The sequence below is a fragment of the Corallococcus sp. AS-1-6 genome (assembly GCF_020037015.1).
GTDB lineage: Bacteria > Myxococcota > Myxococcia > Myxococcales > Myxococcaceae > Corallococcus.
Genome location: NZ_JAIQDE010000013.1, coordinates 1 through 113,947 on the forward strand (window position 1 = coordinate 1; position 113,947 = coordinate 113,947).

The 113,947-nt window shown below is 70.1% G+C and carries 96 protein-coding genes and 2 pseudogenes (1 of these 98 cut by a window edge); 36 read left to right on the forward strand and 62 right to left on the reverse strand.

Annotated elements, in window-relative coordinates; translation table 11 throughout:
• The first annotated feature begins 1,342 nt into the window (after positions 1-1,342).
• The 4 genes from K8612_RS19215 to tnpB all read left to right on the forward strand — a co-directional run bounded on the left by K8612_RS19215 (position 1,343) and on the right by tnpB (position 3,532).
• Positions 1,343-2,125 (forward strand): HipA N-terminal domain-containing protein, encoded by a 783-nt coding sequence (locus K8612_RS19215; protein ID WP_223763335.1) that lies wholly within the window; start codon positions 1,343-1,345, stop codon positions 2,123-2,125.
• A gap of 74 nt (positions 2,126-2,199) precedes the next feature.
• The gene (locus tag K8612_RS19220) at positions 2,200-2,523 is read left to right on the forward strand and encodes a hypothetical protein (RefSeq protein WP_223763336.1); all 324 of its coding nucleotides are present in this window, start codon (positions 2,200-2,202) and stop codon (positions 2,521-2,523) included.
• Entirely contained in the window at positions 2,508-2,909 is a 402-nt protein-coding gene (locus K8612_RS19225; protein WP_223763337.1) for a hypothetical protein, read from the forward strand. The genes K8612_RS19220 and K8612_RS19225 overlap by 16 nt, the downstream gene beginning before the upstream one ends.
• Positions 2,910-3,166: 257 nt before the next feature.
• A complete protein-coding gene (gene tnpB, locus K8612_RS19230) occupies positions 3,167-3,532 on the forward strand; it encodes an IS66 family insertion sequence element accessory protein TnpB (protein ID WP_223763338.1) in 366 nt (121 codons plus the stop codon).
• A gap of 135 nt (positions 3,533-3,667) precedes the next feature.
• Here tnpB and K8612_RS19235 read toward each other — a convergent pair whose 3' ends face one another.
• Positions 3,668-4,036, reverse strand: coding sequence for a DUSAM domain-containing protein (locus tag K8612_RS19235; RefSeq protein ID WP_223763339.1), 369 nt, complete (start codon positions 4,034-4,036; stop codon positions 3,668-3,670).
• Between the two features lie 2 nt (positions 4,037-4,038).
• Positions 4,039-4,437 (reverse strand): hypothetical protein, encoded by a 399-nt coding sequence (locus K8612_RS19240; RefSeq protein WP_223763340.1) that lies wholly within the window; start codon positions 4,435-4,437, stop codon positions 4,039-4,041.
• A gap of 961 nt (positions 4,438-5,398) precedes the next feature.
• On the opposite strand from K8612_RS19240, the gene K8612_RS19245 reads away from it, so the two are divergent.
• The 5 genes from K8612_RS19245 (at position 5,399) to K8612_RS19265 (ending at position 9,514) form a co-directional block, all read left to right on the forward strand.
• Positions 5,399-6,739, forward strand: coding sequence for a hypothetical protein (locus K8612_RS19245; protein ID WP_223763341.1), 1,341 nt, complete (start codon positions 5,399-5,401; stop codon positions 6,737-6,739).
• 229 nt (positions 6,740-6,968) lie between these two features.
• On the forward strand, positions 6,969-7,895 hold the full coding sequence (locus K8612_RS19250) for a hypothetical protein (protein ID WP_223763342.1): 927 nt from the start codon (positions 6,969-6,971) through the stop codon (positions 7,893-7,895).
• A gap of 40 nt (positions 7,896-7,935) precedes the next feature.
• Complete coding sequence (locus K8612_RS19255; protein ID WP_223763343.1) at positions 7,936-8,211, forward strand: Tox-REase-5 domain-containing protein; 276 nt, start codon at positions 7,936-7,938, stop codon at positions 8,209-8,211.
• Between the two features lie 11 nt (positions 8,212-8,222).
• Entirely contained in the window at positions 8,223-8,981 is a 759-nt protein-coding gene (locus tag K8612_RS39585; protein ID WP_223763344.1) for an immunity 52 family protein, read from the forward strand.
• 161 nt (positions 8,982-9,142) lie between these two features.
• Positions 9,143-9,514: a hypothetical protein gene (locus K8612_RS19265; RefSeq protein WP_223741543.1), complete on the forward strand. Its 372-nt coding sequence runs from the start codon at positions 9,143-9,145 to the stop codon at positions 9,512-9,514.
• Between the two features lie 140 nt (positions 9,515-9,654).
• Here K8612_RS19265 and K8612_RS19270 read toward each other — a convergent pair whose 3' ends face one another.
• The 22 genes from K8612_RS19270 to K8612_RS39595 form a co-directional block, all read right to left on the reverse strand.
• Positions 9,655-12,306 (reverse strand): choice-of-anchor X domain-containing protein, encoded by a 2,652-nt coding sequence (locus K8612_RS19270; protein WP_223763345.1) that lies wholly within the window; start codon positions 12,304-12,306, stop codon positions 9,655-9,657.
• Positions 12,307-12,328: 22 nt separating this feature from the next.
• Entirely contained in the window at positions 12,329-14,245 is a 1,917-nt protein-coding gene (locus tag K8612_RS19275) for a hypothetical protein (RefSeq protein WP_223763346.1), read from the reverse strand.
• A 16-nt stretch (positions 14,246-14,261) separates the two neighbouring features.
• Positions 14,262-14,810, reverse strand: a complete 549-nt coding sequence (locus K8612_RS19280; protein ID WP_223741546.1) for a hypothetical protein — start codon at positions 14,808-14,810, stop codon at positions 14,262-14,264.
• Between the two features lie 22 nt (positions 14,811-14,832).
• Complete coding sequence (locus tag K8612_RS19285) at positions 14,833-18,933, reverse strand: two-component regulator propeller domain-containing protein (RefSeq protein ID WP_223763347.1); 4,101 nt, start codon at positions 18,931-18,933, stop codon at positions 14,833-14,835.
• Complete coding sequence (locus K8612_RS19290; protein ID WP_223741548.1) at positions 18,930-20,537, reverse strand: putative baseplate assembly protein; 1,608 nt, start codon at positions 20,535-20,537, stop codon at positions 18,930-18,932. The genes K8612_RS19285 and K8612_RS19290 overlap by 4 nt, the downstream gene beginning before the upstream one ends.
• 3 nt (positions 20,538-20,540) lie before the next feature.
• Positions 20,541-20,912: a GPW/gp25 family protein gene (locus tag K8612_RS19295; protein WP_223741549.1), complete on the reverse strand. Its 372-nt coding sequence runs from the start codon at positions 20,910-20,912 to the stop codon at positions 20,541-20,543.
• Positions 20,913-20,921: 9 nt separating this feature from the next.
• Positions 20,922-21,143, reverse strand: coding sequence for a hypothetical protein (locus K8612_RS19300; RefSeq protein ID WP_223763348.1), 222 nt, complete (start codon positions 21,141-21,143; stop codon positions 20,922-20,924).
• A 16-nt stretch (positions 21,144-21,159) separates the two neighbouring features.
• On the reverse strand, positions 21,160-21,513 hold the full coding sequence (locus K8612_RS19305) for a hypothetical protein (protein WP_223763349.1): 354 nt from the start codon (positions 21,511-21,513) through the stop codon (positions 21,160-21,162).
• The gene (locus K8612_RS19310) at positions 21,514-22,320 is read right to left on the reverse strand and encodes a phage baseplate assembly protein V (protein ID WP_223741552.1); all 807 of its coding nucleotides are present in this window, start codon (positions 22,318-22,320) and stop codon (positions 21,514-21,516) included.
• Positions 22,321-22,323: 3 nt separating this feature from the next.
• Positions 22,324-23,478, reverse strand: coding sequence for a phage late control D family protein (locus K8612_RS19315; RefSeq protein ID WP_223763350.1), 1,155 nt, complete (start codon positions 23,476-23,478; stop codon positions 22,324-22,326).
• Position 23,479: 1 nt separating this feature from the next.
• Positions 23,480-23,794 carry a hypothetical protein gene (locus K8612_RS19320; RefSeq protein WP_223763351.1) on the reverse strand — a complete coding sequence of 105 codons (315 nt, stop codon included), beginning with the start codon at positions 23,792-23,794 and terminating at the stop codon, positions 23,480-23,482.
• 16 nt (positions 23,795-23,810) lie between these two features.
• A complete protein-coding gene (locus K8612_RS19325) occupies positions 23,811-24,536 on the reverse strand; it encodes a hypothetical protein (protein WP_223741555.1) in 726 nt (241 codons plus the stop codon).
• A 9-nt stretch (positions 24,537-24,545) separates the two neighbouring features.
• Positions 24,546-26,390, reverse strand: coding sequence for a hypothetical protein (locus K8612_RS19330; RefSeq protein ID WP_223763352.1), 1,845 nt, complete (start codon positions 26,388-26,390; stop codon positions 24,546-24,548).
• A 22-nt stretch (positions 26,391-26,412) separates the two neighbouring features.
• A complete protein-coding gene (locus tag K8612_RS19335; RefSeq protein WP_223763353.1) occupies positions 26,413-28,425 on the reverse strand; it encodes a hypothetical protein in 2,013 nt (670 codons plus the stop codon).
• A 12-nt stretch (positions 28,426-28,437) separates the two neighbouring features.
• On the reverse strand, positions 28,438-30,243 hold the full coding sequence (locus K8612_RS19340) for a hypothetical protein (RefSeq protein ID WP_223763354.1): 1,806 nt from the start codon (positions 30,241-30,243) through the stop codon (positions 28,438-28,440).
• The gene (locus tag K8612_RS39590; protein ID WP_373692119.1) at positions 30,244-30,480 is read right to left on the reverse strand and encodes a DUF6760 family protein; all 237 of its coding nucleotides are present in this window, start codon (positions 30,478-30,480) and stop codon (positions 30,244-30,246) included.
• On the reverse strand, positions 30,414-31,196 hold the full coding sequence (locus K8612_RS39280) for a hypothetical protein (protein ID WP_223741559.1): 783 nt from the start codon (positions 31,194-31,196) through the stop codon (positions 30,414-30,416). Before K8612_RS39280 ends, K8612_RS39590 begins: the two co-directional genes overlap by 67 nt.
• A gap of 14 nt (positions 31,197-31,210) precedes the next feature.
• Positions 31,211-31,681 carry a phage tail protein gene (locus tag K8612_RS19350; RefSeq protein WP_223741560.1) on the reverse strand — a complete coding sequence of 157 codons (471 nt, stop codon included), beginning with the start codon at positions 31,679-31,681 and terminating at the stop codon, positions 31,211-31,213.
• Between the two features lie 34 nt (positions 31,682-31,715).
• Positions 31,716-33,818: a phage tail sheath C-terminal domain-containing protein gene (locus tag K8612_RS19355; protein ID WP_223741561.1), complete on the reverse strand. Its 2,103-nt coding sequence runs from the start codon at positions 33,816-33,818 to the stop codon at positions 31,716-31,718.
• A 12-nt stretch (positions 33,819-33,830) separates the two neighbouring features.
• Positions 33,831-34,106 (reverse strand): hypothetical protein, encoded by a 276-nt coding sequence (locus tag K8612_RS19360; protein WP_223763355.1) that lies wholly within the window; start codon positions 34,104-34,106, stop codon positions 33,831-33,833.
• Positions 34,107-34,109: 3 nt separating this feature from the next.
• On the reverse strand, positions 34,110-35,138 hold the full coding sequence (locus K8612_RS19365) for a hypothetical protein (protein WP_223763356.1): 1,029 nt from the start codon (positions 35,136-35,138) through the stop codon (positions 34,110-34,112).
• Between the two features lie 156 nt (positions 35,139-35,294).
• Positions 35,295-35,897, reverse strand: a complete 603-nt coding sequence (locus K8612_RS39595; RefSeq protein WP_370639943.1) for a LuxR C-terminal-related transcriptional regulator — start codon at positions 35,895-35,897, stop codon at positions 35,295-35,297.
• Between the two features lie 461 nt (positions 35,898-36,358).
• Between K8612_RS39595 and K8612_RS19375 the strand changes: the two genes are divergently transcribed.
• The 3 genes from K8612_RS19375 to K8612_RS19385 all read left to right on the forward strand — a co-directional run bounded on the left by K8612_RS19375 (position 36,359) and on the right by K8612_RS19385 (position 38,581).
• Positions 36,359-37,888, forward strand: coding sequence for a hypothetical protein (locus tag K8612_RS19375; protein ID WP_223763357.1), 1,530 nt, complete (start codon positions 36,359-36,361; stop codon positions 37,886-37,888).
• A 141-nt stretch (positions 37,889-38,029) separates the two neighbouring features.
• Positions 38,030-38,281, forward strand: coding sequence for a hypothetical protein (locus tag K8612_RS19380; RefSeq protein WP_223763358.1), 252 nt, complete (start codon positions 38,030-38,032; stop codon positions 38,279-38,281).
• Between the two features lie 30 nt (positions 38,282-38,311).
• Positions 38,312-38,581, forward strand: a complete 270-nt coding sequence (locus tag K8612_RS19385; RefSeq protein ID WP_223763359.1) for a hypothetical protein — start codon at positions 38,312-38,314, stop codon at positions 38,579-38,581.
• Between the two features lie 102 nt (positions 38,582-38,683).
• Here the strand turns inward: K8612_RS19385 and K8612_RS19390 are convergent, their stop codons facing one another.
• Positions 38,684-39,826: a hypothetical protein gene (locus K8612_RS19390; protein ID WP_223763360.1), complete on the reverse strand. Its 1,143-nt coding sequence runs from the start codon at positions 39,824-39,826 to the stop codon at positions 38,684-38,686.
• A gap of 382 nt (positions 39,827-40,208) precedes the next feature.
• Here K8612_RS19390 and K8612_RS19395 point away from each other — a divergent pair, with 382 nt between their 5' ends.
• The gene (locus K8612_RS19395) at positions 40,209-40,478 is read left to right on the forward strand and encodes a hypothetical protein (protein WP_223763361.1); all 270 of its coding nucleotides are present in this window, start codon (positions 40,209-40,211) and stop codon (positions 40,476-40,478) included.
• Between the two features lie 25 nt (positions 40,479-40,503).
• On the opposite strand, the gene K8612_RS19400 is transcribed toward K8612_RS19395, so the two are convergent.
• The 4 genes from K8612_RS19400 to K8612_RS19415 all read right to left on the reverse strand — a co-directional run bounded on the left by K8612_RS19400 (position 40,504) and on the right by K8612_RS19415 (position 46,855).
• The gene (locus tag K8612_RS19400; RefSeq protein WP_223763362.1) at positions 40,504-43,395 is read right to left on the reverse strand and encodes a hypothetical protein; all 2,892 of its coding nucleotides are present in this window, start codon (positions 43,393-43,395) and stop codon (positions 40,504-40,506) included.
• A 198-nt stretch (positions 43,396-43,593) separates the two neighbouring features.
• Positions 43,594-44,709: a sterol desaturase family protein gene (locus K8612_RS19405; protein WP_223741711.1), complete on the reverse strand. Its 1,116-nt coding sequence runs from the start codon at positions 44,707-44,709 to the stop codon at positions 43,594-43,596.
• A gap of 94 nt (positions 44,710-44,803) precedes the next feature.
• Positions 44,804-46,201: a chloride channel protein gene (locus K8612_RS19410; RefSeq protein ID WP_223763363.1), complete on the reverse strand. Its 1,398-nt coding sequence runs from the start codon at positions 46,199-46,201 to the stop codon at positions 44,804-44,806.
• Positions 46,202-46,345: 144 nt separating this feature from the next.
• Positions 46,346-46,855: a hypothetical protein gene (locus K8612_RS19415; protein WP_223763364.1), complete on the reverse strand. Its 510-nt coding sequence runs from the start codon at positions 46,853-46,855 to the stop codon at positions 46,346-46,348.
• A gap of 96 nt (positions 46,856-46,951) precedes the next feature.
• On the opposite strand from K8612_RS19415, the gene K8612_RS19420 reads away from it, so the two are divergent.
• Positions 46,952-47,311 carry a GatB/YqeY domain-containing protein gene (locus tag K8612_RS19420; RefSeq protein ID WP_223763365.1) on the forward strand — a complete coding sequence of 120 codons (360 nt, stop codon included), beginning with the start codon at positions 46,952-46,954 and terminating at the stop codon, positions 47,309-47,311.
• A 180-nt stretch (positions 47,312-47,491) separates the two neighbouring features.
• Positions 47,492-48,469 carry a hypothetical protein gene (locus K8612_RS19425; RefSeq protein ID WP_223763366.1) on the forward strand — a complete coding sequence of 326 codons (978 nt, stop codon included), beginning with the start codon at positions 47,492-47,494 and terminating at the stop codon, positions 48,467-48,469.
• 222 nt (positions 48,470-48,691) lie between these two features.
• Here the strand turns inward: K8612_RS19425 and K8612_RS19430 are convergent, their stop codons facing one another.
• The 5 genes from K8612_RS19430 to K8612_RS19450 form a co-directional block, all read right to left on the reverse strand.
• On the reverse strand, positions 48,692-49,060 hold the full coding sequence (locus K8612_RS19430; protein WP_223763367.1) for an HNH endonuclease: 369 nt from the start codon (positions 49,058-49,060) through the stop codon (positions 48,692-48,694).
• A gap of 204 nt (positions 49,061-49,264) precedes the next feature.
• Positions 49,265-52,042, reverse strand: coding sequence for a C48 family peptidase (locus K8612_RS19435; protein WP_223763368.1), 2,778 nt, complete (start codon positions 52,040-52,042; stop codon positions 49,265-49,267).
• 204 nt (positions 52,043-52,246) lie between these two features.
• Positions 52,247-55,465 carry a type 2 lanthipeptide synthetase LanM family protein gene (locus tag K8612_RS19440; protein ID WP_223763369.1) on the reverse strand — a complete coding sequence of 1,073 codons (3,219 nt, stop codon included), beginning with the start codon at positions 55,463-55,465 and terminating at the stop codon, positions 52,247-52,249.
• A 117-nt stretch (positions 55,466-55,582) separates the two neighbouring features.
• A complete protein-coding gene (locus tag K8612_RS19445) occupies positions 55,583-55,810 on the reverse strand; it encodes a mersacidin/lichenicidin family type 2 lantibiotic (RefSeq protein WP_206790744.1) in 228 nt (75 codons plus the stop codon).
• A 185-nt stretch (positions 55,811-55,995) separates the two neighbouring features.
• Positions 55,996-56,556 carry a hypothetical protein gene (locus K8612_RS19450; protein ID WP_223741577.1) on the reverse strand — a complete coding sequence of 187 codons (561 nt, stop codon included), beginning with the start codon at positions 56,554-56,556 and terminating at the stop codon, positions 55,996-55,998.
• A 101-nt stretch (positions 56,557-56,657) separates the two neighbouring features.
• On the opposite strand from K8612_RS19450, the gene K8612_RS19455 reads away from it, so the two are divergent.
• The gene (locus tag K8612_RS19455) at positions 56,658-57,587 is read left to right on the forward strand and encodes an RluA family pseudouridine synthase (RefSeq protein ID WP_223763370.1); all 930 of its coding nucleotides are present in this window, start codon (positions 56,658-56,660) and stop codon (positions 57,585-57,587) included.
• Positions 57,588-57,606: 19 nt separating this feature from the next.
• Here K8612_RS19455 and K8612_RS19460 read toward each other — a convergent pair whose 3' ends face one another.
• A complete protein-coding gene (locus K8612_RS19460) occupies positions 57,607-58,476 on the reverse strand; it encodes a hypothetical protein (protein ID WP_223763371.1) in 870 nt (289 codons plus the stop codon).
• Between the two features lie 229 nt (positions 58,477-58,705).
• On the opposite strand from K8612_RS19460, the gene K8612_RS19465 reads away from it, so the two are divergent.
• The 3 genes from K8612_RS19465 to K8612_RS19475 are packed head-to-tail and all read left to right on the forward strand — an operon-like array spanning position 58,706 to position 62,779.
• On the forward strand, positions 58,706-59,647 hold the full coding sequence (locus tag K8612_RS19465; protein ID WP_223763372.1) for an efflux RND transporter periplasmic adaptor subunit: 942 nt from the start codon (positions 58,706-58,708) through the stop codon (positions 59,645-59,647).
• Complete coding sequence (locus K8612_RS19470; RefSeq protein ID WP_223763373.1) at positions 59,644-60,591, forward strand: HlyD family efflux transporter periplasmic adaptor subunit; 948 nt, start codon at positions 59,644-59,646, stop codon at positions 60,589-60,591. Before K8612_RS19465 ends, K8612_RS19470 begins: the two co-directional genes overlap by 4 nt.
• A complete protein-coding gene (locus K8612_RS19475) occupies positions 60,581-62,779 on the forward strand; it encodes a peptidase domain-containing ABC transporter (protein WP_223763374.1) in 2,199 nt (732 codons plus the stop codon). Before K8612_RS19470 ends, K8612_RS19475 begins: the two co-directional genes overlap by 11 nt.
• Here the strand turns inward: K8612_RS19475 and K8612_RS19480 are convergent.
• The 8 genes and pseudogenes from K8612_RS19480 to K8612_RS19510 all read right to left on the reverse strand — a co-directional run bounded on the left by K8612_RS19480 (position 62,776) and on the right by K8612_RS19510 (position 72,873).
• Entirely contained in the window at positions 62,776-64,917 is a 2,142-nt protein-coding gene (locus K8612_RS19480) for a M28 family peptidase (protein ID WP_223763375.1), read from the reverse strand. The genes K8612_RS19475 and K8612_RS19480 overlap by 4 nt on opposite strands.
• 190 nt (positions 64,918-65,107) lie before the next feature.
• Positions 65,108-66,442, reverse strand: coding sequence for a kelch repeat-containing protein (locus K8612_RS19485; RefSeq protein ID WP_223763376.1), 1,335 nt, complete (start codon positions 66,440-66,442; stop codon positions 65,108-65,110).
• A 5-nt stretch (positions 66,443-66,447) separates the two neighbouring features.
• Entirely contained in the window at positions 66,448-67,347 is a 900-nt protein-coding gene (locus K8612_RS19490; RefSeq protein ID WP_223763377.1) for a hypothetical protein, read from the reverse strand.
• Between the two features lie 109 nt (positions 67,348-67,456).
• A complete protein-coding gene (locus K8612_RS19495) occupies positions 67,457-68,356 on the reverse strand; it encodes an RNA polymerase subunit sigma-70 (RefSeq protein WP_223763378.1) in 900 nt (299 codons plus the stop codon).
• A pseudogene (locus K8612_RS39285) lies at positions 68,353-69,360 on the reverse strand (tetratricopeptide repeat protein); the annotation flags it as partial. The pseudogene K8612_RS39285 and the gene K8612_RS19495, both read right to left, overlap by 4 nt.
• A 12-nt stretch (positions 69,361-69,372) precedes the next feature.
• On the reverse strand, positions 69,373-71,457 hold the full coding sequence (locus K8612_RS19500; RefSeq protein WP_306799679.1) for a protein kinase: 2,085 nt from the start codon (positions 71,455-71,457) through the stop codon (positions 69,373-69,375).
• Between the two features lie 843 nt (positions 71,458-72,300).
• Positions 72,301-72,633: a hypothetical protein gene (locus K8612_RS19505; RefSeq protein ID WP_223763379.1), complete on the reverse strand. Its 333-nt coding sequence runs from the start codon at positions 72,631-72,633 to the stop codon at positions 72,301-72,303.
• A gap of 12 nt (positions 72,634-72,645) precedes the next feature.
• Positions 72,646-72,873: a hypothetical protein gene (locus K8612_RS19510; protein ID WP_223763380.1), complete on the reverse strand. Its 228-nt coding sequence runs from the start codon at positions 72,871-72,873 to the stop codon at positions 72,646-72,648.
• Here K8612_RS19510 and K8612_RS19515 point away from each other — a divergent pair.
• A complete protein-coding gene (locus K8612_RS19515; protein WP_223763381.1) occupies positions 72,872-76,600 on the forward strand; it encodes a DNA/RNA non-specific endonuclease in 3,729 nt (1,242 codons plus the stop codon). The genes K8612_RS19510 and K8612_RS19515 overlap by 2 nt on opposite strands.
• Positions 76,601-76,829: 229 nt before the next feature.
• Here K8612_RS19515 and K8612_RS19520 read toward each other — a convergent pair whose 3' ends face one another.
• Positions 76,830-77,246 carry an EamA family transporter gene (locus tag K8612_RS19520; protein ID WP_223763382.1) on the reverse strand — a complete coding sequence of 139 codons (417 nt, stop codon included), beginning with the start codon at positions 77,244-77,246 and terminating at the stop codon, positions 76,830-76,832.
• A 98-nt stretch (positions 77,247-77,344) separates the two neighbouring features.
• Entirely contained in the window at positions 77,345-79,339 is a 1,995-nt protein-coding gene (locus tag K8612_RS19525) for a S8 family serine peptidase (protein ID WP_223763383.1), read from the reverse strand.
• Between the two features lie 170 nt (positions 79,340-79,509).
• Between K8612_RS19525 and K8612_RS19530 the strand changes: the two genes are divergently transcribed.
• The 3 genes from K8612_RS19530 to K8612_RS19540 are packed head-to-tail and all read left to right on the forward strand — an operon-like array spanning position 79,510 to position 82,677.
• On the forward strand, positions 79,510-80,118 hold the full coding sequence (locus K8612_RS19530; protein WP_223763384.1) for a TetR/AcrR family transcriptional regulator: 609 nt from the start codon (positions 79,510-79,512) through the stop codon (positions 80,116-80,118).
• Positions 80,115-80,960, forward strand: coding sequence for an alpha/beta fold hydrolase (locus tag K8612_RS19535; RefSeq protein WP_223763385.1), 846 nt, complete (start codon positions 80,115-80,117; stop codon positions 80,958-80,960). Before K8612_RS19530 ends, K8612_RS19535 begins: the two co-directional genes overlap by 4 nt.
• Positions 80,961-80,997: 37 nt before the next feature.
• Positions 80,998-82,677 carry a hypothetical protein gene (locus tag K8612_RS19540; protein ID WP_223763386.1) on the forward strand — a complete coding sequence of 560 codons (1,680 nt, stop codon included), beginning with the start codon at positions 80,998-81,000 and terminating at the stop codon, positions 82,675-82,677.
• 33 nt (positions 82,678-82,710) lie between these two features.
• Here K8612_RS19540 and K8612_RS19545 read toward each other — a convergent pair whose 3' ends face one another.
• Positions 82,711-83,232 (reverse strand): hypothetical protein, encoded by a 522-nt coding sequence (locus K8612_RS19545; RefSeq protein WP_223763387.1) that lies wholly within the window; start codon positions 83,230-83,232, stop codon positions 82,711-82,713.
• A 39-nt stretch (positions 83,233-83,271) separates the two neighbouring features.
• The gene (tam, locus tag K8612_RS19550) at positions 83,272-84,069 is read right to left on the reverse strand and encodes a trans-aconitate 2-methyltransferase (RefSeq protein WP_223763388.1); all 798 of its coding nucleotides are present in this window, start codon (positions 84,067-84,069) and stop codon (positions 83,272-83,274) included.
• Between the two features lie 105 nt (positions 84,070-84,174).
• Here tam and K8612_RS19555 point away from each other — a divergent pair, with 105 nt between their 5' ends.
• A complete protein-coding gene (locus K8612_RS19555) occupies positions 84,175-87,828 on the forward strand; it encodes a VIT domain-containing protein (protein ID WP_223763389.1) in 3,654 nt (1,217 codons plus the stop codon).
• On the opposite strand, the gene K8612_RS19560 is transcribed toward K8612_RS19555, so the two are convergent.
• From K8612_RS19560 to K8612_RS19570, 3 genes are all read right to left on the reverse strand, one after another.
• Positions 87,820-88,902 carry an alpha/beta hydrolase gene (locus tag K8612_RS19560; protein ID WP_223763390.1) on the reverse strand — a complete coding sequence of 361 codons (1,083 nt, stop codon included), beginning with the start codon at positions 88,900-88,902 and terminating at the stop codon, positions 87,820-87,822. The genes K8612_RS19555 and K8612_RS19560 overlap by 9 nt on opposite strands.
• A gap of 95 nt (positions 88,903-88,997) precedes the next feature.
• A complete protein-coding gene (locus tag K8612_RS19565; protein WP_223741596.1) occupies positions 88,998-89,231 on the reverse strand; it encodes a hypothetical protein in 234 nt (77 codons plus the stop codon).
• A 93-nt stretch (positions 89,232-89,324) separates the two neighbouring features.
• On the reverse strand, positions 89,325-90,467 hold the full coding sequence (locus K8612_RS19570) for a right-handed parallel beta-helix repeat-containing protein (protein WP_223763391.1): 1,143 nt from the start codon (positions 90,465-90,467) through the stop codon (positions 89,325-89,327).
• A gap of 181 nt (positions 90,468-90,648) precedes the next feature.
• Between K8612_RS19570 and aac(3) the strand changes: the two genes are divergently transcribed.
• Complete coding sequence (gene aac(3) / locus K8612_RS19575; protein WP_223763392.1) at positions 90,649-91,461, forward strand: aminoglycoside 3-N-acetyltransferase; 813 nt, start codon at positions 90,649-90,651, stop codon at positions 91,459-91,461.
• A 51-nt stretch (positions 91,462-91,512) separates the two neighbouring features.
• Here the strand turns inward: aac(3) and K8612_RS19580 are convergent, their stop codons facing one another.
• A complete protein-coding gene (locus K8612_RS19580) occupies positions 91,513-91,956 on the reverse strand; it encodes a putative immunity protein (protein ID WP_223741598.1) in 444 nt (147 codons plus the stop codon).
• A gap of 83 nt (positions 91,957-92,039) precedes the next feature.
• Here K8612_RS19580 and K8612_RS19585 point away from each other — a divergent pair, with 83 nt between their 5' ends.
• A complete protein-coding gene (locus tag K8612_RS19585) occupies positions 92,040-93,053 on the forward strand; it encodes a hypothetical protein (RefSeq protein WP_223763393.1) in 1,014 nt (337 codons plus the stop codon).
• Between the two features lie 4 nt (positions 93,054-93,057).
• Here K8612_RS19585 and K8612_RS19590 read toward each other — a convergent pair whose 3' ends face one another.
• Complete coding sequence (locus K8612_RS19590) at positions 93,058-94,428, reverse strand: sigma-54 dependent transcriptional regulator (protein ID WP_223763394.1); 1,371 nt, start codon at positions 94,426-94,428, stop codon at positions 93,058-93,060.
• A complete protein-coding gene (locus K8612_RS39290; protein ID WP_306799680.1) occupies positions 94,425-95,774 on the reverse strand; it encodes a HAMP domain-containing sensor histidine kinase in 1,350 nt (449 codons plus the stop codon). The genes K8612_RS19590 and K8612_RS39290 overlap by 4 nt, the downstream gene beginning before the upstream one ends.
• A gap of 330 nt (positions 95,775-96,104) precedes the next feature.
• Here K8612_RS39290 and K8612_RS19605 point away from each other — a divergent pair, with 330 nt between their 5' ends.
• The 7 genes from K8612_RS19605 (at position 96,105) to K8612_RS19635 (ending at position 104,591) form a co-directional block, all read left to right on the forward strand.
• Entirely contained in the window at positions 96,105-97,103 is a 999-nt protein-coding gene (locus K8612_RS19605; RefSeq protein WP_223763395.1) for an HlyD family efflux transporter periplasmic adaptor subunit, read from the forward strand.
• Positions 97,100-98,026 carry an ABC transporter ATP-binding protein gene (locus K8612_RS19610; RefSeq protein ID WP_223763396.1) on the forward strand — a complete coding sequence of 309 codons (927 nt, stop codon included), beginning with the start codon at positions 97,100-97,102 and terminating at the stop codon, positions 98,024-98,026. Before K8612_RS19605 ends, K8612_RS19610 begins: the two co-directional genes overlap by 4 nt.
• Positions 98,023-99,159 (forward strand): ABC transporter permease, encoded by a 1,137-nt coding sequence (locus K8612_RS19615; RefSeq protein WP_223741604.1) that lies wholly within the window; start codon positions 98,023-98,025, stop codon positions 99,157-99,159. The genes K8612_RS19610 and K8612_RS19615 overlap by 4 nt, the downstream gene beginning before the upstream one ends.
• Positions 99,160-99,317: 158 nt before the next feature.
• Entirely contained in the window at positions 99,318-101,396 is a 2,079-nt protein-coding gene (locus K8612_RS19620) for a hypothetical protein (protein WP_223763397.1), read from the forward strand.
• 138 nt (positions 101,397-101,534) lie between these two features.
• On the forward strand, positions 101,535-102,686 hold the full coding sequence (locus tag K8612_RS19625; RefSeq protein WP_223763398.1) for a M4 family metallopeptidase: 1,152 nt from the start codon (positions 101,535-101,537) through the stop codon (positions 102,684-102,686).
• 17 nt (positions 102,687-102,703) lie between these two features.
• Entirely contained in the window at positions 102,704-103,027 is a 324-nt protein-coding gene (locus K8612_RS19630) for a protealysin inhibitor emfourin (protein WP_223763399.1), read from the forward strand.
• Between the two features lie 223 nt (positions 103,028-103,250).
• Positions 103,251-104,591 (forward strand): porin, encoded by a 1,341-nt coding sequence (locus K8612_RS19635; protein ID WP_223763400.1) that lies wholly within the window; start codon positions 103,251-103,253, stop codon positions 104,589-104,591.
• 1 nt (position 104,592) lies between these two features.
• On the opposite strand, the gene K8612_RS19640 is transcribed toward K8612_RS19635, so the two are convergent.
• From K8612_RS19640 to K8612_RS19650, 3 genes are read right to left on the reverse strand one after another with little or no spacing between them, the layout of a single operon-like run.
• Positions 104,593-105,594, reverse strand: coding sequence for a fumarylacetoacetate hydrolase family protein (locus K8612_RS19640; RefSeq protein ID WP_223763401.1), 1,002 nt, complete (start codon positions 105,592-105,594; stop codon positions 104,593-104,595).
• On the reverse strand, positions 105,591-106,901 hold the full coding sequence (hmgA, locus tag K8612_RS19645; protein WP_223763402.1) for a homogentisate 1,2-dioxygenase: 1,311 nt from the start codon (positions 106,899-106,901) through the stop codon (positions 105,591-105,593). The genes K8612_RS19640 and hmgA overlap by 4 nt, the downstream gene beginning before the upstream one ends.
• A gap of 41 nt (positions 106,902-106,942) precedes the next feature.
• Positions 106,943-107,410 carry a MarR family winged helix-turn-helix transcriptional regulator gene (locus K8612_RS19650; RefSeq protein WP_223763403.1) on the reverse strand — a complete coding sequence of 156 codons (468 nt, stop codon included), beginning with the start codon at positions 107,408-107,410 and terminating at the stop codon, positions 106,943-106,945.
• A 100-nt stretch (positions 107,411-107,510) separates the two neighbouring features.
• On the opposite strand from K8612_RS19650, the gene K8612_RS19655 reads away from it, so the two are divergent.
• Positions 107,511-107,672: a hypothetical protein gene (locus tag K8612_RS19655; RefSeq protein ID WP_223763404.1), complete on the forward strand. Its 162-nt coding sequence runs from the start codon at positions 107,511-107,513 to the stop codon at positions 107,670-107,672.
• A gap of 8 nt (positions 107,673-107,680) precedes the next feature.
• Positions 107,681-107,935 (forward strand): hypothetical protein, encoded by a 255-nt coding sequence (locus K8612_RS19660; protein WP_223763487.1) that lies wholly within the window; start codon positions 107,681-107,683, stop codon positions 107,933-107,935.
• Positions 107,936-107,967: 32 nt separating this feature from the next.
• Here K8612_RS19660 and K8612_RS38940 read toward each other — a convergent pair.
• Positions 107,968-108,045 (reverse strand): annotated as a pseudogene (locus tag K8612_RS38940) (hypothetical protein); the annotation flags it as partial.
• A gap of 41 nt (positions 108,046-108,086) precedes the next feature.
• On the reverse strand, positions 108,087-108,488 hold the full coding sequence (locus K8612_RS19670; protein WP_223763405.1) for a hypothetical protein: 402 nt from the start codon (positions 108,486-108,488) through the stop codon (positions 108,087-108,089).
• Between the two features lie 216 nt (positions 108,489-108,704).
• Between K8612_RS19670 and K8612_RS19675 the strand changes: the two genes are divergently transcribed.
• On the forward strand, positions 108,705-110,414 hold the full coding sequence (locus K8612_RS19675; RefSeq protein ID WP_223763406.1) for a hypothetical protein: 1,710 nt from the start codon (positions 108,705-108,707) through the stop codon (positions 110,412-110,414).
• Between the two features lie 2 nt (positions 110,415-110,416).
• Here K8612_RS19675 and K8612_RS19680 read toward each other — a convergent pair whose 3' ends face one another.
• From K8612_RS19680 to K8612_RS19695, 4 genes are all read right to left on the reverse strand, one after another.
• Positions 110,417-110,908 carry a hypothetical protein gene (locus K8612_RS19680; protein WP_223763407.1) on the reverse strand — a complete coding sequence of 164 codons (492 nt, stop codon included), beginning with the start codon at positions 110,906-110,908 and terminating at the stop codon, positions 110,417-110,419.
• A 68-nt stretch (positions 110,909-110,976) separates the two neighbouring features.
• A complete protein-coding gene (locus tag K8612_RS19685; protein ID WP_223763408.1) occupies positions 110,977-112,374 on the reverse strand; it encodes a hypothetical protein in 1,398 nt (465 codons plus the stop codon).
• Positions 112,375-112,396: 22 nt separating this feature from the next.
• The gene (locus K8612_RS19690; protein ID WP_223741615.1) at positions 112,397-113,689 is read right to left on the reverse strand and encodes an MFS transporter; all 1,293 of its coding nucleotides are present in this window, start codon (positions 113,687-113,689) and stop codon (positions 112,397-112,399) included.
• A gap of 12 nt (positions 113,690-113,701) precedes the next feature.
• A protein-coding gene (locus K8612_RS19695; protein ID WP_223763409.1) for a dienelactone hydrolase family protein crosses the window boundary here: on the reverse strand, positions 113,702-113,947 show its 3' portion. Its footprint extends 495 nt past the window's final position; the window shows 246 of its 741 coding nt (coding positions 496-741); its start codon lies beyond the right edge, outside the window — the gene reads right to left on this strand; the stop codon is at positions 113,702-113,704.

Here is a 113,947-nt window from a genome sequence, read left to right on the forward strand (position 1 = left end):
TGACAAGGTTGAGAACGGAGGGCACGAGAAGCCCGGTCTCATGCCTTCAAACCGGGCTTCTTCAACAGCCTGCTAGACGAACTGGACCTTCAGAGCCCCCTTGCTGGCGGGCGAGCCCCGGACAGCATCACGACGCGCTAAACGGACGAGCTTGATGCTCGTTGGGCTCTCTTGCGATCTCAGGCACCTATCGCGTCAAGGCAAAGCAATCCTTCCATCTTTGACGCGGACTCCTGCTTCAAGTGCAGGCCGTCCCCTCAGCGAGCAGAGACTCCAGTTTGAATACGTGGCCCCGCACTCCGTCTGACGTGGAACTCCCCCCTGAGGAGGACACATGCACGTCGCCCGATTTGCTGTTGCAGCCCTTTTTGTCGGTCTGACTGTTGGAGCCGTTGCTGGCATCAGTAGTCGCGCAGACGCAGCTACGCCGCAGAACAACGGGTGCATTGGTGATTGCGACAATCGCCTGAGGGCTGCTGAGGGCTGGTGCGGAAACTGCAAAGACCACTGCGAGGGTGGCACGGAAGCTGAGTGCACCGCGTCGTGCGGAGATCTCTGGGACGAGGAACCCTGCATTAGGGACTGTAATGGCGAGAAGCTGGCGCAAAAGTACCGCGACTGCCATGGCGATCGGGCGTGCGAGGGATGGGCCGGCGGGGATTGGAAGCGTAGCTGTGAAGACACCTGCCACACGCAGAAGCGGGCTGCGGACGAGCGGCGCCAGAACTGCCTCAATTCCTGTGCTGGCCGGCGTGATTGCCGGGCCACGTGGTGCGCTGAAGATGGGGCTGCCCGCAAACAGTGCTACTTGGAGGTCGCGCAGGCCAATGACGCGTGCGTGCAGCGGTGTGGTGGTCGGGCCGATGAGCACTGCGAGGACGAGAGCTGCGTCGGGTTGGTCACTGTTGCGACGTGCGGTGGCAAGCGTAAGGTGACCGGCTGGTGTCTGGCCTGGACCTGGAAGCTCTAGCACGGTGAGCACGGTGGCAGGTCGAACAGCCCTCCGCGAAAGCTCCCGCCATGTTGCGTCTATGTCGCGTGAGCCTGCGGAACGGGCCTAAACAGGGCGGGACGGGATGGGACGCGGCGGGATATCGACTCCCAATCATTCCGGGCGGTTACGAGGTAAGGGCGCGATTCTGTTGGGGTTTTCGCACCGCCCGGCGCGGGTTCGATTCCCTCCGCCTCCACAGTGAAAGAGCCTGGCAATCCAGTACGGGTTGCCAGGCTCTTTCTTTTGCGTAACCGAACCTCAGTGCATTTGGCGGAGGCCGATCGCCGCTGCTCATGCACTTGAGTGCATCAAAAATGGTACCCCAGGGCCGCTCATGCATCATGATTCATGATGATGGAGCTGACCCTTCAAGCCCTGATTGGCGGCGTCTGGCATCGCGCCGCGATCCTCGAGTTCCCCGAACCCGCCAAGGGGCAAGCAGGCGCGTGCAACTTCGAATACGACTTCGACTATCTCACCCAGTGGATCGGCAAGGATGTCCCGCTCGCGTCCGTGAGCCTGGGACTCCCGGTGGGGTTTGGTCCCAGTTGCAGTCGACGCTGGCCCAGCTTCCTGGATGACCTCCGTCCCATGGGCAGCGCTCTGCGATGGTGGCTGAGGCGGCTCGACCTGCGCGCCGAGCCCGCGAATGAGCTGGAGGTGCTGTGCCGTGGGACGATCGCTCCCGTGGGGAACCTCCGTATCGAGCAGGCAGTGCCTCCCAAGGAGGCGCCGCCTCGCCGGTTCCCGCGGCAGGCTGTCATCGATCGTGAAAATGGGTTCCTCGACCATGCGGCGGACGTGGGGGCCCAGGTCGGTGGGGCAACAGGTGCCGGGGGTGATGCGCCGAAGCTCCTCGTCCGACAGGACGCTTCGCAGCAGGTGTGGATCGACGTCTGGCAGGACGAGCCGACGACCCAGGACCGACACTACCTTGTCAAATTCGCCCGAGGTTCAAGCCACCTCGACCGGCTCGTGCTTCGTTCCGAGTATGCGTATTACCGCGCGCTGGCACATCTGGGCGTCGACACCATCCCCACGGACGGGATGTCATTGGAAGAAGGCCCATCGGGTCTCAGCCTGTGGCTTCCACGGTTCGACGTCGCCTGGCGCGACGGGAGACTGGCGTGACGCGCAGCTTGAGTACCTCAAGCGAGACCTGCTCAACCTCGTCTTCGGCAACTCCGATAACCCACGGCCGGAGCATGGCGTTGCTCAAGACGGACAACGTCGTCCGGTTCGCGCCTGTCTATGACTTCGCTCCGACGAAAATGGACCCCGAAGGAGTCACCCGGACGACGAGGTGGGACACATTCGAGGCAGGTGGGACGATCGACTGGCCCGCCCTGCTGAAGAGCTTCGGGGAGGAGGAGGCGTTCCTCCGCGCGGGGTTGCGTGAGTTCGCAGGGCGGCTCCGGGACGTTCCCGAACTGTTGATGGAATTCGATCTCCCGGAGGAGACACTGCGTTTTCCGAGCATCGGACTCCAGCGCACGGAGCAGAAGCTCCGCGAATGGACGCTACTGTGAATCGAGACGACGTCGCGCGCATGCGACCGCTGGAGCGGAAGGCGCTCCTCGACGAGATCGCCGCCATGGTGGCGGCAGGGAAGCTTCAAATCGGTGATGCCGCGCGCATCCTGCGCAGCGGTGTCCTCGGGATCGGTCGTCAGGCCTTCGCCCAGGTGGTGAAGCTTTCGGAGCGCGCTGTCGCCAAGCTTGAGGACGACCCACATGCGAACCCGACGCTTGATACCTTGAAGCGTGTCTTCGCGCCGTTCGGCGGCGCTGTGACATTGGTGTTTCCGCAGGTGGAGGATGCGGAGTCGCTCGGCGAAGACAGGCGTCAACGGCGAGCAGCGATTCTGGGGGCGCTTGCGAAGAGCCGGCGACGGCGCATTCGCCCCAAGCGGTAGGTGCTCGCGGATGGCGGCCGATGCGCGCGACCGGCTGCTTCCCCACTGCCATTCCAGCGCGGAGCGGGGGCTCGTCGTACCAGCCTCAGTGCTTGTCCTCGTCGACGTCTTCCGCGCACCCGAGCCAATCGGCGCTCCGGCGCTTTGTAACCGTCCGGCCAACGGTGGTGGCCGCGGGCGGAGCGCGGGTGCGCTTCGCGGTGGGCACGGACGTGGCGTACGTGGCCCGGCTCGTCGCGGCGCTGGGGCGGTAGGCCGTGTTCGCCTTGCCTGCGTCGGTGCGCGTGGTGCTGGCGGTGGAGCCGGTGGACATGCGCAAGTCGATTGACGGCCTCATGGCGCTGGTGCGCACGGCCTGGGGCGAGGACGTCTACTCGGGGCACCTGTTCGCCTTCGTCTCCCGGCGGGGGGACCGCATCAAGGTGCTGACGTGGAGCCGGGGCGGCTTCGTGCTCCTCTACAAGCCGCTGGAGGCGGGCCGCTTCCGGCTGCCGTCGGTGGACGCGGGCGCGCAGGCGGTGACGCTGGACGCCACGCAACTGGCGATGCTGCTGGACGGCATCGACGTGGCCCAGATGCGACGCCCGGCGGCCTGGTCTCCGCCCGGGCGCGCGGCCTCCTGACGGCCCGGCGCGGGCGCGAGGCGCGGCGGCCAGGTGGCTCCGCGCGAGGGCTCCCTCGTGCTGAGGGAGTCGAACCGCGGGACCAGCTTCAAGAGGGAGTGGCTGGTGCAGTGCTCACGGTGCTCGTGAGCCCCGTCAGTCCATGTCCTCCAGGGCTATCTCCGCCAGCTCGCGGTAGAGCGGGACCACCTCGACGGCGAGCAGGTCCTCCATCACCTTCCGGGCGCCTGCGGTGTCTCCTTCCTGCCGGAGTCGGCGGACCTCGGACCGTGCGGTCATCATCCGCATCGAGCTACTTCGGATCCGCCCCCGTTCCTCATGGAGCAGGGCTGTCGCGGTGGTGACGTCCTGGATGGCTGCCTGTGCATCGGCCTCGGGAATAGCCACCTCTCGCGCCGTTCGCAGCAGGAGCCCGCGCACATCCGGGGTGAGCACCAAGGCTTCGCCCGACTCCACGCGGGCGGCGAGGGCGCGCACCTCATCCCAGTTGACGTCCTCGTACATGCTCAGCGTCCCTTCCTCTTCGGACGGCACCTGTCGTCCGGCCACTCCCCCCGCTGCCCTTCGCAGTACCGGAAGCAGTCGTAGCAGGAGCCCGACCAGTGGTCCTCCTGGCATTGCACGTACGTCTCCAGGCAGGCGCGCTTCCACTCCGGAAGGTCGCGGGAGAGTTCCTCTGCAGCCCGGGCGAACAAGAAAATGTCCTCGGCCTCCAACTCCGTGGCGCCGCACCGCGTGGGATTGCCCGGGTGCGTCTTCACACAGCAACTGATGGTGGAGTCCTGGGGACCACATTGCGCCTGGGCCAGGTACACCGCAGTGGCGCTGGGCTGGGTGGCGCGGGCCTGGGCATGGGCGCCGCCACCACAGCCCGCGCCCACCAGCGCCAGCGCAGCCACCAGCATACCCAAGACTCGGATGTTCCGACCGTACACCGATGACCGCTTAGTCTTGATTTGATTGGAATTCAATCCCTCTCGGGATAGGGCCGCTGCCGCACCTGCTGGCCGACTCCGGAGGCGAACTGCACGGGGAGCTTCGTCGGCAGCTACTACTACCTGGGCTCGGGCGCCTCGGGACGAGGTCCGGGCGGATGCGCTCCAGCAGGTCCGTCGCTTCCTGTCTGGACAGCTTGCTGTATGTGATGACGTGCAGCACCGGCAGGCTAGGCCGGAACCAGCCCCCGCCCGCGAGGTTGGGAAGGCGCCAGGGCGCGCCGTAGTAGTCCCACTCCGCGTTGAACTGCGGCAGCAGGTTGGCCGGGATGAAGAGGCTGGCTACGCGGCATGGCGGCATCACCATGGGCATGAGGAACAAGGTCAGCTCCTTGCCGTCGCCCACGCTAATGGGCCCCAGCACCCCTCCTACGTGGACGCCTCCAGCAGCGTCAGGGCCTGGACGCGCCGCAGCCGCGTGGGACATGGACGGGCAGGGGAACTGGCCGCGCATCCACACGGGCCCGCAGGGGCGCGCAGATGGGCCTCCAGCGCCACGACGTCTGCCGCTGGTCACGTCGCCCGGGCAGGGGACGGCGGCGGGGGCACGCGGAGGCGCTTGAGAATCTTCACAGGCGGCCCTCGCTACCAAACGCCCCGGACGAACTGCCCCGTGCCACACAGCGGTTCCAAGGACTCCACTGCAACCCGCAGCAGCTCCCCGCCGGCAATGCCCAGGGAGACGTAGGTCCCAGGCTCGGGGGGGAGCACGGATGGTGGCGGCCAGGACGCTCTTCCGCTTCCCGCAAGCCAGGGCGAGTCGTTGAGGGCGACGCGGATGTTGTAGCGGCGAGCAGTCGGCAGGTGCCGTGCTGAATGTCAGACGTGTGTCCTTTGCTCTCCTCGGAGGTGTCACTCCCAGGGGGCGTGGATGCGCATGATGCGAGGTGGCGCTGTCTGGCTATGGCTGCTCTTGCCGGTGGCCGCATGGGCCGAAGACGTCCCGGAGGTGCCGCCCGTGAAGGAGGAACGGCGCCCAGTGGACGAAGCCTGGCGCAACCTGCTGCGCGTGGAGGCGACTACGTTGTCCCTACTGCCGCGCGCGGGCGGAGGCCCGGACGAGGGATTCCTCCAGGTGGAGCCCACCCTTGTCTTCGAGCGAGGTGAGGACTTTGGCCTCAATCTGGGTACGCCCGTGCGGCTGCGTCTGTGGGGAGGTGACGGGGCCGCGGGCTTCGTGCGGAGGGAGGACTGGGACAGCGCCTCGGACTTCGGGCAGGTGGTGCGCGCCCTCAAGCTGGGCTCGGACAACGCCCCCGTGGGTGTCTGGTTCGGCGCGCTGGAGGGCTACAGCCTGCTGTCCGCGCACCTCGTGCGGCGTTACGGAGGACGTCTCAACCCGGACTACCACCCAGCGGGCGGCTTCCTCACCGGCACCCTGGGGCCCCTCTACACGGAGGCCTTCGTCTCGGACGTGCTGGGCGCGCGCCTCATGGGCGCCGAGTTCTCCGTGGACATGGAGCACGTCTTCTTCGGCCCGCCTCGCGAGAAGGCGCGTTACACGCTGGCACTGTCGGCGGTACACGACTGGGGCCGCGCCGGAGGCCGGACGCCCTCGGTGACGCTGGCGCACCTGGACGCAATGGCCGTGGTGGTGGTTCGGCCGACCTACGAAGTGCACGTCCAGGCGGGCTGGGGTGGCCAGCCGGGTGAAGGCGGTGCCTGGGGCGTGGTGGTGGGCGCGGGCGTGGACGCGAGGACGCCCACGCTGCGTCTGCTGCTGCGTTTGGAGGGGCGTCGGCAGCACGGCGGCTTCCGTCAGGGCTTCTTCGGCCCGGACTATGAGCTGGCGCGCTTCAAGGCGGCGGGGCCGGAAGGCGTGGCGCTGGCGGAGGCGTCCTTCCCCGACGGGTACTCGGCCTATGGGGAGGCAGAGGTGGGCTGGGACGCGGTCCACTACTGGGGCGTCCACAAGCATCTGAAGCTGTCGCTGGGGGTGGAGGCCTTCAACTGGGGCCGCTTCGACGTGGACGGCCGCGCGGTGGTGCAGCTCTTTGAGCGCTCCGTGGAAGTCGCCTTGAAGGGGCTCGCGGTGGGGGCGGGACAACCTGGAGCGCGCTACCTGGGCGGGGCGGAGCTGCGCTGGCGTTTGTTGGACGGGAAGCTCTACGCCATGGGCACGGCGGGCACGCTGCTGTTCCCCGAGGGTGTGGGCACGTTACTGCCGGGTGCATTCGCCTCGCTGGGCCTGGGGGTGGACAATGCGCGCTGACGTCCTGCTGCTGGCCCTCGTTACGTTGTCGACGGGGTGCGTTTCGGTGTCGCCCGCGCCTCGTCGTGGCCCGAGCTTGAGCTACACGCAGCGCGCAGCCCCCACACCAGCGTGGGAGCAGTCGCCGCAGGAGGAGGTGCCCCCCACTCGGGCCTCATCGCGAACCTCCCTTGCGACTTCCGGGGAGCGCATGGCGCGCCACCGGAATCTCCGAGAGGACACGTCGGGAATGGCTGGGGCCGTGGGCGGCGGCCTCGCTCCCCGTGACGCGAGGGATGACGCCTGGGAGAAGCTCCTGACGGACGCGGGGTTGGAGGACCAGGACGCGCGCCCCCTGGTGGGGGGCTCGCTGACTCCCACTCAGGCCGCGCGGCTGCTGGAGCAACTGATTCGGAAACCCGTGACGATGGGCGCCTTCCCGCGTCGCATGACGGCGGGCTTCCTGCTGCGCGAAGTGCTGGAAGGCGGGGAAGTCTCGCGCGAGGAGTTGCTGCATCGGGTGGAGCGCTTCGCCCGGGAGCAGATTGCGGTGCTGCGGCCGGATGGATACCTCGCGTGGGCCCTCGACGGGAACACGCAGCAGAAAGTGGCGTCCGTTGAGTGGAAGGAGGGTGTCTTCCGCGCGGGCAACTTCGAACTGGGCCGCTTCTACAGCGGCAAGGGCGGCGTCTTCCGTGCCGTGGACGAGCAGTTGCAGCCTTCGGATTGGCGGCCCCTGGCCGAGGTGTACAGCGACGCGGACGTCGTCAGCCGCACCCTGGATGGAGCCGAGGATACGTTCGTGGAGCTGTACCACGCGCTGGGCCAACTGCTGACGCGCCCCGTGGACAGTCTCGCGGGGCTGAGCAACCTGCCAGGAGGCGTGGCGGCGCTCATCACGTCATCGCCCATGTACTGGGAGCGCTTCCAGTCCATGACCCGCGGTGAGCAGATCCGCGAGGTATCGCGGCTGACGACGGGCCTGCTCATCACCGGGGGCGCGGCTTCGGCTACGACGCGGACGCTGAAGGGGATGGCGCTGGGTGCGGAAGTCTCGGTGCCGGTGCTCTCGCTGACGGCGGAGGGGACGCTGGCGTTGGAGCGCGTCGCGGCGCCAGCAGGGCGCGCGGCTGTGGCACTCGGCGGCGGCCCTGGGGCGTCATCATCCGGAGGATGACGCGTATTGGGTCGGGGGCGCGAGCCCGCAGGCCGGCGGCGTGAAGTTCGACGGCTTCAAGGACGGCGTGCTGCTGGAGGCCAAGGGGCCCGGTTACGCGAAGTTCTTCGAGGGGCTGGAGCCCAGGGAGTGGTTCCGGAGCTCCGGAGCACAGGGGCTCATTGACCAGGCCCAGCGACAGAGCGACACGATTCGGGGTATGGGCATTCCCATCGAATGGCACGTCGCGGAGAAGCATGCCGCGGATGCCATCCGGAGGCTTCTTGAGGACGCGGAAGTCAAAGGCATCAAGGTCATCCACACCCCGGCGCTGTAGGAGAGAACAACGTGACCGGTAAGTCCGAACCTGAGACCTACCCTGAAAGCTACACGGCTGGCGCCTACTGGGGCCCGCGTCAGGAGTCACCCGAGGCGTGTGCTCGACGAACAGCAACCTTCCTCAACCTCCTGGCTTCGTGCGACCCCCTTCTGGCCCAATGGTACAAGCCAGCCAGGTCACGCAAGGACGCGCGCAATGTGCCCCTCATGCCGCCTGATGTGCCCACCTTGACTGAGCTGTTCCAGCGAGGCGTCAACCGCGAGAAGGGAGGGCCGGCCATCGAGCGACTGGGTTTTCGCTTCTCCTTCGACAACGGTGGGAACGGTGATGATTTCGCGAGTCTGCGCATCAATGGCGGGATGTCTTCAGAAGCCGCTTCCAACCACTGCGTGCTTTCCCTGCCATCGAAAGGCGCGAATGCGGGCCGGTTGCTCACGACGCCGGTGCTAACGGACGTGGTGCGCGGCATGGTGTCTTCCTGGGAGCCGGATTGGGCGTTGGCAGGCTCCAGCGCCTACAGAATGCAGTACCGGGAGCCCGACTCGGCCCCCTTTTCCTTGGGCTGGATCACGTACCTCTCACGCCGCTGCGGCACGGTGCCGCCGCTCCCAGCTCCGGTGCGCATTGAGCCGGTGGAGGACAAGGGCACGCTCATCCTCCTGACTCCGGAGCGCTTCACGGTGGCCAATCCAGCGCATGTGGCGCTGGCTCGACGGGTGCGCGAGTTGCTGGTCAGGGCGGGCCTCATGCAGGACGGTTCGTCCTGACCCTCGGACGCGGAACGAGCACTCGCCTCATGGCGAAAAAGAGGTGAGGGGAAAACACCGTCCCGCACGTTGGTTCGAGCGGAAATGCAGAAACGCTTTCCGGAGCCCCACGCCCATCCCGGGCGCGGTGGCCTCAGCCAACGGCTTGAGGGGACAACACCATGAAGCGAGCGTCCATCGTTGTTTCGGCGGTGATGATGTCGGTCGGATTCGCCAGCACGGCCCTGGCGGCCCCCATCACGGTGAATGGCTACGTCTGCGCGGCGACGTACACCAAGCAACCCAACACCACCTACGGCCAGGGCTACGTGGTCGTGCAGGTGAACACCGCGGCGAACTGCACGGGGAGCTTCGTCGGCAGCTACTACTACCTGGGCTCGGGCGCCTCCGCCGGCGGCTACCAGTACAGCGAGGCCGAGCGCCTGGGCCTGTTCGAGCGCGCCACCCAGGCCGCCACCCAGGGCACGTCCGTCAGCCTGTATGTGGAAGCCGCGGGCATCGGCATCCTCAACACGACCTACCGCGGCAACTGACGGCGGACGGGCCTTCGCGCTCCTCTGCGCGGAGTCCTGCTCCCGCCTTGATGTGGCTTTGATGAGAGGCCTGGCAATCCACCACGGGTTGCCAGGCTTCTTCCCTGGCCTCAACCCCTCTCAGAGGTCGAGGCCGTTGCTCAGCAGTCCTTGCAGAACAGGTGGGCGAGCCACTTGAAGAAGCGGCAGAGGAGGCTCTCCGTCACCGGGAAGATGGGCAGCGGCGCGGAGGCCTTGCCGTGCGCGAAGTGGATCGTCACCTGGGGCTTCTGGCCGAGCGGGTAGTACAGCACCTGGTGGTAGGTGCCATCGAGGTCCTGGGTGATGTCGCCCTCGAAGGTGCCCACGTCGGACTCGAACTTCAATTCGTCCCCGCGGAAGGGCCCGAGGTGCTCCTTGAAACGGTCCCGGGGGGAGATCGACACCCGGACCGCCGCCATCCCCCGGGGCGCCGGGAGGTCGTGCGTATAGGTGATGATGGAGGACGCTGCGTCCGGACGGATGCCGGCCCAGGTGGAGACCGTCATCACCCGCGTGAAGGCGCTCCCATCCTCCAGCCTGCCGACCGCGCTGATGCGCCAGGTGTAGACGCCTTCCTTGTCGACCTGCGTGTAGACGTTCGCGTAGTCACCGTCGTCCGCCGCGCCGTCATGGTGCGCGCCGTCATCCCGCAGGTCCGAGCTGCCGTCGGGGAAGAGCGCGGGCGGGCCGGGGACCAGCAGGCTGTCGAGCTTCTTCGCCTTCATGAGGACCCGCAGCATGTCTTCCTTGGGCGGAGGCACGTCGCCTCCCTTTCCCGGCTCGGACTGGCGAGGCTTGTAGAGGCCCGAGTTGACGGCCAGGAACGTGCCCAGCGACTCGCCGGGGCGCGCCAGCTCCACCTTCACCCTCGCGCCGCGGATGGGCTTGTTCCCCTGACGGAGGCTCGCGGTGACCCGCATCGTGTCCCCGGTGCGGTACTCGCGCTTGTCGAGGGTCACGTCCAGCTTCGTGGTCAGGTCCACGTAGGCGAGGAGGTCGTCCGGCGGAATCACGGTGGCCGCTCCGCCGTCCTTGTGGACGATGCGCCAGAAGGTCTGCGGCACCAGGGCCTCCCCGCCGTAGATCGAGGCGAGGTCGACGGTGACGAAGCCGTGGCTCGTGCAGGCCGCCACGGGCACCGAAATGGGGATGAAGGCGCCGCCAGCCTCCGCCCGGGCGAGCTCGAGGGTGTGCGTCCCCGCGCCCCATTGGACCGCGAAGATGAGCCGGTTCGCCTTGGGCTCGACGGCCACGTACCTCGCGGTGGGTGCGCCGGCATCATCCGGGACGTCCACGCCCATCAGCAGCGCCTCGAGGGCGGCCGGGCTCGCGGCCGAGATGAGCTCCTGCGCCTCCTGCGAGTAGCCCACCATCTGCGCGAACGCCTGCTTGAGCTGCGAGACCTGGGTGATGTTGCGGTACGGAGTGGGCGACGTCGTGTTCGCCCAGCCAAGCTGGTTGAGCACCTCGTCGTCGACGGTGGCCCCCAGCCCGATGGGGTAGAGCGCCATGTTCGCGTCCACAGGGCCCAGGACCGAGCCACCCACCGTGGAGGCGCGCCGGCTGGCGAAGGACTGGGCTCCGGCCGCGACCGCCGAGGGCGTGGACTTCAGATACACCGAGCCGCTGTTCTCGTAGCCGTCGGTGAGCAGCACCACGTGGTACTTCGGCGGGCTCGCCGCCGAATGAAGGGGAGCCAGCTTCCGCATCGCTTCGATCAACGCGTCGCCAATCGGCGTGCAGTTGCCCGGAGCGCCGAGGTTGAGGGAACACAGCCCCGGGATGCCCGTTCCGCTCCCGGCGGGAGTCAGGGGCAGCTTCAGCTCGATGCCGACGTCCGGCCCGTAGAACGGGCGCCAGGTGGCCGTCCCATCCTCGAAGGTGAGGATGCCGACGTGGTCCTTCTCGGACACGCCGGCGCGAAGCGCCAGATACATCTGCGCCAGGATTCGGGCCGCGACAACCGCGTTGTTCCACCGCTCCCCCGCCATGCTCCCGGAGCGGTCCAGCACCAGCATCAGGTGCTGCGTCCGGGGGGTGAGGGTCATCGGCTGTGTCGCCGAGGCCGTGAGGAACCCCGGCGTCATGCTGTCACCCTCCAGCCAGGTTTCGAGCGAGAGGGTGACGGTCCTGGACCCATACACGCCAGGCGCGTTGAAGGCATGGGTCTGGCTGGCGCTCGCAGCCGAGGAGAACCCGGAGATGACGATGTCCCCGGTGTAGCTCCATCGATAGAAGGCGGGCGTCGAGGGCCCGACCACCGTCCCGAGCCCGTTGGCCAACCCGGCGGTCAACAGCACCGCGTCCTTCTCCTGCGGCGCCGAGGGCACCACCGAGGAGATCTGCGCCACCGGATCACACATCAGCCGGGTGATGGTGGGGTCGGCGGGTGAGTTGGCGTTCTGACCGAAGGCCCAGTCCACCGCCGCGTCCGCGGTGATGCGCACCGTCCAGGCCTCGTCCAGGACCTCGGTCGAGTTGACGGACAACGTGCAGGTCAGCACGGTGTTGGCGCCCGCGGGCGAGGACGAGGTGATGACGGTCCTGTTCCCGAAGGTGGAGAAGTCGTTGATGGGGCCGGGGAGGAGGTTCAGGGACGTCCCACCCCGGCTCAGGGTGATCTGCACGCCCGTCGCGCCGGTCGGATACGTGACGGTGAACGGGTGCTCGGACCCGAGGAAGAAGTCGAACTTCAGGTCCGCCTGGATGCGGCGTGAGGCCGTGATGGCATAGCTCGTGGCCCCGAGGCCCGTCGGGCTGATGGCTGGCATGTGTATCCCCCCGATGTTTCAGTCAGATGTTGGTGATGAGTTGCTTGTAGAAGATGTTGAGGTTGCTTCCCCGGTCGCTCTGCCAGAAGAGCCACGTGGAGCGGTCCGCCGCCTGGAGCGCGAAGGGAAGGCTGTCGGAATAGGTGTCCGTGGGAGGCGTGGTCACCTGCCGCGTGGGACTCCAGGCGCCGCTGACGGGGTCGCGCCGGGTGTGGAACAGGCGGCCGGGGGTTCCCCGCGCGAAGTAGACCCAGACGCCGCCCGAGGCGTCCTCCACCGCCGAGACATTGCGGTCGTTCGCCGCGCCGGAGGGGAGGGGCTGGGTGAACTCCAGGGCACCGCTGGTGAAGCGTGCCGACCACACCCCGGAGCTGCCCTGCCAGAACACCCAGACCTGTCCCGATTTCGTGGGCAGGATGAACGGGTCTGGAGCCGTGCCCGAGTCGATCGAGAGGCTGGCCTGCATGTTGACGACACCGGACGACGGATCCAGGGTGAAGATCAGCAGCGACGCGGACGACCGGAAGGCGCACCAGACGATGCCGTTCTCCGCCACGGCGGCGTGGAGGCCCACCGTGGACGGGGACGGCGAGAGGGTCACCGGGCTGGCATCCAGCCACGTGCTGTCCGTGTGCCGGTAGCGGCGGAAGCAGTACTGGCTGCTCGCCGAGGTGAGGTTCCAGAGGAACACGGCGATGTTGCCGCTGATGACCACGGTGGGAACGGTCTCGCTCGAGGTGGTGGCGGCCACCGGCACTTCGGTCGCTGTGTTCAGCGTGGCGTAGGGGCCGCGCTTGAAGTGCACGTTGTAGTCACCGCCGTTGCTCATCTCCTGGTACGTGATGAGGATGTCGCCGTTGGGGAGCACCGCGAGGTTGGGGAACGAGTGGGTGTTCCCCGAGGTGACCTGCACGGGCACCTGGCTGAAGCCCGCGGGGACGTTGCCGAGCGACATGCGGCTGATGAACACCTGATAGGTGCCGCCCACCCGGGAGGAATGCCACGCGCCCACGATGCCGTTGCCCTTGTCGAAGGCGAAGGCTCGCTTGGAGATGTCCTGGTTGGGGTCCAGGGTCAACGCCTGGTCCGCCGAGCTGGGGATCTCTCCCCGAAGCAGGGCGTTGATGGCATCCCGGAGGCTGATGGGCGGACGGTCGAGGCCGAGCCGGTAGCGGTCCGGGGTGATGCCCAGCGTGTCCTCGATGAGCGTCGCCGGCGGGGTGAGGAGCCGGCGCGCGCGCAGGTCGGTGACGTCGGTGGAGAGCACGCTCGCGTTCGTGGTGCGGCGGGTCACCCGCGCGATGGCGCAGTAGCTGTGCCCCGCCAGATAGTCGGGATCCGCGGGCGAGGTGAGCTGGGGCACCGTGGTGGACGCCCGCGCGCGGATGACCCACTCGCGCTTGAAGCGCGCGCAGCTCTCCGTGCCCAGGCCGGGGAACACCAGCGAAGGGTCCTCGGCGGGCGTGAGCAGCCGGTCCCAGACATCCACGTAGATGAGCAGGTCGCCGTTGATGCTCGCCAGCTCCGGAACGGTGGGCACCCCCAGGGTGGCGGCCAGCGTGGAGGCCCCCGGCTGGCTGACGTGCAGGGCCTGCTGGCGGAAGCGGAGGTCCGCGTCGAGCAGGATGTCGCGGCCGTCGATGAGCAGGCGCCCGATGTCTCGCAGCGCGTGCTCCACCGGGTCCGTGGCCAGCACCGTGGGGGGCGTCCCGGCGCTGATGAGGAAGTCGTTGGCCAGGCCCTGGCCCACCACGCGGAAGGCGTCGGTGCCCTCGGGGATGCCGTCGCCCACGAACCACTTCAGGTACGCCCGGAGCTCGAACCTCTGGATGTCCTCGTGCTCGTTCCAGTCTGCGTCCACGATGGGAACGCCCTGCTGGAGCCGGACGCCGATGTGGCGCTTCAGGGGGCGGAAGGTGTCGGCGGAGATGATTGCCATGTCGGAGTGCCTCGGTTCAGAAGACGAGCCAGATGGTCCGCTCCAGCGTGCTGGCGGGATCCTTGTTGATGACCAGGTGCGTGACGTAGTTGAGCAGCACGTCCACGCCGTTGAGCCGCGCCACCAGACCGAACTCCCGGAGCGCCGACGTGGTGTGGTTCGCGTCCGGCCAGGGCGGGACGTTGGGGCCCAGCGTCACCTTGATCTGCAGCCGGTTGGTGGGGGTCGTGGTGATGGTGCCGCCATCCAGGAAGTTGATCTGGAACGCGCTCCCCGGATTCGGGACCACGTAGGCGTTCGGATCCACCAGCGCCGTCTGCGCGGGAGTGGCTGGCGGAGGCCCCGCGGCGTCCCACGCGGCGAGCCCCGCTCCCACGGCCAGCCCCTTGATGCCGAGCGTGGTGGTGGGCGTGCCCGCGAGGAAGCCCGCCAGCACGCGCCGGCAGTCGCCCACGATGGCGTTGTTCTTCCAGCCGCGATCCCAGAGCACCTCGCCCCGGGCATCGCGCAGTACGTCCCTGAACATCCCCTTCAGCCCCTCGGCGGGGTTCTCCACGAGACTCATTCGGGTGGTCTCCTCGGTGCTGTCATTCCGGCGGCCGGTACCAGGTGCGCCGCCGGAGCGTGGTGGGGTCGGTGGCGTCCACCGACACTTCATCGACATGGTTGGAGTGCAGGACGCCCCAGCCGGGCAGCACGGCGGACGTCGAGTCGGTGATGGGGCCCGGATAGGCCTCGACTATCGGGTGGTTGTCCGCGTAGCTCTCCACGATGTCCGCGCCCGCGGGGTAGAGCAGCTCCACGACCGGCTCCGGCCGGACGATGACCACCGCCCGCGCGTTGATGGGCAGGAAGCGCGCCAGCAGCGAGCGCAGCCGCTCCACCTCGTCGCCGGTGATCTCATTGCCGACCCGGCCGCGGCTCAGGAACAGGCCCAGCGTGCCGCGCGTGTAGAGGTCGTCGTCCGTCAGCGGCTCGTCCGGGACGCCGCGGGGCTTCTGGGGGGTGTAGGAGAGCAGGTCTCCGAAGGCGCGGCGCTCGCGGTTGCGAACGACGTCGTCCACCGTCACGGTCGTGGAGGCCGCGTACCTGCGCAGCGAGCCCGGGTCCGGGAGGCGCGCGGAGCGGGCCGGTGAGAAGGCCGGTGGAGGCGCTTCGGCTTGAGCGAGCGCGACGCCGCGGTCGCTCCGGAATCCGAGCCACGTCGTGCCGTCCGGGAAGAGGAGCGGCATGGGGGCCTGGTCCCTCGCCATGTCCGCGGGCAGCGCGTTGAGCGCGCCCGGCGTGCCGGTCGAGGACACCGTGAGCCAGTGCAGCCCGTCGCCTCCCGAGCGGTCGGAGCGGAAGAACACGCGCAGCGCGCCCGCGGCGCCAGGAAGCGCGCCGGGTTCGCGGTCGGCGGCGCGCCCTCCCACCGGGGGCGTGGTGAGCGCCGCCTCCGCCTCCCAGGCCAGCGTCGAGGCATTGAAGCGCCGCTGCCGCAGGGTCCAGTTGTCGTTCGCGTCCAGGCCCTGCCGCTGACTCCAGAGCAGCCAGGCGCGTGCCTGCGAGTCGACCACCAGCGAGGGCTCGACGTTGGCCGCTCCGCCAGCGGCGGCCACGCGCGGCGTGGACCACACGCCGGAGAAGTGGCGCACGTCCAGGGAGGGGAGGCCCTCGGTGGTGCCGACCCTGCGCCAGCTTCCGGTCGCCCCTCGCACCGCCGCGCCCGCCGCCGTGGCCACCCAGGTCTCTCCGGTCGGCGCGCACCAGACGGAGCGGATGTCGTTGGAGGGAAGGCCCTCCGCGGTGCCGGAGACCACCCAGGGCCCGTCGCCGCTCCGGATGGCGAGCCCGGAGGCCGTGGCCAACAGCACCGCGTCCCGGGAGTCGAACGCGATGGCCCGGACCGCCGGTGGCGGAGGTCCGCTGACCGGCTCGACGACGCCGTCGCGGAGGATGCTCAGGCCGGAGACGGTGGCCACCCAGGGGACACCGTTCGCGGCGAGCGCCACCGCCATGATGTTGGAGGACGGCAGGCCGCTGTTGGCCGAGGTCCAGACGGTGAGCGCGCCCTCCGGGTGGCGCCGCACGAGGCCCCCCCAGGTGGCCAACCACACCCCTCCGTCCGGGTCGATGGTCACGCGGCGCACGTCGTTGGAGGGCAGTCCCTGGACCGTGGTGAGGACCAGGAGGCCTCCATCGGCCCGCCGGAGCACGGCGCCCGCCGCGGTGGCCATCCAGAGCCCGCCACCCGGCTCGAAGCCCACGTCGCGGATGTCATTGGAGGGAAGTCCGGCGCCGGTGTTGAGCACCACCGCCGTGAGGTTGACCTTGCGAAGCACGGCGCCGCTCGCCGTGGCGATGGCCCAGGTCCCGTCCGCGTCGAGCGCGGTCGCGCGGATGTCATTGGACGGAAGTCCCTGCGCGGTGGAGAGCAGGGTGATTGCCCCCGTCTCGGAGCGCAGGGCGACGCCGCCCGCCGTGGCGATGGCCGAGCGGCCCGTCCAGAGCGAGAGCCACACCTTCCAGGGCAGGCCCCGGTGGCCGGCCCACGCGAGGCGCAACCCGCCCACGGTGTCATCCCAGGCCGCCGAGAGCTGCGCGTGGCGTCCCGGGCTGACCGTGGGCAGCCAGCCCTCCGCGCTCCAGTCGAGCTCGTCGTCGAAGTCGCCGCGCGCCGGACCCGCCGCTCCCGGGCCGAAGCCCAGCGCTCGCGCCGCGGTGGACTGGGCCAGGTCGACCTGGAGCGTCGCCGCGCCGCCCGTCGCGAGCGTCTCCAGGCGGAGCGTGCCATCCGCCTCGACCACCGCCCTGGCGCGGGAGAGTTGCGAGGCCACCGCCGAGGCGACCTCGTTCGCCGTGGCCGCCGCCGGGTTGGCGTAATCCGACGCGACGACGGTGAAGGTCTCGGGCCCGCCCGCGCTGGTGGCCACGTGGACGCGGGTCCCCGGCGTCAGCACGAAGGGGCCTCGGCGCGTGCCATGGAGCCGGGCAGGGCTCGCGGCGCGCGGTCGCCCCAGGGCGAAGCGGTGCCGGGCCTCGTTGGCCTCCGGCGACTCGAGCCAGGAGAGCAGGACGCGGCCGTCCGGCAGCGGCGCCGCGGCGGGGGCTCCCCGGGAGACCGTGCTGGTTCCAGGCGCCACGCGCGCGCTCCGCCACGCGTCGTCCACGCGCGTCTTGTAGAGCAACCTCCCCGGCGTCTCGCGCGCCGTCTCCCGTGGCGTCGTGGACTGGGGGCCCACCGACATCAACTGGGGGCGCTCGGGTGGCGCCGCGGCGTCCCGGGCTTCGAAGAAGAGGTAGCCGCGCCCGGCCTGCTGGAAGGTGCTCAGGCGGCCCGCGGGCGCGCCCTCCAGGGACAGCAGGGAGCGGGTCTCGTGCAGCACCCGCAGCGCGGATGACGGGCCCACGCTCTTGGTCGCCAGCAGCACCCGGCCGCCGGACGCCGTGGCGATGAGCTGATCATGCGTGGCGGTGAGCGCGGCGGCGACCTCGGCGGCCGTGGCCGCCGCGAGATTGGCGAAGTCCCCGGGCGCGAAGCGCACCGTGGAGGGCAGTCCGCCATCCACCGCGAGCGTCAGGCAGGCGCCGGGATGGAGCGCGAAGGGCTCGGCGGCCGTGCCAAGGAGCTGGGCGGCGGTGGTGCCCGTCCCCGAGACGTCGTCGTTGCCGGGATTGAAGCCGAGCAGGGGCGAGGCGTCATCCGCTCCGCACCACTGTCCGCCGCGCTCCACCGAGGCGAACAGGTTGTACCGGGGCGCCTGATTGGAGCGGACGACCTGCTGGGCGAACTCCACCACCTGGCTCGACCAGCCGGTGTACTGCGTCACCAGGGCCCGGAGGCCGGGAAGGGTGCCGATGGTGGGGTACAGCTTCGCGGCCGTCTTGATCTCATTGCGGTGCCGCGCGGCGCTCGCCGCCTGGTCCAGCTCCCAGCCCAGCCACCTGGCGAGCAGCGGAAGGAAGCGCGCGTCCACCGCGTCCACGTCGTGCAGTTGCCGCAGGCCCTCCGCGCTGGAGCGCAGGGCGCTGAGCGCCGTGCCGAACAGGTCCACCATGCGGCGGAGCTGACCGGAGCGGCCGGCCATCTCCGGGACGGTGTCGTCGCCGGGCGTGCTCGGACGCGTCACCACGTCGTGCCGCCGGTAGATCTGCGGCAGCATCTCGTAGAGCGTGCGGCCCATGCCGTGGTTCTCGGCGGGCGTGGCGGTGGCGCGGTAGGGCTCCGGCGGCGCGTCCGCGGGGAGCGCCGGACTGAAGAGCTGGTAGTAGCAGGGCTCCCCCGGCAGCAGGGCTTCGGGCTGCCCTCCCAGGTCGAGGATCTCCACCTGCTGTCGCAGCGCGCGGCCGTCCTCGGCGAGCACCTGCCGCAGCGTGCGGCGCGTCACCTCCACGTTCCGGCCGCCGATGGAGCGGGCCACGGACAGGGCCGTCACCACCTGGCGCGTGCCGTCGTCCCGCCGCTCCTCCCAGCCTGGCAGCTCCGTGACGAGCGCGAGCGGATCCGCGGGCGGAAAGTCGCCGCTGTCATAGACGAGGTAGGCGGCCGGCGTCGTGAGGACGTACTCGAAGTCGCGGTGCTTCCGCCGGAGGATGACGCGAGGCACGCTGGCCAGCGTCTCGCCCTCCTCGGGCCAGAACTCCCAGGACACGCGGACGCGCCGGCCGACCAGGTCCCCCCGCGCCTGGAATCCGACGATTTTCACCGGACGGCCTCCTGCATGCGGACCTTCAGCTCGCCCAGACCGGCGATCTCGAACTCACCGACGTCGATGCGGCCGTCCGGCACCACGTCCACCAGGAGCCCCTTCCGGACGAACTCCGGGAGCTGATCCAGGGGCGGCAGCGACGCCTCTCGCAGCTTCACGTCCAGGTCCTCCGTCCGGGCTTCGTGCCGGAGGAAGCGGGTGAGGGTCACCGCCTGGACGCCGGGCACCGCCTCGATGCGCGCGTAGAGGTCGCTCAGGTAGATGGACTGGCCGAAGTCCACGTTGTCGAACGCCAGCACGTCCCTCACCGCGGCCTCGACCGCCTGGCGGACGGCGTCTCCATGGAAGTGGCGGTCGAAGACGACGTCCGCGCTCAGGTCGATGGGCACGAAGGTGGCGTCGAGCACGTCCACGAACGTGCCCGCCATCCGCTTGGCCTCGAAGTACGCGATGAGCCGCCGCCGCAGGTCCTCGGGGACCGGGCGCACGGTGGTGCCCTCGGGCGCCACGTACAGCTCCACCACGTTCCAGCCCCGGCTGCGGGCGCGAACCTTGGCCACGCCCCCGGCGCGGTGGGCCTGCACCACGTAGTCGTCCAGGGTGACGGCGCGCTGGCCGGAGCGGAACGCCAGCGGGCCGAAGCGGATGGCGTCCGCGAGCGACTCGTGGTCGGTGCCTCCCGCGGCCGGCAGGAGGTTGGTGACGGAGTCCACCCACTGCGCCAGACCTGAGCTGCGGACCCGGGAGATGGCCCCCGCGGGCACGTTGCCCGCCGCGCCGCCTCCCACGCGATACGTGGCGCGGAGGTTGTTCACCCCCGCGGGCGGGCGCCGCCCGTAGACGCCGTCGCCGAAGCGCACGCTCGCGCGGTCCTCCTCGTCGAACTGGACGTAGTAGTGGCGCGACTCCGGCGTGGAGAGGCTGGGACGGCCGTCGCCGGAGTCGTTGTAGAGCAGGCTCTCTCGCCGGTCCCACCGCACCCAGCCAGCGCCGCCCTCGTTCACCTCCACCACCAGCGAGTCGAGGATGAGGGGCGAGCGGGCCAGCGGGAACGACTGGTTCGGCTCGCCCGTGGACGAGCCGAGGATCTCCGACGCGCCGGACGCGCTCTGGGTGACCGGGAGCCCGTCATAGACGCGCTTGCCGCCAGCGATGACCTGCACCTGGTCCGAGTTCAGGTCGATGGTGAACGTCGGCCCCAGGTACTCGAAGAGAAGCTCCCCGGAGGCGCCACGCGCCGAGAACTGGGTGCCGTTCGCGAGGGTCACCACGGGCGATCCGGTGGGAGGACGGAAGGTGATCCGCAGGTCCGCCGAGGCGGGCGCGGGCGGAGCCAGCTCGTAGGCGAGGAGGCGGAGCAGGTGCATCACGCTCCGGCGCTCCGACGCCGTGTGGAGGAAGCTCTCCGCGGCGATGCGGTCCTGGTAGTACAGGACCACGTCGCCCATGTACGAGAACAGGTCCACCAGCAGGACGCCCAGGTCCGCCGGAGAGCGGTCGGTCCACTCCGGCAGGCGGTAGCGCGCCAGCTCCAGCAGCGCCTGCCGGAGCGAGGCGTAGTCCTTGTTGGTGTAGTCGACGGGAACGGACGCGGCGGCCATGGCTCACCCGATCGGGAAGGTGATCTGCGCGCCGGAGGCCGGCTCGTTGGTGTGGAAGTAGTTCAGGCGCAGGTGGAGCGTGTCCTCCGTCTGCGCGACCGTCGCGTCAGCGATGACGACGCGCGGCTCCCATTGCAGCAGCGCGTGCCGGGCCTGGGTGCGGATGAGCTCCGCCAGCGCCTGGTCGTTCGGGCTCTGCGTCAGCGCGTGGAGCTGGCTGCCGAACTCCCGCAGCATGGGCCGCTCGCCGCGCCGCGTGCCGATGATGAGCATCACGTTCTGGCGGATCTTCTGGTCGCCCTGCGCCCAGGAGACGCCGCCTGTCTGGGAGTCGATGCGGAAGGGAAAGCCGAAACCACGGATGTCATCAAGCATGGTGGGACCTCACTGAAGCTTGCCGGTGTTGCTCTGCGTTCCCGTGCCAATCACGACGTTGGACGTGTTGCGCACCGTGACCTGCACCGAGACGACGTCCGCGGCGCGGACGTACTCGTCGAAGGCGGAGGCCAGTCCGTCCGCGACCTGGTCGCTGGACCAGGACTCATCCCTGGCCCGTTTGAAGGTGTCCTTGAGCTTCGTGGCGAGCGTCGTCTTGTTGAGGGCCATGGTGGAGGGGCACTCCTCAGTCGATGGGACAGGGCGGCAGGTCTGGCAACGAGGGCAGGGCGGGGAGTGCGGGGAGGGAGGGCAGCCCGGGCAGCGCGGGCAGTGGCGCGGAGAGGGTGGGCAGCGGCGGCGGCGCGGGCAGTGGCGGAAGCTGCGGGAGCGAAGGCAGCGACGGGATGGCGGGAATGGCCGGCAGTCCCGGCAGCGCGGGCAGCGGCGCGGAGAGGGCGGGCAGCGGCGGCGCCGCGGGCAGTGGCGGGGGCCGCGGGAGCGAAGGCAGCGACGGGATGGCGGGAATGGCCGGCAGTCCCGGCAGCGCGGGCAGCGGAACCGACAGCGGCGGCGGCGCTGGGAAGTCGCAGAGGCTCATTCACTTCACCACCACCGAGCTGGTCAGCCCCATTCCGGGCGCGAGCGGTCCGGGCAGCGGCACGGGAGGGCCGCTGGGGCCCACTGCGGTCGCGTGGGTGTGGGCGATGAAGAGGTTCCACATCTGGGCGAACGTCTGGCCCAGGATGGTGGGCTCCGCGGCGTTGGCGCCCAACGCCACCGTCGTCCCCTGGAGGATGATGTTGGTGGCCATGAGGTGCGCGGTGTCACCCTTCAGCTCCACCATGGCGCCGTCCTTGCCCACCATCACCGCGCCGTCGTTGCTGAAGGTGAGCAGGTTGCCGTGCTCCTCCATGAAGGTGGCCTTGCCCTCCTTGGCGTCCAGGAACAGGTGCGAGCCGTTCTTGTTGGACACGAGCACGCCGCCGTCCTTGTCCAGCGCGACGAAGGACGCGTCCTTGTGCTTGATGACGATCTTCTCCTCCCCGTCCGCGTCCCAGAACTCGACGGTGTGTCCCGAGGGCGTGTGGATGACGCGCGTGTCGGGCGGGGACTGCTGGGCGGGCGCGACCACCGTGTCCGGCGGGTACCAGGTGCCCACCCACAGCGGATAGCGGGTGTCGCCGGCCTCGAACTCCACCCACACCTTCGCGCCCACGGGAGGCACGAAGAAGTGCCCTGACGTGAAGCAGGGCCGCGCCCAGACGGACGCGCTGTCCTGGAAGATGGAGGGCACGCGCACGCGCACACGCCCCTGCTTCAGGGGGTCGTCGTTGTCGGTCACCTCGCCGGCGTACTTGCCGTAGAACTTGCCCGCGTGGCGTCGGAGGTCGTCGTTGAGGATCATGGCTCAGCGGGTGGCGACGAAGCGGGTGCGGTAGGTGCCGGAGAACGGCTCTCTGGCGCTCGAGGTGCGGGTGAAGACGTGGTTGACGCGGGCGACGTACCAGTCGCCCTCGGCCCAGGCGGAGATGCCCTCCAGGGTGAGGCGCCCCTTGGCGCGGAAGCGGACGGTGCCGCGCGCGGTGCCCTCGCCCACGAGGCCGAGCACGCGCGTCGGGTCCCTGCGCACCAGCCGCTCGGCCAGCGCCGGGTCCGAGGGGAGCCCGGGGAGGAAGAGCTGGGGCACCTGGTCCGTGGGCGAACGGGTCGCGCGCCCCGCCGCCTCGATGCCGGCGTCGTAGGCCATCGCATCCGAGTCGCTGACCTCCGACAGGCGGGAGCGCACGTCGGCGCTGGCGGAGGGCGGCGCCACCGGGTCGGGAGGCGTCGCGTGGGTGCTCACCGCCTGGCCGGTGGAGGGGTCCACGGTGCTGGTCGTGTAGGCGGGGGCCGCGCCGGACGCGATGCGCTGGTAGCGGAAGTCCAGCAGCTCGGTGAAGCCGGGGCACTGGTGCAGCTTTCCCATCGGCTCGCCGTTCAGCAGGGTGCGCGTGGGCACGAAGTAGAACTTCGAGGCGCCCTCGTTGTACTCGACGAAGGCGCGGCAGTCGTGCTCCATGGCGAGCTGCTGGAGGAAGTCCCAGTCGTTGATGCCGGAGCGGCGCGGCAGCTCGTTGTCCTCGGTGTATTCGGGGTCGGGGTCGGGCTTGATGTTGTCCGGGCTGACGACGAAGCCGTAGTCCTGGGCGCTGACGATGGTGCGGATGATCTCGCTCAGCTTGCCGCGATAGGGAGGATCCTCGCTGGGCCGCTCGTGGCGCCGCAGCCGCACGCTGAAGTCCAGCGCGGTGAGGGTCACCCGGCGGCGGCCACCGGTCACTTCGGGGACGGCGCGGGTGACGACGCCCTCGAAGATGACGGCGTGGTCGTCAGACCACCCGAGGTCCACCTTGAGGGTCTGGCCCACGTCGACGATGTGCCCGGCGATCTCGCGGGGGTCGTCCACGACGATGCGGACGCGGTCGATGAGGCGGTCGTGGTCCTCGACGTTGACGGATTGGACCATTCCGCCAATCTCCCCGCCTTGCCACAGCACGCTGATGAAGGGCGTTGGATCCGCCACGTCACACCTTCCTCGTCCGCTGCATCCGGCCGACGTCGGCCGAGGAGGGGATGGTCACCTTCGAGCCGGGGAAGAGGTCGAGCGGGAACTTGAGCGGGTTGGCGTCCGCGATGCGCCACCAGCTATCGCTGGTGCCGAAGTAGCGCCAGGCCAGGTACTCGATGCTCTCCAGCCCCGACATCAGGTGCTGGGACTCACCCGAAGGCGCGGGAGGAGGTGCCGGGCGGATCGCGATGGCCTCGTGCTCCTCGCCGGAGGCGTCGAGCACCCGGTTCACGGGCTGGTTGAAGTAGCGGGAGCGGCTGGTGACGGGCATGGTCGGTGCTCCGCGGTCACACGAAGAGGTTGACGATGGGGGTCACCGCGGCGAAGTCGGTGCCGATGCCCGGCCGCACGTAGCTGCGCCCGACGTCGAAGGCCCGCTTGAAGTAGTCAACGACGGGGCCGGCGGAGAACGTCTGCTCCTTGAGCGAGACGGTGACGTCGGCGCGGCTCGGCTTCCCGTCGTCGAAGAACTCCACCATCTTGATGTTGAGGTCGGTCATCACGCAGGTGACCGACAGCCCCCCGTAGATGAGCGAGCACTCCGGCGGGCGCTTCCAGCACGAGGGACTGCCGGCGAGCGCCTTGCCCACGTCGATGATGTCCCACGAGGGGTTCATGAACGAGCGGAGCAGCGCCAGATCCGGCTCGAGGCTTCCCCGCTCCGGATGGGAGAGGTCGGCGTAGTGCTGGCTCCCATCCAGGGGCCCCGGCATGGTCGCGTTGAGCTTGAAGTCCAGCGCGAACGTCCGTTGCTCTCCCTCCACCGGCTCCAGGGGCTTGGTGTTGGCCAGGAGCGCGCCAATCTCCTTCACGTCCTTGTTGAGCCCCCCGAGACTGGAGAAGAACCCGGTCGCGGCGGCGAACTGATCAGCGCCCCACTGCCCGAAGCCGTTGGCCTCCTGGTACTTGTAGGTCTTCTTCTCCTGCAACATCTCCGGGTTGAACTGGAAGCGGAAGATGAGGGGCGGGAAGTTGATCAGGCTGGCGAGGTATCCGGTCGAGCGCTCTGGCATGGAGTCCTCCTAGGTGACCTGGGTGACGAGCGGGCCGAGCGCGGGGTTCCAGCCTCGCTCCTCCAACTCGTGGAACAGCTCGGTGAGCGAGGCGACGGAGAGCTCCGGCGTCTCGATGGAGACGGAGGAGACGCTGCTGGTCGCGCCCGTCGTGGGGGCGGCGCCCGTGGCGGGCGGGGCGATCTGGATGGTGATGGCGTCGATCTCGATGGTCGCTCGGGGGCGGTCGCCGACGGCGCCCGCGGTCACCGCGCCCGGCAGGGAGCTGGTGGCCGCGGTGCCGGACGTGGGCCCGTGGCGGAAGTGCTCGGTGATGGTGCCCAGCAGCGTGTCGAGGCCGCCGGTGCCCAGCCAGCTCTCATAGGCCCGGGCAATGGCCTCGAAGCCGGTGGCGGGCTCGCGCCGGGAGGCCTCCACCGCGGGCGTCAGCGCGGCGGCGAAGTCCCGGGAGCGGTCGCGGACGGTGCGGTAGTGGTCGCCGAGCCGGTCGGCGGCCCGGGCCTCCCGGGCGGCGGCTGCGTCCAGCGAGCCGCTGAGCCCGGACAGCGCGCCGCTCGCGGAGCCGAGGATGTCGGTCATCTCGGAGGTGATGGTGCCCGCGGCCGTCCTCACGCTGTCGCTGAAGACCGTCGCGGCGGGCGCGATGATGGTCGCCAGGTCGGGGAACGCCGGGAGGGGCGCGCCCGGGCCTCCGGGTAACGAGGGGGGCGCGATGGGAGGCGCGGTGATGGCGGGACCGGTGAAGGGCTTGCCGAACTTCAGCTCCCACAACGGAGGGATGATCGAGGGGAGCAGTTGCACCACGTGCACGATGAACCGGAACACCAGCGAGTCACCCAGCTTGGTGAGCACCACGAAGGCGCTCTCCACCAGCCAGCGCAGGAGTGCATCGATGGTGCGTTGCAGGCCGTTGGCGATGAAGCGGATGGCCGTCACCGCGACGTCCAGGAGCGCGCCCACCATGGTGAAGATGGAGCCGAGGATGCGCCCCACGGCGGTGGCGAGGATGCCGAGGACGTTGGCCGCCAGTCGGGCCGCCGCGGACACGGTGTCGAAGAGCGTGGTGAGCACCACCCCGCGCAGCAGCAGCACGTTGCGCAGGATGAACTGGAGCATGTCCATGAAGGCCAGCTTCACGTCGTCCAGGCGGGTGATGACGAACGCCAGCGCCCCGATGACGAGCGGCACGAGCAGCACGAGCCCGTCCACCACGTGCGAGATGCCGGTGAGGATGGCGGAGGCGGCGGTGAGCATCGCCAGCCAGCGCTCGCCACCCGGGGTGGAGGGCATGGGCGAGGTGCGCGCCGCCGCGTCGGGGCCGGTGGACGCGGCCTGGAAGAGCGCGGTGAAGGTGGTCACCACCCGCTCGACCTGCGCCAGCGTGGCCAGGAGGTTCATCCCTTCGCCGGGGGTGGGGGTGGGCGTGGCGGGGGACGTGGCCGCCGGGGTCGCCGCGGCACCCGTGCCGATCCCCAGCACCGCGAGGATGTGCTCGATGCGATCCGCGAGCCGGTTGAGCTGGCCGATGATGAAGGGAATCGTGACGCCGCTGATCGTCCCGCCCACGATGCCGCCGAGGAACCCTCCGAAGAAGCGGCCGATGCCTCCCAGCAGCCCCTCGAGGAACCCGCCAATCCCGCTGCCCGGAGCGAGGTCGTTGATGTTCACCACGTAGACCTTGAGGGCGCCGGAGACCATGGGCGGCTCGCCGAAGCGAGGCCCGGCGGCGAGCGCGGTGGCGAAGGTGAAGCCGCCATAGCGGGCCGTGCTGCGCTCGATGTCCTCCACCGCGCGCCGGGTGAACCGGAGCTGGGTGAGGAGCAGGCCGAGCTGCGTGACGATCTCTTCTTCCATGCGTCGCTCCCTCCTTCCTCGCTCAGTGCGCGGCCGCCGCCAGTCCGGCGAGCCGCTCCCTTCCCGTGACGTAGGACTGCTCGATGGCTGTCTTCAGTTGGGTGGCCACCTCGTTCGCCAGGTCCGCTCCGGGCGGGCGCGCGGGCGCGGTCACCGTGATGCCCGGCACCCGGACGCGCCCCAGCGCGGCCCGGCGCACCAGCTTGTGGGGTGAGGTCGCGGTGAGGGGCTCCGTCAGCTCGTTGCCCTCGGCGGACTGCTCGCGCCAGAAGCGGTCCATCTCCTCGACGTAGAGAGGAATCGCGGCCCCGACGACATGGAAGCCGCCGCGCGTGAGCCAGCCCTGGAAGGCCGCGGCGACGGGGTCTTCACGGCGCTCGCGGACGCGAGACTCCAGCTCGCCAATCTGGTCGCCGAGCGCGATGTCCGCCAGCGAGGTCGCCCCCGTGGCGATCCGGCGCCAGCGGGCCGGGGACCCCATCGTCGCCGCGCTCGCGGTGGAGCGCTCGAACGTGGTGGAGAGGTCGGTGAGCAGCGCCACGCCGCCTCCGAGGATGCCCCTCACGCCTTCCTCCAGGGAGCTCCTCGCGCCGGTGAGCGCGGCCCGGAGGTCCGGGGCCCCTGGGCCGAAGAACGCGTCGAACACGTTGGGGAAGCTGGTGGGCAGCGTGAAGGGGACAGCGGTCTCCGCGGGCAGGTCCTGGGCCCCGGCGAAGAGCCGCCACACCAGCCGGCGGGCCGCGCCGACCCGGAACCGCGCCGCGTCCACCCCTCGCGTCGCCTTGGGGCCGAGCCACCAGCCCAGGGGGCCGCCGAGATACCGGAAGGCCCGGGTCGCCAATCCCGCGCCGCGCAGCGCCAGCTCCGCCGTGCCGATCTGCAGGGTCAGCCAGAGGCGGAAGGCGTTGCGGGCGGCGCTCGCCCCGAGCCCGATGGCGTCGCGGACCGTGAAGGTCGGAAGCGCTCCGAGTCCCCCGAGCGCCAGGCCGAGCGGGCCCAGCACCACCGCGGCGATGTAGGGCGCCAGGTCGGTATCCAGGACGCCTTCGATCGCGGCGGAGATCCCGTTGACGACTCCGATCCAGTAGTTGAGGAAGGCCTGGAGACCGCTCAGGAACGTGGTGACGTGGGAGATGAGGTCCGCGCCGTAGGCCGCCGCGACCTGGACGTAGAAGCGCCAGTGCAGCTCCACGACCGACCACACCCCGACGACCATGCGCAGGGACGACACGATGAGCTCGGGCAGCTCGCGCGAGAAGACGTCGAAGATCTGCCGGCGGAGCCCGAAGATGCGGGTCTCGACGCCCTGGAACGTCTGGAGGAGCAGGTTCCGGAGGAAGACATTCCCGGCGCGCGCGAGCTGCCCCACCCACGTGGGGAGGACGGGCAGGATGAGGATGCCCCCGAGGATCCACCGGGAGCCCTGGTCCAGCAGCTCCGGCAGGCTGGCGGCGGGACCCTCGGGAGTGGCCGCGGCGGCGCTGGACGCTGGTCCCAGGAGGTTCCTCGCTTCGCCCAGGTCGCCCGCGAGGGCGAGCAGTCCCCCGGTGCTGCGGGTGACGGTGTGGAACAGGAGCCCCACCTGTCCGAACAGGTCGGACCCGGTCCGGGCGCTCACGTCGAACATGCCGGGGCGGGCGGGGATGGACCTGTCCATGGATGTGGCGATGAGGTCCACCACGTTGACGAGGCGCTCGATGAGCCCGGGCAGGAGCCCTTCCTCGGTGACCGCCTGCCCCACACGACCGAGCCCCGACGCGAACGCCTGGCCGGAGGCGGCCAGCGTTGCTCCCACGCCGCGCTCGGGCGGGCGGTGCAAGGCGCCGCGCTGGACCTCGTCGACGTGGACGGTGAGCGCCCCGTTGTAGAAGCCGATGATGGGGTAGCCACGGCTGCTCAGCTCCAGCGCCTCCGCCCCCTTCACCCGCGCCTCCAGCCAGCGCTCGAGCCGCTCCAGGCCGCGGGTGATGTCCAGCGTCTGCATCCGGAGCGGTGTCCGGAAGAGGGCGGCGATGAGGTCCCAGGAGATCGGCATCGGCGCGTTCCTCTACGGCGTGACAGGCGCCTGGTACTGCTGGCGCTGGAGGGCTTCGACCAACCGGTCGCGGAAGACGCCGACGTGCGGCTCATCGCTCCCGGCGGAGCGGATCTCGATTCGACGGACCACGACGTGCAGCCGTCGTGACTCGGGCACATCCAGGGTGGGAAACGCGGTGGGGGTGGGGGCCGACGGTTGGCGGTAGAGCTCCGCGTCGAGCGTGTGGAAGAGGTCCAGGAGGTCCGGCAGGTAGGCCCGGATGGCGGGAGGCAGCACCCGCCCGATGACGGAGGACAGCGCCTGGCGGAGTGGAAGCTCCTCGGTGCGGATCCGGGCGAGGACCTCGGTCACGGGGGCGCCCAGGTCGCGCGCCAGCGCCCTGCGCGCGCGGGCGAACTCGCTGGACGGCGTGGCCGCGCGGTCGAAGTCCGCCCGCGCCCGGTCCGAGAGGCGGAACATGTCGATCAGCGAGGGGGACACCCGCTCCGAGGCGGAGGTGAAGCCGGCCATGTCCAGCGACAGGCTCGGCCGGCCGATCAGCGCCTGGAGGGCGGTGAGGTCCGGCAGCGCCGGCGCCGTGGGCGTGGGAGGCGGGGGCCCGAAGAGGGAGGTGATGCCCGAGGTGATCCAGCCCGGCACGGAAGTTCCGGAGGAAGCCGGAGGCGTGCCCGTGGAAGGGGACGCGAACAGCGTTCCGATCTCCGCGAACTGGGTCTTCAGCGTCTCCATCATGGAGATCACCGGATGGGCTCGCAGTCGGCGGGTGACCACGCTCCGCGCCGTCTCCCAGAAGGTCCGCACCGCGCCCATCACCTGCATCCCGATTCCAGGCAGGGTGGCGGCCACTTCCTCGAGCAGGGTCTTGATACGATCCGTGACCTCGTGGAGCAGGGGACCGATGCCTTGGAGGATCGCCATCAGGTGTCCCAGGGGCGCGGCCCTGCTCCTGGAGAAGGCGTTCTCCAGGACCTGGGGAATCTCCTCGAAGATGGAGCGCACCGCCGTCATCACCGCGCCCGTCAGGGGGATGAGTGCCGCGGCCTGCCTCGCCAGCGGGAGGATGAGCGGCCCGACGCGCGCGATCACCAGCGAGACCAGCGCCAGGGCGAACGGGATGAGCCGCGCGAACGAGTCGAAGACCTCCAGGAATTGTCTCAGCAGGGGATTGCGGATCCGCTCTCTCGGGCCGAGCAGCAGATCGATGAACCGGTTCACCTGCTCGATGAGCCGGGCCAAGGCGCCCATCAGGTCGTGGATGGCGCGGACGGGCTGTTCGTTGCGCGCCCCCAGGAGCACCCCCAGGCCGAGTCCTCCCGGCGCCAGGAGCACTCCGACGGCGGCGGCGATGCCAGGAATGATCGACCAGCCGAAGATGAAGAGCAGGACTCGCACCCAGGTGGGGATGAGTCGCCTCGCCAGCACGGTGAGGGAGACGACTCCGGCGGGCGAGAGCAGCGAGCCCGCCAGGTTTCCCACCAGCCCCAGGAGGGGCTCCGTGAGGTTCAGCCCCCGGTCATCCGGCCGGGTGGCGGAGAGCACCGCCTGGTAGCGGCGCCGCAGGGAGTCGATGTTCGCGATGGAGACGCGCAGCGCGAGCCCCGACGTGGGCAGGCCCGTGCCGAACCAGTGCACGAGGAACGCGCTGCGTGCGCGGGCGATGAGCGTCTCCTCCAGCGCCACGAGCCGGTTGAACGGATCGAGTCGCGTCAGCCCCCGGCGCGCGCGGTCGAGGGCCAGCGTGGAGAACGACAGCGTCCGCCCCGAGTCCTCGACGAGCGGACCCAGGACTTCGTGGAGGAGGAGCGACATCGGCATCTAACGCGCCCTCCTTGAAGCCTCGAGTTGTGCGTTCTCGCGCTCGATCTGATCGATGAGCAATTGAACGAATGCCCGGCGCTCGTCGGACTCGAGGTTCATGATCTCCGCCCAGGACCAATGGAGGTGGTACGCAAGAAAGAAGACCTCCTGTCGGAGCGCTTCCTGGGCTAGGCCAGTGCTAAAAAATTCGTCATGTCCAGGGTCGCCCGGAAGCTGCCGCCGCAGCTTCCGCAGACGACTTCACGCACCAGGTCCACGCCCGGAGCGCCCTGGTTCAGCGCGCGGTCGATCAACCTCCGGTCCGTCATGGTCAGGTCGGCGAGGATCTTCGGTCCGAGCGCCTCCAGCCGGTGGCGGGGCAGGTCGCCCAGCGACTTCATGCACCGCGCCAGGAGCGCGTTCTTCCCCAGCGACGCGTTCTGCCGCATCTGGGGTGCCACCGCCGTCTCGTCGTCTCCGCGCGGCAGCCGCAGCGTGAGCGCGGTGTGGACCTGGCCGTCCTTGTCCACGTAGCCATCCACCAGGTCGACGACGATCTCGTCGGGGGACTCGCCCTCCTCGAGCTGCTTCACCGGAAGGGTGTCCAGGTCCTCCGTCACCTGCACCGATTCGCCGCAGGAGCCGCAGGTATACGTCGCCTGGAGCTCCGGCCCGAAGGTGAGGGTGCGCAGCTTCAGCAGGAGGAAGTTCCGGTCCGCCGAGTACATCCGTTCGACGGTGGCGCTGCCGTTCTTGGGCAGTTCGCCCACGCGGACGATGCAACTGGAGATGAGCTCGCTGACGAGCTTGCCTCCGTTCCGGTGGTTGCGCCGGTCGGCGAGGATGGCCTCCTCCTTGCCGGTCATCTTGCGGATCACGACGGTCTTGTGGACCCGGCCCTCGTCGTCCGTCAGACCGATGGGCATGGTGAACTCGGCCTCGCGGCCGGAATGCGGAAGGTTGGCGCTCATGTCGGGCTCCCTGGCTAGTCAGCGCGCTCGAGCCCCTCGTGCTCGAGGACGATGGTCTGCTTCATGAGGTTGGTGGTGCCGGCCTCGAGGTCGGTGAACTTCGACGACTTCACCCAGGCGTTGAAGAAGGCGAACGTCATCACGGTCTCGCCGTTGTGCCGCTTCTCGATCATCCCGTTCTTGCGGACGGTGGAGCCCCCCTGGGTGCGGGAGTTGAGCTTGAACGTCTGCCTGAACCAGTCCATGAAGCGCTTGTCCTCGGGACTGCCGTCGACGTAGCGCTCGATCGTGAGGGACTCGAACTTCACCTTCGCGGCGGCGATCTTGTAGACGTGGTTGGAGCCACCATCCGGCTGCTCGATGGTCTCCAGCTCGCCCTCGGACAGGCCGGAGATCTTGCTGACGCCGGGACTCTCCGTCCCGTCGATCTTCAGCACGAACTCGTTGGCCCGGTAGCTCTCCCAGATGTCTCCGACTTTCGGCATGGCTTGCTCCTCTGGCGGAAGGGAACGGGCGGGCTCACGCCTCGGCCGCGGTGGCTCCGCTCGGCTGCTGGCCGACCTTGACGACGATCGTCTCGGCGGGCTTGGACGGATAGAAGTAGACCTCGACGTTCAGGTTGCCCTGGTCCACCTCGCTCGGAGGGTTGTTGGTGGCGTCGCAGATGACCGTGAAGACCTGCTGCGGCGTCCCGGTACCGAAGGCGCCCTGGCGCCACAGGCTCATCAGGAAGGGCGTCACGGTGCCGATGCGGATGGCGTTCCAGAGTCCGTCGCGGTTGGGCTCCTGGCGCACCCAGCGCAGGCCCTGCTTGAGGCTGCTCTTCACGTAGTTGAACAACAGCCGCACGTTCACGTAGAGCCAGCGCGTATCGGTGGAGAGCGTGCGCGAGGCGTCCACCACGATGCCGGCGCGGGGCACGGCGCGGATGCCGTTGATGCTGCCGTTCTTCACCAGGTCGGTGTTCTCGGCGTCGCTCAGCCGGTACTCGACGTCCAGCGCGCCGGAGAGGTTGGCCTCGTCGCCAGCGGGCGCCTTCCAGATGCCGCGAGCGGTCTCGGTGCGCGCGAAGACGCCCATGACGTGGCCGACGGGCGGAATCTTCTTCAGCGGGCTGGCGCCCGTGCCAATGGGGTCCTGCACGATGATCCACGGCCCGTAGAGCGCGCCGTAGACCTTCTTGCCCTGGAAGGCCTGGCCGTAGCTGAGGGCGCTGGAGAGGTCCGCCTGGATGGTGGCCTCCGGGACGGCGCCCACGTACATGCAGTCGCCGCGGTTGGCGCAGTAGGCGAGGCCAGCGGCCAGGATGGCGGCGTCCGTGCGCTCGGTCGTCACCAGTTGCACGTCGAAGGAGTCGAAGGCGTAGAGGCCGGTCTTCTTCGTCGCGCCGCCGATGAAGTCCTGGGTCGTGGGCGTCCCGTCGCGCCCCGGGTTGAGGCGCACGAAGCCACTGGTGACCGGAAGGTCCGCGCCCACCGTGGCCGGGCTGCCCGCGTCGGTGGCGACGAGGTAGCGCGAGCCGCGCAGTGGATCATTGAGCACCTTCTCCACGTGGTTGGGGACGTCCGTCTCCATGGAGAGGCCGGTCCAGGTCTCCACCAGGTGGTCGGCGTCTCCGCCCCCCCGCGCGATGCCCAGGTCGAACTCCACCTTGGAGACGCGCAGCAGGACGGCGTCGTAGGTCGCGATGCCGGCGATGGCCGGGGCCCAGGTGACGGCGCCGGTGAGCTCGTTGACGGACATCAGCTTCACCAGCGCGGTGTTCGTCCCGTCCGAGACGCGCAGGGCGTCGCCCACCACGAGGGAGGAGACCTCCGCCAGGGTGGTGCCGGTGGTCGTCCGGGCCGCCGCCGTGCCCGTCACGGGGCTGGCCATGGCCGCGAAGCCCAGCGTCGGGTTGGCGGTGGTGACCTGGAGACGGGTGAAGGACTTCTGGATGCGCGCCACCTGGCCCGTGGAGGTGAGGACGAGCTGGTTGCCGCTGAGGGAGGCCACCAGCTTGGACGTGCGGCGGTTGATGGCGTCGCGGAGCTCCGTCAGCGTGGCCGCGGCAGGATTGGCGAAGTCGGAGGCCTGGAAGGTGATCTGCGTGGGGCTGGCCTCGCCGTCGACGTTCACCGACAGGGCAGGGAACGTCCCCATGTTCACCGGTGGGGTGAGCGCGCTGCCCGAGGTGGTGGCGGGCGCCGTCTCGCGGACGGACGTCTGGGCCGAGGAGCGCGGGGTGACGCGCACGTACAGGTCGTCTCCCCAGCTTCCCGGATCCTCCTCACCGCGGAAGCCACCCTCCAGGGTGAGGGTGTCATTGGAGGCGGCGTCGTCCAGGGTGAGGGCGGCGGGCGCCGTCCCCGTGGAGGCGTCCGAGGCAATGACCCGGTTCACGTAGGCGGTCTGCCCGCCGTTGTCGAAGAAGCCCTTGATCAGGTACGCGCCGTACCCTCCGGGGAAGTAGCCGCCGAAGCGCTGCTCGAAGTCGGGGTAGCTGGTGATGCGGATGGCGCGGTTCGGAACGCCCCGGCGGGTGATGATGTTGAACGCCGCCACCGAGGTGGCGGCGCCCACGATGGCGGGCGTCGCGGAGCCATCCACCTCAACGATGTTGAGACCGATGTTGTAGGCCATGGTTCGTCGTCCTCACTCCGTCCTGGTTCGTTTCGACCTGCTACGGGGCCTGGGAAGTGCGTCGTCGTCGGATGCGTCCGGGGGCGCCCTGGCCGCGTTCGGGGCAGGCTTCACGCGCACGGCGCGCTGACGCTCCAGCTCGAGCAACTGGGGCGAGTCCCGCACCGCCGCCGCCAGGGACCGCGTCCCGCGGGGCTCGAGGAAGGCCACCGAGCCATCCGACAGGTGGAGCTCGGTCGGCTGGTCGCGCAGGCTGACGACGACAAACTCCGCTGGGGCTCGGGTCATGGTTCAGGCCACCTTCGGGTCCACGGCGACGAGGACGTTGCTCACGCCGCGCGTGCCGGTGGCCGGCAGCGAGTCGTTCCGGGCGAGGACGCGGTACACGAGGCCGACGCGCTCGCCGCGGCTCCCACCGATGAGCTCGGTGGCCGGCAGCGTCCGCATCTCCAATGGGATGGGCGCGCCGTTGACGAGGAGGTCGCCGCGAGGCGGCAGGCGTTGCAGGGCGAAGTCGAGCAGCCGCGCCTCGTCCGCCCGCGAGCTGGCGAAGGCCTCCACCTGATACCAGAGGTCATACGCGAAGCCCGCGGGCCGGGTGCGGAAGCCGGTCGAGGAGAAGTCGGAGCGCACCGTCGTCGACGGTGTCCGCGCGTCGGAGGGCTCGACGCCGAGTGGGGTGACGCGCAGGTAGGGCTTCGCTGGGGGCGCCACGTCTGGGGAGTGCACCTCCGCGGGGACGGGTGAGCCCTCCACCACCAGCACGTTGTGGAGGCGCTCCAGGAGCGCGGCCTCCACGTCGGACACCATCTCGTCGCGGACCGCGAGGACGTCATCGAGGCAGCAGGTGAACGGCCCCTCCGCGACGCACCGGAGCTGGAGCGTCACCACGGCGGAGCGCGTCGCGGGCGCCAGGTCGTCCAGGGACAGCCGGTGCAACTCCCACGTCGAGGCCTGGGCGACGGGCAGGAAGCGGTTCCAGGTGTTGGAGGCGGCGTCCGCTGGGAGCGCCACGCTGCCGAGCCGGAGTTCCAGGAAGAAGGGCTGCGCCGGCGCGCCTGTCGCCACGCGGCTCGCGTTCAACCACAGCCGCAGCTCGCGGTACGGCGTGAGGTCCACCGGGGCACCGAGGGTCCTTCGCAGCAGATGCCCCGCGGCGGTGGCGCTGGCGGTGATCCGCCCGCTGTGGCCGTCCGTGCCCGGGCGCACCTGCGTCGTTTCGTCGGCGATCGACAGCTCCGTCGAGGGCGTCACGCCGTCGGGCGCGAGCGCGCTCCAGGCGGCGGCGGTGTCCATGGGCTCGACGAGAAGGTGCGCCATCGACGTCGGATTAGAGACGTCGTGAGCGCGAGCTACCAGCGCGGCGGGGATCCATCCGGGGATCCAAACCCCGGGGCTGGAGTCTCGCGCTGAGCCCGAGGTGGAGACCCTGGATTCATCACGGATTGAATCCGGGTTGAATCCCCCGCGGGCGGATCAGCGGAAGTAGGCGGCGGCCTCGGCGCGGCTGGTGACTCGCAGCTTGGTGAGGAGCCGGTGGACGTGGTTCTTCACCGTCGCCACCTCGATGCGCAGCCGCAGGGCGATCTCCTTGTTGGCCAATCCCTCGGCGAGAAGGGTTCCAATCTCCCGCTCGCGCTCACTGAAGGGAATGGACTCGGAGCTCTCCGGCTGGCGCCGTGACAGCCGGCCCAGGCGCTCGAAGAGGACCGCCGCCATCTTCGGCGAGCAGAGCAGCTCGCCCCTGGCGGTGGATTGGACCGCGGAGACCAACTGCGCTGGCGAGGCATCCCGAGTCACGAAGCCGTTGACGCCCGCCTCCGCGCAGGCCGTCAGCTCCTCCGCGTGCTCGGTGATGGCGAAGGCCATCAGCTTCACCTCTGGCGCGGCGGCACGCAGCCCCCGCAACAGCCCCACGGCGTCGTGCGTCGACATGTCGACCACCACCACGGAGGGCTGGTGGCGTCGCGTCAGCTCGACCGCCGACTCCAGCGAGGAGGCCTCGCCCACGAGCTGCATCGATTGTTCGAGCTGTAGCCAGCGCGTCAGCGCGTCACGGTAGAGCGCGACATCCGTCACGACAGCCACCCGGAGCGGATGATCTGGGACGTCGCCTTCCTCCGGTACGAACCAACGCACATCCGGTGGACTTCGCGTCACTGTTCCCCCCCAAGGACTGACTCCCCGGAGCGACCAGCACTCCTCTGGCCGTGAAGTCTACGCACCCGTCTGACTCCGTAAATAAAGCGGCGGGTGTGTTTTCTGGCGTGGTTCAGTCTGTGTTCACAGAAGAGACCTACGGTGGAAACGGACGATAGGCGGAAGCGGGGCCCCGGTTGAGGGGGCGGCAGGTCCATGAGTCCCTGCGCCGGGTCCAACCCATCAGGTCGTGACGCCTTGCGCGGGGCGCTCTCCAGCTTCCCTGTCCCGGCCCGAAGTCCCGGGCAGTGGCGCGCTGCCACCATCCCGCGTACCCCGCCAGCCCATGGGCCCGTGCGAGTGCCCGGCGCACCTTCCGTTGCGACACAGGGGAGGTCCGCATGGCGAGGCAAGGAGTCACTCGGAAGGTCCGGCGGGGAGAGGGCAGCCTGCCGCGCACCGCCGCGAAGCGTGTTCGGGGGCGTCAGACGGAGACGGCCCTCCTGGAGGAGTCACCTGTCGCGGAGGCCTCAGCGCGAGGCCCCGGTGTCACGGCGCCGGCCGTGGACATCCGGAACCTGCCTGCCTGCATCCGCGAGGTGGCGCTGGCGGCGCAGGACACGGACCCGGGCCCTCCAGAGCCCACCGACTATCACCAACTGCGCGGCCGGCTCGAGGCGGCGCGGGCCACGCTGCCTCCGCTCTACCGCGACGCGGTCCTCGTGCCCTACCTGAAGACGTTGGACGAGCTCGGGCCCCAGGGGTTCGCCGACACGCTGGTGCGTGACCCTCGGCGTGTGTCCGGGGCCGGGCTCCTGATGGACGCGGCACACGCCATCCTCCAGAACGGGGAGGGGTACCAGCGCATCGCCACGGATGCGTTCGAGGAGGTGGTCAGCGACCTGTACGACGGCTTCCTCGGCGCGGAGGATCGCCGGGGCGTTCATCCCCCGGACCAGGGCACCCTCGCGCCGCTGGTGAAGTGGGGGAACCCGGACTCCGGGCCGTACACGTGGCCGGTGGACGCGACCTTCTCCGTCCTGGGGCTGGAGTGCGGCATCGTCAACCTCCCGCCCTCGCAGGGCCGCGCGGGCCTGCTCGCGTGGGCCGCGCTCGGACACGAGGTCGGTGGGCACGACATCCTCCACGCCGACACCGGGCTCGCGCAGGAGCTGTCCACCGCGGTCTACGACCGCCTCCAGAAGCAGGGCCTCTCCGCCCTGGCGGGCTACTGGGCCCGGCGCATCGACGAGGCGGCCTCGGACGTGCTCGGCATCCTCAACATGGGGCCTGCCGCGGGCATCGGGATCATCGGGTACTTCCGGGGGCTGGACACCGCGTTCGGCGGGACCGGGCGCCTGAGCAACGTGGGGGGCTCGTCGGATCTACACCCCGCCGACATTGTCCGGGGCTACCTCGCCGGGAGCGCCGTGAAGCGTCTGCGCTTCAGCCAGGCGGAGGCCTGGGCCCAGGTCATCTTCGACGAGGTGGACAAGGACCTGGACCCCGCGGAGCTCCGGCTGGGCAGCCAGCGCGTGACGCCCGAGCAGGCGCGCCTGTCGGCGGACCTGGTCGCGGACGCCATCATGACCCATCGCGCGAAGGCGCTCGAAGGGCAGTCGCTCGCGTGGATCCAGAACTGGCGGAACCACGACGAGCAGCGGGTGCAGCAACTGAGGCGCCGGCTCGCGACGGGCGTGGGCAACCTCACGGAGGAACTCTCGACCGGAATCTACGCCGCGCACGTCGTCGCGGCCGGAGTCGTCGCCGGCCTGAGCGAGCAGGCCGACGTGCGCAAGATCTTCGACCGGATGGTCCGCATGCTCAAACAGATGCACGACCGGAACCCCGCCTGGGGGCCGCTGTACGTCCGGCACCGGGGCGACGTCGTGCCGCACTTCATCTATCCCTTCCCAGCCCGGAGGACATGAGTCGGTCCCCTCCGCCCCCAGGGTGAAAGAGCCTGGCAATCCAGTAGGGGTTGCCAGGCTTCTTCTTCGGGCTCCAGTGGCCATGGCCTATCGCCCGGACGGCCGTGGACCCGCCGCTTGAAGTGAGTCCCCCCGAACCGCTTGGCGGTGACCGAGGAACTGCTCGCCCAGGCGACCCACCACGAGGAGGTGCTCCTGGGGTTCGCCGTGGTCCGCAAGGCGGTCGGGCGCTCGTTCGACGAGTCACTGCTGGACCGCTTCCGGGAGGCGGTGGTGGCGTTCATCCAGGAGAACATCTCCGGGATGCAGCGGGACACCCTGCGCTATGCCATTGAACGGCTGGAGCCGGAGCAACGGAAGGCGCTGCTGGCGCTGGAGTACAAGACACCCTGACCTTCGCTCCGGGACGGGCAGACCGGCCAGGTGCTGGCAGACGGCGTCACCGCCGGCTCGACGGGCAACACCCAGACGCTGATGAAGCAGCCCCAGGCGCGGGGCGCGCCGCTCGCGGATGAGGCCTCCGCGAAGTTCACGGCCACCCTGGACATCGCCGAGCCGCGGCGGAAGACCAGCACCTTCGAGGCGGAGCTCTCCGTGCAGCAGCAGGGCGCATACGAAGTCACGGTGACCGCGTACGACCCCGTCACCGGCAACACCGGCGTGGACTCCACCACGTTCATCGTCGAAGGGTGACGCGCCCGGGAGCGCCGGGACCGCCACGGCGGACGGTCATTCCCTCCCTCTGTTCGGCTGAGCCGTAGGACGGCTCAGCCGGAGTGATTTCCCATCAGGCAATCAGTGACGGCTCTTGGTGAACACCAGGGCCGGAGAGTCCTTCACGGTGGCCTCGTGCGTGACGCGCGCGCCCAGCATGAAGTGGGGGAATCCTGGGGCGGTGGTCGCTCCAGCGGCGAACGCCGTGAGGAAGCGGTTGGCGCCGTAAGCCACGGCCGGGAGGAACTCGGCTGGCTGATCTCCGCTGGAGATGGTGAAGCCGAAGGGGTCCCAGACGTCGCCGTCCTCGCCCCACCGCGCCCCCCGGATGCGGTGCGCTCCGCTGCTCATGTCGTCCCAGACGACCAGGGACTTGGAGTTGTGGTGCGCGAGCCGGGGCGTCGTCTGGCGGCCCGGCGCGGTGGAGATGGGCAGGCCGTTCGGGTCGTCCACCGTTCCATTCCGCCGCACGCGCGCGCCGTAGATGTCCGTTCCGCCTGAGCGGCCGTCAGCCCAGACGACCTGGAAGCGGCGTCCGGTCCACACCACGTCCGGAGTCTCCTGGGCGCCCGCGGCATTCGAGATGGCGAAGCCCTTCCCATCCAGGACGACACCGGCTTCCGTCACCCGGTTGCCGTAGATGTCTGGCGTGGCCTCGCCGCCGCGCTCGTCAGTCCAGACGACCAGGAACTCCTTGTCGGTGTTGTCCCAGGAGACCGCGGGCTGCCTCGCGTAGTTGTAGCCGGGGCTCACGGTACGTTGGTTTCCTGTCGGAAGGACGGTGCCGTCCTTCGTCACCCGCTCGAAGTAGATGACGGTCTCGGCGTCACCTTCAATCGTGGTGGCCACGAGGCACAACGCCTCGGAGCAGGCGATGGCCACCTTGCCGAGGGCCTCACCCGTGTAGAGGACGGTGAACACCGGCCCGTCGACCGTGCCGTCCGGTGTCACGCGCACGCCGAATACGCCATCCGTCGCCGTTTGCCAGACGACGAAGAAGTGGGTGCCATTGAAGGCGATGGCCACCTCCTGCACATCGAGGTCACTGGGGTTCAGGCGCACGCCCCCCGGCTTGAGCATGGTGCCGTCCTGCGCCACGGGCGAGCCATAGAGTTCACCCGCCCGGCTGTCGCTCCAGACGACGAAATACCGCGTGTTGCCATAGGCCACCGCCGGGCCGCCATATGCCGTGGGGGCTGCCTTCAGCGGCTGCGAGGCGGCCATGGGAGCTACCTCCTCCTCGGCACGCGCCTCATCTGCTGGCGCCTGACCGCACGCCGCCATCATGGCTACACACGACACCACACCCAACAAGCCCTTCGCTTCCATGCGTGTCCCCTCCGCTGACCGACGGCCCAAGGTCGTGTTCCACGTGGGGGCCGACCATCCGGACGCATGGATGAGGGGATGTCCGGTGCACGCATGTCATGGGCCTCCCGGTCGGAGCGCGGTTCGGCTCGGGCCGGGTCGCCAGCGAGCCGCCGACCCGGCCCCTGACACCCCGCGCTATGCCATTGAAAGGCTGGAGCCGGAGCAACGGAAGGCGCTGCTGGCGCTGGAGTACAAGACACCCTGACCTTCGCTCCGGGACGGGCAGACCGGCCAGGTGCTGGCAGACGGCGTCACCGCCGGCTCGACGGGCAACACCCAGACGCTGATGAAGCAGCCCCAGGCGCGGGGCGCGCCGCTCGCGGATGAGGCCTCCGCGAAGTTCACGGCCACCCTGGACATCGCCGAGCCGCGGCGGAAGACCAGCACCTTCGAGGCGGAGCTCTCCGTGCAGCAGCAGGGCGCATACGAAGTCACGGTGACCGCGTACGACCCCGTCACCGGCACCACCGGCGTGGACTCCACCACGTTCATCGTCGAGGGGTGACGCGCCCGGACCGGGGCGACTTCACCTACAGGCGACGCCCGAAGACGTAGTGGTTGTCGTTCACGTGGAAGATGTCGATGGTGACGCCCGAGGGCATCACGTCCGTGCCGAAGTATTGCCTCCAGAGCTCCTGGAAGTTGTAGGTGTCCACCCGGTGGCCGTTGCGGTTCTGGATGCCGGTGTCCGAGGCGTCGACGTAATGCATCCGCAGGTTCACCCGGTTGGAGAGCACGAGGCCGCGGAAGTCGAGGTCCCCGGCCCACTGCCTCCTGCGGCGCTGGCCGGCCTCATAGGCCTCGGCGAGCGCGTTCAGCCTCGCGCGCAGGACCCCATCCCTGTTGATGGCGGCGATGACAAAGGACTCCGCCAGCGCCACGAACTGCGGATACCTCGGGTCGGTGTCTCTGAACACGAAATCGGGCCCCAGCGCCCGCCGCAGCCGGACCTCCGCCCAGGCGTCCAGCCGGAGCTGATCCATGCTCTCGCTGGCGAGCGCGAGCGTCTGCAGCGTCTCTCCGCTGGGCGCCATGTCCCGGAACATCCCCGGTGAGATACCCACGCCGCGCTGGATGAGCCGCGCGGTCATCTCGGCGGCGTTCTCACGCAGGGTCATCGCCTCGGCGGTCCGCTCACCGCCGAAGGGCGTGGGGCCGGGGACGCGAGCGTTCCGCCGCAACCCGTCCGCGAAGGCGTAATACATGCAGTCGCCGCCTCCCGGGTTCTCGGTCAGCGCGTAGTTCCGATGCACGTCCGCGTTGTAGAGCTTCGCCGCGGCCAGGTACCGGACCTGGGCCTCCGCCTTCTTGGACCACGCGCCGACCTTCGATGAGGTGCCCTTGTCCTTGTCCTTGCTGGGCGGCTGGGACGGGCGCGGCCTTCGGCCCCTGCCCGACGAAATGGACGAACCCGGCCCCTTGCTCTTGGACCGCCCGAACAGCGGGCGGTCCAGCGCGATCACCAGCGGGTCGAGCAGGCCGAGCATGTGATACATCGAACGCACGCGGCCAATCTTGGTCTCGACGACATCGCTGTAGGCGCGGTCATCCAGGTTGTTGTTCTTCACCAGGCTCAGGCCGAAGCCGGCGAGCGTCCCGGAGAGCGTCCTGCGCGTGGAGACGGCGACCGGGTTGGTGTCATCGAAGGCGTCGAACTCCGCCTCCGAGGGCAGCGCGCGCGACGGTTCGGCGAGGGTGTGGATGGTGAGCTGCGTCAGCCATTGGCCAGACTGCTTGCTGGCGTCCACCTGGCCGGGGTTGCGGCTCAGGCTGCGGAAGCCGAGCTCGACGGAGGCGCACCAGGCGCAGGTCTCCTTCGGGCGGTTGCGGAACGGGCCGGTGTCCTGGAGCCCCTCGTAGGGGAAGCACACCACCACGTCCGTCCCTTCGCAGAAGAAGGAAGAGGCGGTCATGAGCGCCGCCGGCTCCGCGCAGTTGAGCGAGTGCCAGCCGCAGATCCACAGGTCGACGCCGACCGCGCGGTCCTTCAGCGTGGGCACCGGGTGCCCTTCGATGATCAGCGACTCGTGGGCCTTGTTCTCCCGGAACGAGACGTAGCTGAGCAGGGCCTGCCGGGCGGGCTTGCGCAGCCGGAGCAACTCCCGGGCCCGGTAGCCCACCGCCGCGAGGTTCGTGCGGCGGATCATCTCATCGTAGTTGACCCAGAGGCCCAACTGGACGGCCTCCTTGGCGAGCTCCTCATTGAGCTTCTTCAAGGCGGTGTCCTTGCGCGCCACCACGTCATTCCGGTCGGCGTCGAGCCGGGCGTACTCCGACAGCAGTGACCGCTCGTCCTCGTCCTTGGGCTGTCGGGGCTTCTTCCCCATGAGCCCGAGCTTCGAGAGCTCCGCGGCCTTCTTCTTGACCTTCTCTCGCGCGGTCTCGACTTCCTTCTCCAGCTCGGGCAGCTCGGCCTTGCCGACGTCCACCGCCGGATCCGGCTCCCAGGTGGGCAGGGCGAGGTGCCGGCAGTACTTGCTGAAGTAGCGCTCATTGGGCGCCTCCTGGACGACACCGGAGAGCCCCAGGACGGGGACGTAGACCGTCCTCCCTCCTTCTTCGTGCCGCGTCCACGACACGCACAGGCAGCCCACGGCGGACACGAAGGCCTGCAGGATGGCCTTCCAGAGGTTGTCCGCGCTCTGCTTGCCCGGCGGGACGGGCGGTGGCTTGAGCATGCGCGTGAGCGCGCTGCGGTCGTCGCCGAGCAACTGGTAGCGCTGGACGAGCTCGTCGGTGAGGGCCTTCGCGCGCCGCTCGAACAGGCCCGGCAACTGGATGTCGCGCACCCAGTCGCTGGCGGGGAAGATGGCCCCCAGCGGCGTGCCGGGCGGAGAGACGACGAAGCCGCGGCCCATCAACAGGGCCCGCATGGGCTCGTAATAGCGAAGCTTGGCCTCGTCCTTCGCGGTGTTCTTGTTCAACGCGGTGAGCGCCTTCTCAAGGACCCTGGACGTGGGGGCGCCCTTGTCCACGGTCCCGGAGCTGTGCCAGTCGAGCTGCGCGTGCAGGGAGGCGCGGCACTCCTCGACGTAGTCCAGCTCCTCGTCCAGCAGCTCGTTCACCACGCGCTCGACGTGGTCCTGGAGCTCCCCATCGAGCTTCTTGGCGCTCTTCACGCCGAGCAGCTCGCGGACCAGTCCGGGCGTCACCTGCTGCGCCTCCAGGTGCTCCTCGTAGGCAGTCAGGTTGCGCAGGGCGAGCCGGATGCTCATGCGGACCTGGAGGAAGGCCTCCAGGTCTCCAATGAAAGCCTGTCCTTCGGTCTCCCTGTAGACCTTGGTTCGCGTCTCCACGAAGAGGTCGAGGCCGTCCTCGTCGACGTGGTCCGGGAGCTGGAGCCCCGCGCCCTGAAGCCATGTCAGCGCGGAGGAGGAGGTCAGGGGCCGGACGCCGGTGTCCGCCGCGAGCAGGATGGGCATGTCCGCCAGTAGACGCGACCCGCGCGGCTCCGGCCAAGGGCCCCGGGCCCGGAACGGCCACTCTCCGGCCAGGCGTTCGCGGGCGCTTCGCACCCAGGTGGGGACCCACCCGCCGCGACAGGTAGGCGCGCGGCTGGAACCCATGGGGCCGCGCTCCGCGTGTCCGGAGCGACAGGCGTGTCCCCGGGCCCTCGCGGGCTACCCGTAGGGCGTCTCTTTGTGCCGCTGGAACGGGTACGCCAGTTGTCCCAGGTACGTCTCCGGCGGCTGGAACTGCGTGGTCCCGTACTTGGATGGCCAGTGGTCCGGCATGTGCGCGGTGCCGAAGATGACGTCGATGAACGACAGGAAGACGGCGAAGTTCTTGTCGATGCCTTCTTCATCCGACGTGTGGTGCCAGTGGTGGAACTCCGGCGTCGCGAAGATCCAGCGCAGGTACGGCCAGCGGTGGTTGACGTTGGCGTGGATGTACACCGCGTGGAAGGACACGAAGACGAGGTAGCCGTAGATGGCGGACGGGTGGAAGCCCAGGAGGAACACCGGCACGAAGCCCGCCAGGCGGTTGACCAGGGTGTCCACCAGGTGGCTGCGCGAGCTGGCCAGCCAGTCCATCTGCAGCGGCGAGTGGTGGATGGCGTGGAAGTTCCACATCCACCCGACGGTGTGGAAGGCCCGGTGCACCCAGTAGCTCACCAGGTCGATGACCAGCAGGATTTCGAAGAACTGCAGCCAGATGGGCTGCGCGGCCACGTGCGCCTGGAAGTCGAGCTTCACGGCCCAGGAGAGGAACACCTGCACGGGGATGAGCACCGCGAAGGAGATGAGCTGCACGCCCACGTGGCTGACGAAGAAGTGCTTGAGGTCGGTCTGCCAGCCGGCGCGGAAGATCTTCTGCTCGTGCAGCCCCCACAGCCGCTCCATGGGGATGAACACCAGCCCGAGCACCAGCAGGTCCAGCGCGAAGAAGTCCAGCCCCGCGCTCATCGCGCGAGGCGTGTGCGTCAGGGGCTCCGCCTCACTGCCTCCCAGCAGCAGCGCCACCATCGCCAGCAGCATGGCGATGCCGCCGTGCGCCTTGGAGCGCAGGGTCAACACGCTGAAGGTGCCCAGCAGGAAGGTGACGACGATGGACACCTGGAGGATGCCCCGGAAGACGTCCAGGTGCTCCACGTAGAAGGCCCGTCCGTCGTTGGACACGAGGACGTGGGGGAACAGGAAGCAGAACTCCGCGACCACGCAGAGCACACCCAACAACCCGCCCGTGACACCGGCGCGCTTGCCCAGGTCGATGCGCCGGGCGGGAGCAAGAAGCATTTCCAAGGAGGACCATCCAGAAGGAGTGCGGCGAGGCCTGAGCCTACACGACCCGGGGCTGGAGCCGGCTCCGCCAGGGGGACGCGCTCGCCGCTCAGGTCGCCGCGGCGGGCTCCGCCGCCACCGCCTGTACGCGGCGCTGTTCGTTGTAGACAGACAGCCGCAGGGTCAGCACGTAGGTGACGCAGCACGCGAGGACGGCGGGCGGTCCATAGGCGGAGCCGAACACCTCCAGCACCAGCGCGATGGCCGCCAGGGGCACGCCCACCACCGCCACCAGGGCGGAGGCGATGCCGACCACCACGAACACCGTGACGTCCGCCGGCCCCGTGCCCATCACCGTCGCGAGGAGCTGCGCCGTGGCCGCGCCCGAGACGCCCCCCAGCACCATGGACGGAATGAGCATGCCCGCCGAGCCGCCCGACTGAACCGTGAAGCTGGTCGTGAGCAGCTTTCCGCCCACGATGAGCAGCAGGTACCACCACAGCGACAGGGTCCCCGACGTGCCCGTGAGCAGTTGCGCGATGGTGTACTCGCCCATGCCCAGCACGTGCCGGAAGTCCATGCCCACGCCGTAGAAGAGGCCCCCGGCCACCAGCACCGTGCACAGCGCGCCCGTGGCGCCGCGCAGCAGGGGGCTGGCTCGCTCCACCACCTTGCGCGTGTGCTTCATCGACAGGCCGAACAGCAGCGCGATGGGCGCGGACACCGCCACGGCCACCAGCGCGGTGAGCCCGTACTCCCCCAGCGTGTACGTGTGCGCGTGCGGCGGCGCCACGAAGATGGGCTTGAAGCCGAGGAAGCGGTTGTTGAGCGCGTACGTGACGATCCCCGCCAGCAGGCAATACGCCAGCTTCCGGTACACGATGCGGTTGCCGTAGACGACCTCCAGCGCGAAGAGCGCGGCGGCGAACGGCGCGTTGAGCAGCGTCCCCACCGCCGCGGCGATGCCCGCGAGCTGGCAGGTGCGCAGCGTGTGCTCGGAGCGGGCGCGCGTCAGTCGGGCCACGCCCGCGCCCAGGGACTCGCCCACCAGCACCACCGGTCCCTCCAGCCCGCCTGACGCGCCGGTGCCCAGCGTCAGCAGCGTGGCCGCCGCCTTGCGCAAGGCCAGCCGGAGCGCGGGCCGCGAGTAGCGCGGGCGCGGGTCGTCCGCCGAGTCCTCGTAGGTGACGTGGTAGTTGTGGAGCGCGACATCCACCCCGTCCGAGGCCACGTCGCTCCAGCCGGGCCGGCGGTTGAGGACCCCTCGCAGCAGCCCGCCCAGCAGCAGCACGCCCGCGAGCACCAGCGGCGCCCACCAGACGCTCCGCCCGGAGGCGAACGCCAGCAGCGCGTCGCTGGTGGCATGGACGCCATACCGCAGCGCCGAGCACACCCCCCAGATGAGCACCGCGCTCAGCACCACCCGGCCCACCGTGCGGAGCACCGTGTCCCAGGAGTCGTGAAGGGCGCGCTGTTCTTCATCCAGGGGTTCGCGACGACCAGCCATGGAGCGGGAGGGTACGTCGTTTGAGGACAAAGTAAATGGCCGCGGCCTCGACTCGTGGCGCGCTCACGTACGGCGCGCGTCAGGGCGCACCTGGACGGTGCCGCGAGCCCGCTCCGGGGGGAAAGAAGCGGGCCCGCGGGGCTCTCACAGGATGGTGCAGAGCTCCGGCGTCCGCTTGACGGGCACCTGGTACATCTCCAGGGAGTTGCCCGTCTCGTCGTCGGTGTACGGGGCCGCCTTGTGGGTCAGCTCCTCGGGGTCGATCTCGTAGCAGAGCCTGTCCTGGTCCCGGGGCAGGGTGTCATCCCGGTCCATGATGATGATGACCTCCTTCTGGGTGGACTCGGACTTCGTGACCCCCAGCAGCGCCACGGTGTGCATGCCGGTGTACCGGGAGCTGGGCAGGGTGATGCCCTCCGCGCTCAGCAGCAGCGGCCCCTTCTCCTTGAGGTGCTTGACGAGCTTGGTCGTCTCCAGCCGGCCAAACGAGTACACATCCAGCTTGGGCTTCTCGATGTCGCTGAGCAGCTTCACCACCTGCATGTGGTCGAAGTAGCACTGCCCGCCCTGCTGGGGGGAGAACAGCTTCGGGTGGGACCCGAGCTTGGGGAAGAGCTTGATGACGTTGGTGCGAGAGATGAACTTCAGCGGCATGGCGTGAATCCTCCTGTGACACGAAGGTGTCGCGGAGGGAGACGCTCGGGCCCGGCGCGGTGTGAATACCTGCTCGCCGCCCTCTATGCTGGGCACATGAAGACCGTGGATGAATGGAAGGCGGCGCTGCGTGCCGCGTTGAAGGAGGCCCTGCGCACCCGAAACACCTCCGCCACGGCGGTGCTTCGGGAGACGCTCGCCGCCATCGACAACGCCGAGGCGCCCGACATGAGCATCGCTCCTGTCCCGGTCGTGACGGGGGGCATCGCTGGCGGCGTGGATGGACTCGGCGCGGGTGAAGTGTCGCGGTTGCTGTTGTCGCCGGAGGCGGTGGAGGCCCTTGTCCAGCGCGAGCTCCAGGAGCGTCGCGACGCGGTGGCGCTCTACACCCGACTCGGCAAGCACGAAGAGGCCCGAACGCTCCAAGCGCAAGTGGAGGTGCTTCTGGCGCTTTGAGCGCGGTCAGTCGTCGTCGACGACGATGCTGGATGGGGTTGGTAGCGATTTCTGTCGCGAAATGCCTCTTTCCCAGAACAATTTGAATTCAGGCGGGTTCGTCCGAACCCATCTGTCAAGAAAATGAAATCTGGCACATGCTGCTTGTCGTAGCCTGAGTTCTTGCCATGGGGGAGCGAGATGAAGCAGGCAGTTATTGGTGTTGCGGTCTGTGTGGCAATGTTCGCATGTGCTGCCAATGCCGCCAAACAGGCCGCCACTGACGCGCCGTCGATATCAACTCAACAGTCTGAAGCAGTTGAAGCCCAGCTTGAATCCGCGGCAGCGAAGACCGAGGCTGCAGAGGCGAAAGTTGAAGCAGCAGCGGCGAGAGTCGAGGCGGCAGACGCGAAGGTTGAGACAGCGGAGGTCCAGAAGACAACCGCAATCGCCGCAGCCAAATCCGCTGAAGACCAACTGAACGACGCTCGCGCCAACAAGCTCATCAGGTACGGAGTCACCGCAGGCTTCGCAGTCGTAGCGCAGTCACGCTCACCTGGCCCCGCGGGCAAGGACGCAAAGCAGAAGAGCCTCAATATCACGACGATGCCATACCTCGTGCTCGTGCCGGCGTTCTGGTTTATCGGTGACAGCCTGGCGACCTACTGTGCCTCGAACTACATCGGACGAGACGAGGCGGCTGCAACGGCTGCGGCGATTGAGCGGGCCCAAGCACGCGCGAGGGTCGCGGCTTCGCCAGACCTCCAGAGGAGGCTCAACAGCTCGGAACAAGAAGTGAAACAGGCTGCGAACGACGAAATCTACGAAATGGCCAGGAGTAAAATCTGGGATCCTGACCCGTCTCTCAAGGGGAAATGTGGCTGGACACGGGTGGGGCTGTATCTGGGGAAGCCATCGGATTATGACGCAAGCATCCAGCCGACGGCTGTGGGGCCAGAACTCAAGCGCAAGGTGAATCCCACCGGGTCGGTGGGAGTGGCGTTTGTGCCAAACGCATATGTGACCGTGTTGCTCGGCTTGACGGCGTCAAGCTACACCGAGCCTGCGGTGCTGGCTGCCGACGGGCAGTCTGAGCAGCCCGAATCAACGCGAAGATTCATGAACTTCACGTTCGGGGTTGGCGGCAATCTGGACTTGCTCGGCGCCATATTCAGATAGATAGAGCTTGGACTCGACTCGTGCCCCCTGTGTCAGGGAAGTTGTCGCCTCGGCTGACGTGCCGAGAGGTAGTCACAGAGGGTGTGGAAAAACGAAAGGCGACGTAACGCTCCCCGGTGAGCACCACCGAAAACGAGGCCGGGTTGTCGCCCGGCCTCACGGGAGCGAGACATCGCCATGGAGAAGAGTCCGCAGGGGGGCCACGTCTGACAGGGTCTCCGGTCAGTCGTCGTCGTCATCGTCGTCGTCGTCATCGACCCAGTCCTCATCCTCGTCGATGGTGTCTCCCTCGAAGTCCGTCTTCGCATAGCAGTCCTCAGCCCAGTGGCCTGACCGTCCGCAGCGAAAGCAGGCATCGGGATCGTCGTGGTGAACCCGGTCGTGGACGCTGTCCTTGATAACGACAAGATTCCGAGAGCGGTTGTCCTCCTTGTCACCGTTGATGTGGTGGACATGTTCTCCGGGAAGGGGCTCACGTCCGAGCTTCTTCTCAGCGACACGGCGGTGTGTGAAGACCCAACGTCCTTGGTCCGCGTCCCAAAACTGTTTGTAGCCGCTGGAGTTGATCCGGGTTTTCAGCTTCCCTGCCATGGTTCCCCCATCAATCGAAGCCGGGGCCAAGTTCACTTCATGCCGTTCGCTGCCGCAAGAACGCCATCGCACTGACGCCACGTCGCGAAGCCCATCGCACCGGTAGGGCTCACCCATCTATCAGGGACAGGAGCGTCAGCCGACGCGACAACTTCCCTGACACCTGAAGCTGAGACACCCAGCGCAAGCGCCGGGTGAAGCTCCTCAGGACTCGAAGCTGGGGGGCTTCTTCTTGCCGCCCTGGAGCTCGGACGCCAACGACGGCAGGCTCCCCAAGCTGGCGCTCCGCCTCAGGGCGGGCCCTCCGCGCGGTTCGAGCACGTGCAGCCGGACGTCCCCGGGGGCGACCGGCAGGGCCAGGGCCCGGGCCGCCGCGATGTCCGCATTGTGGTTCTGTCGCAACTGCAGCGCGGCGGCCCTGCGATTCTCGCTGACGGGCGGCAGCACATGGCCGTTGAGCACCAGGTGCACCGCCAGATGGACGACCCAGGCGCCGCAACTGTCCTGGCCCCTCAAGAGCGCTCCGTCGTTGTCATCCTGATACTGGAGGGTGCAGTGCTCGACTTCGATTCCCGGGAAGGGCAACTGCAGCAGGCGGAGGTCTTCGACAGGGATGTCGTCGGGGTGCAGCGGGTCCAGATAGAGCAGCCTCACGCGGCGGCCCCCGAACGGCTCGGGCTCGCCCAGCGTGATGTAGAGCAGGGCCCAGTGATTGCCGCCCCGGTTGAGCGGCTGGATGATGATCTCCGTGTCCGTGGTGATCGCCGGGTTCACGCCGGTGGTGTACGCGGCGCGGCCCATCTGCCGCCATTGCGGACCGCTGACTCCTGGCAGGACGGCGACGTTCGCCTGGTTCCTGAGCAGATACCGCTGGAGGTTGTAGATGTCGTCCTCCTCGTAATAGTACCCGGGGGCCTGGAGGTTCGGGGCCTCTTGCGACGGGGCCTCGAACGACCCCAGCGCCTCGAATTCCTTCTTCAACGAAGACACATCCTGCTGCTTGCGTGGCTCCGCCCACGCCTCGGCGCTGGCTGACGGGACCTTCTTCTTCGAGCCGTCGGCGGGAGCCTGCGCTTGGAGCGCGCGGAGCGCGACCCGCCTCACCTTGCCCAGGTTCCGGCGGGCCAGCAGCGGGAGGTCCATGATGGGCCGGGGGAGCACCGCCTCCTCGGCGCCGCCGAGGTTGGAGCCGCCAAGCTCGGAGCCCCCGGGGCTGGCATTGCCGCCTGTCCGGAAGAGGTCTCCGTTTCGCATCACCAGCCGGTTCTCGAGCATCGCTCGCCGCGCGAGCGTCTCGTTTTCATCCAGCACCGTCAGACCGTAGGCGCTGTTGCTCATGAGGGTCAGGTGGGGCTTGAGAAAGCTGTTGAAGAACGCCCGGACCGACACGCGGGTGCCACACACCCGCATGACGCCGTGAACCAGGTCTCCGCCCGTGGGGTGCTTGCTGGCGCTGTCGACCATGAACAGCAAGCCCCCGGGCTTCTTGGGCTCCGGGGCTTGCTCCAGGAGCGCCTGGAAGAAGGCCAGATACTCCGCCTTCTCGCTGGAGGTGTTGTTGGTCGTGTCGATGACGACGGCGCCCAGTCGCTTCTGGTTCGGAATGGCCTCACTCGGGATGTTGATGGGATTCGGCGCGCCGTCCATGACCAGCATCCGCACGCCATTCTTGGAGACGATTCCTTGATAAATCGGCTCGTGGTCCAGCTCGAAGTACGGAGCCCAGGCGTTGAGCAACTGCGTGCCTGTCAACCCGCTGTCCTTCAGGCTCCCGCTGGCGCTGAACAAGGCCTTGGAATAGTGCATCCCGTAGAACGTGGCCATCCGGAGCGCGGCCATGCCGGAGAGCACGGAGATCTTCTTGACGGTGAAGCCCTCCGGGGTCGCGACCTCCTCGTCACCGTCGCTCGTGTCGCGCTTCTTCGGTGTCGGTGGGGCCTCGTCCTCGTATTCGGACCCAGAGCCGTAGCCGGACTCCTCGGACTCGAGGAGGCGCTTCATCTTGGGGCCCTTGGCCAGGGGCAGCACGCCGGGGAGCTCGTAGGCGATGGTGGCCTTGACCGGGGGCAGCGCGCACTCGGCCGGGCGGCCGGTGTACCTGGCGACGGCCGCCGCGTAGGTGCTGGCGTTGGCCCGGGGCGTATTCAGGGCGTGGTCATGCAAGACGGCCATCAGGCGGTCGACGGCTTCGAGGGCCAAGGCGGTGTAGCCGTTCAAGGTGCCAATGGCCTCGGGCACCTTCAGCTTCCGCATCTCGGTGATGAACTGGTCGGTGACCGTGAGCGCCGCGGCGATGGCCGCCGCTCCCTTGTCGGGCGGCAGCAGCCCCGGGTCGAGCCGGATTCCGTCCGGGAGGTCCGCGAGCGTCGGGAACACCGAACCGAACCCTTCCCGTGAGACGACCTCGATGCCCAGCGCCCGGGCGCGAAGCTCCTGGGTCAGCACCGCGCCGAAGACACACTGGAGCGCCCGCCATTCTCCCTGGTCCTTCGGGAAGACCTTGCTCGGCCCGCCGATGATGCAGAGCATCGGGTAGCCGTGGATCTGCCAGTCCGGGGTCCGGCTGTCCCTGTGCGGAGTGCCTCCGCTGAGCCGGAAGTTCTTGCCTTTGTAGGTCCGGAGCACCTCCACGCAGACGGCGCGCTTGGACTGGATCGCGATGTCGCTGAGCGGAATCTCCAGGTCCTTGGTCCCTGGCGCGAAGAGCTCGCAGAGCTCGAAGACGCTAGCCCCGTTGACATGGTGGCGGCCACCCGCGCGCGAGGCGGAATCCAGCCCGCCCTTGCCCAGGATGAAGCCCGGGGTGTCGGAGCGCGGATAGGACCGGGATGGGAAGCTCCGGCCCTTCGCCTTCCCCACGGAGAAGAACGTGAACGGCACCATCGAAGTGGCGGACACGGACATGACCGCGAGCAGCCACTCCAGATCGTAGCGGATCCGGGCCGTGCCGCTCTGGGGATCCACTTCCACATGCCATTCCATGCGAAGCCATCCTTGTCGTGAGCGGAAATCCACCAGGTCTGTGTTTCACGCCCAGGCCCCGGAGGATGGCACCTCGGGAGCGACGAGAACACGACCTGCCGCGACCACAGCGGATGCCTCACCTGGATGGCCCGGTCCTCCTTTCCGGGGGAGCAGGGAGGCTTCCCGGACGAGCGGCGGAGGCGCCCCGAGTCATGGAGGACGCTACCGTGCGGGGTGGCCGCGCGGAGCCTGGAGCGCCAGCACGGACGGCACGAAGTCGGGCGCGGTCAGACGCAAGAGCCCCATCCCGATTCCAGCCAGTCCCAGCATCAGCCCCGGCGCTTCGGTGAAGCGGGGCAGGCCGCAGCGCCACGCGCCGTCCTGGCCCTGTGCCAGCACCCGCGCGGCGCGTGAGCGCGCGGCCTGCTTCCAGGTCTCCTCGCCCAGCACCTCGCCCGCCAGGTGCAGCACCTCCAGGTTGCCCACGTCCCCGTGGCACAGGCAGTGGCTGCCGCCGAAGCCCTCGCGCTGCACGGTGGCGAGCCCCGCGCGGAGTTCGTCATGAAGCCGCGCATCGTCCAGGTGGCGCAGCGACAGCAGCCGGGCCAGGACACCGCCCGCGGCTCCGTTGCACCAGGCTGTCATGAAGCCGCTGGGAACCAGTGGCTCGCCTTCCTTCGAGGTGCGCAGGTCCTTCCAGTTGCCGCGCTCCGGCGCGAAGTGGGCCCGCTCGAAGGCCAGTCCCTGACGCGCGGCCTCCCGGTAGCGCTCGTCGCCGGTGAGCGCGGCCAGCTCCGAGAGCGCCCAGACGAAGCCCGCCGCGCCGTGGGCCAGGCCCGTGAGCGCGCGCCCGGCCGCGGGCACCACCCAGGCGCGTCCCCCGTGCTCGGAGTCGCTCGCGGTCTGGAGCATCCGCTCGCCGCACTTGCGCGCCAGCCGGAGCGCCTCCGCGCTGCCGGTCTGCTGGTGGAGCCGCGTCAGCACCAGCGCGGTCCCCGCGACGCCCGCGATCATGTCCAGCGCGGTGTCCGCTTCAATCCTCGCCTCCAGCGAGCCCAGCCCCGCGTGGACCTCGTCCAGCAGCTCGGCGTCGTCCAGCGCCACGGCCAGGTGGCCGAGGACGTAGACGCTCGCCGCGCGGCCCGAGAACGCCCCCACGCCGGAGGGGTCCTGGGACTCGGGCGCGCGCCACTGCTCGCGCACCGGCACCGCCGCCCTGTGCGCCAGCAGGGCGAAGTCCTGCCGGCCCGTCACCGCCGCCAGGTAGCCGAGGAAGAGCGCCACGCCTCCCACGCCGTCGAAGAGGTCCGTGCGCAGGGGAGAGAGCCCCCAGCGGCGGCGCTCCAGGTCCTGGAGGCCCACGCCAATCCAACCGGCGTCGTGGGCGCCCTGGATGGCGCGGGCGGCCAGCAGCTCGCCCAACTGGACCGCGCCGGCCAGACATGCGTCGGGCGTGGCGGGAGGGGGCACCTCCTCCCCGGCGGCGCCTACCGGCACGCGGGGCGCGACGGTCTCCTGCTCGCGCTCGAGCGTCACCATCGACTGGCGGATCAGCGCCACCTGGTCGGCGCAATCCTCGGGGCCCAGGTCCGCCAGCAACTGGCGCGAGCCGTCGAGGCCCGCGCGCGGCAGGTGATCCGGGATGCAGCGTCCCCGGCTGTCCCAGACGTGGCGGGAGCCGGGCCGGGCGGTGAAGACGGGCACGTCGCCCAGCCGCAGGTCTTCGTGCTCGGAGTGCGTCAGGCTTGCCAGCGAGGGGCGCACGCGAACCTCCGCCCACAGCTTGTCGAGCAGTTGGTCCCGGTGGAGCGCGTCGCGCAGGAAGTCCGGGTGCAGGCCCTCCTGGAGGAGGAAGCCGTAGCGCATCGTCGCCCGGGCGATGTGGCGCACCTCCACGTCCCGGAACCCCTCCAACGTCCGCGCCACCTCCTCGCGGTGCTGGAGCAGGAGCCCGTACGTCTCCTGGAAGCCGTCTTCGATGCTCGCCCCGAACGCCGTGACGTCCACGGGCCGGCCCTCCAGCAGCGGGCGGTTGTGGGCCCCCGCGGTGGCGGGCTGCCGGCGGACGACGTGCAGGGTGTCCCGGGCGCGGTCCTCCAGCATGGGCGCGGCGTGGGGGAAGAGCTGGCCGGCCTCTCCGCCCAGGCCGCTCAGCTCCACTCCGGCCCGGCCGTCCCTGCCGAACATGAGCGTGGGCAGCAGGCCGCTGCTGATCACCGAACGCTCCAGGAAGCGCGCGGCGCGGGACACCGCCGTGTCGTCCGCGCGCGGGGGCGGCAGTTGGTGGAAGAGCCCCTCCAGGTCCACCAGCACGGGGAACTCCCCGGCCGCGAGGAGGTTGCCGGAGTGCAGGTCCACGCCGCGCAGCAGGTACAGCAGCGCCAGGTGGCTGCCCTGGCGCCAGTAGAAGCGGGACACGGCGTCGCGGTCCTCGCACCCGCCGGTCTCCACGTGCTCCACCCAGCCATGCGACGCGCGCGTCAGCACCTTCAGCCGGCGATGCGGATGGCGCAGGCCCCAGCGCTCCAACTGCTCCAGCAGGTCCTGGTAGCGCGCCTCGACCTCCAGCGACCGCGGCTTGTAGACGACCCGCAGGCCGGAGCGGAAGGTCAGCAGCGCCACGCTGCGGCCCTCGCGGTGCGGATCTCCCGCGCCGGTGCGCGCCTCCACGAGCGGCCCCGGATCCACCCCCGCGCCGAGCACGGCCACCAGGGCCTCCCGGTCCTCCGCCAGGTGCGTCAGCAGCTCCAGGCTCGTCTGGAGCCAGCGCGCCAGCGACGTCGTCAGCAGCCGCGCCAGCACCGGGTACTCCTCCAGGAACGCGGCGAGCCGGCCCGGGGCCTCCAGGTGGTGCAGGGCGAAGTGTTCGAAGCGCGCCTGGGGGGTGTCACCCACCAGCTCGCCTCGCAGCCGGGCCACGTTGAGCTCCAGCACCAGGCAGCGGGTCGCGGTCTGCATCAACCGCTGCTCCAGCGCGTCCACGAGCCAGGCTTCGGCGCGCGCGTCCAGCAGTGCGTCGGGGGCTCGAGCCGTGCGGGCGGCCAGGTCCTCCACGCCCGCCCTCAGCCGGCGCAGCCCCAGTTGGAGGAGCCGGCGCGTCAGTGACGGCACGCGCATGCGGGGGCTCGATTCCACGGGGGAGGGGAGGGCGACGCCGGCCGCGCGATCCGCCAGCACCTCTTCCAGGAGCGGCAGCCACGTCAGCGCCTCCGGCCGCGTCGTGCTTCCGGCGAGCCTGCGCACGAAGGACGCCGCGTCCAGCCCCACGCCGCGAAGCCGCTCGTCGAAGGACGCCTCATCGCCCAGCGTGCTGCGCCGCCACGCCTGGAGCCGCGCCCCGGCCTGCTGGAGCGCCGTGGCGGAAGGGTCCTCTCCCGTGGCCTCCCGCTCATGGAGGAAGGCAGCCCGCTCCCACGCACCCATCTTCGAGCCCTCGCGCATGCGCGCCCTGCACGTCCGTCTGGACGCGGAAAAAGACAGGCGCGAGGGCTGGAGCCCCCGCGCCTCGGGTGGAACGGGACGGCTCCCCGTGGGGGGCCGCCCGTCACACACCGTCCATCAGCACATCGAGAACGTCAGGTTGGTGCAGATGTACTCACAGGAGTTGGTGGCGGTGAAGCCGATGTCGATCCGGCCGCCGACCACGTCCATCAGCTCGGTCTCGCTCAGCTCGTTCAGCGTCGCGCCGGAGGGGTTCGCGGGAAGCTGAGCGCGCTGCTCGGCGGTGAGGCTCTCGCGGAACGACGGGTCCTTCCAGGCGCGGATGATCAGGTCGGGGGTCATCATGTTGGGCCGCCTCCTTTTTGACGGCCCTCTCAGGCTAGCCCGCGAACTCCGGCTGTTACAAACGTCGCAGCCTTTCCATGTATCGCTGGATGTTTCGGGTATGAGTCGCGGGCGCCCCAGCTTTCCCTGGCGCGTGGAAGGGCAGCACGCGTGGTGAAGCGCCCGGCGCCGAAAACCCCGCAGGCCTACTGCGCCGGTGGGGCTTCAGGGGCCTTCCGCATCGACTCATGGGCGCGGGCGCGCTCCTCGCGCTGCTTCTCGACCAGCTCGCGCGCCTTGACCTTCTGCGGCTCCTCCAGGAGTGCTTCGACCTCGCGGAACGCCGCCGTCTCGTTGTCCTCCATCGCCTGGAGCAGGAGCTGTTGCCGCTTCAACGCTTCGTCGTTCAAGGGCTCGGGAGGTTGGGCCGGAGGCCTGTACGCAGGCCGGCCCCTCGGGCCCGCGGGGCCGGTCCTGACCGGCATGGTTCCCGGCGGCGGGTTGCCTCCCATGGGGGGGCTCCAGATCGCCCGGAGCTCTTCACGCAGGGGCCGGTTGGCCACGGCCAGCGCTTCGTCCCGCTGGCCAATCTGGATCAACTGGTCGGTGCTCAGCCCCAGCTCCTGATGGTGCTCGAGCAGCAACGCGAGGGGCGACTCGAAGAGGATCCTGGGGGGCGGCCTCCGCTGTTCCACCGGGGGCGACGATGCGCAGGCAGTAACAAGGGCCACCAGCAACAACCCCGGCATGAAATGGCGCGGCGACATTCGTCCTCCTTGGAGCGTGTGCCTTCTCTCTAGTCCGATACCGCGTCCCACAGAAGGACCCGGCTGTCCTGGCGCCGGGCACACTGACGTAGAGTGCACGGGTGACGTCCCAGCCTGATGACTCCGCCGGCCTCAATGACGGCTACGTGTACCGCGAGCGCATTGGCGCGGCCTTCGTGGGGCGCACCTCGCTCGCCCACCTGGCGAGCACGTACCGGCACTCCACCGAGGAGGAGTGGCGTGCGCGCTTCGTGCGCGGCGAGGTGCGACTGGACGGACTCATCGCGACCGGCGACGAGGTGCTGCGGGTCCACCAGGAGCTCTGCTGGCACCGGCCGCCCTGGAGGGAGCGGGAGACGCCCGACAGCTTCGAGCTGGTGTACGAGGACGCTGCGCTGCTCGCGGTCATCAAGCCGAGCGGGCTGCCGACGCTGCCCTCCGGCGGCTTCCTCAAGAACACGCTGCTCTCGTTCGTGCGGCGGCGCTGGCCGGAGGCCTCCGCGCTGCACCGGCTGGGGCGGGCGACTTCGGGGCTGGTGCTCTTCTCCCGCACGCATGACGCCGCCGCGAAGCTCCTGCGCGACTGGCGCGAGGGCGACGTGGAGAAGCGCTACCGGGCGCTCTCGGATGGGGTCGCGGCGCAGGCGTCCTACGACATCCACGCGCCCATCGGGCTGGTGCCCCACCCCGTGCTGGGGTCGGTGCACGGGGCGACCGACACCGGCAAGCCGTCACACAGCCGCGCGGAGGTCCTGGAGCGGCGTGACGGACAGACCCTCTTCGAGGTGCGAATCCACACCGGCCGCCCCGAGCAGATCCGCATCCACCTGGCGTCCATCGGCCATCCGCTGACGGGAGATCCGATGTTCGCCTCGGGAGGCCTGCCCCGCGAGCACGCGCCCGGTCTGCCCGGAGATGGCGGCTACCTGCTCCACGCGGAGACGCTCGCGTTCACGCACCCCCTCACGGCGGAGCGCCTGCGGCTGCACGCCCCACCTCCAGCCGGGTTGAGGACCGCGGCGGAGGCCTGAGCCCCCGCACGCAAGGGCCTCAATAGGTGCCCCACCGCGAAGGAAGCGGCCCGCTCCACTGCGTCTGGCTCCCCGGGGTCGTCAACGGCGCGGTGCCGCTGATGCGCATGACGCTGGAGCTCGCGTTGAGGTCGGACCAGTTCACGGCGATGTTCCGGCAGTAGCGGTCCTTCGCGAAGCCGGTGGTCATGTCGTGGATGCAGGGCGTGGCATCCCAGACGCGGTCCGCTTGCAGGCGCTGGACGGCGGTGACGACGCTGGCGGGCATCTCGCCGGAGGCCCGGACGAAGGGAACGCCATCGACGGGCACGCCCTTCGACGACAGCAGCTCGAACACCTTGCCGGAGTAGCTCAGCGTGCCCGCCATGCTGAAGTCCCAGGCGCTGGCGCTGAAGGGCTGCGCCTGCCCACAGGAGGCCGGGTCGCCGGGCGCGTCCGTGCAGGCGCCGCCGAGGTGCAGCACCAGCACGGCGCCCGTCTCCACCGTGTAGCCCTGGGGGAAGGTGAAGGCGAAGTCGGAGTTGGTGAGCTCCTGGAGGGAGATGCCGCTCAGCGTCCCGCCGGAGACGGCCACCAGCTCGATGAGGTCCTGCGGGGCGTCAGGGTTGATCTCGGTGATGCGGAGCGAGGCCTCCGGCGGAGGCTCCCCCGCTTCCGGGGAACCCGCGTCGCCGGAGCCCGCGTCGGAAGTGCTGGCGTCCACACCCGCGTCACCCGTGCCCGCGTCCCCGGCCCCCGCGTCTGGCGAGGGTCCCTGTACGCAGCGCTCTTCCACGCAGACGATGGCGGGGCCCCGGGACGCACAATCCGCCGTGTCCGTGCACTCGGGGTCGGAGCAGGCGGAGACGAGCGGGAGCAGGGCAAGGGCTGCGAGTCGCGAGCGGAGCATGGGGCGGACCTGGAGGCGCGGTGGGGGAGCGCCCTGAAACATAGGAGAAATGGGCGCGCGGGTGAGGAGCAGAGCGCTGGCCCGGCTCCTGGCCGCCCGTCACCTGGAGATGGAAAGTGGCGTCGCGGCCTGCCGAAGTACAATGAGACACTGGTTTCGACTCGCCTCACCTTCCTTCGACCTGCCCCCTGGAGCCCGTGCGAGCCGCCCCCCGCATGACTTCCGTGTGATGTCACGACGCATGACAGTGGCGCTGGGCCTGTGCGCCCTGGCCTTCCTGGGGGCGCTCCTGCTCATCCGGTGGCACGGCGGACGCGGAGCCCCGGCCGTGGCCCGGCCGGGAGCGGCTGTCCCACCGGAGGTCGTACCGCGTGTGGTGCCGCCGGCATCACCGCGCGAGGGCTTCCTGGGCGTCATCGTCGCCAGCGGCAGCGTGGACGTGGCCGCCCGGATGGAGGGCACCCTCGAGCGCATGAACGCGCAGGTCGGAGACACCGTGCGCCAGGGCGCGGTGCTCGCCCAACTGGACACGCGGGCCCTCCAGCGCGAGCTGGCGGTGGCGCAGGCGTCGCTCCAGGCGGGGGAGGCGGAGCAGCACATCGCCACCATCGCGCTCACGGAGATGCAGGAGCGGCTCCAGCGCCGCTCCGACCCGAAGCAGCGGGCCCTGGGCGCCCTCTCCGAGGAGGAGCTGGCCACCGCGCGCTTCCAGGAACAGACCGCCGTGGCCCGCCTGCGCGCGGCGGAGGCGATGGTGGCCGAGCGCAAGGCGCGCGTGGCGCAGATCGCCCAGAAGATCTCCGATGCCTCCGTGCTCGCGCCCTTCGACGGACAGGTGGCGAACCGCTACCTGGACACCGGCGCGATGGTGGCCCCCGGCCGCGCCGTCTTCCACCTCATCCGCTCCGGCTCGCAGCAGGTGCGCTTCGCCGTCCCGGAGGACCAGTCGGCGGGCCTCACGGTGGGCACGCGGCTGTCCGTGGAGCTGCCGTCCCTGGGGCAGGTCCTGGAGGGCAGGGTGGAGAACCTGGCGCCAGAGGTGGACGCGGCCTCGCGCATGGTCCTGGCCATCGCGAGCGTGCCCCGGGAGGGCCATGCGCCGGTGCCCTCGGGGGCCGTGGTGCGGGTGTTCGTCCAGAAGGACGCCGCTTCCCAGGCGGTCACGCCATGACGTCCAGGCCGAGCCCGTACCGCAAGGAGGCGCTGGAGTACCGGCAGCAGGCCCACGTGGAGTCCGGAGGGGACGTCCTGCGCATCAGCCCCGTGTGGACCCGGTGGGCCTACTGGGTGCTGCTGGGCGCGCTGGCCTGTGCGCTGCTCTTCTTCTGCGTGGGCACGCTCTTCGAATACGCGGCGGGCCCCGCGCTCATCCGCGTGGAGGGCAAGACGGACCTGACGGTCGCGTTCTCCGGCGTGGTGCTGAGCGTGGACGCGCAGCCCGGCCAGCGCGTCGTCGCGGGCCAGCCGCTGGTGCGCTTCGCGTCCGAGCAGGAGCAGGGGACCCTGGCGCGCATCTCCCGCGAGTTCGAGCTGCAGCTCGTCCGCTACCTGCGCGACCCCTCGGACGAAGGGGCCCGCCAGGCGCTCACGGGCCTCAGGGCCGAGCGCGAGCTGGCGCAGGCCCGGCTGGAGGAGCGCACGCTGCGGGCGCCCCACGCGGGCGTCGTCGGGGACCTTCGCTTGCAGCCCGGCCAGTACATCTCCTCCGGCATGCGCGCGCTGTCGCTTTGGGGAGACGACGCCACGGTGGCGGTGCTGGCGTTCCTGCCGGGCCAGTACCGGCCGCTGCTCGTGCCGGGCATGGACCTGCGCCTGGAGCTCCAGGGCTTCGCCTACGAGTACCGCGACCTCGTCATCGAGTCCGTGGGTGATCAGATCATCGGGCCCGGCGAGGCGCGGCGCTACCTGGGGCAGGAGCTGGGGGACGCCATCCCCCTGGAGGGAGCGCTGGTGCTCGTGCGCGCGCGGCTGCCGCTGCGGACGTTCGTCCGCGAGGGGCGGACCTTCAACTACTACGACGGCATGCCGGCGCGGGCGGAGGCGCGGGTGAAGTCGGAGAGCATCCTGCTCACGCTCGTCCCCGGACTGAAGGAGCTGCTCCCCCATGGCGGATGAATCCGGGCGGGGGCTCGTGGAGCGCTTCCCCGCGCTCAGGAGGCTCCAGGAGGCGGTGCGCGGCCAGCGCATCCCGGAAGTGCGGCAGATGACGCCGGCGGAGTGCGGCCTCGCCTGTCTGGCCATGGTGCTGGGCTTCCACGGCCGGGGCGTGGGCCTGGACGACCTGCGGCGCGTGATGGGGACCGCCCAGGACGGGCTCGCGGCGGCGCACCTGCTGACCGCGGGGCGCGCCTTCGGCCTGCGGGGACGGGGCGTCTCCGTGGACCTGGACGGCGTGCCCCTCCTGCCGGAGGCGTCCGTCCTCCACTGGAAGTTCACCCACTACGTCGTGCTGGAGCGGTGGACCCCCGACGGCGTGCACATCGTCGACCCGGCGCAGGGCCGCCGCTTCGTGTCCATGGAGCAGTTCCGGCAGTTCTTCACCGGCGTGGCGCTGCTCTTCGAGCCCGGCGAGGGCTTCGTGCGGGCCCCGGGCAAGCCCCGGCGCAGGTCGCGCTACGTGGAGAAGTTCGCGCGCCAGTCCCAGACGCTCACGCGGGTGTTCGTCCTGTCGTTGATGTTGCAGGTGCTGACGCTCTCCATCCCCCTGCTGACCGGCCTGGTGGTGGACCGCGTCGTGCCCCGGGGCGACTACCACCTGCTGCTGGTCCTGGGCGTGGGCCTGGGCGCGCTGGTGTGCTTCCACCTGCTGACCTCGCTGGTGCGCAGCCACCTGCTGCTGGAGCTGCGCACGCGGGTGGACTCGGACATGACGCTCGGCTTCCTCGAGCACCTGGTGTCGCTGTCGTACCCCTTCTTCCAGGTGCGCGCCGCGGGCGACCTGATGGCGCGCCTCAACGTCACCGCCACCGTGCGCGAGGTGCTCTCCTCCAGCCTCGTGTCCACGCTGCTGGATGGCGTGCTGGTGGTGCTCTACTTCGCCATCCTGACCGTGGCGAGCCCCGGCACGGCCCTGCTGGTGGGCGCCCTGGGCGCGTTGCAGGTGCTGGTGTTCGAGGTGTCCCGGCGCCAGCAGCGCAGCCTGCTCGCGCGCAACCTGGAGCTGGAGGCGCGCAACCAGAGCTACCAGATTGAAATGCTGACGGGGATGCAGACCCTGAAGGCCTTCGGCGCGGAGCACCGCGCGGTCCAGCACTACTCCGGCCTCTTCGTGGACGTGCTCAACGTCTCCCTGGCCCGGGGCCGGCTGACCGCCTGGGTGGACGCGCTCACCGGCACGCTGAAGCTGAGCGCGCCCCTGCTGCTGCTCTGCCTGGGCTCGCTCCAGGTCCTGGAGGGGCGGATGAGCCTGGGGACGATGCTGAGCCTCAACGCGCTGGCCGTGGCCCTGCTCACGCCCCTGGCGAGCCTGGTGGCCACGATGGGCCAGTTGCAACTGGTGGGCAGCTACATCGAGCGCATCGACGACGTGCTGGACACCCCGGTGGAGCGCGAGCCGGCGCGGCCGGAGGCGAGCGTCCCGTTGCAGGGGCGCATCGAGATGGAGCGCGTGTCGTTCCGGTTCGGTCCCCTGGCGCCGATGATCGTCCAGGACGTGTCCGTGCGCATCGAGCCCGGGCAGCTCGTGGCCATCGTGGGGCGCTCCGGCGCGGGGAAGAGCACGCTCGCGAACCTGCTCCTGGGGCTCTACCTGCCCACGGGGGGCCGGGTGCTCTACGACGGCGTCGACCTGGAGCAACTGTCCTTGAGCGCGGTGCGGGAGCAGGTGGGCATCGTCCTGCAGGAGGCCTCCTTCTTCGGGGCGACGCTGCGCGCGAACATCGCGCTCGGCGCCCCCTCGGCGCCCCCGGAGCGCATCGTCGCCGCGGCGAAGCAGGCGCAGATCCACGACGAGATCCTGGCCATGCCGCTCCAGTACGACACGCCGCTGGCGGACCGGGGGATGTCCCTGTCCGGAGGCCAGCGGCAGCGGCTGGCCCTGGCCCGCGCCCTGGTCCGCGACCCGAAGATCCTCCTCTTGGATGAAGCGACGAGCGCCCTGGACTCCGTCACGGAGCACCGGGTCCAGGACGCGCTGGCCTCGCTGAACTGCACCCGCATCGTCATCGCGCACCGGTTGAGCACCATCCGCAAGGCGGACCTCATCCTGGTGATGGAGAACGGGCACATCGTCGAGCAGGGGAGTCATGAGACGCTCCTGCGAACGGACGGGGCCTACGCCCGGCTGGTGTCCGCCCAGCTCTAGCGTCCGCGCGTCATGACGCCGCCCTGCTCCAGCAGCCCGAAGAGCTCCAGCAGGGCCTCCACGGGAAAGACATGGCCGTACTCCGCGTGGGCCGCGTCGCGGATGTCCGCCACGGAGCGCTTGCCGTCGGCGTAGCTCGCGAGCGCATCCGCCAGTTGGTAGAAGCGCAGCTCGCTCTCCCCCTGCTCGCGCAGGGCCGTGGCCGCGGCGCCCATGGCGGCCTTCACCGCGTCCACCCGGGCCTGTGCACCGGGCATCGCGCGGCGCTCCAGCTCGTCGAACGACGCCAGCTCCTGGCCCTTCACGCGACGCGGAACGAAGGCCCGCGCCTTGCGCTCGGCTTCGCCCAGCGCGGGCTCCTTCAGGGACACCCCGCGCGCCTTGCCGTCCGCCTCCAGGCGCTTCAGGGCCTGGGACTCGGCGGTCTCCAGCGCCTGGACCATCGCCTTCACCGGCTCCGCGGGCGCACCCAGGGCCAGGCAGGAGCGCAGGGCGTCGCGTTCACGCTGGTAGCCCGCGCGCACCCCGGCGCGGGCCAGCCGCGCGAAGCCGGGCACCTGCGCGGCGGGCGTCGAGGCCAGCTCGCGGCGGGCCCGGAACTCGTCCTCCGCCACGCGCTTCGCGCCGTGCACCGCCACCAGGCGCGCGAGCTCCAGGGCGCCCGGGCCTTCGGCCCACGCGGCGACGGTGATGCCCGCCAGCCCCGCGAAGGCGGCGCGGTGCAACTGGGTGGGGTCCACGTTCTCCGGCCGGTCTCCGCTGGTGTGGTAGCCGTCATCCGGCCACGTGGAGTAGGCGACGCCAGGGATGCCGTGGTCGTTGAAGAGCTGGTGATCCGAACCCCGGCTGTAGCGGTCCATGTGCGCGTCCATCGGGTCCTGCGAGCCGGTGACGGACCCGATGCGGAAGTCCTTCCTCCGCGGGTAGGCCACCCCGTTGAAGCGGTTCATGAAGGCCACCGTGGACTCGGACACGGCGTTCACGAAGCTGCCGTTCCAGTCAGGCGTGTACGAGACCTGGAAGCGCGAGTGGGCGCGGGTCATGCTGGCGCCGAGCATGTCGAAGTTGAACTGCGCCACCCGCCGCACCGGATCCGCGCCGTGATGGGCGAACCACTCGCGGGTGCCCTCGAACTCCGGCAGCCACAGCACGCGCAACGTGCGCACCGGCGGGGGCAGCACCCCCCGGCGGATGAGCGTGGTGTACGTGCGCACCAGCTCCAGCAGCGTGGCGGAGCCGGAGGCGTTGTCGTCGGCGCCGGGCTTGTAGTGGTCCAGGTGGGCGGTGAGGACGATCTCCTCTGTGGCGAGCGTCCCGGGGATGACGCCGCTGACGATGCTGAGGTGGCCCGTGGGCGCTTGCGTGGCGACGCTCACGTCCACCTTCACCGGCCCTTCCTGCAACTGGGCGCGCAGCTCGCGCCCCTGCCGGTCGGACACCATGAACAGGAAGGGCGTGCGTGCGCCCTGCGGCATCAGGCTGCGGGGGACCATGGCCCAGCCCACCTGATCCGGGAAGTCGCCGTCCATGCGGTGGGGCGCGTTCCACGGCGGCGTCGTATAGGACGACACCACGCCCACGGCGCCCAGCTTCACCACGGCGGTGCGCAGCGCGGGCACGGGGTGCCCCCGGGTGAGCACCACCTTGCCCTTCAGGTCCTTGCCCGCGAACTCCGCGTCCTGGGTGCCCGTGCCCACGTCGACGAGCTCCAGGTCCTTGCCCTCGAAGCTGCCGCTGCCGATCGCCAGGGACATGGGCAGGTCGGCGTAGGACGTCACGCGGTGCCGGTGGGGACCGGCCACCCACAGCTCGCCGTGCGTGGCCCGCCACTGGGGCCCATCCTTCATCGCCTCCAGGCGGACGTCCTGGAGCCCCGCGGCCTCGGCGGCGGCCTTCGTCCAGGCGGCCGCCTCCGAGTAGCCATCCACGCTGTCGCGCGCGAGCAGGGACAGGCGCTGCACGCCGTCATGGATCCGGTCTCCCGAGCTCTCCTGGATGAGGGCGCGCACCACGTCGTCCCGGAGCACCATCCCGGTGGTGGGCGAGATGGGCCCCAGAGGGGACACGGGGGCCTGGGCGGAGGCGCCGAGCGATGCGAGCACGGCGAGGAGGGCGAAGGGCAACGGGCGGAGGGGCATGGCTTCGCCGTTCTATACCGTGCTGGCGGGGAAGACCTCCGCGGCTCGAGGTCCGGGGCGAAGCGCTCGACTGGGTGGTCCCGGATACGAGCGAGGGCATCCAGCTCGCCTTCGATCGCCGCGCGCGCCATGGGGTGGAGCTATTCGGACCTGCTCCTGAACATGCTCGCCGACGCCTGGTCCGATTCCGCTAGCGAGCCCGGACGACGCTCAGGGGGACGTACCGCTCGGCGGAGTTCAGCGCCACGTCGCCGTCGGTGCCTCCGAGGATGAGCACACTCCCGGATTCCAACCACGTGGCAGTGTGAGAGGTGCGCGCCGATGACATGGGGGCGATGGGCTCCCGGCCGCCATCCCGCCGGAGTATCTCCGCGGAGGCGTGCGGCTGCGCATAGGGGGTGGAGTATCCGCCCGTCACCAGCACCTCGCCCGAGGGCAGGGCGGTGGCCGTGTGGAAGAAGCGGGCTTCCCTCATGTCTGCCTGGGGCGTCCACGAAGCGCTGACTGGCTCGAAGAGGTCCACGGTCGGGAGGACCGTTGCAGGTGAACCCGCGATGGAGCCGGTGACCAGGACCTCTCCAGAGGGCAGCAGCGTCGAGGCGTGGCCGTTACGCCCACGGCCCATCCGCTGCGAAAGGAGTCGCCATCCTCCATCCGGTTGGTACGAGTTGTAGACCTCGGCGGTTGTCTCCGCTCCGTCGCGATGGAAGCCGCCGATGGCCATCGCTACGCCACCGTCCAGCAGGGTGAGCGTCAGCGTGTTGCGCTTGCGGTTCAGGACGCCCGCATTCGTCCAGCGGTCGTTGTCCGGGTCATAGAGTTCGGAGGTGTCCAGCCCATCGAAATCCGAGAAGCCGCCACCCGTCACCAGCACCATCCCCGAGGGCAGCAAGACGGCGGCATGACCGGCACGTGCTCCACCAGGCATGGGACTGACCTCAGTCCATTGATTCGCAGCCACGTCGTAGATTTCAGCACTGTCCAGCGCGCCACCCGTGGGGCCCCTGCCTCCGACCACCAATACATTGCCATTTCGCAGCAGGGTGGCGGTGTGGGCCATGCGGGCCGTCCTCAGGTTCCCCCCGGGACTCCAGATGTTTGAGGCGACGGTGTAGAGCTCCGTCGTTTTCGTCGGGCTGACCGCCGAGCTGTCTCCCGTGCTGCTTCCGCCAACAACGAGCACCCGGCCATCTTTCAGAACGGTAGCCGTATGCGCTGTGCGCCGCATCTGCATCGGGTTCACGGGCTTCCACCCCGGCGGTTCGCGTCCGCCATCGGGAAGGCCCCCGTCAGGTCCTGCGTCCCCGCCGTCCTGCCCCGCGTCCCCGCTGTCCTGCCCCGCGTCCCCGCCGTCCGCTCCACCTCCATCCTGGATGGCATTGCCGTCAGGCCCCGCATCCGGCCCGCCCTCACTGCAGATGACAGGGTTGTCGAGGCAGAACCGGTCCACCTCTTTGTCGACATCGAGGCACGCGGCGGCCTGGACGCCGAGCAGCAGCAATCCCAGGGCTGTCGAGCGAGGCATGGGCCTCATGGCCACCTCCCAGACACGAACACGGACGTCCCATCCAGCCCGAGTTGCACGGGCACCGGCTTCTTCGGTGACCCCAGCAGATACATCCCCGTGGAGGCGCCCAGCCCCACCAGCCCCGCGACCAGCAGCCCCGCGGAGGCCGTCTGAAGCCTTCGCGCGCTTTTGGCCACGTTCCTGGCGTCGGCCGCTGAGTGGATGTCCTTTGCCACGTCATCCAGCTTCGACTTCCGCCCCTCCGCCACTCCCCAGGAGACGCCCGCCGCGACGACGAGGGCCCCTCCCGCCACGGCGGGAACGAGCGCCCGGTCTCGCAAGGTGGAGTGCGTGCCGGATGCCTCTGACACGGGAGAGGATGAAGACTCCGGGAGTCCCGTGGCCACGACGGGGAGCGGCTCTCGTGGCGCCTGAAGCTCCTGTGCCTCCAAGGAGGCCTCCTGCTTCAGGGGCTCACTGCCAGCCCCTCGCGCGGCCAACTCGCTCAGGACGCCCTTGCGCACCGCTTCGAAATACCGTTTCACCTTGGGCGAGACCTTCAGCGGCAACTTCGCATCAGGGTTCAGTGTGAGAGCGGCCTTGAATGAGGCGTCGGCGTCGCGCAACCTTCCGCTCAGCTCCGCCAGGATGACGGCCTGATAGAGCGACATCACCACCTCGTCCTCGGCCCCCTTCGATGCCTCCTTGCAGCGGGCTACCTGGTCCAGGGCACGCTCGTACTCGAGGTCCTCGATCAACAGGTTGATGAACTCCGCGCAGATGCGCACGGGGGGGGAGACGTCGCCTCGGGCCACCCTTGGGAGGAGGGTGAACCCCAGGAGCAGGACCCAGACACAGGTGCCGTGCCGCCACGGGATGCCCGACAAAATGGCTCTTGCCTTGCTGTAGGAGGAAGAACGCATCGCATTATCTTTCATCGCTCGGGGGAGTGGCCGCCCATGGAGTCGAGGAGAAAGAGGGGGCGGGCCCCAAGGCATCCCAAAAAAGCCCTGGGGCCCCTCACCCAGCGTTTCAGTCCAGCAAGCCCTGGAGGCTGAAATCCAGTCGGCTGCTGACCAATCCCAACAAGCTCTCCAGCGTGAGCCGGTCCTGCTTCAGCCGGGGCGTGAGCTCCATGCGAACGCGCTCGAGCAACTGCTCGCGGGCCTCCGCGATCCTGCGCGCGATGCCGGAGCGCGAGCCGCCATACATGAGCGTCAGTCGGTCCATCGTGAACCCATGGAGATGGTGAAGGCGCAGCAGGGTCCGCTCCTGCTCGGGGAGCACCGCCACCGCCTTCTTGAGCGACTCGACGAGGAGCTGGCGCGCGTCTTCGCGCAGCAGCGCGTACTCGGGGTCGCCCGGGGCCAGGAGCCGCACGAGATCCTCGGCAGGCTCCGCGACGAGCTCATGGCGCGCGTCCCTGCCCACCAGCTCCCCGGCGATGCGCGCGGCGACGATGCCCACCCAGGTCAACAGGGGCCCTCGTCCCCCATAGCTCGAAATCCTCGGGGGCGTGTCGCCGCTGCCCACCAGCAGCCGCTCGCGCAGCACCTGCAGCACCTCGTCCACCATGCTCGGCGACACCCTCCCGAGCCGGGCGGGGATGTTCCGGAGGATGTCCTGCTCGAAGGCCCGGAGAGCGGAGGGCTCCCCACTGGCGCAGGCGCACGCGAGGTACAGGTCGGCGCCGTGGAGGACGCGCATCACCTCCAAGGTCCTTCCCGCGGGCAGGTGCCGGGCCAGGTGCCGCACGAAGGACTCCGCCGGGAGCGGCGCCGGGGCCCCGGCCCACCTGCTCCGGGCCGCCTCGATGTATTGGTTCAGCAGTCCCTCCAATCCCTCCACAGCGTCCAGCTCCGCGCGCTGCTCCCGGGGCAGGTGCGCCCGCAGCAGCGCCGCCAGGGAGCCTGTCTTGCGTTGCTCGCTCATCGCTTCGCCTCCCGCTGTTGCCAGGCCAGCACCCTCTGGAGTTCCGGCTGGCCGCGGACTCCCACGGACTCCAGCCGCGTCCGGGCCTCTTCGGCCAGTTCGAGCGCTCGCGTCCGGTCCGGAGCGGGGCGCCCTTCGAGGAGCGCCCGGGCCAACAGGAAGGAGGTCCTCCCGGACGCCTCCGCGTCACCGGGTGCGCCCCAGCGGGTCTGGATGCGACGGGCGCGCTCGAGCAACGGTGTGGCCTGCGCCGCCGCGCCCAGTGCCAGATGCGCCTTGCCGGCGCAGGTCAGTGCGTTGGCACCATCCTGGGACTCCGCGCCATCGGCCTTCTCGGTGAGGGTCACCGCCCGCTCGCAGTACGCGAGCGCCTCCTTCGGGGCTCGTGTCGCCAGGGACAGCTCGGCCAGCAGCAGCAGCACGGACACCTTCTTCCCGGCCTCTGGGCCGGAGTCCTGCTCCAGCCGCATCAGCGCGTCCAGCAGGTCGCGCCGCGCCTCGGGGTAGCGGCCCGCCTTCAGGTGCACCTGCCCCCGGACGGTCAGCGGCAGGGCGGCGCGCGGCGAGTCCGGGCCCAGCGAACGCTGGACTCGCTCCAGGGCCTCCGTGGCGAAGGCCAGCGCCTCGGCGCCCTGGCCCGCCTCGCGAGCGAGGACCGACTGCTCCGTGAGCGCGAAGATGACGGTGATGTGATTGGGGCCCCGGCCCCGCTCGAAGATGGCGCGTGCCCGTTCCACCTGGGAGCGCGCCTCCTCCAGCCGGCCTTCCAGGCGCGAGACCCCGGCCAGGTTCAGCAGCACCGTCCCCATCGGAGTGGTCTCCGGGCTGGAGGACGCCTCCTGGAGGGCCAGGGCCCTGCGCCAGGCTTTGACGGCCTCCGCGTGCCGGCCCACCTCCAGCGAGGCCGTGGCGACCCGGTTGTAGGAGGTCACGAGGGCCGGGTTGTCCGGGCCCAGCAGGCGCTCGCGCAGCGCCAGGGCCTCACGGTGGAGCTTCAGCGCTTCCTCATAGCGGCCCTAGCCGTAGCGGATGCGTCCCAGTTGGTGGATGAGGTTGGGCGTGCGCAGGCTGTCCGGGCCGTTCCTCCGGCGGGAGAACTCCAGGCCCTGGAGCGCCTCCTGCTCCGCCTCGGGGAGCTGGCCGTGCGCCTCTCGCAGCGACGACAGGCGCGTGTGCAGGTCCGTCGTGATGTCGGGGAAGCGCTCCCGTCCCAGCCGCTCGACGGCGGCCCGGGCGTGTTGGATGAGCTTCTCCGCTTCCTCGGCGCGGGACTGCTCCTCGCCCACCGCCCAGATGAGCTCCAGCCAGGCGCGGGCCACCGTCTCGTCGTCACGCGCGGCCTCGCCCGCCCACAAGGCCTGGTAGAGGAACGCCTCCGCTTCCCTGGGTTTGTTGAGGCCCCCCAGGAACACGCCGTGGGCCAGGAGCACCTCCGCCCGCAGCGGCTTGTAGTCCAGCCCCTTCAGCTCCTCGAGGAGGGCTGCCGTCACCGCGAGCCCCTCGGCGAACCGGTGCGACAGGAGGTGGGCGCGGGCCTGCGCCAGCTTGTGCCGTGCCGCCTCCACCGGGGCCCGGAGGTTTTCAGGCGGCTGCGGCCGGGCGGAGAGGCCGGGCGCGTCCCGGCAGCCGGCGAGCCCCTCCAGGGAGGTCGTCAGCGGGTGCGCGTTCTGCACCGTCAGCACGTCCGCCTTCTCCAGCACCTCGGTCACGGCGGCGAACTGCCAGAGCCGCGCGTCGAGGCACGCGGCCGTCTGCCAGGCGACGTCCGCCGTGCCGCTGTCCGCGGCCATGCAGGCCTCGGTGCGAAGCGTCCGCCACTGGGCGGCGTAGGCGTCCAGGGCTGACGCGAGCTGCTCCCATGCTGGCGCGGCGTAGGACGCGCCCGTGGACAGGAAGGCCGTGCGGATCCGTTCGCGCCGGGCGGGGCTCCAGGCCACCGTGAGCTTCTCCACTTCCTGCTCGCAGTGGCTCCCCTCGCGATGAGTCACCCCGTAGGCCGCGAGGGTGCCCAGGACGCCCGCCACGGCCGCCACGGCCGTCATCCGCGCAAGCCACCGGATGGGCCGTGGCGTGAGGGCCGCCAGGAGGGACTCCATGGAGGGGAAGCGCTCCTCGGGGTTGGCGCTGAGTCCCCGGAGGACCGCGCGCCGGACCCGGGCTGGGACCTTCACCTCCCGCTTCGGGGGGCTGATGGTGCCTTGCCGCGCGGCCTGGGCCAGCTCCTGGAGGGTCGCACCCTGGAAGGGGCGCACGCCAAAGAGGGCCTCGTGGAGCGCCACGCAGAAGCTGAACGCGTCGGAGCGCGCGTCCGCATGCTGGCCTCCCAGGATCTCCGGAGCCATGTAGGCGGGCGTGCCCAGGAGCTGGCCCGTCCGGGTGAGATGCTTCATGGCGGCAACCGGGGCCTTGTCGGGCTCCTGGAGCGGAGCGCCCTCGTCCTGCTGGAGCGGGCCGGCGATGCCGAAGTCCGTCACGAAGACGCGGCCCTCCTTGCTCAGGAGGGTGTTGGCGGGCTTGAAGTCACGGTGCACCAGGCCCGCGGCGTGCGCGGCGGCGAGGCCCTTGCCTGCTTCGCGGAAGACCCGCAGCACCTCCTTCCAGGGACGCGGCTCCTGCATCCACTCCGCCAGCGTGGTGCCCTCCACCAACTCCATGGCGAGGAAGACGCCGTCTGCATGGGTGCCCACGTCGTAGAGGGTGACGACATTGGGATGGTCGAGCCGGGCGAGCGCCTGTGCCTCGCGCAGCAGCCGCTGCCGCAGCTCTTCGCGTTGGCGTCCCTCGGAGCGCAGCATCTTGAGGGCCACCCGGCGTCCCAGTTCGGGGTCATCCGCCGCGTACACGACGCCCATCGCGCCAGAGCCGATGCGCTCTCGCACCACGTACCGGGAGAGCTTGTCTCCCGGCAGCAGTAGCTGGGACGGCGCCTGCGCGGAGGCCTTCGGAGCACCGGCCAGGACCTGGGTGTCATTCCCCGCCGCCAGGACCCAACGGCAGTCCGTACAGCCTTCCAGGTGCGCCAGGACAGCAGTCTGGTCCTCTTCGGAGAGCAGCCCCGCGAGAAAGTCCGTCAGCGTCGCTTCCTGTGGACATGAAGCCATATGTGCTCACTCCGCGAAGCGTTCCGGTCCGCCAGACAAAGCGGAAGGTTGATTCAAGCGTGTGTGGATTTTTCCGTTGAAATCCAGATGCCCAGCTTAGTCCACTCCCTGTCTCTCCGCAGTGTATGGGCAATCATGCGTTGACTCGCTCACGGAGGAAATCTTGAGGGAATCTTGGGACGCGGGCGGGCCCATTCCCTCTTTCCCCACGAGTGCATGGGCAGTCCTGCGGTGACGCGCACAGGGATCGGGGATGTACCTACTGGATTCTTGATTTTCAAGAAGCGCACTCGGCGTTCCGTGGGCTCTGTGTGTCTGTGTCTGCCGCCCATTCGGGTGGTGTCTGCCCATTCCGACGATGGGTTGTGAATCCTTGTCAAGAGGGGAGTGTCCCATGGGCGCTGTCGCACCTGCGAGTGGTCCGGGAGCAAAGGTAGACGCTGCCGAGCAGCAGCGAAAAGCGCAGGCGGACCAGCAGAAGGCGGAGGCGGCGAAGGTCGCCGCCGATGCCAGGATCAAGGCGGCGGCGGATGCCCGGAACGCCTTGCCTCCGGTCCGGCGCGCCGCGACTACCGCGCGACAGGAGAAGGCCGCCGCGGCCACGAACGCCAAGGACGCGAGCAAGGACGCGCGGAAGCCAGGGCAGACACCCTCGGAGGTGAAGAAGTCCAGTGCGGCCTCCGACACCGCGGAGAAGAAGCTCAAGGAGGCCACCGGGAAGTCGAAGGCCGCGGACGCGAAGCTTCAGGAGGCCGAGGAGAAGGCAGCCCTGGCCGCGACGCGCGCCGAGGAGGCCATGCGCAAGGCGAACGCGTTGGCCCTCGCGGAATGCAAGGCGCCGCCCTACAGCCAGAAGGACATCGACAAGGTCAAGCCGACGAAGAACGAGCTCGACTCGGCCTTCGAGGGCACGAGTCGAAAGGCGGAGCTGGAGAAGGTGTTGGGCTTGACGCCCCCGCCGCAGCGGAAGGCCGTACGCAAGCCGGAGAAGGGCGAGGCGCCTCCGAAGCCCCTTGACGCGGTGGACGCCAAGGACGCGAAGGCCGCCGCCCAGGTGCCCGATGGGAAGATGTACAAGGACCCGTCCTCTGGCGCGAAGTACCAGGTGAAGCAGAACGCCACCACGGGCGAGACGGTGCTGTCCGACGCGGCCAGCGGCAACACCGTCACCGTCAAGCCTGACGGCAGCTACACGTCCACGGTGACGTCGAAGGAGTCGACGAAGTCAGGCGGCACGCGCGAGACGACGTGGACGAAGTCGTCGGACGCACAGGGCAAGCCGACGCGCCTCGAGTCGCGCAAGAGCCAGACGGAGCAGCACCCGGAGACTGGCGCCACCACGACGACGTCCACCACGCAGTACGACGCTACGCGCTCGCCGCCAAGGCTCCAGTCGCGCACCGAGGAGGTGCGCATGGAGAAGCCGCCGGCGGCGCTGGCGCAGCGGCGCGGCACGCCCCAGGGCCCAGCGACGGTGAAGACGGAGACGCAATTCAACGCACAAGGCCTGCCGACGAAGCAGGTGAAGACGACGGAAATCCACACACCGGGCTTCAAGGCCAATGACGTGAGCGCCTTCGAGGCCGGTCAGGATTCGGCCCTGCGCAATGCCTCCAAGGGGGAGGACCACCACAGGACGAACAACGCCCCCACCACGCTCAAGCCCGGAGAGTCCAGCCTCACCATCACGGAGGAGACGTGCTTCAACGCCCAGGGAGAGCCCGCCGTCTCCACGCGGAAGACGGAATCGGTGGCCACCCAGGCGCTGAAGTCAGACAAGAACGGCAACGGCGTGCAGGTGGTGCGTACCCAGCAGGAGGTGACGCGCGGGCCCAAGGACTCCGCCTCCACCGACACGTTGCCCGCCCTCACCCCGAAGACGCCCGGCGCCGTCAACCAGCGCACCACGGTGACGGGGTATGACCCGGACGGCAGTCACTTCGACGGGGGGGACGCCAGCCGCTCGCGGACGGTGACCCAGTCCTCCGGCACCGTGGACGCCCACGGACAGATGCAGCTGAAGCACCGGCCCACCGAGGTCCAGAGCCTCCACGAGGCCAGCGACAACCGGTGGCGGTATGACCACCTCGGCTTCGACGTGGGCGCGGACGGCAAGCGGGTGCCGGGCCAGGAGCCCCGGCGGATCGACAAGGAACGTCAGCTCCCCTGGTACGAGGACGCGAAGGATTTCGCCACCGACGAGCTGAAGGCCCTGGCGGACACGGCTGACGACATCGCGGACGCCGCCTCCGACTTCGTGACGGCGCCACTGCAAGAGGCGCTGACAGATGAAATCAAGAAGCTGAACAGCGCCGGGGACTCGGTGTCGCTGAGCGGCAACCTGGACGTCAAGGTGGGGCTGAAGGGGGGAATCTCGGGCGAGGCCGCCATCGAGCGGACGGAGGACGGCAAGTACCAGCTGTCGGCGGAGGTGACTGCGGACGTGGGCGTGGGCCTGCTGGGCTCGGCGTCGGTGGGGGCCGGTGGCCGCATGGAGTGGAACTTCGACACGCCCGAGGAAGCAGCGAAGGCGGCCCTCACCCTGGGCAAGGGGCCCTCGGCGCTGACCCCGGGGAGCGAGGACCACGCGTTCCTCAGAGACCACCTGTCCGCGATGGAGGTGAACGTCACGGGCGAGGTGGAGGCGGGTATCGGTGGGAAGGCCGGCACGGGAACCGCAGAGCTGTCGGCCAGCCTGGGGGCGACGGGGGGCCTGCGGGTGGAGTTCGACAAGGGCAGGCCGACGCACCTGGTGAAGACGGTGGAGTTCGAGGGCTCGGGCGCGGCGGGAGTGGCCACGGGGCTCAAGGGCAAGGCGGACCTCGGCCTGGGCGGAGAGGTCAGCGGCTCGGTGAGCATCGAGACGAAGACGCCACTGGATGCGAGCAAGCTGGACGGCAACGACGTGCTGTCGTTCCTGACGGGCGCCAAGAGCGATGCGCTCGTGGGCCCCTCGGAGGCGAGCATCACCGTGGAAGGCTCGGCGGATAGGGGCAACCAGGGCCAGTACTTCACGGCGGAGGTGAGCGGGCTGTCCGACAAGGAAGTGCAGTCGGTGGCGGACACGTTGAAGGCCGGCAAGTTCGAGAACGCCTTCGACGACCTGCGGAAGGACGCGAAGGTCACCCAGGGGACCTTCAAGGATCGTGAGCTGGGCGTGGGGGCGAAGCTGGGCGTGGTGGACTTCGAGCTCAGCGCGCGGCACCGCGACGTGACGGCGGAAGGTGGTGGCGGCGGCGATGGAAGCACCACGGTCAGTCTTGGCGGCGGGAAGCGGCGTGGGGGCAGCGACGGGCCGTTGGGGGGCAATGGCCTGACGGGAGGCCCCAACCGCTCGACGGGCAATGAAGCAACTGGCGGAACGGGGCCGTCCTCGAAGAAGCCTGGGAACACTTCGACGGGAGGAGATGGGCAGCCCGGCTCGAAGGAGGGGGAGAAGTCATCCGCGAAGCTTCCTGGGGACACGACGGCGGATCGGGAACCGCCCAACGTGTATCGGGTGAATCCCTCGACGGGACGGCTCGGGCCCGTGCCGCCTCAAGATGGCGGGCCCTCGCGTGCAGGGAAGTCCGAAAAGCCAGGCGCCCCGGGGCCTGGCGCAGAGGGACGACCTCCGCATACGGAAGAGCAGGGCGAGAAGAGTTCCACCTCTGGACGCCACCCCGTTCCGGTAGTGAGGAACCCCGAGCTTCCCGGACGCACCACGCACGTGCGCTACGACGACGGGAAGGTGCGCATCGAAGCCGGGCCGGATGCCACGGACAAGGACATCCAGGCGCACATGGAGACGGCGCGTGTCCTCCAGCGCTACGAGGGGGCCGTGGGGAAGGTGCGCCAGCTCATCGACAAGGTGAAGCAAGTCCTCACGGGGATGCCGGGCTACGGCAGCCAGGGCTTCGAGTCGCGGCTGGAGGTGAAGAAGCTGTCCAGCATCCTTCAGGACCTGGAGGCCGCGCGGGCCCAGCTCGACGAGGGCATTACTGGAACGACGGCCAAGGCTACGCCAGCCACGGCTGCGCAGCTCGCGGACCTGGAGAAGCAGGTCTCCAGCGTGGAGAGCCAGCTTCGGACCCATGCTGCTCAGGTCGATTCCCTGGTGTCGGGCCGTGGTTACGTGGCGCGAGAGGATGATGTCGCGCCCGTGGGCGACCAGGATGGGCGGTTGCCACGAGACGTTCCTTCCTGGGTATCAGGGATTCTTCCTCCTCACATCTCTCCGAAGGATGTGGTGAGCCAGGAGGGGGGCATTCCGACGGTACCCAAGCCCAATAAAGCATACTGGGATGGCACGACACTCCATGTGACGGATCCCCTGGGTCATGTTGAATCCGTCGTAAATCGCGATCGAATCGATGCTTTGCGGAATGGTGTTCCTGCCTGGGTGGCTCGGGCGCTTCCTCCTCACATCAATCCGAACGACATCAAGATTGAAAACAGCAAGGTCACAAATGGGGCCCGGCTTAATGGGAATTTGAGAAGGCCAAAGGAAAACACTGCCTATTGGGTGGACGGACGGTATCTATACGTGACGGACAGCCGGGGGCGGGTTGCTTCCGTGGAAGGAGACCTCTACCTTGTCGGAAAGCAGGTTCGGAGCGAGTCAACACAGGGCTTGGCAGGCAGGGCATATCATTTCAATGAAAACGGGCGGAGGGCGCCCGTTGTGTTCAAAAGGGAGGTGGACGGGAAGACCGTCAGGAGGCACCTCAAATACCGGCACGATGAGGGCGGACATCTCATCGGCGCTCAATTTGGAGGGCCGCCCGAGTTCCTTAACTACGTTCCCCAGACCCGGTATCAGAACGGTTCCGTGACCAACCTTCCGTGGGACCCTCGCAGGCGCGGTGAAGCCCAAAGTGACGAGGAAGGGGATGAAGGCGTGGTCGCACCCGAGGATGCGTCTGCATCCGAGGATGGTGAGGCCTTACGCAATTGGCATGAATTCGAGATGCACTTGGCCGACCACCTCAGGGAGGGAGGGGCGGTTCGGGTGAGAATCAGGCCTCAGTTCATCAGTGCTGCAGAGAATCGCCCGGATGCGATTCGAGTGGATGGCGTCCTCATGACTCCGAACGGTGAAGTGGTTCGCGGTGATTGGAATTTCCATAACAGCGCCCGCATGGATGAGTTCAAAAGAGATTAGAGGTGAACTCAGAATTGCCTCAGAGCCTGTTGAAATGGAGCGAAAGGGCCGGTTCGTTGAACGAACAAGATGCCCGACCTCGCAATGCCCGAACGCACGCCGTACCCGAGTGACCTGACAGACGAGCAGTGGGCCCTCATCCGAAGCCTTCATCCACATTGCGATGACCGGCCTCATGGTGCGCCGCCTTGCGTAGCGGCCCAGTTCAACAGGCTCTGACTCCTGGCCGTCAGCCCAGCGTCAGCAGCGCCCCGCAGACCATCATCCCCACGCCCACGACGAGCTTCCACGACAGGGGCTCTCCCAGCAGGCCCCACGCCAGCACGAGCGTGAGCGCCAGGCTGAGCTTGTCGATGGGCGCCACCCGCGAGGCGGGAGCGAGCTGGAGCGCCCGGAAGTAGGCCAGCCAGGACAGGCCCGTGGCCACGCCGGAGAGCGCGAGGAAGAGGAGCGTGCGGCGGCTGAGGTGGGGGAGCGCGGCCCCCTCTCCCCGGGCCAGCGCGAGCGTCCAGGCGAAGACGAGCACCACCACGGTGCGCAGGGCGGTGGCGAGCGTGGACGGCACGCCCTCCACCCCCACCTTCGCGAGAATGGCGGTCAGCGCGGCGAAACCCGCGGAGGCCAGGGCGTAGATCCACCACGTCATGTGCGCGACTCCAGGGATGGCGACAGTGGACACCCAAAACAGAAGCCCAGCAACCCGGTGGGGTTGCTGGGCCTCTGACCACCGGACTTCCGTGAGGACTACCGGACGACGGTCAGCGCCGTGTCATCGATGAAGAAGCTCGTCTGCAGCGACGAGTCCTCCGTGCCGTTGAAGTAGATGCGGACGGTCTGGCCCTTGTACGCGGCCAGGTCGAACGTCCGCTGGACGTAGGCGGTGCCCTTGTCCAGGTTGCTGTACGTGGCCAGCGTGGCCAGCACCGTGCCCGCGCTGTTGCGGACCTGGACGGCCAGCTTGTCGTAGGCCGTCGTGGTCGTCGTCTCGGACGTAGTGATGCGCGCCCAGAAGGTGAACGTGGCGCTGCACGCCGTGGCGGGGATGGTGACGTCCTGGTAGGCGAACTCGGTGCGCGTGGCGCCGTAGCCGTTCAGGTAGGCCTTGTACGTGCCCGTGCGCGGCGCGCTGCCGGACGTGGTGCCGTCGATGACGCCGGACGACGTGGTCCAGCCCGTGTTGCCGCTCTCGAAGCCCGCGTTGGCGAGGAGCTGCTCGTTGATGGAGCAACTGCCCGTGCCGTTGTTCACCGTCACCGACACCGTGGAGGACGTGCCCACGTTGTTCGCCGCGTCATACGCCTTCGTGGTCAGCGCGTAGGTGCCGTTGGCCACCGTCGCCGTGTTCCAGGAGATGCTGTAGGGCGAGGCCGTCGCCGTGCCCAGGAGCGTGGTCCCCGCGTAGAACTCCACGCGCGACACGCCGACGTCGTCGGTGGCGCTGGCGCTCAGGCTCGCGGTGCCGCTCAGCGTGGCGCCGCCCGCGGGCGAGGTGATGGACGTCGTGGGCGGGGTGGTGTCACTGCCGCCGCCGCCGGTGATGAAGAGCGTGTAGAGCAGCTTGTTGGGCGAGCCCGTCCCCGGGCTGGTGACCTTGTTCGGCGTGGCGTTGTCCACCAGCGCGTCGCGCACCTGCGCGGGCGTCGCGGTGGGGTTGGCGCTCAGGTAGAGCGCCGCGGCGCCGGCCACGTGCGGCGACGCCATGGACGTGCCGCTCATGGACGTGCTCGACGAGTTGCCGGAGTTCGACGCGGACGTGATGCTCGAGCCCGGCGCGAAGATGTCCACGCACGTCCCGTAGTTGGAGAACGACGAGCGGGCGTCGCTGCTGGTGGTGGAGCCCACGGTGATGGCGTTGGGCGCGCGGGCCGGCGAGTAGTTGCAGGCGTTCGCGCTGTCGTTGCCGGCGGCGACCACCGTGGTGACGCCCGCGGCGATCAGCCGCTCCGTCGCGTCGTCGATGGCCTGGATGCCCACGTCGCCCAGGCTCATGTTGGCGACCGCGGGCTTGACGTGGTTGGCCGCCACCCAGTCGATACCGCCGATGACCTGCGCGTCGTTGCCGTAGCCCGTGCAGTCCAGCACGCGCACGCCGTGGAGGGTGACCTTCTTCGCCACGCCCCAGGTCGTGCCGCCCACCGTGCCCGACACGTGCGTGCCGTGGCCATGGCAGTCGGACGGGTCGCTGTCGTTGTCGATGAAGTCGTAGCCGTTGCCGATGCGGCCGGTGAACTCGGTGTGGGTCTGCCGGATGCCGGTGTCGATGACGTACGCGTGCACCCCGGTGCCGTCGACGTTGTACGTGTAGGAGCTGTTGCGCGGCAGGTCCCGCTGGTCGATGCGGTCGATGCCCCAGGTCGCGTTGGTCTGCGTCGCGGACACGTGGATGAGGCCGTTCTCCTGCACGTACGCCACGCGCGGGTCGGACAGGAGGCGGCGGGCCTCCGCCTCGCTCATGTTCGCCAGGAAGCCGCGGATGGAGTGCTCATACGTCCGCAGCACCCGGCCGCTGGTGAGGGACGTCAGCTCCCGGGCGATGTCCGCCGCCCCCTGCTGCCGGACCTCCTGCGCCGAATCGCGCAGGACCACGATGTACTCGTTGGGGATAGCCCGCTCGCGGCGGATCATCTGTGCCGTTTGACCGATCTGCTCGCTGTCGGACTCCGGGCCCTCCGGCATCGGGCCGCACGCCGCGGCCAGCAGGGAGATGGCGCTCACCGCCTGGGTCAGTTTCAGTTTCATTCGGCCTCTCAGGGAACGTGCGGGCACCGGGACGGATGCCCTCGCACAAACAGCGAAATTATATTTTCGAGAATAAGCGGTCAATCAAGGTGGGCGCGTCTTCCCTGCCGGCATGACACTCCGGCTTGAGGCGCTTTACATTGAGCGAACGTTCACTCAATGATGCGGGCATGCCTCGTACGGCTGACGCCAATGCGGTCCTCCGGGAGAAGACGCGGGAGCGCGTGCTCCAGGCCGCGGTGCGGCTCTTCTCCCGGCACGGCTTCGACGGGACCAGCGTCCGCGCGCTCGCGCAGGAGGCGGACATCGCCGTGGGGCTGCTCTATTCGCACTTCGAGTCGAAGGAGGCGGTGCTCCTGGCGCTGATGCAGTCGTCGATGCTGGACGTCGCGCGGACGCTGGAGGTGGCGGACCTGGAGCCCACCGCGCGAGGGTTCGTCACGGCGCTGCTCACGTCCGCCGTGGAGATGATGGACGCGCACCGGGACCTCTGGCGGCTGAGCCAGGGCCTGCGTCACCAGCCGGAGGTGCTGGCGCGGCTGAAGCTGCCGCTGGAGCACTTCCTGGGGGCCACGCACCAGCGGCTGAGAGAGGCGCTGGCCGCGCGCGGTGTGCCCGAGGCTGAAATTGAAGCGCGGGTGCTCTTCGCCATGGTGGAGGGCCTCTCCCAGCAATACGTGCAGCACGAAGGCGACTACCCCGCAGCCGCGGTGATCCGGGCCGCGGCCCGGCGGTGGCCCGCGACCTCCTCACGCAAGCGAAAGGCAGACACCCCATGAAGCGCTTGAAGGTTCCCGGCGGTGAGATGGCGTGGTGGGAGGAAGGGCAGGGCACGCCGGTGGTGCTGGTGCACGGGACGCCTTCGTCGTCGCGCGAGTGGCGGGACGTGGCCCGGCGGCTCTCACCGTCCTACCGCGTGCTCGCGCCGGAGCACCTGGGCTTCGGTGACAGCGAGCGGCCCGGGGACTGGCGCACCTATTCGCTGCCCTGGCACGTGGAGAACCTGCGCGCGTGGTTCGACCAGATGTCGCTGGGGCCCTTCCACCTGGTGGTGCATGACTTTGGCGGGCCCATCGCGTTGCCGCTCGCCATCGCGGCGCCGGAGCGCGTGCTGAGCCTCACCGTGGTGCAGAGCTGGCTGTGGGACCTGAAGGGCCCCAATGTCGACAACGCGCTGATGCGGTGGCTGTACCTGTCCTGGAACTTCTCCGCGCGGACGCTGGTGAAGATGTCCTGGGGGCGCCGCGCGAAGCTGACGCGGGAGCTGCACCAGTCCTTCATGTCTCAATTCCCGGACCGGGCGTCACGGATGGGCACGTGGGGCTTCGCGCGCTCCATCTCCCACGAAGGCCCGTGGATGGAGGAGCAGGGGCAGGGCCTGGGCCGGCTCGCGGACCTCCCGTCGCTGATCATCTGGGGCAAGGCGGACAAGGTCGTGAAGCCCGAGCACCTGTCTCGGTGGCGGCAGGCGCTGCCCCGGGCGCGGGTGCTGGAGCTGGAGGACGTGGGCCACTTCCCGCAGCTCGAAGCGCCTGACGCGGTGGGGGCCGCGCTGGTGGAGCAGATGGCGCGTGTGGGTCAGCCCCGCTCCATTGACGACGTGTCGCCGGCGCCCGTTTGATTCACGGCGTCCGCTGCTGCTCCCCAGGAGTCACCCCGTGCCTCATCCCAATGCCGAGACGGCGCTGGACATGCTGGAGTACTGCCGCTTCGCCTACAAGGCGTACGCCCAGGGGTGTGTGTACCCGATGGATCCGTTCTACGAATCCCATGGGGCCGGGATGTGGCAGGGCGCGCGGGACCGGGTGCTGGCCCAGGTGCACAAGCTGCTCGGCAGCGAAGCGGACATCCACAAGTTCGACCCCATTGAATACGACTTGAAGACCCCGCCGAACCCCCGGGACGGGGTCGTGTACCGGGGCGGCACGGGAGACGCTCCGTACATCCTGTTCCAACCCCGGGAGCTGGACCGCTCCATCTCCTTCTCCAAGGGCGTGGACCTGGAAGGGGAGGACATTCCCATCAAGGTCCAGGACTTCTTCGGGGAGAAGACGCTGCTGGGCCTGGAGCACTCCGAGGCGAGCGGTACGAAGCGCTGCTGCTACTTCCAGGGCAAGACGGGGATGACGCAGACGCACCCGAAGGCGGGCTGGCCCAGTTGGATGGGCGCCGCCATCTACGACCCCGGCCTCGAGCGGCTGACGGTCGTCTTCCGAGGCAGCCGGAGCGGGAGCGGCGGACGCGCGCTGGGGCAGGCGCTGGTCAGCAGCGTGGGGAGCCCGGACTGGGTCACCGACATGAACCACCTGAAGGAGGTGAGGGTCGGCCGGTTCAGCAACGCGAAGCTGTCCGCCGGCTTCTGGTACGCCTACAAGAGCTGCCAGGAGTCCCTGGCGGCGGCCTGCCTGGAGGCGATGCACGGCCGCGTCCCCCGGGAGATCATCTTCACCGGACACAGCCTGGGTGGCGCGCTCGCGCAGTGCGCCTATCTGGACCTGGCGGGCGGCACGCTGCTGGAGAAGGTCTACGCGAAGATCAAGAGCCGGGTGAGCGTCTGCTGTTACGCCATCTCCGCGCCGCCCGTCGTGCTCGGGGCGGACTCGAAGGCCAAGCTGGAGCTGCACATCGGCGGGGACGCGCAGGTGTTCCACTACTTCTCGCCGTACGACGCCGTGCACAACAGCAAGAAGGTGAAGACCTCCGCGGTGACGGCCGTGAACTCGGTGGTGGGCCTGTTCACGCATCCGCTCACGTCGCCGTGTCACCTGGGCGTGGAGATTCCCCTGAAGGACTGCACGCAGGCCTTCCCGGACGCGCATGAGCCCGAGGAGGTGCGCAAGGGGCTCGTCGGGCTCATCCGGAAGGAGAGCCGGATGGGCCTGCCCGCGGACCCGGGCTTCTGGCCCACGTTCTCCTTCAACCCCACCGGCCCGTGGGGGGCGTCGGTGCGGCCGGGTGGGGACTGGGCCGCGGAGGCGCTCGCGGCGCACCTGAAGATCGCGCTCATCACCAGCGTCTCGGAGTCGCGGGCGCGGGTGCGCGCGCAGCTCTGGGCGGACGTGGTCAAGGGCAGTGGGAAGAAGAAGGGCGACTACGAGGTCGTGGACGACACGGATGGGGCCTCGTTCGACGCCTTCTCCGATGCGTGTGGCCTGGTGGCGGAGCTGAGCAATCCCTTCACGGACAACCGCTCACGGAACAAGACGCAGCTACGGGCCCTGCGCAACGAGATGATCAAGTCCTACCAGGGCGCCTCGGGGCACAAGGCCTCCTCCAGCGTCTACTTCGTCATGCTCCAGTACCTGACCGCCGCGCAGTACGGGCTCGACATCGTTTGAGTCAGACGGCGGATGCGGGGGCGCTCGGAGGCCTCACTTCCGGTTCGCGCAGAAGGGGGCGTCGAAGGTCCCTGACAGGTCCGTCTTCGTTCCGGTGGACTTCTCCTGGACCTGGACCTCGAAGCTGCCAACGAGCCGGTCCGTCGTGGCGGTCGTCAGTTTGATGCTCCCGCTGGTGGCCACCGCGACGGTCTCCGGTTCTCCGTCCGCGAGGCTCTGCTGGATCTGGACGAACCCGGGACTGCTGGCGGTGCCGACCTCGAAGGTCCCTGTCGCAGGGGGACCGATGACCGAGACCATCACGTAGCGGGCCGGCGGAAGGACATAGCCGGCGTCCGCGGCGCTCGTGCAGAAGCCGGAGAAGTCGCTGTCGGCCAGGACGGCAATCGAGAGCGAGGTCCCGCCGTCGGGGCTGCGCGGGAGCAGCTCGCCGGACCAGGTCACCGGGAAGGCCTTGTCGCCCTGCAGGGACCCTACGCCCTCCGGCTGCTCCGACTTGGAGTCACAGGCAGGGAGGAAGAGCAGTCCGATGATGGGAAGGAGGGTCAGGCGCATGGGGCGTCCTCGATGAGCGGGGCAGGTGCTCCGGGGATCCTATGCGAACAGGGGGCGGGACGGGGGTGCGCGCGTCGCGACGAGGAACAGCCGGGGGAAGGGCAGCAGGACCGTCCCGTCGGGCAGGGCCGGGTAGGCCCGGGCAATCCCTTCCAGATAGCGGCCGAGGAAGGCTGTCTTCTCGCCTGCGTCGAGCGGTTCGAGGAAGGGCCGGAGACCCGAGCCCTTGAACCACTCCACCACCGCGCTGGCGCCTCCGGTCAGCGGGTGGAAGTAGGTCGTGCGCCAGACATCCACCGTGGCGCCGGCGTCGCGCAGCACGCGGAAGTACCAGCCGGCATCGTGGCGCTCCGTCCGGGCGCTCGCGGCTCCCTTCAGCGTGTCCGCCCAGGGCCCGGCGCTGGCGGTCTCCCGCATCAGCCGGTGGGACGGCTCCTCCAGGTTGTCCGGCATCTGCACGGCGAGGCTTCCACCCTCCGCCAGCTTGTGGAGGAGCGCGGGCAGCAGCGTGGCGTGGTCCGGCACCCACTGGAGCACCGCGTTCGCCAGGATGACGTCGTAGGGGCCCGGGTCGCTCCAGGTCGCGATGTCTCCCAGGTCGAAGCGCACGTCCGGCAGGCGCTTGCGCGCCGCGGTGAGCATGTCCGGTGAGCTGTCCATTCCGGTGATGGCGGCCTCGGGGAAGCGGGCGCGAAGCAGCTCCGTGGAGTTGCCGGGGCCGCAGCCGATGTCCGCCGCGCGCTTCACGTCGGCCGAGGAGACCCGCGCGAGCAGGTCCCGGATGGGGCGGTTCCGTTCGTCCTCGAAGCGCGTGTACTGCGCCGCTGACCAGTCCATGGGCGTCCCCTTTTTCGGGAACCTATCGCGTCATGGCGGTGTCATGGGGTGGCCATGTCTTGGCGGGCATGAGCTCGCCATTCGCGGATGGGTTAGCGTTCAATCATGCGCCTCTTTCGTGCTTCCGCCGTCGTGTTGCTGATGGGCGTCCTCGCCTCGGGGTGCAAACGGGACGCGGACGCGCCTCCCAGGGCCGCCGCTCCGAGCGCGCCGCCAGCGCCCTTCATCCAGGCGGGGCTGGTGGCGCCCGTCACCGTCGCGGGACAGCCGGACACGGGAGAGGTGGACCTCGCGGCGCTGCGCGACTCCGTGGCGGATCCCAAGGTGCTCTCCGAAGCCGAGGTCGCGGCGCTCTCGCCGGCCGGCAACCGTCCACCCGGGGCTCCGGGGCCCGCGGGTGCGCCCGTTCCGCCGAGACCGCGCGCCGTCGAGGCCCCCGGACTCGGGGAGACGGAGGCGTTGCCGGCCGCGGCGAACGAGGAGCTGGCACGCTCCGAGATGCGGGAGCGCGAGGCGCGTGCACGTGAAGAGCTCCGGGCCGCGGCCGACACCCAGGCGCGCGCCGAGCCGGAATCGGATGGCATCGAGGGCGGTGTCGTCGGAGGCGTCATTGGCGGCATGTCTGGAGTGCCAGCTCCTTCCGCCGCGCCCCCTCCTTCGGAGCAGCGCCGCAATCAGTTCATGCAGGTCATCAGGGGTGGCAGTGGCGCAGGCGCTGGAGGTTTTGGCTCCGGCTCCGGGCTGATGCCCGCGAAGAAGCAGGCCGCCAGGGCGGAGGATGCTCCGAAGCCGCTGCTGCCTCGTGTGGAGGCCACGCCTCGCGCCGCCAAGGTGCTGGTGATGGGGGATGACGGCCGCTACCAGCCCCTCAAGGCCCGCGCAGTGCGCGTCGTGACGTACATCCAGGGCGCCCGGGCGCGGACCGTGGTCGATCACCTCTTCGAGAACGACTCCGGCCGCAACCTGGAGGGCACGTTCTATTACCCGCTGCCCGGCGGCGCGACGGTGGCGGGCTTCGCGCTGTACTCGGGGGCGGTGGCGGTGGACACGCCCTCGCTGTTCCAGTCGCCGGACCTGCTGCCTCCCCTGGGGGAGGACTCGGTGGAGCTGGAGCGGCTCGCGGCCTCCGCGCCGCCCTCGGCCCGGGGCGCGAAGCGCTCCTGGGGTGACATCCAGGAGGCCCGCGTCGTGGAGCAGAAGCGCGCGCGGGAGGTGTACGAGGACGTCGTGCGCCGCAACGTGGACCCCGCGCTGCTCGAATGGTCGGGCGCGTCCACGTTCAGTGCCCGCGTCTTCCCCCTGCCGCCCAGGTCCCTCAAGCGCGTCGTCATCGCGTATGAGCAGACGCTCCTCTTCGACGGAACCCACCTGCGCTACACGTGGCCGCTGCCTCCTGACGCGGGCAAGGAGTTGCGTGTCACCGCTCGGGTCCACGTGGATCCCCGCCAGGTCTCGCAGGTCCTCGTGCAGCCGGAGGCGGTGGTCACGAAGCGCGGCAAGCTGGACGCCTGGTGGGTCTACGACCTTCCCAAGCTCGCCGGGGACGGAGCGCTGAGCGTGGCCCTGAAGCCCCAGGGCGCGGACGCGGACGTGCTGGTGGGCTCGGACGACGCGGGGCTTCCGGGCCGCGCCTTCCACGCGCGGGTGCGGCTGCCGGAGCGGCTCACCTCGGGCGCGGAGGGGCCTGCCACGGGCCGCGCGGTGCTGGTGGTGGACACGTCCCTGTCCGCCGAGGACGGCAACGCGTGGGCCATCCAGGCGGCCACGCTGCGCGCCCTCCTGGAGAAGGACGCGACGCTGAAGGAGTACGCGGTGCTCCTCTTCGACGTGCGTCCGCGCTGGCTGCACGGGCCGGGCTTCCGCCCGAACGACGCGGCGAACCGGCAGGCCAGCTTCGCGGAGTTGGAGCGCGTCTTCCTGGAGGGCGCGTCCCATGTGGACGGCGCGCTGGAGGAACTGGACCGCGCCGGGCGTGAGTGGCTCAAGCCCTCCGCGCCGGGAGAGCGGGTGACGGCCTTCCTTCTCTCCGACGGCAACATCACGTGGGGGCAGAGCCGCGTGGACGCGCTGCTGTCCCGGCACCCGTGCGTGGAGTCGCTGCGCTGGGTGACGTACCGCTTCGGCGAGGCGGCGGTGAACACGGAGCTCTTCGACGCGCTGGCCCGCTCCAGCGGCGGGCGTGTCGTGAACGTCCTGTCCGCGGCGGAGGTGGACGCCGCCGCGAAGGCGCACCGCGCGGCGTCCGTGGTGCTGTCCCGCGTGTCGGTGGTGGGCGCGGACGTGAAGGACCTGGTGGTGGCGGGCCGGCCCCGGCTCGTCTTCCCCGGACAGGAGCTGCAGGTGGCGGGGCGGCTGCCGGGCAAGGGGGAGGCGGCGTTGGAGGTGGTGACCCAGGCCGGCACCGGGCCCGAGCGCACGCTGCGCATCGACCTTCCGGCGGACGCCCACAGCACGTTCGCGCCCCGGGCGTGGGCGGAGCTCTTCGTGTCCCAGTGGGTGTCCCTGGATGACGAGCGCCTGGACCGGATGGTGGTGGCGCTCAGCCAGCACTACCGGCTGGCCAACGCCCGCGCGTCCATGCTCGTGCTGGAGTCCGAGGGCGATTACACGCGCTACGCCATCCGCGACGAGCAGGTGGACCTGGCGAACCTGGAGTCGCTGCGGCGCAGGGAGGAGGATCAGCGCCGCGACAAGCTGCTGGGCATCGCGCTGGACGACGTGCCCGCCGAAGGCCGCGCGGTGGTGGCCGGGCTCGCCGGTCAGAAGGGGCTGCCCGCGCTCCTGCGGCGCCAGCCGCTGCGGGACGCGCCCTACGCGGGCGGTGACGAGCGGATCGCGGCCGAGCTGGCCTACCGCAAGGCGCGGCGGGAGAACCGCGACGACGTGATGATCTACGAGGCCGTGGCGCGCCGCCGCGCCTTCTCCGGGGACACCTGGGGCGCGGTGCGTGCGCTGTCGTCTCCCGTGGAGCTGCGGCCCCGCGACGCGGAGGCGCTGCGGCTGGTGGGGTACGGCCTGCTGGCGCTGGGGCAGTACCCGGCGGCGGCGGAGCTCTTCGAGCACGTGCGCCTCAGCCGCCCCTTCGAGGCGCAGGCCTTCCTGGAGGAGGCGCTCGCGCTGGACGCGGCCGGGCGCTACTCGGAGGCCGCCCGGAACTACGAGATTGTCCTGGCGCGGCCCTGGAGGCGCCATGGCGACGAGCTGCGGACGGTGGCGGCCTTCCACTACGCCCGGATGCTGGCGGGGCTGGAGCGGCAGCCACGGCTCGCGGAGGTGGCCCCGGTGCTCAAGGCGCGCCGCGCCGGGCTGCGGGGGCCCGGCGGTGAGGGGATGTTCGCGGACGTCCGGCCCATCGACTACCAGCTCACCACGCACTGGAACTCGGACAGCACGGACATCGACCTGTGGGTCATCGAGCCGGACGGGGAGAAGTGCTTCTACCAGCACAAGCAGACGTCGCTGGGCGGGCAGTTGTACTGGGACATCACGGATGGCCTGGGGCCGGAGCTGTACCACGCGCGGAAGGCGGCGCCGGGGCCGTACCACGTGCTGGTGCACTACTACGGCAACCGCTCGTCGCGGTACGTGGTGCCCACCGCGCTTTTGCTCGTGAGCGACCGGAACGTCTTCACGGCCGACGACGCGGCCCAGCGGCGCTTCCAGGTGCGCATCCTGCCCAACACGAACGCGCGTCTGTTGTTGCGGCGAGAGGAGCTGGTGGCGTCGAAGGACCGCGTGGCGGCGCAGCCCTCACCGTGAGGTCCGCTCGCGCGGGGGCTCCGCTTCCTGCGCGAGCAGCCATGCGGCGATGGCCTGCTCACAGGCCTCGGGGTGGTCCAGGAAGGCGAAGTGCCCGCTGTCCACCTCGAACCAGGTCGCGCGCCGTCCCAGGCGCGTGGCCACGTCCCTCATGATGCGCGTGGGCATCATCGTGTCGCGGGTGCCCTGCACGAGCAGGACGGGGGCCCGTGGCGCTGGCGCCCGCGCCTCGGCGCCGGAGATCAGCACCAGCCCGCGCAGCTCGATGCCAGCAGGCAGGGGCCGGCCGCCGAGTACGTGCGCGCCCACCGCGCCGTTGGACAGCCCCGCGAGGTACACGCGGCGGATGCCCTGGTCCCGGAGCCAGACCAGGGTGCGCTTGAGCGTCCTCGCGCCGTCCGCGCTCCACCAGTCACCCCGGGGACCCACGGAGGGGCAGACGGTCCTCGCGGAGATGGCCCGGGCGGCCCGGGCCAGTTGCCAGCAATACACGGTGAAGTTGCCGGCGTAGCCGTGGAGCATCACCACGGCCGTGTCGGGGCTCGGCTGCTCGGGCGTGATGACCACCGTGTCGAAGGCCTCCGGTGACTGGCGCCCCAGCCACGTGGAGATGGCGGGCGTCGCCACCAGCCCCTCCTCCCGGGCGAGCCGGTCGAACGCGGACTCCAGCGCGGGAATGAACCGCGCCGCGTCCGAGGCGGGGACCCTCCGCGTGCGCCAGAGGACATGGGCCGCGAGGAGCGTGCCGTCGCGCTCGTCCACCAGCCGGTTGAGGTAGCGCGTCCCCGGCGCGGGCAGGAGCCCGGTGCGCACCCGCGGGCCCTCCGCGCCCACGAGCCGGACCGCCGCGACCGCGACGAGGAGCCCCAGGCCCGCGCGCGTCAGGCCGCCGCGCGTTCGCCAGGGCTTCGTGAGGAGCCCCAGCGAAAGGACCACGCCTCCCACCGCATAACCCCAGCCTGACGCCGACGCGCCGATGCAGGCGGCCAGGACGAAGAGCGCGACGGCGGGAGGGCCCACGAGGAGCCCGAGGAGAAAGGCCGCCCTCGCGCGCGGATGCCTTGAAGCGTTCATGCCGCGAGCATCGCGGCGGGCGCCGCCGGGAGGTCCTCCCCGCTCCCGGGCGGCTCCAGGTCACGGGTGAGCGGTCGTTTTCCCGGGCCCTGCCGTCACGGGCACTGCGAGATGCAGTACGCGCGGTAGCTGTTGCAGTAGTAGGGGTCGCCGCCGCCGAAGTAACACTGGTAATACTTCTGGTCGCACGCGTCGGTACAGGCGCTCGGGACCGCCATCTCGACGACGCGGTTCGCCTCCTCGGGGCTCATGGGCTCCAGCTCCTCGGCGCCGCCGCAGCCCGCGAGCAGTCCAACGGCCATCAGTCCGGCAATGATTGCCACGCGCATTCACATCTCCTGGTCTTTTGGGGGAAGGGGTGCTGCCCCGCCAGGATAGCGCTGTCTTCCAATGCCGGACAATGGGCAGACCCCTTCAATGCCTTACGGGGCGCAGGTGACCCCTACGCAGCCGCCCGCGCCGTTGCGGCGTGCGACATTGCCTCCTCCGTCAATCGCCGTGGGCGCGTGGATGCCCCAGCCCGAGTTGTCCTGGCAGACGTTGTTGGAGAGGGTGGGCGTGCCGCCCGGGAGGACGCGCAGGCCGTCCCCGCGATTCATCATGAAGTGGTTGTTGTGCACCGGGCCCTCCTGCGGGACGGGTTCGAAGTCCGGCAGGTTGGACAGGGTCAGCCCGCCTTCGTTGTCCCACCAGAGGGTGTCGCGAAGGTCGAGCGTCTGGGCCGCCAGGCGCAGTCCCTCGCCATTGTTCATGACCCACGTGTCGCGCATCTGGAAGTCGAACGCCTGCCACTCGGGGTCCTCGGGCGTTCCGAACGCGGTGTTGTTCGCGAGGATGGAGTTCTCGAACACCAGCTCGTAGCAGTTGTCGAAGCGGCCGTTGTCCCACGTCAGCTTCGCCACGGAGGCGTTCTCCGTGAACGTGCTCGACCGGATGTGGACATTGCCGGAGTAGCAGAACAGGGCCATCTCGTTCGACGTGAAGGCTGAACCGGAGATGCGGGTGTCGTGGTAGTCCACGTACAACCCGAGCCCGTTTCCAGTGAACCGGGAGCCCCGGATGTCGATGGCGCCGACCGTCGCGTCGAACTCACTGCCGAAGCCCTGCGAGTTCCCACTCACCCGCGAGTCCGTGAGCAGGAGCCCTCCGCTGCCGTTCGCGTGGTAGATGGCGGTCCCGTTGCCGACGAACGCGACCTGGTGCAGGTGCACGGTGGCGTCGTACGTGTAGCCCCGGTTGAAGCCCTGGATCGTGCCGTTGCGCACCGTGCTGTCGCTCCGGGCATCGATGCCCACCGTCTCACCCGGCCCGCTGCCAGCCCGGCGCACGGTGTGGCCTCCCAGGTCGAGCACGACGCCCGGAGCGGCGATCCGCAGCGCGGGGATGGGCGTGCCCGCGCAGACGAGGTCGCGCGTGAGCCGCGTGCTCCGCGTCAGGACGTCTCCGCACCGGACGGCGCGGGACTCGAAGTCTTCCGTCTCCTGGGTGGTGGCCTTCGCGGTGGTGGCCGCGAGGAGCAGCAGCGCCAGGGGCCACGTCACGATTCCATCTCGGATCCTTCGCATGTTGCTCCCCCTCGCCGGAGGACGTCCGCCTCCGCGCGGGGAGGCTGCTCACACCGCTTCGGGCCCCCCAGTCCGTCTCTCGGTGGCAGGTGATTGCGCGGCGCCGCACAGTCCTACAGCGCCCCACGGGGCCGGGCGGTTGCTATCCTCCAGTGCCCTGCGACAGGAAGGATGGAGCCCCATGCCGAGGACCCCCGCCACCCGGACTGATGTGAGGGACGCCCTGCGGCGCCTGGGCGTGGAGGAGGGCGACCTCGTGATGGTCCATGCCGGCCTCCGGAGCCTGGGGCCCGTGCTGGGCGGGGTGAACGCCGTGGTGCTGGCGCTGCAAGACGCGGTGGGCTCCCAGGGCACGCTCATGGCCTACGTGGACTGGGAGCTGGGCGTGGAGCCGGAGGACTTCGAGGACGCGCGCCTCCGCGACGAGATCCCCACCTTCGACAAGCGCACCGCGCGGGCCATGCGAGACCACGGCATCCTCGCGGAGACGCTCAGGACCTGGCCCGGCGCGATCCGCAGCGACCATCCGGACGCGGGCATGGTCGCCATCGGCCCGAGGGCGGAGTGGCTCTGCGCGGACCACCCGTTCCGCTATGGCTATGGCCCCGGCTCGCCGCTGGCCCGGCTGGTGGAGGCGCGGGGCAAGGTGCTGATGCTCGGGGCGCCGCTGGAGACGCTCACGCTCCTGCACCACGCGGAGCACCTGGCGGACCTCCCCGGCAAGCGCGTGGTCCGCTACCAGCGGCCGCTCCAGGTCGACGGCGAGCGGCGCTGGGTGGACTTCGAGGAGTTCGACACCAGCGAGCCGGTGACCGACGCCCTGCGAGCGTCCAGCGTGGACGCCTTCACGCGCATTGGCGAGCAATGCCTGGCGGAGGGGATCGGCCGCTCCGGAGTCGTCGCCCGGGCCGTGTCGCATCTCTTCGACGCCCGCGGGCTCCTGCGCCGGGGCGTCGCGTGGTTGGAGGCGTTCCACGGCTCGAAGGCGCCGTGACTCACGGGCAGCCGTAGCTCTGGAGTTGGACGTCGCGCACGCACCGTGCGTTCAGCGATTGTTCCGGGCGGGGAACGCCAGGGCGTGGAGGTGCTCCGGCAGCCGCTGGTGCTGCCAGTCGCGTTCCCGGGCGGTGGCTTCGGCGGCGTCCGAGCCTTCGGCGGCGCCGTGGGCCGCGGCGGTGGCCGCGAAGGTGGCGGCCTGGGAGGCGTGGCTGGCGACGTGGGCGGTGGCGGCGGCGTGTCCGGCGGCGCGGGCCGCGGCGCAGGCGGCGGCGTGCGGGGTGGCATCCGAGGCCGCGGCGTGCGCGGCGAACGCGGCGGCGTTTGCGTCGGTCATCGCCAGCGCTCCCCGCTGCCAGGCTCGCGCTGCTTCGATGGCGTGGCGGGGGCGGTGGTCCTCCGGGAACTTCTGTTCGAAGAGGGGGAGGACGCGCTCGGCGCAGTCGGCGGCCCAGCGGGCCAGGCATTCGTGGTCGGACCTGTCGAGCGCCATGCTCCGCCCCTCCCGGTGTCACAATCGTTGCGTATTCACTGTCATCCCGCCTGACAGGTCAATGTTTGGCTAGACTGTCTTCCATGGTCAGGGACGCGTGGTGGATCGCGGTGCTGGTGGGATGGCTGGTGATGCCAGTCACCGGATGGGCCTGTTCCTGTTCCTTTGCCTCGCAAGGGCTGGCCAGCACGTTGGAGGGAGCCCGCGACAGTGCCGGCTTCATCTATCTGGGGCGGGTGCGTGACTCGGAGGACCCGTCCGAACGCTTCGCCACCGTGGACGTCCTGGAGGCGTTCAAGGGCAGCGTCAAGGCAGGCGCCGTCTTGCGGCTCCCCTATGGAGGGGGAGGAGACTGCGTCCTGAACGTGACCCCGGGCCGGACGTGGTTGATCTATGCCGGCAAGACAGGCCCGGAGGAGGTCTGGATGTGCTCGCGAAGCCGGCGCGTGCTTTTGGATGACAGCGAGCTGACCTGGCTCCGCACGGGCGTCCTGCCGCCGGTGCCCGTGGCGCTCCACCGGGAGACCGTGAGCTGCGAGGGATGCGAGATCGAAGTGGAAGCCAGGCGCCTGCTGGCGCATGCGGGCACGCCGCCCGTTGGGTGGAGGGAAGCGGAGGCGCGATGGAAGGCGGGCCAACCGTTCATCACCTCCGCGGGCATGACCCAGAGCAGGGTGCTGGGGGTGTCCCGGGACGGGCGTGCCTTCGAGCTGTCTGACTCCTCGCTTGAGGCCTCCGCGCGATGGGCCTGCGAGCGGAGGCTCCAGTTGCGTTGGTGCAAGCGATTGGAGCTCCAGGAGGGGCGGTACGCGTCTGACTTCCGCTGTGTCGACCCTGGCGAGCCCCAGGAGGTCTGCGACGAGCGCCGGAGCCGGAAGTCGGAGTGGCTCCCGATGGAGCGCCTGCCGCCCGGTGCGTGCAGTGGGTTCAACCCCTCCGCTCCCTCGTGTGATCTGGCCTCGGACCGCTTCCCCTTTCCCGCGGGGGCCCCGCCGTTGCCCTTCCTCGCCTGCCATCCCCAGACACCGGGAGCCCGTTCCGGCGGTTACGCCTGCGAGGTGAAGACGGCGCCGGAGCCCGTGCCACCCGGGCCGTGAGGCTTCAGCGCTCCGGCTCCTCGCCTTCGCCCAGGAGGCCGTGCTTGCGCAGCTTGTCGTGCAGCGTGGCGCGGCCGATGCCCAGCGCCTTCGCGGCCTCCGTGCGCTGGCCCTTGGAGGCCGCGAGCGCGGCGAGGATGAGCTCGCGCTCGTGTGCGTCCAGCTTCTCCCGCAGGGTGGTGCCGGTGTTGGAGGGGGCCGGGGGCGTGGGCGCGCTGGCGCCTCCGGGCAGCAGCTCCAGGTCCAGGGTGCCGTCGGCGGACAGCACCACGGCGCTCTCCAGGGCGTTCTCCAGCTCGCGCACGTTCCCGGGCCAGGGGTGGGCCGTGAGGCGCTCCAGGATGGCGGGCGTCAGGGCCACCGGTGGCATGTGGAAGCGCTCGGTGTGGCGGGCGAGGAAGTGCCTCGCGAGCGCGGCGATGTCCTCCGGACGGCTTCGCAGCGGGGGCACCTGGAGCGTCACGACCTTGAGCCGGTAGTAGAGGTCCTCGCGGAAGCGGCCCTCCGCCACGCGCTGCGGCAGGTCGCGGTGGGTGGCGGCCAGGACGCGGACGTCCACCGGGAGGGAGCGGTCCTCGCCCACGGGCCGCACTTCGCCCTCCTGCAAGACGCGCAGGAGCTTCGCCTGGAGGGGCAGGGCGAGCTCTCCCACCTCGTCCAGGAGCAGCGTGCCACCGGAGGCCTCGCGGAAGAGGCCGGGCCTTGCGCGCACGGCGCCGGTGAACGCGCCCCTCGCGTGGCCAAAGAGCTCCGCCTCCGCGAGCTCCGGCGTGAGGGCGGCGCAGTTGAAGCGCACGTAGGGCTTGTCCGCGCGCGGGGAGGCGCGCACCAGGGCCTCCGCGACGCGCTCCTTGCCGGTGCCGCTCTCTCCCGTGATGAGCACGGTGACGTCGCGGGGGCCCACGCGCTGGATGAGCAGCGCCAGCCTCGCCATCGACGGCGACACGAAGACCAGCGAGCGCAGCAGGTTCACCTCGCCGGACAGCCGCTCGTTCTCCGCCTCCAGGCGGACCATCCCGAGCGCCCGGCGCACCACCGCCAGCACGTCGTCCACGTCGAAGGGTTTGCGGAAGTAGTCCAGCGCGCCCAGCTTCATGGCCTCCACGGCGTGACGTTCGGAGCCATGCGCGGTGATGAGGATGACCCGGGGCGCATGAGGGCGCGCGGCGACGCGGCGGAGCAGCTCCATGCCGTCCACGCGCGGCATGCGCAGGTCGCTGAGGACCAGGTCCACGGGCGGCTCGGAGTCCAGGCGCGCGAGCGCGGCCTCTCCGTCCACGGCTTCTTCCACCGTGAGCCCGTCATCCTCCAGCAACCCGCGCAGCGTGTAGCGCACGCCCGCGTCGTCATCCGCCACCAGCACGCGGGCCTTCATGGCAGGGCCTCCATTCGCGGCGCTTCGGCCGGTTGGGGCGCGGCCGGCAGGCTCAGCTCCGCCACGCAGCCGCCACCCTCGCGGGCGCGCAGGCTCAGCTCTCCGCCGTGCTGGCGCATCAGCGCTCGCGACAGGGCGAGCCCCAGGCCGGAGCCGTGGGGCTTCGTGGTGATGCCCGGCTCGAAGACGCGCTCGCGCACCTCCGCCGCGAGCCCGGGGCCCCGGTCCCGCACCTCCACGCGGCCCCCGCCTTCTGGGGCCGTCCAGGCCTGGAGCTCCACGGTGCTTCCCCGGGGCGCGGCGTCCAGCGCGTTCTGCACCACGTCGATCAACACCTGCCGCACCTTGCGCGCGTCGCACCATGCTTCCACCGGCGGCCCCTCCGCGACCCGCAGGGTCACGCCCCGCTCCCCCGCCATGCCCTCGTGCAGCTCCGCCACCTGCCGGCACAGGCCATCCAGCGGCACGTGCGCTTCGTTGAGCGGGAGCAATGGCCGGGAGAAGTTGAGGAAGCCTTCGAGGATCTCCTGCATCCGGTCCACCTCCCGCCGCAGCACCGCGAGCCGCTCCGCGGGCCGGCCCTCCACTTCGCGGGCAATCATCGCGGCCAGGCCCTTCACGCTCGCCAGCGGGTTCTTCAGCTCGTGGGCAATCTCTCCCGACAGCGTGGTGAGCGAGCGCACCCGCTCCTCATGCGTCTTCAGTGCGTCATCCCGCGCGTCCAGCGCCGTGCGCACCATGCCGCGGTACGTGCGCCGGAGTTGGACGCCGATGAAGTTCGTCCACAGGACGAGGAACACCAGCACCGCGAGCATCGTCAGGAGCAGCGCGTCGTTGTGCCCCGCGCGCGGGCCTCCGCCGAAGAGCACGGGCACCAGGTCCCCCACCGCGCCCGTCAGCGTCACCGCCGCCTGCACGCCCACCAGCGCGAGCAGGGAGCCCGCCCACCTGCGAGCCCGCGCGGGCGGGAAGAGGATGGCCGTGGCCAACGACGCCGGCAGCACCAGCGGGATGAGCGGGCTCTCCAGTCCCCCCAGCGCCAGGTTCACCACCGTGAACAGGGGGAACGCCACCGCCGGCAACAGCCTCCCCGGCTCGTGCGACACCACCGGCTGACGCCGCCACACCAGGACGGCCACCACCCCCATCACCACGAACGCCAGCGCCAACGCCACGCACACCCGGCGCCACGCGGCCGTGTCGCCGATGAGCCCCAGCGACACCATCACCACCGGCAGGGGACTCAGGAACGACAGCACCTTCGTCACCTGCCGGAACATCCGCGAGAACGCCTCGCGTTGGACCTGCTCGACGCCGGCGGCCGTGGGCTGGGGTGGGGAATGCAAGGCGCGTCCTCCTGGACCGTGGGCGCTACCCTATGCCCAAGCAAGGCGGATGCCCCAGCCCGCGTCCCCTGGGGCCTCTGGCTCACGGCCCCCCGCGTGTCCGGGGACCCGGCGTCCGGCGCCGGAAATCCGAACAGGAGAGGGCCTGCCCCCGGGGGCTCCCCTGGCGTTCAGTGCTGGCACGTCCAGTGCTCAAGGTGACGCCAGGACACGGGTTCGGGAGCTGCCCGTGAGCCAGACGCGGACCCCCCGGGCAGGGCAGGCGTAGCGTGGACTTCGCCGCGCTCGGGGGGCGCTCCACTCGCGGCGAGGCCGCGCCAGGAGGCACGGGTGTCGGGACCGGGCAGGAAGTCGAAGCACTCGAAGCGGGGTATCGTCACGGGGGCGGTGCTGGTCGCCGTCATCGTCGGCGGCATCCTGTGGTTGCGGCGGCCGGCCCCGGAGCCGCCGCCGCGCTTCACCGGCTTCGTCGTCAGCGACAACGTCTACCTGTCCTCGCCGGTGGCCGGCATGGTGGCGTCCGTGGCGGTGGTGCGCGGACAGCGCGTGGAGGTGGGCACGCCGCTGTTCCGCATGGAGCCCACGTCGCTGGTGGCGAGGGCCGACCAGGCCCGGGCGCAGGTGGGGCAGATCGAAGCGCAGTTGCTCGCGCGCCAGTCGGACGTGGCCCGCGCTCGCGCGTCCCTCATCGCCGCGCAGGCGGAGGCGGACCGCGCGGACGCGGAGCTGGCCCGGCTCGTCGCCGTCCAGAAGGCCATGGAGGGCGCCGTGACGCCCCAGCAACTGGACCTGCTGCGTGCGACGGCGACGCGCGCGCATGCCCAGCGCGACGCGGCCCGCACGGACGTGGCGGCGGCGGGCGCGCAGTTGGAGGTCGTCCGCGCCCAGCTCGTCAGCGGGCGCGCGGGCGTCACCGCCGCGGAGCAGCAGGTCGTGGAGCTGGCGCCCGTGTCTCCCGTCGTGGGCCGGGTGGAGGACGTCCTCTTCCAGCAGGGCGAGTGGGCCGTGCCCAACGCCCCCGTCATCAGCATCATCCCGGACGCGAAGCTGAAGGTGCGCTTCTACGTGCCGCAGGGGAGGGTGGCGTCCTTCCCGCCAGGCACCACCGTGGCCATCGCCTGCGACGGCTGCGACACCGGGATGACGGCGCGCGTGGACTACGTCGCCCCGCGCCCGGAGTACACGCCGCCCATCATCTACAGCCTGGAGACGCGGCAGAAGCTGGTGTTCCTTCTGGAGGCGGTGCCCTCCGCGCCCACGCGGCTGCTGCCCGGACAGCCCATCGACGTGACGCCGCTGAAGCAGGCCCCCGTGGAGGCGGACCGATGAGCGAGCAGGCCATCGACGTGCGCGGGCTCAACAAGTCCTTTGGCGACCGGCACGTCGTGCGGGACGTCTCCATCGCCGTGGGCACCGGACGCATCACCGGCTTCCTGGGCCCCAACGGCTCCGGCAAGACGACGACGCTGCGGCTCTTGTGCGGCCTGCTCACGCCCGACAGCGGCGAGGGCACCGTGCTGGGCCTGGACTTCCGCGCCCGCGGCGACGCCATCAAGCGCCAGACGGGCTACATGACGCAGAGGTTCTCCCTCTACGAGGACATGACCCTGGAGGAGAACCTGGCCTTCGTCGCGCGCGTCCATGGCCTGGACCAGCGGCGCGAGCGGGTGGAGGACACGCTCCACCGGCTGGGCCTCTTCGACCGGCGCCGCCAGCTCGCGGGCGCGCTCTCCGGCGGCTGGAAGCAGCGCCTGGCCCTGGCCGCCGCGACGCTGCACGAGCCCCGCCTGCTGCTGCTGGACGAGCCCACCGCGGGCGTGGACCCCAAGGCCCGCCGTGAGTTCTGGGATGAAATCCACACGCTCGCCGCGGGTGGACTCACGGTGCTGGTGTCCACGCACTACATGGACGAGGCGGAGCGCTGCCACGACATCGGCTACATCCTGTACGGGCGCCTCATCGCGCGGGGCACGGCGGACGCGCTCATCCGCGACTCCGGGCTGGTGACGTTCCTGGGCGAGGGGCCCGGCATCGACCGCGCGGCGCACGTGCTGGCCCGGGCGGACGGCGTGCTCAGCGCCTCCGCGTTCGGCGCCGCCGTGCACGTCAGTGGGCTGAAGCGTGATGCCCTGGAGGCCGCGCTCGGTCCCTGGCGCAGGGAGCCCTACCGGTGGAGCGAGGTGACACCCTCCCTGGAGGACGTCTTCATCCAGCTCATGGGTCGCGAGCGCGACGAACGGTACTCGTCATGACGGGCTCGCTTCCGCGCATCCTGGCCGTGCTGCTCAAGGAGTTCACGCAGCTTCGGCGCGACCGCATCACCTACGCGATGATCCTCCTCATGCCGGTGATGCAGTTGCTCATCTTCGGCTACGCCATCAACATGGACCCCCGGCACCTGCCCGCCGCGGTGCTGTCCCACGACACCAGCACCCTGGCCAACTCCGTCGTCGCCGCGCTGGAGCGCACCGGCTACGTGGACGTGCGCTACCTGCCCCGGTCCGACGAGGAGCTGGATCAGCTCATCCGCCGGGGACAGGTGATGCTCGGCATCACCATCCCGCCGGACTTCACCCGGCGGCTGCTCAAGGGCGAGCGGGCGCAGATCCTCGCGGAGGCGGACGCGTCCGACCCGCAGGCCGCGGCGGGGGCGCTCGCCGCGGTGAGCGTGCTGCCCACGGAGGCGCTGCGGAACGAACGCGTGGGGCTGGGGACGCCGCGCTCCACCGCGCCCGCCTTCGAGGTGGTGGTGCACCGGCGCTACAACCCGGAGGGCCGCTCCCCGGTCCACATCGTGCCGGGCCTGCTGGGCATCATCCTGTCCATGACGCTGGTGATGATGACCGCCATGGCCGTCACCCGCGAGCGCGAGCGCGGCACCATGGAGACGCTCCTGTCCACGCCCGCCACCCCGGCGGAGATCATGGTGGGCAAGCTCACGCCGTACGTCGTCGTGGGGCTGGTGCAGACCGTCGTCGTGCTGGGCATGGCGCGGGGGTTGTTCTCCGTGCCCATGGCGCGCACGCCCGCGGGGTGGCTGGCGCTGGCGTGCGGCATCGTGCTGTTCATCGTGGGCAACCTGTCCCTGGGCTACCTCATCTCCACCGTGGCGCGCAGCCAACTGCAGGCGATGCAGATGTCCATGTTCTACATGCTGCCGTCCATCTTCCTCTCCGGCTTCGCCTTCCCCTTCCTGGGGCTGCCGCCGTGGGCGCGGGTGCTGGGCGAAGTCATCCCCGTCACGCACTTCCTGCGCATCGTCCGGGGCGCGCTGCTCAAGGACCAGGTGCTCGCGGACATGGGGAACGACCTGCTCGCGTTGGGACTCTTCGTGCTCGCCGTGGCCGGTGCGGCACTCGCGAGGTCACGCACGACGTTGGATTGATTGACGCCACACGTCGAGCATGACGCAGCCGCGAAAGTGGAGGGCTTGGACGGCCGGACGATCCAAACGGACCGCCCTTTGCAACCTTCCTTCCGCACCGGAGCCACGCCCCACGTGGTTTCGCGGGGTTCCCTCCCGCGTCCGGTCTGGAGATGCCCATGTCCCGTGACAACTCCTTCGCGGTGGGTGCGGTGCGGACTTCGCGCCTGCTCGTGGTCCTGTTCGCGGCGACCTTCGCCGCCGGCTGTGGAGACGATGAGGATGACTGTGTGCCCCGGACGTGCGAGTCGCGGGGCTTCAACTGCGGCGAGGCGACGGACGGCTGTGGCCACACGCTCGACTGCGGCACCTGCGCGGCGCCCTCCACCTGCGGCGGCGGCGGCGCGGACAACGTCTGCGGGTGCCCCGACCTCAAGACGGCCTGCAGCCCCGGGGTCGAGTGCGGCACCGAACCGGATGGCTGCGGTGGCACCGTCACCTGCGGCACGTGCGCGGCGCCGGAGGTGTGCGGCGGGCGCGGCGTGGAGAAGACCTGCGGCGTCCCCGCCGAAAATCGCGAGTGCAGCGACGGCTGGTGCTGGGAGTATCCGCTGCCCCACGGCTACGGCTTCAAGGGCGCGCACTTCAGCTCGGCCAACGACGGCTGGGCCGTGGGCGAGGACGGCTTCATCCAGCACTGGGATGGAGCGCGCTGGACGCGCGTGGCCAGCGGGACGCTGACCCCCCTGCACGACGTGCACGCCCTCTCCCCGACGGACGTGTGGGCCGTGGGCGCGGGCGGCACCGTGCTCCACTCCACGACGGGCGGGGCCTTCTCCCCGGTGAGCTCCGGGACGACGCGCGACCTGAACTCCGTGTGGGCCGCCGGTCCGGGGGACATCTGGGCGGTGGGCGCGGGCGGCACCGTGCGGCGCGACCGGGGCAGCGGCTTCCAGGGCATGGACGCGGCCACGACAAAGGACCTCAACGGCGTGTGGGGCAGCGGGCCTTCGGACGTCTGGATGGTGGGGCGGTCCGGGACGCTGCGCCGGTACGACGGCAGCGCGGTCGCCGGCATCGACGCGGGCACCACGGACATCGACTTCCATGAGGTGACGGGCACCGGCCCGAACGACGTCTGGACCGTCGCCTCGGATGACCCGTGCATCCTCTGCGACGACTACGGCCAGGTGTTCCGCACCACGCCCGCGGGCATCGAGCAGTCCCTGCGCTCGTCGGACCAGTTGTTCTCCGTGTACGCCGCGTCGCCCTCACTGGTGCTCGCGGGCGGAGAGGACTTCGGCTACGTCTACAACGGCACGAAGTGGACGGACACGGACGAGGACGCCGTGGGGCCCATCACCGGCAGCGGGCCTGACAACGTGTGGTCCTTCGGTCCGGGCGGGCAGGTGCAGAAGTGGAGCGGGCAGGCGTGGACCTCCCAGGCGCCGCTGCGCACGCTGAGGGTGGCGCGGGCCATCCATGGCACGGGGCCGTCGGACGTGTGGGCGGTGGGGGACCCGGGCCGCGTGCTGCACTGGAACGGCGGCGGTTGGATCGAGCCGCCGCTGGACTTCTCCCCCTTCGACGACGTGACGGGCGTCTACGCGGCCTCCACGGCAGACGTCTGGCTGACGTCCTCGTTCCATGACCGCATCTACCGGTTCGACGGGGCCCGCTTCATCACGCAGTACACCGCGGAGTCGTCACAGGCGCTGTACGCCATCCACGGCGCTTCCGCGACGGACATCTGGGCGGTGGGCGCGTCCGGCCAGGCCGTCCACTTCGACGGCACCTCCTGGACGCGCAAGGCCACGGAGGTCCAGGTGACGCTCAACGCCGTGTGGGTGCAGGGGGCCTCGCTGGCCATCGCGGTGGGCGACGCCGGCACCATCCTGCGCTGGGACGGCGCCGCCTGGAGCGCGATGACCTCCGGCACCAACAAGGCCCTGAAGGCCGTGTGGGGCAGCGGTCCCTCCGACGTCTGGGCGGCGGGCGCGGACGGCACGCTGCTGCGCTACACCGGTGGGGCGTGGCTCCCCGTGGCCAGCGGCACGTCGTCCCAGCTCAACGGGTTGATGGGGCGCTCCGCCACCGAGGTCTGGGCGGTGGGCGACAACGGCACGCTGCTGCGCTTCGACGGCGGCAGGTGGACCGCGGAGACCACCGGCACCCGCCGCGTCCTGCGGGCCGTGTGGGCGCCGTCCTCGTCGGAGCTGTGGCTGGTGGGGGACTCGGCCGTCCTGCACAAGCCCTGACCCCACGCGAGCAGGCCTGAGCGCGTGGCGCCGCATGGGTTCCCTGGCGACCGGGGAGCCCATGCCGTGCCGTGTCCCGAGCGCGGCCCGCCGTCATCACCATCGTCTTCTGGTACCCCCATCAGAAGGAGACTGGTGATGTGTTGCAACACCCGAATCTGGCATTCCCACCACTGCATCCTGCCGCCGTACGTCAGCCGTCAGATCGCGCAGAACGGCTCACCGCAGCAGCGGGCGCGGGCGCTGCGGACGCTCTCCATCGACAACACCCTGCGCGCCCTCCGCCTGTCCACCAGCGGCGCGCCCCAGGCGGCGAAGCGGCTCATCCCCGGCCCCATGGTCGTGGAGAGCCAGAAGCAGCGCACCATCTACGACGTGAAGAACACCGAAGCCCTCCCGGGAACGGTGGCCCGCACGGAGGGCTCGGACGATACCGGCGACCCGGCGGTCGACGAGGCCTACGTCGGCCTGGGCGCGACGTACGACCTCTACTGGGACGTCTACGGGCGCAACTCCATTGACGGCAACGGCATGCCGCTGAACGGTCACGTCCACTATGGCAGCGGCTACGACAACGCCTTCTGGGACGGCGAGCGCATGGTGTTCGGCGACGGCGACGGCGAGCTCTTCAACCGCTTCACCATTTCCGTGGACGTCATCGGGCACGAGCTGACCCATGGCGTGACGGAGCACGAGGGGCCTCTTGCCTACTTCCTCCAGGCCGGTGCGCTCAACGAGTCCCTGTCGGACTGCTTCGGATCGATCGTGAAGCAGCGCTTGTTGAACCAGACGGCGGAGCAGGCCGACTGGCTCATCGGCGCGGGGCTCCTCACGGACAAGGTCCAGGGCAAGGCCCTGCGCTCCATGAAGGACCCGGGCACCGCGTTCGACGATCCCGTGCTGGGCAAGGATCCGCAGCCGGCCCATATGAAGGACTTCGTGAAGACGACGGAGGACAACGGCGGCGTGCACATCAACTCCGGCATTCCCAACAAGGCCTTCTGCGTCGCGGCCATGAACCTCAAGGGCTACACGTGGGAGAAGGCCGGCCTCATCTGGCTGGAGGCGCTGCGCGACCCGAGGCTGAAGTACAACGCCTCGTTCCTGTCCTTCGCCCGGCTCACCGTGCTGGCGGCCGCCAAGCTCTACGGCAGCGGCGACGAAGAGCAGATCGTCCGCGACGCCTGGGGCCAGGTGGGCATCAAGATCGCCAAGGAGCGGGCGGGCGAGGTGGCCTGGACGCCGCAGGTGCAGAAGCAGGCCGCGCAGCCGGTGCAGCGCAAGCACTAGGTCCTGGAGCGGATGGGATGCGAATCGAACTCAAACGGGAGGGAGGCCTCGCCTACTTCCCGGGCCTCGCCAGGCCCCGCACCGTGGACCTGGCGGCCCTGCCTCCCGCCACGGCGGAGGCGCTCCAGCGGGAGGTGCAAGAGGCCCGCTTCTTCGAACAGCCCGCCACCGTGGGCGGTGGCCCCACGGCGGGCGCGGACCGGACCAGCTACGCCGTCACCATCGAGGACGACGGCGGACGGAGGCACTCGGTCCGGCTGGTGGAGCCGGTGACGGAGCCGCACCTGCGCTCCCTGCTGGCGCTCATCCAGAAGGCCGAGCGGGAGCAGCGCGCTCCCTAGCTCCCGGGCGTGCGGACGGGGGGACGTCCTCCCCGGGGCGGCGGGCCGTGTCACGAACGTGTGACGCGGCTCGCTCGTTCGTGTGACAGGACGGCGTCGCCGGTAACGGTGTGGCAACAACGGGGGGCGGTGCGTGGCGGAAGGCTGCGCCATTCGGTAACGGGAGCGCCACATCGGGACCAGGCGGGTCCCTCCTTGTTCCCCGCCCGGCTCTCACGCACCCATGACCTTCGCCTCGTCCCACCGCTCCGTCCTTCAGGCCCTGCTGGCTGGTACCGCGCTCCTCTTCTCCTCGTCCGCCGTGGCCCAGGCCCAGGAGACCCCGCCCGAGCCCGCTCCCACTGGCGAGGTCGCGCCCCCCGCGGAGCCCTCCGCGCCCGTGCCTCCCGCCGCCCTGCCTCCTCCCGTGGCGCCGAAGGAGAAGGAGAAGGAGAAGACGAAGCCCTGGTACGAGACCATCCGCCTCCGGGGCTACACGCAGGTCCGCTACAACCGGCTGCCCAGCTTCCGGGTGAACGACTCGCTCATCAACGAGCAGGGCGACCGCTTCATGGGCAAGGACACCGGCTTCGGCATCCGCCGCGCGCGGCTCGTCATCTTCGGGGACGTGCACCCGCACGTGTCCATCTACCTGCAGCCGGACTTCGCCTCCGTCATCGGTGACCAGTACAACGTGGCCGTCATGCGGGACTGGTACGCGGACATCTTCGTGGACGCGAAGAAGGAGTTCCGCTTCCGGGTGGGCCAGTCCAAGGTGCCCTTCGGCTTCGAGAACCTCCAGTCCAGCCAGAACCGCCTGGCGTTGGATCGCAACGACGCCATCAACAGCGCGCTGAAGGACGAGCGCGACCTGGGCGTCTTCTTCTACTGGGCGCCCGAGCACATCCGCGCGCGCTTCAAGCTCCTGGTGGACAGCGGCCTCAAGGGCTCCGGCGACTACGGCGTGGTGGGCCTGGGCGTCTTCAACGGCCAGGCGGCCAACCGCGCCGAGCGCAACAACAGCCCCCACGCGATCGCGCGCGTCAGCTATCCCTTCCTCTTCGGCTCCCAGTACGTGGAGGTCGGGGCGGGCGGCTACTACGGCCGCTTCAACCTCAGCGCGTCCCCGCGCGACGACGCGGCCTATGCGCTCGCGCGTGGCCCCAACATGGTGGATGCCCGCGCCATCGTCAGCCTGACGGTCTACCCGCAGCCCCTGGGCTTCCAGGCGGAGTACAACATCGGGCGGGGGCCGTCGCAGGGCTCGGGCCCGGACGACGCGCTGCTCATCGACAGCCGGAACCTCCAGGGTGGCTACGCGCAGCTCATGTACAAGCTGGACGGCGTGGGCGGCGTGTCGCTCATCCCCTACGTGCGCGGCACGCTCTACAAGGGCGGCAAGAAGGCGGAGACCAACGCCCCCCGCTACGACGTGCGCGAGCTGGAGCTGGGCGCGGAGTGGCAGATCTGGAAGGCGCTGGAGCTGACGGCCGCCTACGTCATCGCGGACCGCACCTCGTCGCGCTACCCGTATGAACAGGAGCAGGGGCACGTGACGCGCCTCCAGCTCCAGTTCAACTACTGAGTCAGCCGACCGTCTGGTCGATGGCCCCGAAGATGCTGGCGCCCGCGTCGTCCCGCATCTCGATGCGCACGCGGTTGCCGCGCTTCAGGAACGGCGTCTTCGGCGCGCCGTCCCGGAGCGTCTCCACCACGCGCACCTCCGCGATGCACGAGTAGCCCGCGCCGCCGTCCTTCACGGGCTTGCCGGGGCCGCCGTCCGGGCCCCGGTTGGACACCGTGCCGGAGCCCACGATGCTGCCCGCGCACAGCGAGCGCGTCTTCGCCGCGTGGGCCACCAGCGTGCCGAAGTCGAACGTCATGTCCACGCCCGCGTCCGCGCGGCCGAAGGGCTCACCGTCGAGGAAGACCTCCAGCCGGCGGTGCAGCTTGCCCTCCCGCCACGCGTCGCCCAGCTCGTCCGGCGTGACGAACACCGGCGAGAACGCCGACGCGGGCTTGGACTGGAAGAAGCCGAAGCCCTTCGCCAGCTCCGCCGGAATCAGGTTGCGCAGCGACACGTCATTGACCAGCCCCACCAGCACCACCGCGCCCAGGGCCTGCTCGCGCGCGGCGCCCAGCGGCACGTCGCGCGTCACCACCACGACCTCGCCCTCCATGTCGCAGCCCCACGCCTCGTCGGCGAGCGGGATGGGCTGGCGCGGCCCGAGGAAGCCGTCGGAGCCGCCCTGGTACATCAAGGGGTCGGTCCAGAAGGAGGGCGGCAGCTCCGCGCCGCGCGCCTTGCGCACCAGCTCCACGTGGTTCACGTACGCGGAGCCGTCCGCCCACTGGTAGGCGCGGGGCAGGGGCGCCGCGCACCGGGCAGGGTCGAAGGGCGCACCCGGGACCTCTCCGCGCTCCAGCCGCTCCGACAGCGCGCGCAGGGCCGGCGCGTGGCGGTCCCAGTCATCCAGCGCGGCCTGGAGCGTGGGCGCGATGGCGGACGCATCCACCTGCCGGGACAGGTCCTTCGTCACGACGACGAGCCGGCCGTCCCGTCCTTCATCGAGCGAGGCGAGCTTCACGGCTGACCGCCTCCCGGGGAGGACAGCTTCGCCTTGGGCAGGTCCGCCCAGCAGGCGTCGTAGTCCTTCTGGAGGACGGGGCTCTCCATCGCCTGCCGCGTGGGCGCGATGACCCAGCGGGTCTCGAACATGAAGGCGAGCGTGTTGTCGATCTTCTTCGGCGTCAGCTCCGCGGCGACGGCGGCCTCGTACGTCTTGCGGTCCGGGCCGTGGGCGCTCATGCAGTTGTGGAGCGACGCGCCGCCGGGCAGGAACGCGTCCGCCTTGGCGTCGTAGACGCCGTGGACCAGGCCCATCAGCTCGCTCATCACGTTGCGGTGGAACCAGGGCGGCCGGAAGGTGTTCTCCGCCACCATCCACCGGGGCGGGAAGATGACGAAGTCGCAGTTCGCCGTCCCCGGCGTGTCACTGGGCGACGTGAGCACCGTGAAGATGGACGGATCCGGGTGGTCGTAGCTCACCGTGTTGATGGTGTTGAAGCGCGCCAGGTCGTACGTGTACGGCGCGTAGTTGCCGTGCCACGCCACGACGTCGAACGGCGAGTGGTCCAGCGTCGTCTCCCAGAGGTTCCCCTGGAACTTCTGCACCACGCGCGTGGGGCGCTCCACGTCTTCATACGCCGCGTGCGGCGCCACGAAGTCGCGCGGGTTCGCCAGGCCGTTGGACCCGATGGGCCCCAGCTCCGGGAGCCGGAACTGCGCGCCGTAGTTCTCGCAGATGTAGCCGCGCGCGGGGCCGCCGGGCAGCTCCACCCGCATGCGCATGCCGCGCGGGATGAGCGCGACGTGGCCGGGCGGGACCTCCAGCACGCCCAGCTCCGTGACGATGCGCAGCGTCCCGGACTGGGGGACGATGAGCAGCTCGCCGTCCGCGTTGAAGAACGCCGTGTCCGTCATGGACGTGTTCGCCGCATAGAGGTGCACCGCCGCGCCCGCGCCCTCGGCGGGGGAACCGTTGCCGCCCAGCGTGAAGAGGCCCTCCAGGAAGGTGGTGGGCGTGGTGGGCATGGGCGCCGGGCTCCAGCGCAGCCGGTTGGGGGAGGGCGGCACCTCCCGGAACGGTCCGCTCTTCAGCGCGCGGGCCTCCACGGGCCGGTACGCCGGGTGGCCCGCGCTGGGCCGCAGCCGGTACATCCACGTGCGCCGGTTCACGCCCCGAGGCGCGGTGAACGCGGTGCCGGAGAGCTGCTCGGCGTAGAGGCCGAACGCGACGCGCTGGGGCGTGTTCTGGCCCACGGGGAGCGCACCGGCGACAGCCTCCGATGCGTGCTCGTTTCCAAAGCCTGTCAGGTGGCGGACGTTTTCCATGGCGTCCGAAATAGTAACAGATGTAACCAAACCGGCAAGGCTCAGGGGCCGGGCTTGAGGGCGCGGATGGCGGCGCGCTCCACGCGCTCCAGCAGCGAGCGGAGCACCTCGCGTTCAGAGGACGACAGCTCCGCGAGCACCTCCGCCTCCGCGTCGAGCGCGGCGGGGGCCACCCGCTGGTAGAGCCTGCGTCCCGAGGCGGTCAGCGTCAGGCGCCGGGAGCGGGCGTCGCTCTGGCTCGTGGCGCGCCGCACCAATCCGCGCTCCTCCAGGGAGCGCGCGGCGCGGCTCACCGGGACCTTGTCCATGCGCGTGCGGCGGACGAGCTCCAACTGCGAGCGCTCTCCGTCCTCGCCCAGCACGGCGATGAGCCGCCACTCCTGGGTGGAGAGGCCGTCCTCGGCCGCGTACACGCGGGCGATGCGCTGGCTCACGACGTTGTCCGCGACCGACAGGCGATAGGGGAGGAACTCATCGAGGGTGAGGCTCGCGGCGCGTGCTTTCTTCATCGGGCGTCCGACTATAGCCAGCCATCCAGGCGGGCGGACGCGGTGGGCGCGTTGCGCGAGGGGGCGGTGGCGCGGACCTTCCTGGGCAGGGAGGCCCCTCATGGCCACGAGCAAGCAGCGCGCCGCCGGGCGCAAGAACATCAAGAAGGCCGCGACCGCGGCGAAGCGGAAGGGCACGCTCAAGAAGCTGCCCAAGCGCACACGCACCGCGCTGGGCAAGCAGGCCAACAAGGTGAAGCGCTCGAAGGCCCGGGCGCGCTGAAATCCGGGATGGGAATGCCGCTCTGGCTCCAGGCGGGTTTGTGGGGGTTTGCTCCCGAAGTCGTCGCGGGGACCACCGCCGTGGCGGCGGGCGCCATCCTCGCCATGCTCGCGGACACGATGATGCCGGAGGCCACGGAGGGAGCCCACGACCTCACCGGCCTCATCACGGTCGCCGGCTTCCTCGCCGCGTTCGTGCTCAGCAAGCTGGGGGATGAGCGGGAGGGGCTTGCAGGCAGGGCTGTCTCCGCCAACTCGCGGTAGCGCGGCACCCCCTCTACCGCGAGCAGGTCCTGCATCACCTTCCGAGCGCCTGCGGTGTCTCCTGCCTGCCGGAGCCGAAGCACCTCGGATCGCGCAGCCCTCATGCGCATGGAGCCGCTTCGGATTCGCCCCCGCTCATCGACGTGGACGTCTAGTAGGCGCACGCGCGGTTGTTGCACCACCCTTGCGTCGTGCCGCAGACGCAATCCGAGTCGTCGATGCAGCGGGTGGACGGGCACGTCGGACCGCCACCTCCGCCGCCTCCGCCCGAGATCTCGTAGGAGCAGGCGTTGCGCGTACACGTCACGGACAGCGCGTTGGGACACGCGTTCCAGCAATCGTCCTCGGAGGAGCACCGCACGGAGATGCACAGCAGGCCCGCGGCCTCCTCGGGCGTGGGCTCGGAGGTCAGGGCCTCGGAGGACTCGGTGGCGGCGCACACGGCTCGCGTCGCCAGCTCCATGGCTGGCGCGGCCGGCTCAGCGAAGGACGCGGTGGCCGCGAAGGACAGCAGGACGGCGACACTCCAGGACAGGCTTCGGCGAGACGACATGGCGGCGGGCACTTTCTCCCAGTAAGGCCATGCGGCACTGCATGGGGATTCCTGGGAGGGCCATTTTAACATGTCTGTCATGACTGATGCTGGCGCCGCCGGACGTGCCCCGGGCAAGGAGTTCGCCGGTCGGAATGGCACCCCGCCTGGAGTCGATTGCCGCGTGCGCGGAGTCCTCCCACCGTTCCTGGGAGACCGTGGGCCCGGGGGGACGTCATGCGTGCGCAATTCTTGTTCATCCTCATCCCGGCCTTGATCGCGCCGGGCACGTACGCCGGAGCGCGGGACCCCCGCCCGCAGGATGCTGGCGCGGCCTCACATGGGGCGCATGGCAAGCCTTCCGCGCTGTCGAGCCTGACGTCGCTCGCCCAGGGCGCGGTGCTCTTCGACGACCTGGGGAGCTTCCAGCGGAAGGTGACGACCCGCTCGCCCGAAGCGCAGGCCTTCTTCGACCAGGGGATGCGGCTCACGTATGCCTTCAACCACGACGAGGCCGCGCGCTCGTTCGCCCGCGCCGCGCAGTTGGACCCCTCCTGCGCCAGTTGCTTCTGGGGCGTCGCCCTGGTGCTCGGGCCCAACTACAACGTGCCCATGCTGCCGGACCGGGCCGCGACCGCGTGGACGGCCCTTCAGAAGGCGCAGGCGCTCGCCCCCACGGCGACCCCCACGGAGCAGGCGCTCATCGGCGCGCTGTCCCAGCGCTACGGCGGGCCGGAGCCCCGCACGCCCGAGGAGATGAAGCCCTTCTCCCAGGCCTACGCCAACGCCATGCGCGACGTGGCGAAGCGCTTCCCGGAGGACAACGACGTGCAGGTGCTCTTCGCTGAGTCCCTGATGGACCTCAACCCGTGGAAGCTGTGGACGCTGGAGGGCAAGCCGGCGCCGGGGACGGGAGAGATTGTCTCGCGGCTGGAGTCGGTGCTCGCGCGCGCGCCGGACCACCCGGGCGCCAATCACTATTACATCCACGCCGTCGAGGCCTCGGAGCACCCCGAGCGCGCGTTGCCCTCCGCGGACCGGCTGCCAGGGCTGATGCCCGGCGCGGGCCACGTCGTCCACATGCCGGCGCACATCTACCAGCGGGTGGGCCGGTACGCGGACGCCTCGGAGAGCAACCGCCGCGCCGTCCAGGCGGACAACGCCTACCTGCGCCAGGTGGAGCCCATTGGCTACTACCCGATGTATCTGGCCCACAACTGGGGCTTCCTGTCGTTCTCCGCCTCCATGGAGGGGCGCGCGGGCGAGTCCATCCGCGCCGCGCGCGAGTCCGCGAACGCCCTGCCGCCGGAGATGCTGACGGAGATGCCGGGCATGGACTTCTTCGCCTCCGAGCCCCTGCTCGCGATGGTGCGCTTCGGGCGCTACGACGCGCTGCTCAAGGAGCCCCGGCCGGACCCGAGGTACCCGGTGCTCACGGGGCTGTGGCTGCACGCGCACGGGCTGGCGCTCGCGGCGAAGGGAGACTTCGACAGGGCCCGCGCGGAGCACGCGGAGCTGGTGAAGCTGGCCGCCAGCGTCCCCGACACGATGACCGCCGGAAACAACTCAGCGAAGGACGTGCTGGACGTGGCGGCCCGCGTGCTCGACGCCTCCATCGCCGAGCGCCAGGGCCGCGCCGACGCGCTGACCCGCTGGGAGGACGCGGTGCGCGCCGCGGATCAACTGGCCTACTCGGAGCCCAGCGACTGGTTCTACCCCGTGCGCCACTTCCAGGGCGCGGCGCTGCTGGACGCGGAGCAGTACAAGGCCGCGGAGGCCGTCTACCGGGAGGACCTGCGCCGCAACCCCGGCAACGGCTGGGCCCTCTTCGGGCTCGCCATGTCGTTGAAGGGGCAGGGCCGCACGGCCGAGGCCAACGCCGTGCAGCAGCGCTTCAAGACGGCCTGGGCGGGCTCCGACTTCGCGCTCACCCGCACGGCCTTCTGACGTCAGCGCGCTCCGGCGCGGCGGAAGCCGTACACCCACGCGCCCGCGGCGACGAGCGCGGGCAGCACTACGGACACCGTGAGCGCGCCGAACACGGCGTCGTTCACGGGCTGCCCGATGAAGTCCACGCCGGACACGCGCAGCCACGCCTTCACGCAGGTGATGCCCCAGTTGGCCCAGTTGGCGGCGATGACCGCCCAGGCCAGCCGCCGCTGCCCCACGGGGCCGTAGCGCAGCATGGGCAGCGTCCACGCGACGCCCAGGAGGAAGAACGTGCCCATGAGCGCGTTCAGGTGCGCGGCGAGCGCCATCCGCGGATCCGCTGGCACCTTGCCCGTCATCGCCGCGGAGACGTAGCCGCCGGTGAGCAGGCCCACCAGCATCAGCCACGCCGCCGCGTGGGCCATCAGCCGGGCGGGGGGCTGGACGAGCGGGACGACGGTGGACTCGGTGACGACGGCCTCGGACAGGGGACGGGCGGAAGCAGGGCGCATGGTGGGCGGAGCGCCATCCTCGCACCCGGCCGCGCGCGGACGCCAATCGCGGGGCCTGACTCCCAGCGTCAGAAGCGGGCCTGGAGCAGCACGTTGACGCCCACGGCGTTCGCGGGCTGGAGGACGGGCCTGGAGCCCCCCGTCTCGTCATCCTCGAAGCGGGTCCGGTTCGGGTCGTGCGTGTAGGAGACCTCCGCCAGCACGCCAGCGATGGCCCCCAGGTCCCAGCGGGCCGTGGCCTTCACCGTCACCACCAGCCCCGGGTCCACGCCCTCGGGCAGGACGCCGAGGATGTTGGGCCCCTGGAACACGACGACGGTGTCGCCGAACAGCGGGTTCGCCGTTGCGTACCGCAGCGAGGCGGGGCGGGTGACGCGCACGAGCAGCCCGGGCGTCAGCCCCCAGTCCTGGAGGTGGTAGTCACTGCTCAGCGTGCCGGAGACCTCCGCGCGGGTCTCCGCGTCGCTCAGGAAGTCCTGGTACGGAGGAAACCCGGGCACGTCTGTCTGGATGAAGGAGAGCGTGCGGACGTAGGCCAGCGCGTGCGCGCGCCAGAAGCCCTGCTTCACCCGCGCCTCCAGGGCCCCCGCCCCCGCGGTCTGCGTGCTCCGTCGGGGAGCGTCCGCCTCTGGATCCACCAGCCCCTGGGACACGAGGCTGCCCTCCAGCGACACCGACGCGGCGAAGCCTCCCGGGTACGTCTCCGGCTGGAAGAAGCGCTCGAAGAAGGTCGGGTCGCCCTGGTACAGCGCCAGGTCGACGTTGTTCCCCACGGGGGCGCCGCGGTGCCAGACCGCGCCCAGCGAGGCCCCCTTCACGGGGACGTGCAGCTCGACGCCCCGGATCGCGACGCCGGGGATCTGCCCCCGGTTGAGCACGGTGCCCTTCGCGGCCAGCCGCAGCTCGGGCGTGACGTCCAGGAAGCCGCCCGCGAGCAAGGCGTAGCGGCGCGAGGACTCCAGCCGCAGGTCATCGGCGACGTTGGCGGACTTGAGCGCCACGAAGGCGTCCCAGTGCATCCGGGACAAGCGCAGCTCCAGCGCGGACTCGTTCCCCGCGCGGCGGGGGAAGGCCTGGCGCTCCCAGGTGACCGGCCACGTGAAGCCCATGTGGAGCCGCGACGTGTTCACCGGGTGCACCGCCACGGCGAGTCCCTCTCCGGACTCCCAGCCCGAGGGCCGGTAGCGCAGCCGCACGTTGCTGCCGAAGTCCTGCAAGGCAATGCCCTGGGTGCCCGGCGTGCTCAGGAAGAGCGACAGCGTGGCCTCCGCGCGCAGGCCCGACGCGAGCTCCGGCGTATGGCCTTCCAGCGCCGCGTGGAAGGCCGTGCCCGAGCCCTCCGCGTCGATGTCCTCGTCGACCCCCTGGAAGGACAGCCGCGCGTCGAAGGGCGGTTCGGTGACGGCGGGAGCGGGGGCCTGTCCCAGACAGAGCAGCAGGGGAAGCGTCAGGAGTGGAGATGCCATGGGGGCGCGCGTCTAGCACGTCTCAGGGCGCGGTGTCGGGGACGGCGTCGATGCGGCTGTGACGCCGGGTGTCTGGCATCACCGTGTAGACGAGCAGCGAGCAGAAGATGCACGCCGTGACGTACCAGAAGAACCACGCCTCGTACCCGGCCAGCTTCAGGCGCGTGCCCACGTACTCCGCGGTGCCGCCGAAGAGGGACACCGTCAGCGCGTAGGGCAGCCCCACGCCCAGGGCGCGGATGCGCGCGGGGAACAGCTCCGCCTTCACCACCGCGTTGATGGACGTGTAGCCGGAGAGGATGACCAGCGCGGCCATCACCAGCATGAACGCGGTGAAGGCGTCCCGCGTCCGCGTCAGCGCCGTGAGCAGCGGCACCGTGAACAGCGTCCCCAGGATGCCGAACCCCATCAGCACCGGCCGGCGCCCCACCTTGTCCGAGACGAAGCCGAGCACCGGCTGGAGGAACATGTAGAGGAACAGCGAGCCCGCGGAGATGAGCGTGGCCTCGTCCCGCGTCAGCCCCACGGAGTTCACCAGGAACTTCTGCATGTAGACGGTGTATGTGTAGAAGGCCAGCGTGCCGCCCATCGTGAGCCCCACCACGACGGCGATCTCCTTCGGGTGGCGCAGCAGCTCCCGCATGGGGTGGTGCTCGGACTGCTTCGCGGCCTCGCGGGTGAAGGCCTCCGTCTCCACCATGTTGCGGCGCATGTAGAAGCCGAAGATGGCCAGCGCCGCGCCAATGCCAAACGGGATGCGCCAGCCCCAGGCCTCCAGTTGCGGGCCCGTCAACACCAGCCGCTGCAACACCAGAAGAGTCAGCGTGGCCAGGAGCTGCCCCAGGATGAGCGTGACGTACTGGAAGGAGCTGTAGAAGCCCCGGTGGCGGGAGGTGGCCACCTCGCTCAGGTAGGTGGCGCTGGTGCCGTACTCGCCGCCCAAAGAGAGGCCCTGGAGCAGCCGCGCGAGCATCAGCACCACGGGCGCCGCCACGCCGATGCGCGCGTACGTGGGGCACACGGCGATGACCAGCGAGCCCAGGCACATCAGCGTGACGGACAACGTCAGCGCGGACCGGCGGCCCCGGAGGTCCGCGTAGAGCCCCATCACCCAGCCGCCCACCGGCCGGATGAGGAAGCCCAGCGCGAACACCCCGGCGGTGTTGAGCTGCCGCACCAGCGGGTCCGCGTCCGGGAAGAACGCCTGCGCGAAGTACAGCGAGAACGCCGAGTAGACGTAGAAGTCGTACCACTCGATGAGGTTGCCCACCGAGCCGCCGAAGATGGAGAGCAGCCGCTGCCGCAAGGGGGACATCGGGCGTGGGGCTCAGGCCTTCAACGTGCGGCCGAACAGGTCCTCGAGCCGCTTCCAGTGCGTCTCCGCGACCTCCGCGTTGAACGCGGGCGTGCCCGCCACCGAGTAGCCGTGCTGCGCGCCGGGGTAGAGCTCCGAGCGGTACTTCACGCCCGCGTCCTTCAGCGCTGCCTCCAGCGTGCGGATGGCGTCCGCGGGCATGGAGTTGTCGTTGTCCGCGTGGCCGAAGTACAGCTCCGCCTTCACCTGGTTCACCCG

Excerpts from the sequence above, each read along its gene's own strand:
- K8612_RS19240 (WP_223763340.1), bottom strand. The coding sequence starts at position 4,437 with ATGCTGGTGGCTGCGCTGGCGCTGGTGGGCGCGGGCTGTGGTGGCGGC.
- K8612_RS19360 (WP_223763355.1), bottom strand. The coding sequence starts at position 34,106 with ATGACCCGAGCCCCAGCGGAGTTTGTCGTCGTCAGCCTGCGCGACCAG.
- K8612_RS19555 (WP_223763389.1), top strand. The coding sequence starts at position 84,175 with ATGCGCCTCTTTCGTGCTTCCGCCGTCGTGTTGCTGATGGGCGTCCTC.
- K8612_RS19460 (WP_223763371.1), bottom strand. The coding sequence starts at position 58,476 with ATGCTCCGCTCGCGACTCGCAGCCCTTGCCCTGCTCCCGCTCGTCTCC.
- K8612_RS19490 (WP_223763377.1), bottom strand. The coding sequence starts at position 67,347 with ATGCGTTCTTCCTCCTACAGCAAGGCAAGAGCCATTTTGTCGGGCATC.
- K8612_RS19450 (WP_223741577.1), bottom strand. The coding sequence starts at position 56,556 with ATGTCGCCGCGCCATTTCATGCCGGGGTTGTTGCTGGTGGCCCTTGTT.
- K8612_RS19655 (WP_223763404.1), top strand. The coding sequence starts at position 107,511 with ATGGCCACGAGCAAGCAGCGCGCCGCCGGGCGCAAGAACATCAAGAAG.
- K8612_RS19410 (WP_223763363.1), bottom strand. The coding sequence starts at position 46,201 with ATGGCTGGTCGTCGCGAACCCCTGGATGAAGAACAGCGCGCCCTTCAC.
- K8612_RS19435 (WP_223763368.1), bottom strand. The coding sequence starts at position 52,042 with ATGGAATGGCATGTGGAAGTGGATCCCCAGAGCGGCACGGCCCGGATC.
- K8612_RS19400 (WP_223763362.1), bottom strand. The coding sequence starts at position 43,395 with ATGCCCATCCTGCTCGCGGCGGACACCGGCGTCCGGCCCCTGACCTCC.
- K8612_RS19565 (WP_223741596.1), bottom strand. The coding sequence starts at position 89,231 with ATGCGCGTGGCAATCATTGCCGGACTGATGGCCGTTGGACTGCTCGCG.
- K8612_RS19295 (WP_223741549.1), bottom strand. The coding sequence starts at position 20,912 with ATGCTTGATGACATCCGTGGTTTCGGCTTTCCCTTCCGCATCGACTCC.
- K8612_RS19290 (WP_223741548.1), bottom strand. The coding sequence starts at position 20,537 with ATGGCCGCCGCGTCCGTTCCCGTCGACTACACCAACAAGGACTACGCC.
- K8612_RS19245 (WP_223763341.1), top strand. The coding sequence starts at position 5,399 with ATGCGCATGATGCGAGGTGGCGCTGTCTGGCTATGGCTGCTCTTGCCG.
- K8612_RS19310 (WP_223741552.1), bottom strand. The coding sequence starts at position 22,320 with ATGATCCTCAACGACGACCTCCGACGCCACGCGGGCAAGTTCTACGGC.
- K8612_RS19220 (WP_223763336.1), top strand. The coding sequence starts at position 2,200 with ATGGCGTTGCTCAAGACGGACAACGTCGTCCGGTTCGCGCCTGTCTAT.
- K8612_RS19265 (WP_223741543.1), top strand. The coding sequence starts at position 9,143 with ATGAAGCGAGCGTCCATCGTTGTTTCGGCGGTGATGATGTCGGTCGGA.
- K8612_RS19515 (WP_223763381.1), top strand. The coding sequence starts at position 72,872 with ATGGAGAAGCCGCCGGCGGCGCTGGCGCAGCGGCGCGGCACGCCCCAG.
- K8612_RS39280 (WP_223741559.1), bottom strand. The coding sequence starts at position 31,196 with ATGAGCGCCAACCTTCCGCATTCCGGCCGCGAGGCCGAGTTCACCATG.
- K8612_RS19660 (WP_223763487.1), top strand. The coding sequence starts at position 107,681 with ATGGGAATGCCGCTCTGGCTCCAGGCGGGTTTGTGGGGGTTTGCTCCC.
- K8612_RS19275 (WP_223763346.1), bottom strand. The coding sequence starts at position 14,245 with ATGGCAATCATCTCCGCCGACACCTTCCGCCCCCTGAAGCGCCACATC.
- K8612_RS19445 (WP_206790744.1), bottom strand. The coding sequence starts at position 55,810 with ATGATGACCCCCGACCTGATCATCCGCGCCTGGAAGGACCCGTCGTTC.
- K8612_RS19585 (WP_223763393.1), top strand. The coding sequence starts at position 92,040 with ATGGTCAGGGACGCGTGGTGGATCGCGGTGCTGGTGGGATGGCTGGTG.
- K8612_RS19270 (WP_223763345.1), bottom strand. The coding sequence starts at position 12,306 with ATGCCAGCCATCAGCCCGACGGGCCTCGGGGCCACGAGCTATGCCATC.
- K8612_RS19685 (WP_223763408.1), bottom strand. The coding sequence starts at position 112,374 with ATGGCATCTCCACTCCTGACGCTTCCCCTGCTGCTCTGTCTGGGACAG.
- K8612_RS19390 (WP_223763360.1), bottom strand. The coding sequence starts at position 39,826 with ATGGCCGCCTCGCAGCCGCTGAAGGCAGCCCCCACGGCATATGGCGGC.
- K8612_RS19580 (WP_223741598.1), bottom strand. The coding sequence starts at position 91,956 with ATGGCGCTCGACAGGTCCGACCACGAATGCCTGGCCCGCTGGGCCGCC.
- K8612_RS19235 (WP_223763339.1), bottom strand. The coding sequence starts at position 4,036 with ATGTACGAGGACGTCAACTGGGATGAGGTGCGCGCCCTCGCCGCCCGC.
- K8612_RS19570 (WP_223763391.1), bottom strand. The coding sequence starts at position 90,467 with ATGCGAAGGATCCGAGATGGAATCGTGACGTGGCCCCTGGCGCTGCTG.
- K8612_RS19420 (WP_223763365.1), top strand. The coding sequence starts at position 46,952 with ATGAAGACCGTGGATGAATGGAAGGCGGCGCTGCGTGCCGCGTTGAAG.
- K8612_RS19530 (WP_223763384.1), top strand. The coding sequence starts at position 79,510 with ATGCCTCGTACGGCTGACGCCAATGCGGTCCTCCGGGAGAAGACGCGG.
- K8612_RS19510 (WP_223763380.1), bottom strand. The coding sequence starts at position 72,873 with ATGCGCACCTCCTCGGTGCGCGACTGGAGCCTTGGCGGCGAGCGCGTA.
- K8612_RS19405 (WP_223741711.1), bottom strand. The coding sequence starts at position 44,709 with ATGCTTCTTGCTCCCGCCCGGCGCATCGACCTGGGCAAGCGCGCCGGT.
- K8612_RS19470 (WP_223763373.1), top strand. The coding sequence starts at position 59,644 with ATGACGTCCAGGCCGAGCCCGTACCGCAAGGAGGCGCTGGAGTACCGG.
- K8612_RS19610 (WP_223763396.1), top strand. The coding sequence starts at position 97,100 with ATGAGCGAGCAGGCCATCGACGTGCGCGGGCTCAACAAGTCCTTTGGC.
- K8612_RS19350 (WP_223741560.1), bottom strand. The coding sequence starts at position 31,681 with ATGCCGAAAGTCGGAGACATCTGGGAGAGCTACCGGGCCAACGAGTTC.
- K8612_RS19670 (WP_223763405.1), bottom strand. The coding sequence starts at position 108,488 with ATGTCGTCTCGCCGAAGCCTGTCCTGGAGTGTCGCCGTCCTGCTGTCC.
- K8612_RS19480 (WP_223763375.1), bottom strand. The coding sequence starts at position 64,917 with ATGCCCCTCCGCCCGTTGCCCTTCGCCCTCCTCGCCGTGCTCGCATCG.
- K8612_RS19250 (WP_223763342.1), top strand. The coding sequence starts at position 6,969 with ATGGCTGGGGCCGTGGGCGGCGGCCTCGCTCCCCGTGACGCGAGGGAT.
- tam (WP_223763388.1), bottom strand. The coding sequence starts at position 84,069 with ATGGACTGGTCAGCGGCGCAGTACACGCGCTTCGAGGACGAACGGAAC.
- K8612_RS19465 (WP_223763372.1), top strand. The coding sequence starts at position 58,706 with ATGTCACGACGCATGACAGTGGCGCTGGGCCTGTGCGCCCTGGCCTTC.
- K8612_RS19680 (WP_223763407.1), bottom strand. The coding sequence starts at position 110,908 with ATGCGCCCTGCTTCCGCCCGTCCCCTGTCCGAGGCCGTCGTCACCGAG.
- K8612_RS19650 (WP_223763403.1), bottom strand. The coding sequence starts at position 107,410 with ATGAAGAAAGCACGCGCCGCGAGCCTCACCCTCGATGAGTTCCTCCCC.
- K8612_RS19625 (WP_223763398.1), top strand. The coding sequence starts at position 101,535 with ATGTGTTGCAACACCCGAATCTGGCATTCCCACCACTGCATCCTGCCG.
- K8612_RS19675 (WP_223763406.1), top strand. The coding sequence starts at position 108,705 with ATGCGTGCGCAATTCTTGTTCATCCTCATCCCGGCCTTGATCGCGCCG.
- K8612_RS19300 (WP_223763348.1), bottom strand. The coding sequence starts at position 21,143 with ATGGCCCTCAACAAGACGACGCTCGCCACGAAGCTCAAGGACACCTTC.
- K8612_RS19430 (WP_223763367.1), bottom strand. The coding sequence starts at position 49,060 with ATGGCAGGGAAGCTGAAAACCCGGATCAACTCCAGCGGCTACAAACAG.
- K8612_RS19545 (WP_223763387.1), bottom strand. The coding sequence starts at position 83,232 with ATGCGCCTGACCCTCCTTCCCATCATCGGACTGCTCTTCCTCCCTGCC.
- K8612_RS19485 (WP_223763376.1), bottom strand. The coding sequence starts at position 66,442 with ATGCCTCGCTCGACAGCCCTGGGATTGCTGCTGCTCGGCGTCCAGGCC.
- K8612_RS19320 (WP_223763351.1), bottom strand. The coding sequence starts at position 23,794 with ATGCCCGTCACCAGCCGCTCCCGCTACTTCAACCAGCCCGTGAACCGG.
- K8612_RS19475 (WP_223763374.1), top strand. The coding sequence starts at position 60,581 with ATGGCGGATGAATCCGGGCGGGGGCTCGTGGAGCGCTTCCCCGCGCTC.
- K8612_RS19325 (WP_223741555.1), bottom strand. The coding sequence starts at position 24,536 with ATGCCAGAGCGCTCGACCGGATACCTCGCCAGCCTGATCAACTTCCCG.
- K8612_RS19615 (WP_223741604.1), top strand. The coding sequence starts at position 98,023 with ATGACGGGCTCGCTTCCGCGCATCCTGGCCGTGCTGCTCAAGGAGTTC.
- K8612_RS19215 (WP_223763335.1), top strand. The coding sequence starts at position 1,343 with ATGATGATGGAGCTGACCCTTCAAGCCCTGATTGGCGGCGTCTGGCAT.
- K8612_RS19690 (WP_223741615.1), bottom strand. The coding sequence starts at position 113,689 with ATGTCCCCCTTGCGGCAGCGGCTGCTCTCCATCTTCGGCGGCTCGGTG.
- K8612_RS19535 (WP_223763385.1), top strand. The coding sequence starts at position 80,115 with ATGAAGCGCTTGAAGGTTCCCGGCGGTGAGATGGCGTGGTGGGAGGAA.
- K8612_RS19520 (WP_223763382.1), bottom strand. The coding sequence starts at position 77,246 with ATGACGTGGTGGATCTACGCCCTGGCCTCCGCGGGTTTCGCCGCGCTG.
- K8612_RS19500 (WP_306799679.1), bottom strand. The coding sequence starts at position 71,457 with ATGGCTTCATGTCCACAGGAAGCGACGCTGACGGACTTTCTCGCGGGG.
- K8612_RS19590 (WP_223763394.1), bottom strand. The coding sequence starts at position 94,428 with ATGAAGGCCCGCGTGCTGGTGGCGGATGACGACGCGGGCGTGCGCTAC.
- K8612_RS19340 (WP_223763354.1), bottom strand. The coding sequence starts at position 30,243 with ATGCCGATGTCGCTCCTCCTCCACGAAGTCCTGGGTCCGCTCGTCGAG.
- K8612_RS19375 (WP_223763357.1), top strand. The coding sequence starts at position 36,359 with ATGGCGAGGCAAGGAGTCACTCGGAAGGTCCGGCGGGGAGAGGGCAGC.
- K8612_RS19355 (WP_223741561.1), bottom strand. The coding sequence starts at position 33,818 with ATGGCCTACAACATCGGTCTCAACATCGTTGAGGTGGATGGCTCCGCG.
- K8612_RS19525 (WP_223763383.1), bottom strand. The coding sequence starts at position 79,339 with ATGAAACTGAAACTGACCCAGGCGGTGAGCGCCATCTCCCTGCTGGCC.
- K8612_RS19440 (WP_223763369.1), bottom strand. The coding sequence starts at position 55,465 with ATGCGCGAGGGCTCGAAGATGGGTGCGTGGGAGCGGGCTGCCTTCCTC.
- K8612_RS19630 (WP_223763399.1), top strand. The coding sequence starts at position 102,704 with ATGCGAATCGAACTCAAACGGGAGGGAGGCCTCGCCTACTTCCCGGGC.
- K8612_RS19415 (WP_223763364.1), bottom strand. The coding sequence starts at position 46,855 with ATGCCGCTGAAGTTCATCTCTCGCACCAACGTCATCAAGCTCTTCCCC.
- K8612_RS19280 (WP_223741546.1), bottom strand. The coding sequence starts at position 14,810 with ATGAGTCTCGTGGAGAACCCCGCCGAGGGGCTGAAGGGGATGTTCAGG.
- K8612_RS19225 (WP_223763337.1), top strand. The coding sequence starts at position 2,508 with ATGGACGCTACTGTGAATCGAGACGACGTCGCGCGCATGCGACCGCTG.
- K8612_RS19560 (WP_223763390.1), bottom strand. The coding sequence starts at position 88,902 with ATGAACGCTTCAAGGCATCCGCGCGCGAGGGCGGCCTTTCTCCTCGGG.
- K8612_RS19620 (WP_223763397.1), top strand. The coding sequence starts at position 99,318 with ATGTCCCGTGACAACTCCTTCGCGGTGGGTGCGGTGCGGACTTCGCGC.
- K8612_RS19365 (WP_223763356.1), bottom strand. The coding sequence starts at position 35,138 with ATGGCGCACCTTCTCGTCGAGCCCATGGACACCGCCGCCGCCTGGAGC.
- K8612_RS19635 (WP_223763400.1), top strand. The coding sequence starts at position 103,251 with ATGACCTTCGCCTCGTCCCACCGCTCCGTCCTTCAGGCCCTGCTGGCT.
- hmgA (WP_223763402.1), bottom strand. The coding sequence starts at position 106,901 with ATGGAAAACGTCCGCCACCTGACAGGCTTTGGAAACGAGCACGCATCG.
- K8612_RS19495 (WP_223763378.1), bottom strand. The coding sequence starts at position 68,356 with ATGAGCGAGCAACGCAAGACAGGCTCCCTGGCGGCGCTGCTGCGGGCG.
- K8612_RS19305 (WP_223763349.1), bottom strand. The coding sequence starts at position 21,513 with ATGAGCCTCTGCGACTTCCCAGCGCCGCCGCCGCTGTCGGTTCCGCTG.
- K8612_RS19330 (WP_223763352.1), bottom strand. The coding sequence starts at position 26,390 with ATGGAAGAAGAGATCGTCACGCAGCTCGGCCTGCTCCTCACCCAGCTC.
- K8612_RS19425 (WP_223763366.1), top strand. The coding sequence starts at position 47,492 with ATGAAGCAGGCAGTTATTGGTGTTGCGGTCTGTGTGGCAATGTTCGCA.
- K8612_RS19335 (WP_223763353.1), bottom strand. The coding sequence starts at position 28,425 with ATGCCGATCTCCTGGGACCTCATCGCCGCCCTCTTCCGGACACCGCTC.